General features: G+C 42.7%; 95 protein-coding genes, 6 pseudogenes and 1 riboswitch (2 of these 102 cut by a window edge). Of the genes and pseudogenes, 70 read left to right on the top strand and 31 right to left on the bottom strand.

Features of this window, described 5'->3' with window-relative positions; translation table 11 throughout:
• From DW182_RS00875 to DW182_RS00885, 3 genes are all read left to right on the top strand, one after another.
• On the top strand, positions 1-440 hold the 3' end of the coding sequence (locus DW182_RS00875) for a RagB/SusD family nutrient uptake outer membrane protein (protein ID WP_118294349.1). It extends 1,012 nt beyond the left edge of the window; only the last 440 of its 1,452 coding nucleotides appear in the window; the start codon falls outside the window, past its left edge; the stop codon is at positions 438-440.
• A 16-nt stretch (positions 441-456) separates the two neighbouring features.
• A complete protein-coding gene (locus DW182_RS00880; RefSeq protein ID WP_118294350.1) occupies positions 457-1,620 on the top strand; it encodes a metallophosphoesterase in 1,164 nt (387 codons plus the stop codon).
• A 97-nt stretch (positions 1,621-1,717) separates the two neighbouring features.
• Positions 1,718-2,215: a DMP19 family protein gene (locus DW182_RS00885; protein WP_007664151.1), complete on the top strand. Its 498-nt coding sequence runs from the start codon at positions 1,718-1,720 to the stop codon at positions 2,213-2,215.
• An 18-nt stretch (positions 2,216-2,233) separates the two neighbouring features.
• On the opposite strand, the gene DW182_RS00890 is transcribed toward DW182_RS00885, so the two are convergent.
• Positions 2,234-2,836, bottom strand: coding sequence for a hypothetical protein (locus tag DW182_RS00890; RefSeq protein WP_147400093.1), 603 nt, complete (start codon positions 2,834-2,836; stop codon positions 2,234-2,236).
• 849 nt (positions 2,837-3,685) lie between these two features.
• Between DW182_RS00890 and DW182_RS00895 the strand changes: the two genes are divergently transcribed.
• The 4 genes from DW182_RS00895 (at position 3,686) to metH (ending at position 8,333) form a co-directional block, all read left to right on the top strand.
• Positions 3,686-4,447: a hypothetical protein gene (locus DW182_RS00895; protein WP_182427893.1), complete on the top strand. Its 762-nt coding sequence runs from the start codon at positions 3,686-3,688 to the stop codon at positions 4,445-4,447.
• Between the two features lie 33 nt (positions 4,448-4,480).
• Positions 4,481-5,026: a Yip1 family protein gene (locus tag DW182_RS00900; protein ID WP_118294528.1), complete on the top strand. Its 546-nt coding sequence runs from the start codon at positions 4,481-4,483 to the stop codon at positions 5,024-5,026.
• Positions 5,027-5,037: 11 nt separating this feature from the next.
• The gene (gene smpB / locus DW182_RS00905; protein ID WP_007664142.1) at positions 5,038-5,490 is read left to right on the top strand and encodes an SsrA-binding protein; all 453 of its coding nucleotides are present in this window, start codon (positions 5,038-5,040) and stop codon (positions 5,488-5,490) included.
• 92 nt (positions 5,491-5,582) lie between these two features.
• On the top strand, positions 5,583-8,333 hold the full coding sequence (metH, locus tag DW182_RS00910; RefSeq protein ID WP_118294353.1) for a methionine synthase: 2,751 nt from the start codon (positions 5,583-5,585) through the stop codon (positions 8,331-8,333).
• Positions 8,334-8,410: 77 nt separating this feature from the next.
• On the opposite strand, the gene DW182_RS00915 is transcribed toward metH, so the two are convergent.
• On the bottom strand, positions 8,411-9,718 hold the full coding sequence (locus DW182_RS00915) for a transporter substrate-binding domain-containing protein (RefSeq protein ID WP_007664138.1): 1,308 nt from the start codon (positions 9,716-9,718) through the stop codon (positions 8,411-8,413).
• Positions 9,719-9,834: 116 nt separating this feature from the next.
• Positions 9,835-10,440, bottom strand: coding sequence for a uridine kinase (gene udk, locus DW182_RS00920; RefSeq protein ID WP_007664137.1), 606 nt, complete (start codon positions 10,438-10,440; stop codon positions 9,835-9,837).
• A gap of 100 nt (positions 10,441-10,540) precedes the next feature.
• Here udk and DW182_RS00925 point away from each other — a divergent pair, with 100 nt between their 5' ends.
• The 4 genes from DW182_RS00925 (at position 10,541) to DW182_RS00940 (ending at position 14,471) form a co-directional block, all read left to right on the top strand.
• Entirely contained in the window at positions 10,541-10,849 is a 309-nt protein-coding gene (locus DW182_RS00925) for a Dabb family protein (RefSeq protein ID WP_118294354.1), read from the top strand.
• Positions 10,850-10,893: 44 nt separating this feature from the next.
• The gene (locus DW182_RS00930; RefSeq protein ID WP_118294355.1) at positions 10,894-12,951 is read left to right on the top strand and encodes a cytochrome c biogenesis protein CcdA; all 2,058 of its coding nucleotides are present in this window, start codon (positions 10,894-10,896) and stop codon (positions 12,949-12,951) included.
• A gap of 58 nt (positions 12,952-13,009) precedes the next feature.
• Complete coding sequence (locus tag DW182_RS00935) at positions 13,010-13,669, top strand: chloramphenicol acetyltransferase (RefSeq protein WP_118294356.1); 660 nt, start codon at positions 13,010-13,012, stop codon at positions 13,667-13,669.
• A 142-nt stretch (positions 13,670-13,811) separates the two neighbouring features.
• On the top strand, positions 13,812-14,471 hold the full coding sequence (locus tag DW182_RS00940; protein ID WP_118294357.1) for a DUF2490 domain-containing protein: 660 nt from the start codon (positions 13,812-13,814) through the stop codon (positions 14,469-14,471).
• 786 nt (positions 14,472-15,257) lie between these two features.
• Here DW182_RS00940 and DW182_RS00945 read toward each other — a convergent pair.
• From DW182_RS00945 to DW182_RS00955, 3 pseudogenes are all read right to left on the bottom strand, one after another.
• Positions 15,258-16,434, bottom strand: a pseudogene (locus DW182_RS00945) (DUF418 domain-containing protein).
• Positions 16,435-16,453: 19 nt separating this feature from the next.
• Positions 16,454-16,612: pseudogene (locus DW182_RS00950) on the bottom strand (acyltransferase); the annotation flags it as partial.
• 33 nt (positions 16,613-16,645) lie between these two features.
• Positions 16,646-16,741 (bottom strand): annotated as a pseudogene (locus DW182_RS00955) (helix-turn-helix domain-containing protein); the annotation flags it as partial.
• Positions 16,742-17,031: 290 nt separating this feature from the next.
• Between DW182_RS00955 and DW182_RS00960 the strand changes: the two are divergent.
• A complete protein-coding gene (locus DW182_RS00960) occupies positions 17,032-17,667 on the top strand; it encodes an RNA polymerase sigma factor (RefSeq protein WP_118294358.1) in 636 nt (211 codons plus the stop codon).
• The gene (locus DW182_RS00965; protein WP_118294359.1) at positions 17,649-18,656 is read left to right on the top strand and encodes a FecR family protein; all 1,008 of its coding nucleotides are present in this window, start codon (positions 17,649-17,651) and stop codon (positions 18,654-18,656) included. The genes DW182_RS00960 and DW182_RS00965 overlap by 19 nt, the downstream gene beginning before the upstream one ends.
• 62 nt (positions 18,657-18,718) lie before the next feature.
• Here DW182_RS00965 and DW182_RS00970 read toward each other — a convergent pair whose 3' ends face one another.
• The gene (locus tag DW182_RS00970; RefSeq protein WP_118294529.1) at positions 18,719-18,994 is read right to left on the bottom strand and encodes a helix-turn-helix domain-containing protein; all 276 of its coding nucleotides are present in this window, start codon (positions 18,992-18,994) and stop codon (positions 18,719-18,721) included.
• A 263-nt stretch (positions 18,995-19,257) separates the two neighbouring features.
• Here DW182_RS00970 and DW182_RS00975 point away from each other — a divergent pair.
• From DW182_RS00975 to DW182_RS22380, 9 genes and pseudogenes are all read left to right on the top strand, one after another.
• Positions 19,258-19,545 (top strand): annotated as a pseudogene (locus tag DW182_RS00975) (DUF1016 N-terminal domain-containing protein); the annotation flags it as partial.
• A gap of 563 nt (positions 19,546-20,108) precedes the next feature.
• Positions 20,109-23,417 (top strand): TonB-dependent receptor, encoded by a 3,309-nt coding sequence (locus DW182_RS00980; RefSeq protein WP_118294360.1) that lies wholly within the window; start codon positions 20,109-20,111, stop codon positions 23,415-23,417.
• Positions 23,418-23,454: 37 nt separating this feature from the next.
• Positions 23,455-23,646 carry a hypothetical protein gene (locus DW182_RS22745; protein WP_370449787.1) on the top strand — a complete coding sequence of 64 codons (192 nt, stop codon included), beginning with the start codon at positions 23,455-23,457 and terminating at the stop codon, positions 23,644-23,646.
• Positions 23,643-25,274: a RagB/SusD family nutrient uptake outer membrane protein gene (locus DW182_RS00985; protein WP_370449788.1), complete on the top strand. Its 1,632-nt coding sequence runs from the start codon at positions 23,643-23,645 to the stop codon at positions 25,272-25,274. The genes DW182_RS22745 and DW182_RS00985 overlap by 4 nt, the downstream gene beginning before the upstream one ends.
• 170 nt (positions 25,275-25,444) lie before the next feature.
• Positions 25,445-27,934, top strand: a complete 2,490-nt coding sequence (locus DW182_RS00990; RefSeq protein WP_118294361.1) for a sialate O-acetylesterase — start codon at positions 25,445-25,447, stop codon at positions 27,932-27,934.
• Between the two features lie 5 nt (positions 27,935-27,939).
• Complete coding sequence (locus DW182_RS22685) at positions 27,940-28,071, top strand: hypothetical protein (protein ID WP_255421261.1); 132 nt, start codon at positions 27,940-27,942, stop codon at positions 28,069-28,071.
• Between the two features lie 94 nt (positions 28,072-28,165).
• The gene (locus tag DW182_RS22375; RefSeq protein ID WP_230372527.1) at positions 28,166-28,309 is read left to right on the top strand and encodes a hypothetical protein; all 144 of its coding nucleotides are present in this window, start codon (positions 28,166-28,168) and stop codon (positions 28,307-28,309) included.
• 190 nt (positions 28,310-28,499) lie between these two features.
• Positions 28,500-32,738: a DUF3883 domain-containing protein gene (locus tag DW182_RS01000; protein ID WP_118294363.1), complete on the top strand. Its 4,239-nt coding sequence runs from the start codon at positions 28,500-28,502 to the stop codon at positions 32,736-32,738.
• Between the two features lie 30 nt (positions 32,739-32,768).
• Positions 32,769-32,924 (top strand): annotated as a pseudogene (locus DW182_RS22380) (cell filamentation protein Fic); the annotation flags it as partial.
• Positions 32,925-33,302: 378 nt separating this feature from the next.
• Here the strand turns inward: DW182_RS22380 and DW182_RS01010 are convergent.
• From DW182_RS01010 to DW182_RS01025, 4 genes and pseudogenes are all read right to left on the bottom strand, one after another.
• Complete coding sequence (locus tag DW182_RS01010; protein ID WP_007664081.1) at positions 33,303-33,689, bottom strand: type II toxin-antitoxin system HigA family antitoxin; 387 nt, start codon at positions 33,687-33,689, stop codon at positions 33,303-33,305.
• An 11-nt stretch (positions 33,690-33,700) separates the two neighbouring features.
• Positions 33,701-33,910 (bottom strand): annotated as a pseudogene (locus DW182_RS22385) (type II toxin-antitoxin system HigB family toxin); the annotation flags it as partial.
• A 224-nt stretch (positions 33,911-34,134) separates the two neighbouring features.
• The gene (locus DW182_RS01020; RefSeq protein WP_118294364.1) at positions 34,135-36,246 is read right to left on the bottom strand and encodes a BT4734/BF3469 family protein; all 2,112 of its coding nucleotides are present in this window, start codon (positions 36,244-36,246) and stop codon (positions 34,135-34,137) included.
• 81 nt (positions 36,247-36,327) lie between these two features.
• On the bottom strand, positions 36,328-36,558 hold the full coding sequence (locus tag DW182_RS01025; protein ID WP_021968156.1) for a DUF4248 domain-containing protein: 231 nt from the start codon (positions 36,556-36,558) through the stop codon (positions 36,328-36,330).
• Between the two features lie 185 nt (positions 36,559-36,743).
• Here DW182_RS01025 and DW182_RS01030 point away from each other — a divergent pair, with 185 nt between their 5' ends.
• The 19 genes from DW182_RS01030 to DW182_RS01115 all read left to right on the top strand — a co-directional run bounded on the left by DW182_RS01030 (position 36,744) and on the right by DW182_RS01115 (position 60,071).
• The gene (locus DW182_RS01030; RefSeq protein WP_007664074.1) at positions 36,744-37,229 is read left to right on the top strand and encodes an HU family DNA-binding protein; all 486 of its coding nucleotides are present in this window, start codon (positions 36,744-36,746) and stop codon (positions 37,227-37,229) included.
• Between the two features lie 64 nt (positions 37,230-37,293).
• Positions 37,294-37,389 carry a smalltalk protein gene (locus DW182_RS22080; protein WP_021968155.1) on the top strand — a complete coding sequence of 32 codons (96 nt, stop codon included), beginning with the start codon at positions 37,294-37,296 and terminating at the stop codon, positions 37,387-37,389.
• A gap of 15 nt (positions 37,390-37,404) precedes the next feature.
• Positions 37,405-37,845 carry an N-acetylmuramoyl-L-alanine amidase gene (locus DW182_RS01035; RefSeq protein WP_118294530.1) on the top strand — a complete coding sequence of 147 codons (441 nt, stop codon included), beginning with the start codon at positions 37,405-37,407 and terminating at the stop codon, positions 37,843-37,845.
• A gap of 304 nt (positions 37,846-38,149) precedes the next feature.
• Positions 38,150-38,767 (top strand): RNA polymerase sigma-70 factor, encoded by a 618-nt coding sequence (locus DW182_RS01040; protein ID WP_199678532.1) that lies wholly within the window; start codon positions 38,150-38,152, stop codon positions 38,765-38,767.
• Between the two features lie 112 nt (positions 38,768-38,879).
• Complete coding sequence (locus tag DW182_RS01045; protein WP_118294366.1) at positions 38,880-39,869, top strand: FecR family protein; 990 nt, start codon at positions 38,880-38,882, stop codon at positions 39,867-39,869.
• 39 nt (positions 39,870-39,908) lie between these two features.
• Positions 39,909-43,382 carry a TonB-dependent receptor gene (locus DW182_RS01050; RefSeq protein WP_118294367.1) on the top strand — a complete coding sequence of 1,158 codons (3,474 nt, stop codon included), beginning with the start codon at positions 39,909-39,911 and terminating at the stop codon, positions 43,380-43,382.
• An 11-nt stretch (positions 43,383-43,393) separates the two neighbouring features.
• Positions 43,394-44,785 (top strand): RagB/SusD family nutrient uptake outer membrane protein, encoded by a 1,392-nt coding sequence (locus DW182_RS01055; RefSeq protein WP_118294368.1) that lies wholly within the window; start codon positions 43,394-43,396, stop codon positions 44,783-44,785.
• A gap of 69 nt (positions 44,786-44,854) precedes the next feature.
• A complete protein-coding gene (locus tag DW182_RS01060; RefSeq protein ID WP_118294369.1) occupies positions 44,855-46,057 on the top strand; it encodes a ComEC/Rec2 family competence protein in 1,203 nt (400 codons plus the stop codon).
• A 12-nt stretch (positions 46,058-46,069) separates the two neighbouring features.
• Complete coding sequence (locus DW182_RS01065; RefSeq protein ID WP_118294370.1) at positions 46,070-46,975, top strand: glycerophosphodiester phosphodiesterase family protein; 906 nt, start codon at positions 46,070-46,072, stop codon at positions 46,973-46,975.
• A 12-nt stretch (positions 46,976-46,987) separates the two neighbouring features.
• The gene (locus DW182_RS01070) at positions 46,988-48,340 is read left to right on the top strand and encodes an MFS transporter (protein ID WP_118294371.1); all 1,353 of its coding nucleotides are present in this window, start codon (positions 46,988-46,990) and stop codon (positions 48,338-48,340) included.
• A gap of 135 nt (positions 48,341-48,475) precedes the next feature.
• A complete protein-coding gene (locus DW182_RS01075) occupies positions 48,476-50,044 on the top strand; it encodes a hypothetical protein (protein ID WP_118294372.1) in 1,569 nt (522 codons plus the stop codon).
• A gap of 62 nt (positions 50,045-50,106) precedes the next feature.
• The gene (locus DW182_RS01080) at positions 50,107-50,598 is read left to right on the top strand and encodes a PaaI family thioesterase (RefSeq protein WP_118294373.1); all 492 of its coding nucleotides are present in this window, start codon (positions 50,107-50,109) and stop codon (positions 50,596-50,598) included.
• Positions 50,599-50,907: 309 nt separating this feature from the next.
• A complete protein-coding gene (hisG, locus tag DW182_RS01085; RefSeq protein ID WP_007664068.1) occupies positions 50,908-51,762 on the top strand; it encodes an ATP phosphoribosyltransferase in 855 nt (284 codons plus the stop codon).
• Positions 51,763-51,994: 232 nt separating this feature from the next.
• A complete protein-coding gene (gene hisD / locus DW182_RS01090; RefSeq protein ID WP_118294374.1) occupies positions 51,995-53,275 on the top strand; it encodes a histidinol dehydrogenase in 1,281 nt (426 codons plus the stop codon).
• 93 nt (positions 53,276-53,368) lie between these two features.
• Positions 53,369-54,406, top strand: coding sequence for a histidinol-phosphate transaminase (gene hisC / locus DW182_RS01095; RefSeq protein ID WP_115501652.1), 1,038 nt, complete (start codon positions 53,369-53,371; stop codon positions 54,404-54,406).
• A complete protein-coding gene (gene hisB, locus DW182_RS01100; RefSeq protein WP_118294375.1) occupies positions 54,399-55,550 on the top strand; it encodes a bifunctional histidinol-phosphatase/imidazoleglycerol-phosphate dehydratase HisB in 1,152 nt (383 codons plus the stop codon). Before hisC ends, hisB begins: the two co-directional genes overlap by 8 nt.
• Positions 55,551-55,741: 191 nt before the next feature.
• Positions 55,742-57,235, top strand: coding sequence for a TolC family protein (locus DW182_RS01105; RefSeq protein ID WP_044534330.1), 1,494 nt, complete (start codon positions 55,742-55,744; stop codon positions 57,233-57,235).
• A 127-nt stretch (positions 57,236-57,362) separates the two neighbouring features.
• Positions 57,363-58,727, top strand: coding sequence for a sigma-54 dependent transcriptional regulator (locus tag DW182_RS01110; protein ID WP_118294376.1), 1,365 nt, complete (start codon positions 57,363-57,365; stop codon positions 58,725-58,727).
• 30 nt (positions 58,728-58,757) lie between these two features.
• On the top strand, positions 58,758-60,071 hold the full coding sequence (locus DW182_RS01115) for a PAS domain-containing sensor histidine kinase (RefSeq protein WP_118294377.1): 1,314 nt from the start codon (positions 58,758-58,760) through the stop codon (positions 60,069-60,071).
• Between the two features lie 86 nt (positions 60,072-60,157).
• Here DW182_RS01115 and aspD read toward each other — a convergent pair whose 3' ends face one another.
• Entirely contained in the window at positions 60,158-61,768 is a 1,611-nt protein-coding gene (aspD, locus tag DW182_RS01120; protein WP_118294378.1) for an aspartate 4-decarboxylase, read from the bottom strand.
• A 265-nt stretch (positions 61,769-62,033) separates the two neighbouring features.
• On the bottom strand, positions 62,034-63,728 hold the full coding sequence (gene aspT / locus DW182_RS01125; RefSeq protein ID WP_118294379.1) for an aspartate-alanine antiporter: 1,695 nt from the start codon (positions 63,726-63,728) through the stop codon (positions 62,034-62,036).
• Between the two features lie 278 nt (positions 63,729-64,006).
• On the opposite strand from aspT, the gene DW182_RS01130 reads away from it, so the two are divergent.
• The 7 genes from DW182_RS01130 (at position 64,007) to DW182_RS01160 (ending at position 71,797) form a co-directional block, all read left to right on the top strand.
• Positions 64,007-66,553 carry a DUF5686 and carboxypeptidase-like regulatory domain-containing protein gene (locus DW182_RS01130; protein WP_118294380.1) on the top strand — a complete coding sequence of 849 codons (2,547 nt, stop codon included), beginning with the start codon at positions 64,007-64,009 and terminating at the stop codon, positions 66,551-66,553.
• Between the two features lie 107 nt (positions 66,554-66,660).
• The gene (locus DW182_RS01135; protein WP_044155258.1) at positions 66,661-67,950 is read left to right on the top strand and encodes an inositol-3-phosphate synthase; all 1,290 of its coding nucleotides are present in this window, start codon (positions 66,661-66,663) and stop codon (positions 67,948-67,950) included.
• Positions 67,951-68,057: 107 nt separating this feature from the next.
• Positions 68,058-68,531 carry a phosphatidylglycerophosphatase A gene (locus DW182_RS01140; protein ID WP_044155257.1) on the top strand — a complete coding sequence of 158 codons (474 nt, stop codon included), beginning with the start codon at positions 68,058-68,060 and terminating at the stop codon, positions 68,529-68,531.
• Positions 68,516-69,031 carry a GtrA family protein gene (locus tag DW182_RS01145; protein ID WP_007214503.1) on the top strand — a complete coding sequence of 172 codons (516 nt, stop codon included), beginning with the start codon at positions 68,516-68,518 and terminating at the stop codon, positions 69,029-69,031. Before DW182_RS01140 ends, DW182_RS01145 begins: the two co-directional genes overlap by 16 nt.
• Positions 69,032-69,033: 2 nt before the next feature.
• A complete protein-coding gene (locus tag DW182_RS01150) occupies positions 69,034-69,687 on the top strand; it encodes a CDP-alcohol phosphatidyltransferase family protein (RefSeq protein WP_044155256.1) in 654 nt (217 codons plus the stop codon).
• Entirely contained in the window at positions 69,684-70,616 is a 933-nt protein-coding gene (locus tag DW182_RS01155) for a phosphatase PAP2 family protein (RefSeq protein ID WP_118294381.1), read from the top strand. Before DW182_RS01150 ends, DW182_RS01155 begins: the two co-directional genes overlap by 4 nt.
• Positions 70,616-71,797 (top strand): iron-containing alcohol dehydrogenase, encoded by a 1,182-nt coding sequence (locus tag DW182_RS01160; protein WP_007664046.1) that lies wholly within the window; start codon positions 70,616-70,618, stop codon positions 71,795-71,797. Before DW182_RS01155 ends, DW182_RS01160 begins: the two co-directional genes overlap by 1 nt.
• Positions 71,798-71,938: 141 nt before the next feature.
• Here DW182_RS01160 and DW182_RS01165 read toward each other — a convergent pair whose 3' ends face one another.
• Together DW182_RS01165 and DW182_RS01170 are read right to left on the bottom strand one after the other, a co-directional pair.
• Positions 71,939-73,513 carry an Rne/Rng family ribonuclease gene (locus DW182_RS01165; protein ID WP_007214496.1) on the bottom strand — a complete coding sequence of 525 codons (1,575 nt, stop codon included), beginning with the start codon at positions 73,511-73,513 and terminating at the stop codon, positions 71,939-71,941.
• 273 nt (positions 73,514-73,786) lie between these two features.
• Entirely contained in the window at positions 73,787-74,062 is a 276-nt protein-coding gene (locus DW182_RS01170) for an HU family DNA-binding protein (RefSeq protein WP_007214495.1), read from the bottom strand.
• 272 nt (positions 74,063-74,334) lie between these two features.
• On the opposite strand from DW182_RS01170, the gene mutY reads away from it, so the two are divergent.
• The 6 genes from mutY (at position 74,335) to DW182_RS01200 (ending at position 80,335) form a co-directional block, all read left to right on the top strand.
• The gene (mutY, locus tag DW182_RS01175) at positions 74,335-75,375 is read left to right on the top strand and encodes an A/G-specific adenine glycosylase (RefSeq protein ID WP_118294382.1); all 1,041 of its coding nucleotides are present in this window, start codon (positions 74,335-74,337) and stop codon (positions 75,373-75,375) included.
• Between the two features lie 78 nt (positions 75,376-75,453).
• On the top strand, positions 75,454-75,912 hold the full coding sequence (locus DW182_RS01180) for a single-stranded DNA-binding protein (RefSeq protein ID WP_007664042.1): 459 nt from the start codon (positions 75,454-75,456) through the stop codon (positions 75,910-75,912).
• 23 nt (positions 75,913-75,935) lie between these two features.
• Positions 75,936-77,282 carry a gliding motility-associated protein GldE gene (locus DW182_RS01185; protein WP_044155045.1) on the top strand — a complete coding sequence of 449 codons (1,347 nt, stop codon included), beginning with the start codon at positions 75,936-75,938 and terminating at the stop codon, positions 77,280-77,282.
• Positions 77,283-77,295: 13 nt separating this feature from the next.
• Positions 77,296-77,928: a 4'-phosphopantetheinyl transferase superfamily protein gene (locus DW182_RS01190; RefSeq protein WP_118294383.1), complete on the top strand. Its 633-nt coding sequence runs from the start codon at positions 77,296-77,298 to the stop codon at positions 77,926-77,928.
• A gap of 18 nt (positions 77,929-77,946) precedes the next feature.
• Complete coding sequence (locus tag DW182_RS01195; protein ID WP_007664033.1) at positions 77,947-78,840, top strand: M23 family metallopeptidase; 894 nt, start codon at positions 77,947-77,949, stop codon at positions 78,838-78,840.
• A 121-nt stretch (positions 78,841-78,961) separates the two neighbouring features.
• Positions 78,962-80,335 carry a tryptophanase gene (locus tag DW182_RS01200; RefSeq protein WP_007664030.1) on the top strand — a complete coding sequence of 458 codons (1,374 nt, stop codon included), beginning with the start codon at positions 78,962-78,964 and terminating at the stop codon, positions 80,333-80,335.
• A gap of 69 nt (positions 80,336-80,404) precedes the next feature.
• Here DW182_RS01200 and DW182_RS01205 read toward each other — a convergent pair whose 3' ends face one another.
• From DW182_RS01205 to DW182_RS01225, 4 genes are all read right to left on the bottom strand, one after another.
• Positions 80,405-80,635, bottom strand: coding sequence for a (4Fe-4S)-binding protein (locus tag DW182_RS01205; protein ID WP_007214486.1), 231 nt, complete (start codon positions 80,633-80,635; stop codon positions 80,405-80,407).
• A gap of 9 nt (positions 80,636-80,644) precedes the next feature.
• A complete protein-coding gene (locus DW182_RS01210; protein ID WP_118294384.1) occupies positions 80,645-80,947 on the bottom strand; it encodes a GNAT family N-acetyltransferase in 303 nt (100 codons plus the stop codon).
• A 228-nt stretch (positions 80,948-81,175) separates the two neighbouring features.
• Positions 81,176-81,380, bottom strand: a riboswitch (cobalamin riboswitch).
• Between the two features lie 29 nt (positions 81,381-81,409).
• Positions 81,410-83,194, bottom strand: a complete 1,785-nt coding sequence (locus DW182_RS01220; RefSeq protein WP_115501667.1) for a cell wall metabolism sensor histidine kinase WalK — start codon at positions 83,192-83,194, stop codon at positions 81,410-81,412.
• A complete protein-coding gene (locus DW182_RS01225) occupies positions 83,169-83,858 on the bottom strand; it encodes a response regulator transcription factor (RefSeq protein ID WP_007664025.1) in 690 nt (229 codons plus the stop codon). The genes DW182_RS01220 and DW182_RS01225 overlap by 26 nt, the downstream gene beginning before the upstream one ends.
• Before the next feature lie 269 nt (positions 83,859-84,127).
• Between DW182_RS01225 and DW182_RS01230 the strand changes: the two genes are divergently transcribed.
• The 4 genes from DW182_RS01230 to DW182_RS01245 all read left to right on the top strand — a co-directional run bounded on the left by DW182_RS01230 (position 84,128) and on the right by DW182_RS01245 (position 89,299).
• Positions 84,128-85,330: a hypothetical protein gene (locus DW182_RS01230; protein WP_117707383.1), complete on the top strand. Its 1,203-nt coding sequence runs from the start codon at positions 84,128-84,130 to the stop codon at positions 85,328-85,330.
• 324 nt (positions 85,331-85,654) lie between these two features.
• A complete protein-coding gene (locus DW182_RS01235) occupies positions 85,655-86,461 on the top strand; it encodes a DUF3805 domain-containing protein (RefSeq protein WP_117694405.1) in 807 nt (268 codons plus the stop codon).
• Between the two features lie 45 nt (positions 86,462-86,506).
• Positions 86,507-88,384, top strand: coding sequence for an ABC-F family ATP-binding cassette domain-containing protein (locus DW182_RS01240; RefSeq protein ID WP_044534237.1), 1,878 nt, complete (start codon positions 86,507-86,509; stop codon positions 88,382-88,384).
• A gap of 54 nt (positions 88,385-88,438) precedes the next feature.
• On the top strand, positions 88,439-89,299 hold the full coding sequence (locus tag DW182_RS01245) for a histidinol-phosphatase (RefSeq protein ID WP_118294385.1): 861 nt from the start codon (positions 88,439-88,441) through the stop codon (positions 89,297-89,299).
• A 15-nt stretch (positions 89,300-89,314) separates the two neighbouring features.
• On the opposite strand, the gene DW182_RS01250 is transcribed toward DW182_RS01245, so the two are convergent.
• From DW182_RS01250 to DW182_RS01270, 5 genes are all read right to left on the bottom strand, one after another.
• On the bottom strand, positions 89,315-89,791 hold the full coding sequence (locus tag DW182_RS01250) for a co-chaperone YbbN (protein ID WP_007664019.1): 477 nt from the start codon (positions 89,789-89,791) through the stop codon (positions 89,315-89,317).
• A gap of 13 nt (positions 89,792-89,804) precedes the next feature.
• Entirely contained in the window at positions 89,805-90,101 is a 297-nt protein-coding gene (gene trxA / locus DW182_RS01255) for a thioredoxin (protein ID WP_007664018.1), read from the bottom strand.
• Between the two features lie 272 nt (positions 90,102-90,373).
• Positions 90,374-92,536 (bottom strand): S46 family peptidase, encoded by a 2,163-nt coding sequence (locus DW182_RS01260; RefSeq protein WP_118294386.1) that lies wholly within the window; start codon positions 92,534-92,536, stop codon positions 90,374-90,376.
• Between the two features lie 25 nt (positions 92,537-92,561).
• On the bottom strand, positions 92,562-94,721 hold the full coding sequence (locus tag DW182_RS01265; RefSeq protein ID WP_199678528.1) for a S46 family peptidase: 2,160 nt from the start codon (positions 94,719-94,721) through the stop codon (positions 92,562-92,564).
• A gap of 13 nt (positions 94,722-94,734) precedes the next feature.
• Positions 94,735-95,961 (bottom strand): anaerobic sulfatase-maturation protein, encoded by a 1,227-nt coding sequence (locus tag DW182_RS01270; RefSeq protein ID WP_007664013.1) that lies wholly within the window; start codon positions 95,959-95,961, stop codon positions 94,735-94,737.
• A gap of 212 nt (positions 95,962-96,173) precedes the next feature.
• Between DW182_RS01270 and DW182_RS01275 the strand changes: the two genes are divergently transcribed.
• A complete protein-coding gene (locus DW182_RS01275; protein ID WP_118294387.1) occupies positions 96,174-96,908 on the top strand; it encodes a DUF4369 domain-containing protein in 735 nt (244 codons plus the stop codon).
• On the opposite strand, the gene DW182_RS01280 is transcribed toward DW182_RS01275, so the two are convergent.
• Positions 96,902-97,654 carry a 1-acyl-sn-glycerol-3-phosphate acyltransferase gene (locus tag DW182_RS01280; RefSeq protein ID WP_044533485.1) on the bottom strand — a complete coding sequence of 251 codons (753 nt, stop codon included), beginning with the start codon at positions 97,652-97,654 and terminating at the stop codon, positions 96,902-96,904. The genes DW182_RS01275 and DW182_RS01280 overlap by 7 nt on opposite strands.
• 1,536 nt (positions 97,655-99,190) lie before the next feature.
• On the opposite strand from DW182_RS01280, the gene DW182_RS01290 reads away from it, so the two are divergent.
• The 10 genes from DW182_RS01290 to DW182_RS01335 all read left to right on the top strand — a co-directional run bounded on the left by DW182_RS01290 (position 99,191) and on the right by DW182_RS01335 (position 109,499).
• Positions 99,191-100,276 (top strand): hypothetical protein, encoded by a 1,086-nt coding sequence (locus tag DW182_RS01290; RefSeq protein WP_118294388.1) that lies wholly within the window; start codon positions 99,191-99,193, stop codon positions 100,274-100,276.
• A 205-nt stretch (positions 100,277-100,481) separates the two neighbouring features.
• Complete coding sequence (locus DW182_RS01295) at positions 100,482-100,712, top strand: NVEALA domain-containing protein (protein ID WP_115501680.1); 231 nt, start codon at positions 100,482-100,484, stop codon at positions 100,710-100,712.
• Complete coding sequence (locus DW182_RS01300; RefSeq protein WP_118294389.1) at positions 100,693-101,772, top strand: BF3164 family lipoprotein; 1,080 nt, start codon at positions 100,693-100,695, stop codon at positions 101,770-101,772. Before DW182_RS01295 ends, DW182_RS01300 begins: the two co-directional genes overlap by 20 nt.
• Positions 101,773-102,036: 264 nt before the next feature.
• Positions 102,037-102,258 carry an NVEALA domain-containing protein gene (locus DW182_RS01305; protein ID WP_021967989.1) on the top strand — a complete coding sequence of 74 codons (222 nt, stop codon included), beginning with the start codon at positions 102,037-102,039 and terminating at the stop codon, positions 102,256-102,258.
• A 105-nt stretch (positions 102,259-102,363) separates the two neighbouring features.
• Positions 102,364-103,509, top strand: coding sequence for a DUF4221 family protein (locus DW182_RS01310; RefSeq protein WP_118216732.1), 1,146 nt, complete (start codon positions 102,364-102,366; stop codon positions 103,507-103,509).
• A gap of 41 nt (positions 103,510-103,550) precedes the next feature.
• Positions 103,551-104,444, top strand: a complete 894-nt coding sequence (locus DW182_RS01315; RefSeq protein WP_233564052.1) for a DUF1573 domain-containing protein — start codon at positions 103,551-103,553, stop codon at positions 104,442-104,444.
• Positions 104,445-104,480: 36 nt separating this feature from the next.
• Entirely contained in the window at positions 104,481-105,389 is a 909-nt protein-coding gene (lepB, locus tag DW182_RS01320; RefSeq protein ID WP_118294391.1) for a signal peptidase I, read from the top strand.
• Entirely contained in the window at positions 105,386-107,068 is a 1,683-nt protein-coding gene (locus DW182_RS01325; RefSeq protein ID WP_118294392.1) for an O-antigen ligase family protein, read from the top strand. The genes lepB and DW182_RS01325 overlap by 4 nt, the downstream gene beginning before the upstream one ends.
• An 8-nt stretch (positions 107,069-107,076) precedes the next feature.
• Positions 107,077-107,514 (top strand): hypothetical protein, encoded by a 438-nt coding sequence (locus DW182_RS01330; RefSeq protein WP_021967994.1) that lies wholly within the window; start codon positions 107,077-107,079, stop codon positions 107,512-107,514.
• Between the two features lie 104 nt (positions 107,515-107,618).
• Positions 107,619-109,499, top strand: a complete 1,881-nt coding sequence (locus DW182_RS01335; protein ID WP_118294532.1) for a hypothetical protein — start codon at positions 107,619-107,621, stop codon at positions 109,497-109,499.
• 15 nt (positions 109,500-109,514) lie between these two features.
• Here the strand turns inward: DW182_RS01335 and DW182_RS01340 are convergent, their stop codons facing one another.
• The 6 genes from DW182_RS01340 to DW182_RS01365 are packed head-to-tail and all read right to left on the bottom strand — an operon-like array spanning position 109,515 to position 114,819.
• The gene (locus DW182_RS01340) at positions 109,515-110,678 is read right to left on the bottom strand and encodes a metallophosphoesterase (RefSeq protein ID WP_118294393.1); all 1,164 of its coding nucleotides are present in this window, start codon (positions 110,676-110,678) and stop codon (positions 109,515-109,517) included.
• Positions 110,666-111,292, bottom strand: coding sequence for a hypothetical protein (locus tag DW182_RS01345; RefSeq protein WP_118294394.1), 627 nt, complete (start codon positions 111,290-111,292; stop codon positions 110,666-110,668). The genes DW182_RS01340 and DW182_RS01345 overlap by 13 nt, the downstream gene beginning before the upstream one ends.
• A gap of 1 nt (position 111,293) precedes the next feature.
• Positions 111,294-111,779: an RNA polymerase sigma factor gene (locus DW182_RS01350; protein ID WP_044532429.1), complete on the bottom strand. Its 486-nt coding sequence runs from the start codon at positions 111,777-111,779 to the stop codon at positions 111,294-111,296.
• Positions 111,780-111,839: 60 nt separating this feature from the next.
• Positions 111,840-112,676, bottom strand: a complete 837-nt coding sequence (locus DW182_RS01355) for a vitamin B12 dependent-methionine synthase activation domain-containing protein (RefSeq protein WP_118294395.1) — start codon at positions 112,674-112,676, stop codon at positions 111,840-111,842.
• A gap of 15 nt (positions 112,677-112,691) precedes the next feature.
• Entirely contained in the window at positions 112,692-114,038 is a 1,347-nt protein-coding gene (locus DW182_RS01360; protein ID WP_007663980.1) for a dihydroorotase, read from the bottom strand.
• Positions 114,039-114,066: 28 nt separating this feature from the next.
• Positions 114,067-114,819, bottom strand: coding sequence for a polyprenol monophosphomannose synthase (locus DW182_RS01365; RefSeq protein ID WP_044155254.1), 753 nt, complete (start codon positions 114,817-114,819; stop codon positions 114,067-114,069).
• Positions 114,820-114,916: 97 nt separating this feature from the next.
• On the opposite strand from DW182_RS01365, the gene mfd reads away from it, so the two are divergent.
• Positions 114,917-115,343: the beginning of a transcription-repair coupling factor gene (gene mfd / locus DW182_RS01370; protein WP_044155253.1), read on the top strand. 2,966 nt of this gene lie beyond the right edge of the window; only the first 427 of its 3,393 coding nucleotides appear in the window; its start codon is at positions 114,917-114,919; its stop codon lies off the right edge, out of view.

Consider the following 115,343-nt stretch of genomic DNA (forward strand, 5'->3'; position numbering starts at 1 on the left):
TTAAGTATCAACCGCAGCAGAGTGAAAGTATCACGGATGCCAATATTCCGCTTATTCGTCTGTCCGAAGTTTATCTGATTGCGGCTGAGGCAGCTGTCAAGTTGGGCGATAATGCCACAGCGATTGAGTATCTCGATCCGATTGTGAAGCGCGCTAATCCGGAAAACACAGTAGTGGGACAGACCATTACTCTGGAAAGAGTGCTGGATGAACGCCGTAAAGAACTGGTTGCCGAAGGACACCGCATGTATGACGCTATCAGAAATGGATTGACAGTAGAGCGTAAGGATGTAAAAGACAGCAATCTGAGTAAAACCAAACATGATACGAAGTATATGACCTATGACTGGAATTTCTATATGATTGTACTTCCTGTTCCCAAGAAGGAAATGGATGCCAATCCTAATATGGAACAGAATCCTGGATATGGTGGAAGATAATTTTAATAAATGATATATGATGAGTAAAACAAGTTTCACGAAGTACTTTCTTATCGCATTTACTCTAATGTTCATCAGTTCCGGCCTTAGTGCCGGAACTTTTGGTTCAGACGGTAATAAGAAGAAAGATAAAGAGAAAAAAGAAGAGTTATCGGCTGACGGACCGTATGTGCTTTATCAGCCTGATGGTAAAACGCGTGTCATCAGTGTCGATAAGAAAGGGAAAATTACCGATACGACTTATGTTGCACTACCTGAAGATTTTATCTTGCATGTGGTAGATCATAAGGGGCGGTTTCCGTTTGATGTGAGATTGCATCCGGTGAAACGTCCCGATTGGAAATATCGGCAACCGGAAAAAGTGTTTGTTATGTCCGACCCGCATGGTAAGTTGGATTGTGTTATTAGTTTGTTGCAGGGTAATGGGATTATTGATAAAAACTACAATTGGAGCTTTGGTAATAATCATCTGATGGTTATCGGTGATATTTTCGATCGTGGAAAAGATGTACCGCAAATATTCTGGCTGTTTTATAAGTTAGAAGATGAGGCTGCAAAAGCAGGTGGAACTGTTTCTTTCCTGTTAGGGAACCATGAGCCGCTGGTGCTGGCTAATGACTTACGCTATACGAAAGATAAATATAAAGTGCTGGCACAGAAATTGAATATGAATTACCCTGAACTTTTTGGACCCGATACTGAATTGGGTAAATGGTTAGGTACCCGTAATACGATGCAGATTATAGGTCGTGATCTTTATGTTCATGCCGGGTTAGGCAAGAATTTTTATGATCGTAATCTAAGTATCCCTACCGTGAACGAAGAAATGAGTAAAGCCCTTTTCATGAATAAGAAAGAACGCAGGGTTCTTTCTCCATTGATCGCATTTCTGTATGGTAACGACGGTCCCATCTGGTATCGTGGACTTGTGCGTACAGATGCCAAGTATCATCCAATGGCGCAGGACAGCCTACAAATGGTGATGGAACGCTATAAAGTCAAACACATTATCGTAGGGCATACCATCTTCAAGGATATTTCTACTTTCTATGATGGCAAGGTTATCGGTGTCAATGTAGACAATAAAGAAAATCAGAAGAAGAAACGGGGCCGTGCATTGCTGATTGATAAGAATACTTACTTCGTTGTGGGTGATAAAGGCATTCTGCGGAAATTGTAGGAACACTTTTCATTGTTTTTAGTCTTCTTGTTATACCTTTATCTTTTAATTCCATATCTTTGTCGTAATAATTAGAAAAAGACATAATAAGAAGACTATGATAGAAATTACTGATGCCGCCTTGCGCAAAGCAGCAGGCGAGGGAATGGATACTTTTATTCAGGTATTTACCGACAGATATAAAGAAGTGATAGGTGGTGAGCTGACCGCTGAGTCCATGCCGTTGCTGACAGGTGAGCAGCACACTTTGCTTGCTTACCAGATATTCCGTGATGAAGTAATGGATGGCGGTTTCTGCCAGTTGATACAGAATGGGTATGGGGGGTATATTTTTGCCAATCCGTTTGCTAAAGTGATGCGTCTGTGGGGAGCAGAAGATTTCGGTAAACTGGTATATAGAGCCAAAAAGATTTATGATGCCCATCGTGAAGATTTGGAACGGGAGCGTACAGATGATGAATTCATGGCTATGTACGAGCAATATGAAGCTTTCGATGAACTGGAAGAAGAATTCTTGGAAAAAGAGGAAGGCATAACAGCTTTGATAGCCGGTTATGTAGATGAGCATTTGGAATTGTTTGCTAAAATCGTCTGATAAGGGCGATTTTTATCCCTAAAAATGAATGCAAAAACCCAATGCGGGTTGTGTCTGAAGCATTCCGTTGGGTAAAGCAATTTGGATGTTCGAACTACTGAGTGAGAATTCTATTGCTTGTTTAGCTCGCTTTTTATTGATATTGGCAAGAACGAATAGTGGAATGCTGGCTACTGTTATACCCACACTGGTGTAAAATACCGCTTTCCATGATTGGGTGTTTTTGTAGAGAGAATCATCAAAAGCTCCGCCCATCAAGCCTGTTGTCATTCCGGCAAGCCCTATGCCCAATGCTGTACATGCGCCAATTCTGAACAGTCTGTGTTTTCTCCATAATTGTGGGTCAAGTTCTGTGCCGAGTGCAGTTGCAATAGCTTTTTGTCTGTTTTTAACGGCAAATACAAAAAGAGGAATACTGCTTACGGTCAGTCCGGCTCCTGCACAGATAACGATGCCGAAGCCTTCTCCGTCTCCACCGGACTCATAGCCGGAAACTACGGCACCGACGAATCCTACAACCATTGTAGGAACACCTATTCCGAGTGTTGTCCAGCCACAGGCTTTTAATCTCTTATGCTTTTTCCAATATCTGGTTTGTTTATACTTATCTTGTGAAACCATTTTATTTTTTGCAACATAAGTTGTTGTAGTACTTGATGAGATATAGTTCTTCATAGATAAAGAATCCATATTTACTGCTCTGGAAGATATTGTGAGAAACAACAATATGAGACAGAAAACGTACCGTGCCGGATACGAAGAATCGTTTCCACCTTTTTTTATTTCCGGTGTAGCAGTCCTTTTATGGGAGATGATGTGAAATTTAGAATGGACCATAATCTTAAGTATGAGTTTGATATGAATAAACCTCTTGACAGAGGTCACCATGAGTCAACGGAAACAAAGTTACTGAAATTTATTATTTGGAAGATAAGTTTTGCAGAAAAGATATTCTTCTGCTAAAGAGTCTATACATTAAAACCTGAAGATAAATTTCCTTTCCTTTAGTCCTTTTTGTGAGCATCCTTAGTTCTTAATGTGTATATCCTTAGGAGTAAATGTGGTTGGGCTTTATGTAAAACTTCGTCCCGCAACTGCAGGCTGTCTGGTTTCTATCTGCAGGCTGTCTGTCCCGCAGTTGGAAACCGGACAGTCTGCAATTGGAAACCAAAGATTAAAATATGGCATAGTAACAAAAAGAATAAGGCAAAGTAATATTTAGCCTTAATCTCGTTGCTATTAGTCTGTGGCTGAGAGGATGTTCGCCACAAGCAATTGTTTTAGTTATTGCACTTTTCTCTCTTCGGTACTCTGCTTTTTGTAAATTGATGTTAAATAAGGAGTGGAATGTGCAGTATTTAGATTAATATTTCATTTACTCTTAAAAACAATGAAAAAATGGAGAGAGTGCGGTGTTACTCGATTCTTTTATCTAAATTTGCAAACTCTAATATTTATAGAACAATGAAAATGGCTAAGTTTAAAATCTGGATGGTTGCCCTGACCTTAATAATGGGTGTTTCGTTTACTTCTTGCATGGATAGTGACCCGACAGTGACGGATATAACATTAGGACAAGTGACAGAAATATTTCCAAGTACTGTTATTACTGCTCCTTATGGCATTAAATTTACTGCAGTAAATTCTTTAGTAGATAAGAATTTAACTTATGGTGATTATGTACAATTCCAATACTCATATAATTCAGATGAACAACAGGTAGATCAAAATACGAAGAATATTAATGTGACGATTCCTTATATCGAAGTTATAAAGACTGGAAATGTAATAGTAGGCAATAGTAAAGGAGAAGAAGAGGAAAATGCTACTATCCTTCAGATAGGATATGGTTCTCAAAATGCATCTCAGGCTCAGTTTATGTATTATGATAAGAACACTTTGGTTGTTCCTATATATTTCTTGGCAAAGAAAGAAAAAGATAGTCATTCTTGTTCTTTATACTGTAATGTCGAAGAAATCAAAGATACAGATACAGAGTTGAAATTCTATTTACGTCATTATTCTCAAGAGGAAGAAGTGGCAGAGCAAACAGGATATAATAGAATTTATAGGATAACAGAAGCTTTGTCTGCTTTTAAAGGTATAACGAAAAAACTTCCTACAAAAGTTACTATCTATGCAAATGAGACGACTGATTTCAAAACAGATGATTTAGATAAGGCTAAATCTGAGTTGACTCCTTATTCTGTAGAATACCCATATAAAGATTAATAATTGGATTATAAAGCATTATTCCATATAGCAATGTTACTGATTTCCTCTCCGGCCAAGGCCTGGGAGGAAATTCGTTTGGAGGAGGATAGGCGAAAAGTATTTACTGCTTTTGTCTATCCTATGATTGGTTTATGCGGATTGTCCGTCTTTATCGGCTCTTTGTTGGCGAAGGGTTGGGGCGGTCCCGAAAGTTTTCAATATGCCATGACGCAATGTTGCGCGGTGGCAGTATCCCTCTTTGGAGGGTATTTTCTGGCGGCGTATCTCATAAATGGGATGCGCGTTAAAATGTTTATGATGGACAGTGACATACCCTTGACGCAACAGTTTGCGGGCTATGCGCTGGTTGTTCTTTTCTTGCTCCAGATTATTATCGGCATATTGCCGGACTTTAATATCATCGGATTGCTGTTGCAGTTCTATATTGTGTATGTGGTGTGGGAGGGGGCTTCCACGTTGATGGAAGTAGAAGAAAAAGACCGGTTACGGTTTACAATCATTTCTTCCATCCTACTCATTGCCTGTCCTATGCTCATTCAGTTTATATTCAACAAGCTGACGATGGTGCTTAATTAACGTTTGAAATCATGAAACAAGCTCCTGTTAATATAAAAAATAAGCGCGCTACATTCGATTACGAATTGGTAGACACTTATACCGCGGGTATTGTGCTCACGGGTACGGAAATTAAATCGATCCGCATGGGTAAAGCAAGCCTTGTGGATACCTTCTGCTACTTTGCCAATGGCGAGCTGTGGGTGAAGAATATGCATATTTCTGAATATTTCTACGGTTCGTACAATAACCATTCAGCACGCAGGGAGCGTAAACTCTTACTTACCAAAAAAGAACTTGATAAACTGGCGCGTGGAGCGAAAGATCCCGGTTTTACAATGGTTCCTGTTCGTATGTTTATTAATGAAAAAGGACTTGCCAAAGTGGTGGTAGCCCTTGCCAAAGGTAAAAAGCAATACGACAAGCGCGAAGCGTTGAAAGAGAAAGATGACAAACGCGATATGGCGCGGATGTTTAAGAGATGATTGTTTAACGTGGTAATGTGATAACGTGATAATGTGATAGAGTAATATCACTTTACCACTTTATCACATTACCATTCTATCACTAAATACAAATGGTTTCTATTGAAAAGTTGGTGCGTGAGCGCATCCTTATTTTAGACGGTGCTATGGGCACCATGATACAACGGTACAACTTAACAGAGGAAGATTTCAGGGGAGAACGTTTTGCCGGTATCCCCGGGCAGATGAAAGGAAACAATGACCTGCTTTGTCTGACGCGCCCTGATGTGATACAGGATATACACCGTAAATATCTCATGGCAGGTGCCGATATCATTGAAACCAATACGTTTAGCTCTACCAGTGTCAGTATGGCCGATTATCATGTGCAGGAGTATGTACGTGAGATGAATCTGGCTGCCGTTAGACTGGCACGTGAAGTAGCTGATGAATTTTCCACACCTGATAAACCACGTTTTGTAGCCGGTTCCATCGGACCTACCAATAAGACTTGTTCCATGAGTCCCGATGTGAATAATCCGGCTATGCGTGCGCTGACTTACGATGAACTTGCCGATGCCTATCGGGAACAGATGGAAGCCTTGCTGGAAGGTGGAGTAGATGCTCTGCTGATAGAAACCATCTTCGATACATTGAACGCCAAAGCAGCTATCTTTGCCGCCGAAAAGGCGATGGAGGCTACAGGTATTCAAGTTCCTGTTATGCTGTCCGTTACTGTATCTGATACAGGTGGACGCACTCTGTCGGGACAGACTTTGGAGGCTTTTCTTGCCTCCGTTCAGCATGCCAATATCTTTTCGGTAGGTTTGAACTGTTCCTTTGGTGCTCGTCAGTTGAAACCTTTCCTGGAACAGCTTGCTGCCCGTGCTCCTTATTATATCAGTGCATACCCCAACGCGGGATTGCCCAACAGCCTGGGGCAATACGACCAGACGCCTGCCGATATGGCGCATGAAGTGAAAGAATATATCCAAGAAGGGCTGATAAACATCATTGGCGGTTGCTGTGGTACGACCGATGCGTACATTGCCGAATATCCTGCCCTGATAGCCGGTGCTGCTCCCCATGTTCCTGCTCCGAAACCCGAAAGTCTTTGGCTTTCCGGCTTGGAATTGCTGGAGGTGACTCCTGAGAAGAACTTTATCAATGTGGGAGAACGCTGCAATGTGGCCGGTTCCCGCAAGTTCCTGCGTCTGGTTAATGAAAAGAAATACGATGAAGCCCTCAGCATTGCCCGTCAGCAAGTAGAAGACGGGGCGCAGATTATCGACGTAAATATGGACGACGGTCTGCTGGATGCACAGGCTGAAATGATTACTTTCCTCAATCTGATTGCTTCCGAGCCGGAGATTGCCCGTGTTCCTGTGATGATTGACTCTTCCAAATGGGATGTAATTGTTGCCGGATTGAAGTGTTTGCAAGGAAAGTCCATTGTGAATTCAATCTCTCTGAAAGAGGGAGAGGAAAAGTTTCTGGAACATGCCCGTACAATCAGGCAATATGGTGCAGCTACTGTAGTAATGGCTTTTGATGAAAAAGGACAGGCGGATACGTACGAACGTAAGATTGAAGTGTGTGCACGTGCTTATCAGCTTTTGGTTGAGAAAGTGGGATTCAATCCTCATGATATAATTTTTGACCCCAACGTCCTTGCTGTGGCTACGGGTATGGACGAACATAATAATTATGCTGTAGACTTCATCCGGGCTACCGGTTGGATACGTAAGAACTTGCCGGGTGCGCATGTCAGTGGTGGCGTCAGCAATTTGTCATTCTCTTTCCGTGGCAACAATTATATCCGTGAAGCCATGCATGCGGTGTTCCTTTATCATGCCATCCGTGAAGGAATGGACATGGGGATCGTAAATCCGGCTACGGCTGTGCTTTATACTGATATTCCTGCCGATATACTGGAACGCATAGAGGATGTGGTTTTAAACCGTCGTCCCGATGCTGCCGAGCGTCTGATAGAAACTGCTGAACAACTGAAAGCTGCTGCCGAACAACAGAAAGGTAATGCCACTGATAAACAAGTTGCCCCTCTTTCATGGCGTAATGGAACAAGTGTGGAAGAACGCTTGAAACATGCTTTGACGAAAGGAATTGGTGACTATCTGGAGGAAGACTTGGCAGAAGCCCTGAAGCTCTATCCGAAAGCAGTGGATATCATCGAAGGTCCCTTAATGGCAGGTATGAACTATGTAGGTGAGCTCTTTGGTGCCGGAAAAATGTTTTTGCCCCAGGTGGTGAAAACTGCTCGTACCATGAAGAAAGCCGTTGCCATTCTTCAGCCTGTAATTGAAGCGGAAAAACAGGAAGGCTCCGCTTCTGCCGGAAAAGTCCTGCTTGCCACGGTGAAAGGTGATGTGCATGATATAGGTAAGAATATTGTTTCCGTGGTCATGGCCTGCAATGGTTATGAGATCATAGACCTTGGTGTGATGGTACCTGCTGAAACGATTGTTCAGCGTGCCTTGGAAGAAAAGGTGGATATGATTGGACTTAGTGGTCTGATAACTCCATCATTGGAAGAAATGGTACACGTGGCTATGGAATTGGAAAAGGCAGGTGCCGATATTCCTTTATTAATAGGTGGCGCCACTACTTCCCGACTGCATACAGCATTGAAAATAGCTCCCGTCTATCATGCTCCTGTGGTTCATCTGAAAGATGCCTCGCAGAATGCAACAGTAGCTGCCCGCTTGATGAATCCGAAAGCCAAAGAAGAATTAAAAGAAAAATTAAGTTCAGAATATCAGCAGTTGCGTGAAAAGAACGCTGCGCAAGCACCAAAGACAGTTTCGTTGGAGGAGGCGCAGAAGAATAAGCTGAATTTGTTTTAATGAAAAGGAAGATTAAGGTAGTAGAGTGATAAGGTGATAGATCTGCCATCCTATCGCTTTATCACCTTACCACCCTATCACTCTTTTATTTTCTTCTTATATGTCTCATACCTCCCCATAATATCCCTCACAAAGTTATATGTCTCTATTCCACGGAAGTATCCGTTTTTGCAGACAGGGTCGGTGAAGTATTCTTCATTACTTTTTAATAAAATGAAGTTCTCTACATTATCTTTCCAGACATATTTGTTCTTTCCATATTTTTCAGCCAGTGCCATTGCATCCAGCACATGCCCGATACCCGAATTGTAGGAAGCAAGTACAAAGTTGAGCCGTTCCTCTCTCGGTACTGAAGAGAAACTCTTACTGGTAGCATTGATATATTTTACGGCAGCTTTCACACTCTCTTCCGGGTTCTGTTCTTTTCCTTCAGGGATTCCCATGGCGCGCGCTGTGGCAGGCATCAGTTGCATTAGTCCTTTGGCTCCGGCCCATGAAACGGCTGTTGTATCAAAGTTGGACTCTGTATAGGCCAGAGAGGCAAGCAACCGCCAATCCCAGTCTATTTCCGAAGCATACTTTTTGAACAATTCGTCGAAGTGTGAAATCTTTCCCTCACGAAGAGAAAGGATAGAAGTGTGTGGAGTCGCTTTGCTGATCTCAAAATATCTTTTCATACTGGCAGTGTAGGCGGGAGAAGTCATATTCTCTTCATGCCATTTATTAGCGGCGGCTGCCAGTTCCGGACTATCCTTGCGCACTGCCCAGGAAGCCCTTTGGTCGAAACTGATGGATAATTTAATATTCAGATTGGGGTAATACGTTGTGTTAAGCTTGGCTACGTCATTATCGGCTACCGTATAAGGAATCTTTCCCTGGGATACTTGTGTGATGAGATCTTCTACTGAAATGCTGTCATTAGTCACTTTGTGGATATGGATGCCGCCACCGAGTTCTTTATCCAGATTTACCAAACGGTCGTAATATTTTCCGGGCTTTACATATACATCCTTGCCTATCAGTTCCGTTACATCCGTCAGCGGTTTTGTTTTCCCGCCTGCGCGTTGCACAATAACTTGGTGTGTGATTACTTCTTCACCGCAATAGATCAGACTGTCTTTTAATTCCTTCGTGATGGGGACATTATAGGCAATGATGTCTCCTTCGCCTGCCAGTAACTTGTTTATAAGTCCCTGTACATTCCTTGCCACCACTACGCGCAGTTTTACCCCGAGACTTTTGGCAAACTGTTCACTCAACTCGTACTGGAACCCCATTTCCTGGCCACGATAGTTGAAGTAAGAAGTAGAACTGTATAGCGTCAGTACAACGAGTTCACCGCTATCTTTTATCTGTTGCAAATCGCCCACAGCTTCATCGGGCATGGAACCATGCCGTTTATTTCCGCACCCCGACAGGCAGCACAGACATAGCAAGAATATTAAGATACTTCTATTCATTCAAATATATAAATAACTGAGACGCCTCAGTTGTTCATTTTTCAGAGATGCTTCTTAATATACATCGTCAGAATATCGATTGCCACCTGATTGTTTCCCCCTTCGGGTATGATCAGGTCTGCATATCGTTTGCACGGTTCGATGAATTGCAGGTGCATAGGCTTTAAGATACGGGTATAACGTTCCATAACAGCTTCTGCCGTACGTCCGCGCTCCACTACATCCCGTTGTATGACACGAATCAGACGTTCGTCCGGATCAGCATCCACAAAGATCTTAAGGTCCATCATGCTACGCAGTTTCTTGTCGCACAGGGCAAGAATCCCTTCAATAATCACTACTTCCCGCGGTTCGATATGAATCGTTTCGGGCTCTCGTGTACAGGTAAGATACGAGTAGGTAGGTTGTTCAATGCTTTTCCCTTCACGCAGCATGGCTACGTGTTTGGATAAAAGCCCCCAATCGAAGGCATCCGGGTGGTCAAAGTTGATGTTCTGTCGTTCTTCTACAGGTACATGGCTACTGTCCTTATAGTAAGAGTCTTGCGGTAACAGTACCACTTCACCTGCCGGCAGGCTTTCAATGATTTTACGTACGACGGTGGTTTTTCCCGAGCCAGTTCCGCCTGCAATTCCTATTATTAACATCCGTTTAAGTGTATATTTAAAACAAAACGAGTATTTTTGCGGTTAATATTAATCGCTTCGGTTGACAAATATATAGATAAATCATTAAAATTGCAAAGTTATGGTCAAACACATTGTATTATTTAAATTAAAAGACGAAGCTCCGGCTGACAAAAAGCTGACAGCAATGAAAGAATTCAAGGCCGCTATCGAGGCTTTACCAGCTAAAATATCTGTTATACGTAAGATAGAAGTTGGACTCAATATGAATCCCGGTGAAACTTGGAGCATTGCCCTCTACAGCGAATTTGATACGTTGGACGACGTGAAATTCTATGCTACTCATCCTGAGCATGTGGCAGCAGGCAAGCTGATTGCTGATGTAAAGGAGAATCGCGCTTGTGTTGACTACGAAACAATTGACAGTTGACAATTCGTAATTTGTAATTCGTAACTCGTAATTAAAATCATTGTATGAAGAAAATATTATCCATTTGTCTGTTGCTGATTGCTGTCGTGGCACAAGCGCAGATACAGGAGCCCGTCAAGTTTAAGTCGGAACTGAAGACGCTTGCAGCAGGAGAGGCGGAAATTGTATTTACCGCTACTATCGATAAGGGGTGGCATGTATATTCTACTGACCTGGGCGACGGTGGCCCTATCTCGGCTACCTTCAATGTAGAGAAGATATCCGGTGCTACAGTTGTAGGAAAGTTGCAGCCGAAAGGAAAAGAAATAGCTTCTTATGATAAGTTGTTCGAGATGAACGTACGCTATTTTGAGTCTACGGCACAATTTGTTCAGAAACTAAAGCTCACAGGAGGAGATTATAAGATAGAAGGTTTTCTGGAATACGGTGCTTGTAATGATGAGAACTGTTTGCCTCCTACGCAGGTAGAGTTTAATTTCTCAGGTAAGGCAGAAGCCGCTAAAGGTACAGCAGCTGCAACTCCGGCTGAAAAGGTAACAGCTCCGGCAGAGGAAACGAAACCGGAAACTCAGCCTGTTTCCCAAACTGAAACACCTGCTGATGCAGCTTCCACCGGTATAATAGGTGGTGCAGATGATCCGACGGATATAAATGTGGCGGGCAACATTGATTTGTGGAAACCTGTCATCAATGATCTGCAATCATACGGTGAAACCACTTCACAGGAAGATATGTCATGGTTCTATATCTTTATCACCGGATTCCTCGGTGGACTGCTGGCATTGTTTACTCCTTGTGTGTGGCCTATTATCCCTATGACGGTAAGTTTCTTCCTGAAACGTTCCAAAGATAAAAAGAAAGGTATTCGTGATGCCTGGACGTATGGCGCTTCCATTGTGGTGATTTACGTAACTTTAGGTTTGGCCATTACGTTGATCTTCGGTGCCAGTGCATTGAATGCACTTTCCACGAATGCCGTGTTCAATATCCTTTTCTGTCTGATGCTGGTTGTGTTTGCAGCTTCTTTCTTCGGAGCTTTCGAACTGACGCTGCCCTCTAAATGGAGCAACGCAGTAGATAGTAAGGCAGAAGCAACAAGCGGTTTGCTCAGTATCTTCCTGATGGCATTTACGCTTTCACTGGTGTCTTTCTCTTGTACAGGTCCTATTATCGGTTTCTTGCTGGTACAGGTATCTACAACGGGTAGCGTGGTAGCTCCGGCTATCGGTATGCTCGGGTTTGCTATTGCTTTGGCATTGCCGTTCACACTGTTCGCCTTGTTCCCGTCCTGGCTGAAGTCTATGCCGAAATCAGGCGGTTGGATGAATGTCATTAAGGTTACTCTCGGTTTCCTGGAACTGGCTTTCGCTCTGAAGTTCCTCTCTGTAGCCGACCTGGCTTATGGCTGGCGCATCCTCGACCGCGAAACGTTCCTGGCATTGTGGATTGTTCTGTTTGCTTTACTGGGCTTCTACCTGTTGGGCAAGATCAAGTTCCCACACGATGATGACGATACGAAAGTGGGAGTGGGCCGCTTCTTTATGGCACTTTTCTCGCTGGCATTTGCCGTGTATATGGTTCCCGGTTTGTGGGGTGCTCCGTTGAAGGCAGTCAGTGCTTTTGCACCGCCTATGCAGACTCAGGACTTCAACCTCTATAATAATGAAGTGCATGCCAAGTTCGATGATTACGATCTGGGTATGGAATATGCCCGTCAGCATGGCAAACCTGTAATGCTCGACTTCACCGGTTATGGCTGTGTAAACTGCCGTAAGATGGAGCTTGCCGTATGGACAGACTCTAAGGTAAGTGACATTATCAACAACGACTACGTACTTATTACACTTTATGTAGATAATAAAACCCCGTTGACCTCACCTGTTAAAGTGACAGAAAACGGACGAGAACGTACATTGCGTACAGTAGGCGATAAGTGGAGTTATCTCCAACGCGTTAAATTCGGTGCCAATGCACAGCCCTTCTATGTGCTGATAGATAATGAAGGTCGCCCTTTGAATAAATCTTATTCGTATGACGAGGACATTCCTAAGTATATCGAGTTCTTGCAAACAGGATTGGAAAACTATAAGAAAGGAAAATAAACGAACGAATGCCCGGCTGATATATGCGACCGGGCATTTTTCATTAATCAATAACTTTATGAGACATATTGTAGACATCGAGACCTGGGAGCGCCGGGACAATTACAATTTCTTCCGGGGCTTTGTAAATTCTTGGTATTCCATTACCACAGAGATTGATTGTACCGAAGCCAGTGTCGCAGCGAGAGCTTCGGGCCATTCCTTTTTTCTCTATTATCTGTATGCCGTAGTGCGTTCGGCGAATGAAGTTCCGGAACTTCGTTATCGTACCGACAAGAACGGACAAGTTATTTTTCATGATGAAGTGGATATCATTTCTCCGATAGCTGTTCCCGGAAAGACTTTTTATACGGTTCGGATTCCTTACCACGAAGATTTCAAACGCTTTTATGCCGAAGCGTATGAGTTGATAACCAATATCCCCGAAGATGGCAATCCTTATGGTGCCGAAGAGGAGTTGGCAAAACAGGGAGATTATGATGTAGTGCATTTAAGCGCTGTCCCCAAGATGTATTTCACTGCTACTACTTATACGCTGGCCGAAGCCGGTAATGGTTGCAGTTACCCTTTGATGACTTCCGGTAAAGCGGTAACCCGTGAGGGACGTCTGGTATTTCCTTTATCCATTTATGTAAATCATGCCTTTGTAGATGGTTCGCATCTGGCATCATTCTTTCAAAAGATAGAAGAACACCTGAAACGGATTTCACAGGAATAATTGTCATTGTCTGTGTGTTATCTGGAACTTTGTAAGTTTAGAATTTGATAATATTACATTCGTATTACAGATTTATTACAGAATCTTTCTTTAGCTTTGTATTTTCTAAGAAAATAAGTTGAAGTAAACCTTTGAGAATGATATGCTAAAGAAATATTCTGTATTGCGGGGATTTGTCGTTTTGTGTGTAGGACTGCTTGTCTTCAGTCTGCCTTCTTTGCAGGCACAGGACAGTGATTTCGTGACCTGGAACAAGATGAAAGCCCGGCACGATATATCCTCCAGAGTGGAACTTTACGGAGATGTCGAGATGCGTACTCGTGACGCATTGGATGAGATAGACCGTTGGGGCTTCGGCGTAGGTACTTCCGTTCTTCTTCTTCCGTTTCTAAAAGCTGAGGGCGGTTACGAATACCACTACCGCAACCGTGGTGAAGACGGCTGGAAATCCCGGCATCGTTATCATGCAGGTGTCTCTTTCACTCTCAAAAAACGACAATGGACGTTCACCCTACGCGAACGTTTTCAGCATACTTTCGACGGACGCGGAGCGGATGAATTCCGTCTCCGCACCCGCCTGAAAGCTACTTATAAGGTAACTACATGGTCACCGTATGTCTCTTTAGAGCAATATCATGGTCTGGGTAAAGATGAATGGTTTCATGCCTCCCGCTTCCGTGCCCGCGGTGGAGTGGAAGCTAAACTGTCGTCCTCCTGGTCGGCAGATGTTTTCTATTGCTACCAGCACGAGAGTGATCTGGACAGGCATATTCTGGGGTGGGAGTTGATTTATCGATTCTGATTCGTATTCTTTCTTTTTACTTATTTATTTGTAGGTATGCGATGTGTTCATTATATTTATATGTTCATTGTTTGTGAACAGGGTTTATTAGTGAACAAAAGATGCTACTGAAATGGAAAAAGAACTGATTCATGAAGTTGAAAATAAACTTGTTGAAATCGTAGGTCGAAGCAATGTTTATGTAAAAGCAAGTCCGATTCCGGAATTTGACTGGATAATCTCTTAATAAAAGAGCTGTTAGAAAAACTTAGCCGATATTTCGAAAAAGAGAAGCTTCCTTTTTATGTGATAGGGGCAACAGCTCGTGACATCATTATGCAGAAGCTGTTGCAACAGAGATCTGCCAGGCATACGCAAGATTTGGATATTGCTATAGCTATATCCAATTGGCAAAAGTTTGAGGAAATCTCAAACGGTATTACGCAGATAGATGGTTTTGAGAAGTCTTTGAGTCAAAAGTAACGCTTTTATTATAAGAAAGTATATGAGATAGATATTATCCCATTTGGCGAAGTTGCAAAAGAAGATAAGTGCATTTATTGGCCGCTTGAAGAAGAAAACCGCCTTATTGAGCATCTGATGAAGCAGAATATAGCTGTTTCTTATGAGAAAGTTTATAGGGTAATATCTCAGATATCGTCAATTTTGTGTGAGGCAATTTAAAAACGATCTTTTCCCATATTACTACTCTTGTCATAAGTAGAAATCTTTCATATTAAAGCCTTCTGGCGGCTACGAACTTCGTTTTTGCACTCACCAGAAGGCTATTTATAGGCTAACTACAGCTTATTTATTTGTCCCCATCCAAGTCCATTTATGCCAGATATGCTCCAATGGACCTTGTTTCTGTTTGCTCAACCACCATTTACAGAATTTTACTTGCAACAGGAACATGCAAAGTCCGATTAGCAGACTGAGCGTATATCCACAATAAGGAGCCAGATACAGACCGATAGGGAAGTAAATCAGTGCTCCCATTATGGATTGGGATATATAGTTCGTAAGACTCATTTTTCCATAGGATCTCAGGCTGCTGACAGCTTTACTGAACTTTTTCACGTTGGTAAAGCAATACGAATGAAGCTACCAGTACGAAAGTAAAAGCTAACTTTTGCCACATATCGAACGCAGTTCCGGCTGTTTGCTGTATGATTGTACTGTTCTGCATAATCAACTCTTTCAGAGTATAGAGAGGAGCAAAAGAGATTGCGGAGATAATCAGTATCTTTATCCAGAAATGGAGATTCTTTTCCGTCGTAACGAAAAGTTGCTTTCTACCGATGTAGAAGCCTAAGAGGAATAATCCGGCTGTTTGGAAGAAACGTCCTGCATTTACTGCCCACAGTAAGCTGGCTTTCTGTCCTAAAGTAACGTTTCCCCAGATGAAATCCCAAAAGTTGCCGGCTTGGGTGTACTCTGCCACTTCCGCATACATTTCGCCTACTTTCAGGTCCGGTAACTGATGTGCAGAATTGATCAGATTGGCTATGTAATGATACCATTCAACTGGCTGTAACAAGAAGATAATGGAAGTGATGAGAATAGCTTTATCACTCCAATTCCGGGTAAAGAACAGGACAAGCCCAACAATGACAAATAGCAATAATACATCTCCTGCAGGAAAGAAAGCAGCGTTTAATGTTGCAAATGCAGCCAACAGAACTAAACGCCATAGGAACCGATAGCCGAAGTCCTTGCCTTGTTTCTTCTGATTATTGCTCTGAATGTAAAATGTAAATCCGAACAGGAGAGCAAAGATTGCGTAAGATTTTCCTGCAAATAGGGTAAAAACACCACTTAATACTCCCTGGTCCAATATATTTAGCCAGGTTGGGGAATCTGTGGGATAAACGGGAAAAATGAAATGTTCAAGACTGTGAACCAAAAGGATAGCCATTACGGCAAAGCCTCGTAGGGCATCTACTATCTCGATACGAGGATTCTTGTTGCTTAGTTGTTCCATGAATTATTTATTTAGTAATGTTTCCTAAGGCGACGGCGATAAATAAGGTCAGCCAGTGCAGGGGATAAATACGTGCGATGCGTGCTACCCTAAAAGCCCGTTTGGTTATCTTGTTTTCACTGGATTTTTTCTGATAATTGTAAGCTATGATAAAACCGCTTTTATCATAAAAAAGAGATTTACATGTACTAATTATGTAAGTCTCATGATATAAAATTCTGTAAAATGTAACTACATTTGGGACAGTAATTCCTTTCTCTATTCGTGAGATATAGGATTTATTTGTTCCGATACGTTTGGCAAGTTCTCCTGATGGGGGCTTTCCCATCTCCTCATCCATAAAAATTCAACTTTATCTTCTATAGGATAGTTTAAGTTCATATTATTATATCTCCTTTCAATAATACAAAGATATATGGAATAAATGATTAAATGAAAGGGTTACGGAAAAAAGCGGCGAAAGATTTGAAAAAAGTTGCTCGATTTTTTTCAGAAATAATGGCGTAAATTCATCGGCTGTGCAGTGATTTTTTGGCTAAATAGAAATAATCCCAAAATAAACATTTATATTTGGCGTATCTTTAAAGTAACCGACTAATGCCATTATCTACACCTCAGATATCCGAACTTAATGATGAAGCACTCTTCGCCTTAATAGAAAAAGGGGATGAGCGGGCTTTTACCCAAGCCTATGACAGATATCATAAATTATTGTATGTATTGGCATATCGTTATTTAATGAATGCTAACATGGCGGAAGATGTTGTGCAGCACGTCTTTAGTCGTTTATGGGAATTCCGTACCGAATTACGTGTGGGAATCAGTCTAAAGAATTATCTGTTTACAATGACCAAAAATCATGTGTTGAACTTGATTCGCAATGAAAATAGTGCAATTACCAAGAACTATGAAATGGCACAATCCGCTCCTGTGTATGAAGACAACTTGATAGAAAATCTGGAAAAGAAGGAACTAATGTCAAATTTTTATAAGGCGGTAGACATGCTTCCGGTGCAAAAGCGGGAAATCTGCCTGATGAAAGTCAGAGAAGAACTGACGAATCAAGAGATCGCCGAACGGATGAAATTATCTGTCAATACAGTAAAGACGCATTACTCCGAAGCCTTGAAACTGTTACGCGTTCATTTGCGTAAGATGCTAATAATTGTTACAGCCCTCACCTTGTTGAGGCATTTAAGTGTCTATTTAATCACATGGATACAAAGAATATGAATAAGCCTACAGAACAACAAATACAGGAAGTATTGGCAGGAATAGCAACTTCTGAAGATGCTCAAATCGTGGCAAAATGGTTTGCTACAGATGAGGGAACCGCCTATTTGTCTAAGAGCATGGATCTTGATGCGGAACAGATCAAGCAGGGTTATGAAGAACTCTACGTCAATCACGCAATTCCTTCGGAAGAGATGTTCGCACGTATTTTCCGCAATATTCGTCGGAAGCGTATCCGCCGGATAGCTTTCCGCGTGGCTGCCGTTGTCATACCTTTTGTCGTGTTGATGGGGCTGTTTGTCCAGGTGAATACCCGGGTGGATTTATTCGGTGATTCCGGTTACGAAGAAATATATGTGCCTAAAGGAGAACGCATTCAGATGATGTTTCAGGATGGTACGCGGGCATATATCAATTCCGATTCCCGTCTGAGGTATCCTAAGAAATTTGCATTGTTCAGCCGTGAAGTTTATCTGGAAGGAGAAGCGTATTTTGTTGTTTCAAAAAATTCCCGCCGTCCTTTCATTGTCAATCTTGATGGACCGGCTATCCATGTATTGGGAACTTCTTTTGATGTCCAGGCTTATCCGGAGAATAAGGATATAACTGTTTGCCTGGATGAAGGCCATGTCAATCTGGCCCTTCCTTCCGATAAGAAATATCCGTTGCAGCCCGGCGAAAAACTTGTATATAATAAGGAGAGTGAACATTGCACAATCATTCGGAATACAGATGCCCACCTTTCTTCGTTATGGAAAAAGAATGTGATAGCTTTTAAAGACACCCCGTTGTCGGAAGTGATCAAAGTGCTGAACCGTTGGTATGATGTAGACTTCAAGATAGAGGATAAAGCTGCTTGGAATGTGTATTTTACGCTGACATCTGAGAACACGCTTCTTGAAAAGGTTTTGCGTGATTTGGAAAAAATCTCTCCGTTGCATTTTGAATATAAGGAAGCTGAAAAAACAGTGATAATCACGATGGAATAACTTGAAAGAGACTTACACATGTAAGCCTCTTTATGTAAAGTGCTAAGATGAGTCTCTTCTTTTTAGATTGCCGGAGTTAACTCAACAGGCAATCCTAACGCGTTTACTATTCTGTAAAATGTGGCTACACTTGGAACAGTAATTCCTTTCTCTATTCGTGAGATGTAAGATTTATTAGTTCCGATACGTTTGGCAAGTTCTTCTTGTGTTAACCGTGCATTTTTGCGAGCATCAAGTAATATTTGACTTGTATAGAAAGCGTATGCTTCTTCATCAAACTTAGCACGCTTTTCTGTGCCAGGTTTACCAAATTTCTTTTCAAGAACAGCACTGTAAATATATGCTCTTCAGAAACAATAGATACTATTGAAGTCTTAGATTTAGCTCCCGACCACACAGAGATAAGCGATATAAACTTTATTTGGGTCTGATTCATACTTTCGCCGAAAAACACATTCAACTTGTCAAATAAATCACTATGTTTGTAATGAGGCTTAGGATTGGGAATTACAACAATCTCTTTGAGAGATTTTTAAGGAAATAGAAAATTAAGAAGTTTTATTGCAAGAAAAAACAGCAAAGGAATATGGAAAATGACAATATACAAAACAATTTAAATTACTATGAACTCACCAATGCCGTTAAAGCGATTATAGGTGCTATTTTGCAAAGCCAGCAACGGGCATTAGGTGCGATAAACCAAGAGCAATTGGCGCTATACTATGGTATTGGTCGATTTGTTTCTGTAAATACTCGCAACAAGAATTTGGGAAAAGGATTTATTGAGGCCATCAGTGAACAACTACGTAAGGAGTTACCTGGATTAAGAGGTTTTTCAGCTGCAAGTCTGCGAAAGATGCGTACATTCTATGAGGAGTGGCGGCTGCTTTCGGATAGTTCGTTCGTTAAAACGAACAAATTACATACGGGAGCAAAATAAGAGAAAAGAGGTTACCAACGATTTTGGCCATTACCTTACTATATACGTATATTGAGTGTATTATTAATATCTTGATCATCCTATTTCAAAATATGGAAAATAATTCAAGACTATTCTATCGCGCAAGTTTTTATTTCATTTTATTCTCAAAGATAGCGATTTTTGCCGGTATCGGCAAGAAATAGCTTATTTGTCTTCTATGAACGAAGTCTCTTTATCAAATGGAACAGTTTACATTATCCTCAGATTTCTTGCACGAAACTACTGCTTATTATAATAAAAGTAGTAGATTTGTACAAATCATCATAGATGATTGGACAATTATACGCAGATACATAGAATACAAGATGACGAGCTACATTTAGAACCGCCAATGACGATTCTTTGCTTTTAAGGGGCTTTTTCCTGATTTATCGAAAAAAAATCTTTTTTCCCTCACCCGTTCCGAAATCTTGTGTGTCTACTTAGTATAAAGCGAATTTTTATACTAATGTTAATCTAAAAATTAAGTTATGAAACAAAAGATTTTACTTGTCCTTCTTTTAGGCTTTATGACTTGTTTAACGGTCTCTGCTCAGAAAGTGACTTTGCAATTTCGGCAAGTTAAGTTAACAAAAGTCTTTGATGCCATTACGCAGCAAACCGGACTGACTGTGGCATACAGTCGTCCTACCGTTAATCCGGACAAGATTGTTACCATTGAAGCGAAAGATGAAGAGCTATCGAATGTGTTTAGTAAATTATTTACAGGTCTGGATGTGGCTTTTGAAATTGGTGAGAAGAAAATCTATCTGAAAGAGAAGAAGACTTCGGACTCTTTACAGCAAACAGGGAAAACAAAAAGGATTTCAGGTACTGTTATTGATGAAAAAGGCGAACCTGTTATTGGTGCCAGTATTTTAGTGGATGAGACGTCTAATGGTACGATAACTAATATAGATGGTGAATATTCTTTGACAGGTGTTCCTGAGAATTCTACTCTTACTATTTCGTATGTAGGTTATAAGACTATTAAATTGAAAGCATCCGATAAAAATCTTTCCAATATAGTACTTCAGGAAGATAGTGAACTGATAGATGAAGTAGTGGTGGTTGGGTATGGTGTGCAAAGAAAAAGGGATGTAACAGGTGCCATGACCTCTGTAGATGCGGCGAAAATAGCTTCTGTACCTGTTACCTCTGCCTCCGAAGCTTTACAAGGACGTGCTTCCGGTGTATTGGTTTCTCAGGATAATTGGACACCGGGTACTTCTCCGTCAGTTTTAATTCGTGGTAAACGTTCAATCAATGCAAGTAATGAACCATTGTATGTGGTTGACGGTGTTCCCATAACAGGTGGGCTTCGTGAAATTAGCCCTTCGGATATTGCATCAATAGAGGTCTTGAAAGATGCGTCTGCTACAGCTATTTATGGTTCCAGAGGTGCTAATGGGGTTGTCTTAATTACGACAAAACAAGGAAAAGACGGAAAGACACAGGTTGACTATTCCGGATATTTTGGTGTTCAAACGATACAGAATAAACTGGATTTAATGGATGGTGCCCAATATGCTGAGTATGTGCGTGAAGCTTATCGTAATACAAATAGTTCGAATAAATATCCTACGGATCATCTGGACAAAGCAGCTGATATCGCAAATCCAATGTTTAAGCAAGATGCTTATGTACTTGAATCGTTGATGATGGCTTACGATGAAAATGGAAATTACGATCCGTCAAGAGTACGTTCTGACAATTGGTTTGATCATGTAACGCGCAATGGTATTATAACTGACCATCAGATTAGTGTAAATGGAGGAAACGCTAAAACAAACTTTTTGGCATCTGCCACTTATAATAAGAATGAAGGTATTATGAAGGACCAAAGCTATGAACGTTATTCCATACGTTTAAACTTAAATCATGAAATTAATAAATGGTTTAAGTTTGGTCTTCAAACACAATATTCACATTCTGTAAAAGAGCGTGGCAGTGGTATGGAAAGTGATGCTTATATGTACCGTATCAGTCCTTTGGGGGCGTTGCGCAATGAAGATGGCACTCCTACGCAATTGGTTGCTTCTGATGCTCAGATGTGGAATCCTTTAATGAACCTCGAAAAAGGAGCCGTATCTGCACCTGAAAAAGTTAGCCGATATTTGGGAAGTTATTATATTGAAGTAACTTTTCCGATACAAGGATTAAAATTTAAGAGTAACTTAGGTCTTGACGCTCGTACCAAACAGGATTATCAGTTCTATTCTTCAAACACTAGTACCCGTCAATTAGGTACTTCCTATGCTTATAATGGTATGAGTAAATATACGATGATGACACTTGAAAATATGCTATTCTATAACCGTGATTTTGGTAAGGATCATACTGTAGGCGTAACTCTGTTGCAATCTATTCAAGAGGATAAAACGGAATCGAATAATATTGGTGTGCAAGATATTACTTCTGATAAGTTACTATATAATGATTTAGCCTCTTCTTCCATTATAGATAATATCGGCAGTAATTTGACAAAATGGACAATGGCATCTTTTATGGGGCGTTTAAATTATAGTTATAAAGAAAGGTATCTTTTTACAGGTTCCTTACGCTATGACGGCTCTTCCCGTTTGGCAGAAGGCCATAAGTGGGTTGCTTTTCCATCTGTGGCTTTAGCATGGCGGGTTAGTGAAGAAGTTTTTATGAAGAGGCAGAATGTACTATCTAACTTGAAATTAAGAGCTGGTTGGGGAAAAACGGGAAATTCGGCTATAGATCCTTATATGACAAGAGGAGGGCTTAGTTTGTCTAAATATGTATGGGATAATGGTGCTTCTGAAGTTTTAGGGTATGCACCTAGTATTATGGCTAATAGTGAATTGACTTGGGAAACAACGAAACAATGGAATGTCGGCGTTGACTTCGTTTTTTTTAATAATAGATTGAGTGGGACTGTTGATTTGTATCTTCAACATACTTCTGATCTATTATTAGAACGTCAGATTCCGGTCGTTTCAGGCTTTGGAAGCGTTCTTTCCAATGTAGGAGAAACTAAGAACAAGGGTGTTGAAATATCTTTATCTACTTTAAATGTGAATACAAGAGCATTCCAATGGACTACAGATGTAATGTTCTACGCTAATAAAGAATCCATTGAATCTTTATATAATGGGAAAGTTGACGATGTGGGTAATAAGTGGTTCATTGGACATCCTATTAATGTACATTATGATTATGAAAAAATAGGAATATGGCAGAATACTTCGGAAGACCTGGCGGAAATGGCTGAATTCAATAAAAATGGTGCAAGCTTTAAACCGGGAGATATAAAAATATGGGATAATGGTGATAAAAAAATAACGGAAGTTGACCGAAAAATATTGGGAACTACCAGTCCGAAGTTCATTGCAAGTATGGTCAATAACATAGCCTATAAAGGTTTTGATTTTTCTATTTTTTTGTATGCCAGTGTAGGGGCCATGCTTGATAATAATATTGAATACTTAAATAAGCCGGGACGTGCCAACAGTATTATTATTGATTATTGGACTCCTGATAATCCGACTAATGCCTATCCGTGTCCAAGTGTTGATAATAATTCGCCAGCCTATGTGAAATCTCTTCAGTATGAAAAAGCAGATTTTCTTAGGGTGCGGAATATAACTTTAGGATATACTCTGCCGGAAAAATTATTAAAACGAGTACATGCCCGTAAAATACGTGTATACCTTTCAGCTAATAATCCTTTTATTATTACGGGATTTTCTGGAATTGATCCTGAAGGTGCAAGAGGATATACTGCGCCAAGTGCCTCGACATGGATGGGAGGTATAAACCTTTCTTTCTAAAATTAAATGGAATTATAATCTTTAAAATAGTTGAAATATGAAAGTAAGATATATTAGTATCATGTTGATATTTGCCTTCATGGCATCAGGTTGTAGTGATTGGCTGCATGAAGATGATTCTTCGAAACTGACATATGATTTTTATTCTACCGAGAAAGGAATTGATGCAGCATTAGTTGCTACTTATTCATATATGCGATGGGGGGGAGTAAAACCAGATATAATATGATGACGGAGATGGGGGTGGATTTGTTTACCGAAGCTCGTGACGGTAAAACCCGTGAATCTTTTAATCGTTACGAATCCGGGTTTATGAATCCGTCCTTGAAGGTTCTTTATGAATTTTGGGAGAATCATTATAAAGCAATTAGTACGGCTAATATTGCTATAAGTCAAGTGGGAAAAAGCTCAGAATTATCTGAGTCTAAAAGAAATCAAAGTTTGGGAGAATTACATTTCTTGCGTGCTTATTTTTATTTTGATTTGGTGCAACATTTTGGTAAAATACCTTTGGAAACAGAAGGTAATTTTGAAGTAAGGACTGATTATAAACGGGCACCTATAGCAGATGTTTACAACCGGATTATTAGTGATTTGAGAATTGCAGAACCATTACTTCTTACGAAACCTGTAAATGGAGGAAGAGCCTCAAAAGATGCTGCTGCACACCTGCTTGCTAAAGTATATTTAACTCGTGCCAGTGCAGAAACTGATATTCGTGGCATGAAACCAACTGACTTAGATAGTTGTCTTTATTACGCAGAAAGTGTATTACCGGAGAATGGAGGTGTACACAAATTAATGAGTAACTATGCAGACTTATGGGACATGAGGAATCAGGGTAATTCTGAAGTAATTTATGCAGTGCAATTTACGAATAATCCACTGTATAATGATGACGGAAATTGGCTTCATCTTTATTGGAATGCGGCTATGTATGAGTTGCAACCGGGTATGATACGTGATATTGCAAATGGACGTCCTTATGGAATGATTCGTCCGACAGATAAAACTTTACTCACTCTTTTCGACCGTAAAAATGATTCTCGTTTTTATAAGAGTTTCAAAATGGTTTTTTATGCGAACAATGAAAAGACGCTGTCTAAATGGGAAACTTTATCCTATAACGGGGAGGTTTATTTCACCCCTGATCCCGCTAAAGGGCAAGTTACCGGAAAGAAAAAAATTGAGTTAGGAGATACGGCTATTTATTTTTCTGTACATAAGTGCGGACTTCAACCCGGTACACTGGAAATGAAGAAGTATCTCGCTAACTTTAAATATGTATATATGCCCTATGAAATGCATGACATAGAAGGACACCCTGTATTGCTTAAACATCTTGATCCTACACGACCGGATAAAAATACACAAGCTGGTGCACGTGAATGGGTACGTATGCGTTTAGGCAAAACCTATTTGATAGCGGCTGAGGCAGCAGGAAGAAAAGGAGACTATGAATTGGCGGCTAAATATATTAATGTAATCAGAAAGCGGGCTGCATGGGCTGCTGGTGAAGTGAAAGCCCCTCAATACTGGAGAGAGGAAGGTGGAGAGATGGGAAATATGGAAAGCACCTATGATTTGATAAAGGTGACCCCGGATGATCTAAAAACAGATTTCATTACTTTTATTTTAGATGAGAGAGGACGTGAGTTATTAGGTGAACTTTACCGTTGGGAAGATTTGGTACGTTGTGGCGTTCTATACGATTGGGTTATGAAATTTAATAAAGAGGCCAAAGCTGCGGGCACAATGAAGCCTTTTCATAAACTGCGTCCTATCCCTCAGAATCATATTGACCGTTTAAAACCGGCAGGAAAGATTGAAGAGGAACAAAATGAAGGTTACTATTAATTTAATAATGCGAATCAGAAGTTGAATTTAGTTCATTACTGAGCGGATATGAACAAAATGTGATAAGGTGGTAGCGGGATAACACTCTGTAATATATAGCGCAGCCACTTTATCACCCTATCACCTTACCACATTATCACTCTTTTATTCCTTTCTTTTCCAAAATAAGTATGAAGAAAATAGATATATTTTTATTTCTGTTGGTTACTACCTTGGTCGTTTCCCAGGCAAGTGCCCATAAACGTTTGTTTATTCTGCTCGGACAGTCTAATATGTCAGGCAGAGCACCGGTGGAAGATGCGGATATGGCAGCTTGCCCAATAGTAAAACTGCTGAATGCCGATGGGCATTTTGAAGTGGTCCGAAACCCATTGAATTGTTTTTCGAATATCCGCAAGGATATCGCTATGCAGAAGTTGGGCCCTGGATATACTTTTGCTGAAACATTGTCTGAGCAATTACAGGATACTATATTTCTTGTGGTCAATGCGCGTGGAGGAACCGCTTTAGAGCGTTTTATGAAAAACGATACTGCCGGATATTATGAGAAAACATTGTTACGTATCAAACAAGCTTTGCGCGAGCGCTCTGACCTGAAACCGGCAGCTATCATTTGGCATCAAGGGGAGTCTAACCGGGATGATTATCAGAACTATCTGAATCATCTGAATACATTGGTTGCTGATTTGCGTAGTGATTTGGGGATTCCGGATTTGCCATTTATTGCAGGAGAAATAGGACGCTGGAATCCGGACTATTCGCATATCGTAGAAAAAATTGCTTTGATTCCCGATAGCATACCTTATGCTGGACTTGTTTCTTCCGAAGGGCTGACTAATATTGATGAATTCCACTTTGATACACGGTCGCAAAGAGAATTAGGAAAACGGTATGCGAAGAAATATTTGGAACTGTCAGGGGAGAAGGTTTCAAGATTGGTACAGATACGTTCTAAATTATTTGAATCGAATAGTAAGGAAGTACTTGTTGTCGCTCACCGTGGCGATTGGCGCAATGCTTGCGAAAATTCATTGGAAGCCATAGAGAATGCCATCCGGATGGGAGTGGATATTGTGGAGGTGGATCTTGCCCGTACCAAAGACGGACATCTGATTTTGTTGCATGATAAAACGCTCGACCGTACTACTACCGGAAAAGGGAAACCAGAAGATCATACTTTAGCCGAAATTAAAGCGTTGCGTTTGCGGAATGGGTGTCATATCAAGACCATTTATAAGGTTCCCACTTTGGAAGAAGCATTATTGACAGCCAAAGGGAAGGTGATGCTGAACCTGGATAAAGCTTTTGATTATTTCGACCAGGTGTATGAACTGTTAGAAAAGACGGGAACCACCAACTTGGTGATCATGAAAAGTAATGCTCCGGCGGAAGATGTGAAACGTGATTACGGGAAATATCTGGATAAGGTGGTTTTCATGCCGAAAGTTAATTTGGATGAAGAAGATGCCATTCAGAAGTTAAATGACTATCTTCGGGTGTTGAAACCGGTGGCTATTGAATTTAAGTTCGCCCATGATACCAACCTGTTGCCTTACGAAGTGAAGAAGATAATGGCCGGGAAATCCCATATCTGGTATAACACCTTGTGGGATACCCATGCGGGCGGGCATGATGACGACTGTTCACTGGCAAACCGGGATAAAGGTTATGGTTATTTGATTGACAATTTAGGTGCAACAATCTTGCAAACAGACCGCCCGGCGTACCTGATTGACTATTTGAAACATAAATCGAAAGTAATGGATTGTAAACGCGATTGGACCTATCTACAGTCGGAGAATGAATTTCAGGCTCCTTCCGTTCCTCACTTTATGGTTGAGGAGTGTTTCCTGAAAGGCAAGCAAAGTCCGCAGACTAATGAGGATGGCATTATTGTTACGCCTTACTTTGCAGCGGTGATTGACGGGGCTACGGCTAAATCTACCTTCACCTACGAGGGTAAGAAAACCGGTCGGCTGGCTATGGAGCTTGCTTTGGAGGCTATACGTGATTTTCCGAAGGATATTGATGCTGTTGAGGCTATTAGCCGGATAACAAAGAAAATACATGATTTCTATGTAGAGCATAATTTACTTGATGAGCTAAAGTCGGAGCCGGGTAAACGTTTCACGGCCAATGGCGTGATTTATAGCTATGCCCGGAATGAAGTATGGCAGGTGGGCGATTGCCAGTGTATCATTGGCAATCTGTATTCCTCTAATGAGAAAGAGATTGATGCTATTATGGCGAATGCCCGTGCGGCTGTCAATGAAGTAGCTTTGCTGGACGGGGCTACGGTGAAAGATCTGGAATCTCACGATCCGGGACGGGAATTTATCTATCCTTTTCTGCAGAAACAGGCTGTTTTGCAGAATTGTCCGATAGAAGGCCAGCGGTATGCCTTCCCTGTCTTTGACGGCTTTCCCGTGCAGATGAAACAGGTGAATATTTTCCCTGTGGGTGATGCGGAAGAGGTGGTATTGTCTTCTGACGGTTATCCTCATCTATATTCTACCTTGCATGAATCGGAATGTTATCTTGCAGATATTTTAGAAAAAGATCCTTTGTGTATACGGTTGTATAAGAGCACGAAAGGGATAAAGAAAGGAAACTGCTCCTTTGATGACCGTGCTTACCTGAGGATAAAAATTAAAAAATAATATTTATGGAATTAGAAGAATTGCGTGATGAATTGAAAATTACCAGTGAACGCGAGTACGCACTCGTTGAAGAGTTGCTGGTTAGTGTAGAGAAAAAAAAGTCTGCTCCGGCAGCTTCGGCAGGTAGAAAAGCATGATACACCTGCAAGGTTAGAGTATTACGGCCATCCGAAGGAGATTGCCAGAGTCATTGTAAAGTTGATAGAGCAAGGGAAGTTGCGCTACAATGGAGTGGAAAATTATACACAGATTATCCATTCGCTGGCTTCGGTGATAGATGTGGTGAATGTAAAGACGGGAAAGATTGTGAGCAGAGAAACGTTGCTGTCCTATGCAAAGTGGATACGGACAGGAGAGTTGCCGGAGGATGAATGATGGAAGGCGGAGTAATCCGCCTTTTCCCCTCAATATTTTGTGAGTCAGATTTTCAGTCATAATTGATGTATTCTCTATCTTTTTTATCTCTTTATTGTTAAATTAGTTTTGCTTTTATTATCTTTGTCTCGTTAGTTAATCTTGTGGAATAGTCGTGAGGGGAAAATAAATCTTGAGACAAACTGGTTTTATGGGTATAAAGGAAAAAACATTATCATTGTTTGAAGATTCCTGTAGGAATTCTGAACGGGGACTGAAAACCATCTGTGAAGCAGAAAAATATCTTCAACAAGCGTATGAAGGTCGTTACTTCTTCGAATTAATACAAAATGTGAGAGACGCCAACAAGGAGGCATCACAAGAGGGGGATATTTATATTGAACTTAAAGACAATGTACTGTCAATAGCAAACACAGGTGCTCCTTTCAGTGAGGAGGGGATTGCATCGATCACTTCCATTGGGCAGAGTCCGAAACAAAGCCTAGACTTTATTGGATTCAAAGGTATTGGTTTTAAATCGACGCTGGAAGTTTCAGATACACCTCGTATCGTTACCACTGGAGGGGCTATATATTTTGATAGGAAGCTTACGATGGAAGTGCTGAGTCAGTATAATAGTAACCTTGTTGAAAATCAATTGCCATTATTCTTTTTCCCTCATTACCGTTCAAGAGCATTGACAAGCGAAGAGCGAGAGAAAGGTATTGTCACAAAGATTGAACTTCCTCTTAAAGAAAGTTTTGCAGAAGAAAAAATTTGTGCTGATTTCGGAGAAATTAAAGCCAAGCAACTTGTGTTGTTGGGTAACATACAGAAAGTAGATTTTACAACTCCAACTCAAAGGACGATATATAATATCCAGAAGGATATCCGGAAAAATCTTATAGTTGTTGATAATGGTAAGGAAATACTGAACCGATTCAGGTATTACGTCCCAAATGAAAAAAACTTTCTTCCTGACGATATTCTGAATAGTCTTGAAGGAAAAGAAAAGGAAATATACAGTAATAGCACATCTATTGATATTCATATTGTGCTTGAACTTGATGAGAAGAATTTATTTGTACCTGATGCAAATGCAAAATTGTACTTGTTTTACCCTCTCAATATTCGTTCCGGCTTTCGCTTTATGATACATAGTTATTTTTTAGTTAATCCGGAACGAACACGGCTTCGCAAGTCACCTTTGAACCGATACCTGCTTCGTAAAATAGGTGAGTATATTGGGAGTGATATGCTGAAATTATTAAAGAGGGGAAAATACAATACAAACGAAATTCTTTGTTTTAAAAGGAATGAAGACGCCGGACTGGAAGAACTTTATGATGGACTGGTTGAGACATTGAAGGGGCAAAAATTCATTTATGATCAACACTCACGGAAATATTATAAAACATCAGAAGTGATTGTTGCAGATGGATTCGATAAAGGACTTTTTCCTGATGATCGGTTTGATGGTAAACCAATTATCTATATTGGGTCGGCCCCTGTCGTTGAATGGTTGATAGCAGAGTTTGATATATATTACTTAAGTTATGAAGATATTGCCAGTGGCATCGAACAAGAGGCTAAAAAACAGGCAAAATCTAAAAATCTTGACTTTTTTCAGAACCTTTACCGATATATTGATAGGCATAAAAATTTAAATGTCTCAGGCAAGAGGATATTGTTGACCAATAACTGGAAATTGATATCCGACGATGAGGATGTTTTTTATGGAGGTCGGAGGAATCCGGTTTCACTACCTGCCAGCATCCAGAAGTATGTGCACTTTATGCATAATGGTATAAAACTCGAAATTAGAGAGACACGTATTGCGGTGAAAGAGTTTAATACTAATGAGTTGATCCGAAGGTTGCTAAAATTATTCGATGAAAAGACTGTTCCTAATGTAGATATACTGAATGCTATCTATCATCTGAACCCACAAGATGCACGATCCGAGCTGGATATAAAAGAAAAGATACAGCTTCCTGTCAAAGGCCAAAAAGATTGGATATCACCTTTTAAGCATCCGGTCTATTTTGATAAAGAAGAATTGCGGGAATTATATCCTGAGGGCTATTTTGTTGATGAAACCGTATTTAAGCAAGAGGAACTGGGAGAGGAAGAAATAGAAGCGGAAACTTGTGTTGAAGATTTCCTTAAGTTGTGTGGAGTATGGGAGATACCGGCATTTTATATCAGCAGTGATGTGCAGACCGCATCCCGTGGAAATGGTAATATCCGGGTGAAGCACATCCAGCGTAACACGCACCTTAGTGATACGCCTTTTTATATTGAGAATGACCGTATGCTGGACAAACCCGTAAAGTATACAAAATGGTTTACTGATACAATTGTAGAAAATTGGGAACTTTATAAATCCCTTATGAGCGCTACGTGGTTGCCTAAAATGAAATATTCCAATGGTTTTAGCTATAAGCACGACGCCCAATCCTCTGTAATAATGAAATTTTCATCATTTTGCGAAGAATTGTCCAAGATGCGGTGGATTATTTTGGACGATGATGAAAAAGTGTATTCACTGGCGTATATTGTAGGAATGCGTTTAGCTGATATCTCAAAAGTTCATAATAAAGTTATATCTAAATATCTCAGGCTGTTTCCAATCGATTTTGAAAATAATCGTGATTTTATAGAGTCGGTAGGGTTGTGTCATTTGGATGGAAATACTGTGGATAATTTTAATCGGCTTCTCAAACATATTTATAATAGATACCATAAATATATACCTGAAGGGAAGGATTTTACAGATTTCTATAATCGTATATTAAGCAAGGTTTTTGATTTCTATGACAGGAATGAAATTTCGGATAATGATGTGAGGACAATTTGCAATACACCTATGTTGGCCATTAATGAAACCACTGGAAGGTCAAAATGGGAGTATCCGGAAAATATCTATTATATTGACGATAAACTTAACTATGACTTGTTACCTGAATCTGTCCGAGCAGAAATACAACCGCATTTCACCAATCGGGATAGGAATACATTTGGGAAAATTGCGGCAAAAATAGGGAGGCGTTTTTCTAACTCAATAACTAAAAACTTAGTTGAATCTCCTGCCTTAAAGGAATTTTTCTTAATAGAGTTTTTTACTGATTTGCCGCAAGCAATTGCATTGCTGGAATATAATTTTGATATTTCTATGTCTTCATACCTTGAAGCGCTGAAGCTTGTAGAGGTCTGGAAAAAAGAAAAAGTAGAGACCGAAATATCTGTTGGCGAACTGTCTGGTTTGATTATTGAATCTGATTATTATATTGAGAAAACCAGAAGAAATTTTATTCTCCATATTAAGAACGACAGTTTAAGGCAACCGAAACTTATTGCTGCCTGTTTGACAGAATTGTTTATGAGTATGCTGGATCGTGATTTAAAAAGATTCAATATTGATTTGTGGAAATTTATAAAATCAAAAAATAAAGCAGATTACCTTGCAGACTATGACATATCAGTTACTCGGATAGAGGAAATCCGGCAAATACTGTATGCTTCGGATTTTACCCAGCTACAGAAGTTCTGGCAAGCTGTTTTTATCACAAAAAAAATACCTAATTTTGATCGGATTATTGTGAATGATACGGTCGATATAAAAGAAATAGCTTCATTGGCGGGATTGGAACTTGAGACTGTAAGAAAGATAAATGAAGAAGTTAATTTTGATAATATCAATCGGTACGAAAATGTTCCGCTGTTATCTTCTTTATTTCACAAACTTGGCATGTCAAGAGAGCAGATTAATCTGCATCTGTATCCGGAAGTGGAAATGAAGCAATGGCTAATAGAGCAGGGAGAAAATATATCTACTAAAGAATTACAGCTTCCTCCTGAACAGGTAGCAATGAAATATGCCAATCAATGCAAACCAGCCATTGAGAATATCAAACCTAGTCGTGTACCGGAAAAAATGCAATCAACAGGCAGGCAATATGGAACAGGCAATGGCTCTTTAAAATATGATGGGCAAAAGAATAATAGGCAGAAGCTAATTATAGGGATGGTAGCTGAAATGATCGTTTATGAGAAATTGCAAGAAGATCAGAACATTGAAAATGTTAAATGGGTATCAAGATATGCTGCCCATGTCGAACCTGCTTATTCTGGTTACAATCCGCATGGTACTGATGGACTGGGGTATGACATTGAATATACTGACAGGACTGGAAATAAAAATTTCGTTGAGGTTAAGGGAAAAGCAGATGACCAGAATTGTTTTGAAATAACGATACCGGAGATAGAAAAAGCCAAGCAGGAGAAGAATTTTTATCATATTATTTTTGTGACTAACACTCTAAATGAGGAACTAAGAAGAATCAAATATCTTGGAAATCTTTTTATGTTTGAAGAAGGGGAGGACCTCTTGAATAATAAACGCTTTTCAGCAGTAACTAAAAGTTATGAGATAAGGTTTAAAGAATAGGAAATCTCTATGCTCGTATACTGTAGCTGTATGTATTCTTTTATAACCCATCCAACAGTTATTGAAGGATCTACTGTCACTGAAATAGAAAATCAACTTCTGTTTGATGAAGGCATTAGTGCGAAAGGTCGTTCTATGATTGAACAACTGATGAACTTAGATCAGAAAGCAGCATACGAACAATCTTGCCGCAGTTTTAGCATAACAGTTAAAGAATTATAGAGAAAATCTCATAAGGAAGTTATAGTAAAAAGTGGCGAAAGATTTGGAAAACATGGCGGTATTTTTCAAATTTTTCGCCGCTTTTTTGAGACTTTCCGCCAACTTTTTGAAGTCTGTTTCTCAGGCTTTTATTTCATCATACTTTTTGTTTATGAATTATGGTAACGATGTCTTTTTTATTGGGACGGTTAGGTAGAGATAGGTTACTTTCTAAAACTTTCGTGAGGAAGATAAAAATAGAAAGTGATTACTTACTATAGTTAAACATATTCGGGAAGTTATAGAAATAACCCACTTCGACCTAACCATTCGATGCGTTTGAAAGTGTAGAATGATTTCACTTTATGAAATATTATCTAAGATGAAATCAGCCGGTATGCCTAAGTTATCACGTAACCTTTTCACGATATTAAGATTCAATGAACGACGACCATTCAGGATATCGCTGACTCTGGATTCTGATATTCCCAGACATTTAGCTGTTTCTTTCTGCTTTAAGTTATTCGCTTCCATTTTTGCCCGAATAGCATCAATAATCAAAGTTGAAACTCTTCCGGGTAGTGGATGATAGGCAGCCTCCCATTCGCTGATGGCTTGAGAGAGGGCTATGTATTTTGTTTTGTCTTCCTCACTCAATAATTCCATATCACCTAAAGATGTACCTTTAGTGATAATGCTTTCCATTTCTGCTTGATAAGCGCGGAATTCTTTTTCTGTCTTAATCTTCATATATATGCCTCCTATATAGTTTTTATTTTATTTGCATCAATTGCATCATAATCTGAATGGGTTCCAACAAAACGAATATCGATATTTCCTGCAAAAAATACAACCAAAACAATAAGGCGATATTTATTGCCTTTGACATTGAATACATAACGATTGTTCCCTACATAGTCCGCAGACAAATAATCGTTTTTCAATTCGTTATGATTCTTCCAAGAAGCTTTTGTTACCTCTTCAACCTACTTCTCTAAAGCAGTTTGTGCATCATTGTGCTTTTTGCAGAATTTCTCAAACTTTTCAGATCCTGTAATATTCATGTTTTCTTTATTTAAGTACAAATATAGTCAATAATTCCCGAAAAGAGAAGTTGTTCTTTCTTTTTCTTCTCTTTTTGGGAATTGTTTAACGGTTCATCTATGGATGTACATATCCGGTTAATGGTATATCTTTATTGATACAACTGATTATTTCTTACACTTTCCGCCTCCAGAAGTATCACCTCGTAGCGCCTCATGTTCTTGCTTGTCACATACTGGAAACCGTATTTGGTGAGGATCTTTCCTATCAGAATCTTTCCGGCATGGTTGTATTGATAGCCGGTTCTGTTCCGGATTTCCTCCGCCATTTCACTTACCGTCATGTACTTGAAACTCTCGAAACGTTCCGGTTTGCGGAAGTGCGTCAGTACCATTTCCTCTTCGGGAGTCTGGAAGAGGAAAGGCTTGTTGTTGAGCTCTATCTCATCGTTCTCGTAGGCTTCGAACCAGTAGCGGTAACCACTGTCCAGCAGATGCTTGATCTGGGCATAAAGCTGTGGATAGTCGATATCGGGGCGGTCGATCTTTTCAATTTCGTAGCAGAGGAAACGGCGGTTGCCGGTGGGGTCGTACAACACTTGCGGATAGTTGCAGGTGCCGGCAAAGGAAGCCCAGTGCGGCAGGTTCTGGGTATGGCGGGCATAAGGCAGGCGGATGCTGATGAACTTCCGGGTGATGAGGTCCTTCAGCAGACTTAGTTCATGCCCCGTCATGCCTTCGAATTCGTCGAAGTTGATAAGCATATATTCCGACATGCGGGAGAGGTCGTCCTTGTTTCCGGCGGAGATGATGCCGGTGCTGAGATAATCGGTTCGCAACTCACGTGGCAGAATGTTGTTGATGAAAGTGGTTTTCCCCAAGTTCTGCTTGCTGCATAGCAGGAGGCAAAGGTGGTTCACTACTTCTTCTCGTGTGGCGGCGGCAACCATACCTACCAGGAAATGCCTGAAACCTTTCAGCCAGAACTCCGTCTGTGCAGGGATGGTGTGAACGCTGCCGGCGAGGAGGCCGATGTGGTCGATGCCGTCCCATTGGGGCAGACGATTCAGATATTCGCGGATGGGATGGTAGGAGAAACTGAAATCGGAATAAATCAGATTCTCCATGTTCTTGACGCTGCAGGGATAACCGGCTTCGTTCAGCTCCATCCAGATGCTGTTACTTACCATGTCATCCAGCATGACGAAATCGTCTTCACCCTTTTTGCGACATTCCATGCGGTGCTTCATCTGGTTGTAGCGTGTTTCGTAATGGCTGTTGATGTACTGTCCGGTACGGAGGAAATTCCATTGCGGAGTAGTCAGTTTGCAGGTGTTGTATTCATCGGCATGCTGGTAGGCGCTGTCGGTCAGGGAGTCGATTTCTTCGGGCGGCAGGTCGGTGAAGTTGAGGTGCAGGAAGGGAATGACTTCTTCTTTGGGGATGCCGTAAGCGTTGTAGGTGCAAGCCAGCCTGAACAGGTAATTGTTGCGGTTGCCCTCCTCATACTTGTTTTTATGGTCGTGGTAGTAAAGAAGCAGGCTGAGCAGGGAACGGCTTTCGCTTTGGGTGTAGCAGATGTGATCCGAAGGTTTCAGGCGGGAGGTTGTGCTTTCCGCTGTTCCGGCAGCCTTTTTCCGTCCGGGAGTTTTCTTTTTCTTTTCCCTAAGCGGACGGTTAAGGTCGACAATAAGAAGCTGCGGGGCGGGATTCAGGTAAACGTTTTCATCATGGGGCAGATAACAGATGCGTGTCATGTCTTTGCCCGATTCGTCGATATCCGTTTGGCAAAGTTCTTCGTAGAGTGCAGCAACCTGGTCGTAAGCGTGGGCATGGTAGTTGCGCACTTCTTCGGGAGACTGCGGCAGGGTGCCGTCGGGCAGGCTGGTTTGTACGGTCAGTTTGTAGCCGTTGCCTTTCGGACTGGTGAAACTGATATGGGTGAACGGACTTCCCGTGACGGCTGCTGAAATGCGTGCCAGTTCTTCGGGAGTTTTCTTGTCGAGATCGATGACGATTTCTCCGTTGTATCCCGTGAGTTTGTCATACCGGCGTCCACCGGTGAAGCGGGCGGAGAAGGTGACGGAAGGAAGTTCTCCTTTTATGAAATCAGCGGTTGCGATGTCATTGGCAGTAAGATGCTGTCGGATGTCAAGGGTCATGTGTGCCAGTTTTTCATCGTAGCGGATGATGTTGACCACTTCTTCGTCGGTCACTTCGCCGACAGGCGGTTGTTTCTTGTTTTGATAATACGAATATTTCATTGTTTATAAAAAATTTGATGCAAATTAACGAATGTGTCCGATAACGGGGAATAACTTTTTGCTTTTCACGTAAAGTTAAGTTTAAGGTTCGCCCAGATGGTCGACTATAACTTTTACCTGTCGGGGAGTGAGAATACGGTTCCGGTCCTGATAACCCAACAGAATCAGTTCGGCATGCAGTTCGGCGTTGTGGAGTATCCAGCGGCGAAGTACTTGGGTGGCATTTTTAAGGGTCAGTTGTGGATTGTAGAGATGAGCGAGTTCCGATTTAGTGTAACTGCGCACTGTGAAAGTGCCTTTTTCTTCTTTCATTTTTTGGTATTTATTGATTGTTTATATGATGTAAATTTACTGAAAATAAACGATCTGTAAAAGTTTTGGGATGTGTTTATTTCAATAATATTCGTAAAGCTTCATTGGCGATTGAGGGGTACCTTCGATCCGGTATATTTGCAGTGTAAATCGATGGTTTACAATCACTTTAAAATTTAATCGATATGGCAACATCCATGAATTATTCGGTGGTGGCTCGTAAAAATCCTTCTAAGAAGGATGAGCCGAGTAAGTATTATGCCTTGGCGCAAGCTTCGGGCGAGTTGGACTTCGACGAAATGTGCGAGGCGATAACGGGACGTACCACGTGTACGGAAACTGATGTACGTGCTGCATTGGCGGGCATCATTTACGAAGCGAAACGTGCGCTGAAAGCGGGACGCATCGTGAGGTTGGGAGATTTGGGTTCCTTGCAGATGGGACTCAGCAGTAAGGGGGTGGAAAAAGCGGAAGACTTTACTGCGTCTATGATCAAAAAGTCACGAGTGAACTTTCGCCCGGGCAAGGGATTGACGGATATTGCCAAGACGATGGCGTATACCCGTGTGCTGACCCGGAGTTTGCAGGGTTCGGCTTCGGGCGGCAATGGTTCGGAGGGGGGAGGCTCCGGCAGTGGGGACGGAGGAATTGAAGATGATCCGTTGGGATAGATTCTAACGCCAGAGGTGTTAGAAATTAAAGAATAAAAAAATCAATCACTAAAAACTGATCGTTATGAAGAAGATTACTTGGGATACGGTATTGAAAATTGTAATTGCGATGGCTTCTGCTTTGTTGGGTGCGCTGAGCGCACATGCTATGACGATATAAATGGGCATACCGGTTATGAGAAAGATCGATCTGATTATTATTCACTGTTCCGCCACAAGGGCGGACAGTGATTTCAGTGCGCAGGACGTGGATACGGCGCACCGTTACAGGGGCTTTTCATCGTGGGGGTATCACTATTATATCCGAAAGTCGGGACAGGTGGAGCTGATGAGACCGGAAGATGTGCCCGGAGCGCATGCCCGCGGATACAATGCAAACAGTCTGGGAGTGTGTTATGAGGGCGGTTTGGATGTGAACGGACGTCCCGCCGACACGCGGACTTTGCGGCAGAAAGAGGCGATGCACAGACTGGTGGCGGACCTTTTGCAGAGTTATCCGGAGGCTCGGGTGGTGGGGCACCGGGATCTGAGTCCTGATAGAAACTACAACGGTATTGTAGATCCTTGGGAAAGGACGAAAGAGTGTCCTTGTTTTGACGTAAATGCGGAATTTTAGGTTTAGGCAACGTTTGAATGAAGGCGGGTGAGTAAAAAACTCCCCCGTCTTTTTTTTGTGCGTGCCGAAGTATTGGAATTTATCCGGATAAATAACCGAATCACTGCTAAAGATATTGCAGAGGCGCTTTCGGTTTCCTTACGACAAGGTGAACGTATTATGGTAGTATTCTTCAAAATCAGTAAACGAATAAAAACAATCTCTTTTTCATTTTGTATTGGAACAAAATTTTAATAGGTTTGCAAAACCTAATTATTCAGTTCTAACAATCTTTGTTCCTTAAAATATAAACATGGAAAAGAATTTGGCTGATTTTTCAGATGATAGCTATTTATTGGAGGAGATAAAACGGGGAAACGAAGAAGCCTTCGTCTATCTGTTTAAAAATTATTTTCCGCGTTTGCGTGGATATGCTGTTCGCTTTATTGAAGATGAAGAAATCGTTCGGGATATTATTCAGGAATGTTTTCTGAAGTTCTGGGAGAAGAGAGACTTACTTTCGTCAGTCTCCATAACCTCTTTGCTGTTTGCGATGGTGCGCAACGGATGCCTGAATTATCTGAAACACGTATCCATTGTAGAGAAACACCGGATTGAATACCTGGCATCCATTGAGGGGGAAGAACGGCTTTACTATACCGACTTCACCTTTGATGCAGATAATAAACTTCTCTATGATGAATTGCAGGAGCAAATCAAGCTCGTCATAGGTCAGCTTCCTGAACGTTGCCGCGAAGTCTTCCTGCTGAGTCGGTTCACACATCTCAAGAACAGAGAAATAGCCGATAAACTACAAATATCCACTACAGCCGTGGAGAAACATATTTCTAAAGCCCTTGCCCTTTTTGAACGTCACTTCAAGGATAAGTATCCGGTAGACATTTATATAATGGTCTTAGCTTGGGTGATTATGAACGAATAAACAGAATAACTAGGAAGAGAAAAAGTAGAAAACTGATAATTTTCTGCTTTTTTCTTTTTCCGGGGTTGGGTAGAATTAAAATTAGTTGTTACATCCTATAGAAAGAGAATTTATGAAAACAGAAACAATCATTCACGAATTGGCGATCCGCTACTTTGAAGGACAAATTTCAAAGGCGGAAGAGAAACTCTTGTTCAACTACATTGAGCAAGCGGAGGAAAACCGCTTGCGGTTTCGCCAGTGGGAAAAAGAATGGAAGGTTACTAATGAAGGGGACGAACAGACCATGCAAGAATGGCAACGTTTGCAACGCCGCCTTCGCACGCAAGAGGCTATTATGCCGATGTTGTCTCGTCGCAATTTCAGCTTCTGGCGCGGGGCGGCTGCCGTAGCTGCCATTGTGGTGCTTACTGCCGGGGCTACGTTGGGCATTTGGAACATTGCTTCCTTATCTACTACCGAAGATTATTTCGTATTCGAAGCTCCCTACGGAGAAAAGAGTAAGATGACTTTGGCAGATGGTACAGTGGTATGGCTGAATGCTGGTTCCATATTGAAGTATTCGGATAAGTTCAACGAGCGGAATCGTAAAGTGATACTTAGCGGTGAGGCTTATTTTGAAGTTACGAAGAAGGAAAAGGCCGAATTCACGGTACAGACCTGCGGATATGATGTAGTAGTAAAAGGAACTAAATTCGATGTTTCCGCCTATCCTGAAGACTCAGTTGTCACTACGGCACTGATAGAAGGAGTTGTAGAAATCCATCGTGGGGAACAGCGTATGGAGATGATACCCGGTGAATTTGTAAAGTTGGATATGGCTACCGGAAAAATCACACGTACCCGTAACGATGTGAAGCAATGGAAAGCCTGGTCGGAAAATCGGATTGAATTTGAGGATATTACGTTGAAAGAACTGGTAGCGAAGCTATCCCGCCAGTATGACGTCAATATCAGTTTGGAATCGGAACAGGTAGGTGCCAAACGCTTCCGCATTTCATTAAGAAACCGTGAGACGATAGGAGAGGTGATGGCTGCTTTGCAGGAGATCATCCCGATAACCGTCGAACGTAGAGGAAAGGATATATATATCAGAGAATAAAATCAATTTTGTAACAACTAATTAAATCAAGAAAAAGCTATGAACAACCGAAAAACAATTCTATGCTTATTCCTTTTGTTCTTGCTCAGCTTTGGTGCATTGTCAGTAAATGCCCAGACAGTCAGTAAAGTTTTTAAGGAACAAACATTGAAAACTGTATTGAAGGAAATAGAGAGTCAAACAGGGCTGTCCATTATCTATCAGAAAGATGAAATAAACGAGAATAAAAAGGTTAATGCGACTTTTGAAAATACTCCCGTCGTAGAGGCATTGTCATCTATCCTTGACAAATCATTGGAGGTGAATCTAAAGAATAAGATGATTGTGATTTCTCTCAAAAAGCTAATGCCGGGTGATGACCAAACAAAAGTAAGATCAATCACCGGAAAGATCATTGATGAAAATGGTGAACCGGTGATTGGGGCGAGTGTGGCAATACAAGGAACGACATTGGGGGCAATTACAAACATTGACGGTGAATATACTTTAGCCAATGTTCCGGAAAATGCAGAAGTAACCATTTCATTCATTGGCTACCAGACATTGACATTTAAAGCTAATGACAAAGCCTTGCAAAATGTCACTTTGAAGGAAGATAGCGAAATGTTGGATGAAGTCGTAGTGGTGGGATACGGTGTACAACGTAAACGCGATGTAACCACCTCTATCTCCTCAATGAAAGCGAGCGAATTGGCAGTTCCGGTTTCCAGTGTGGATCAGGCTCTTGTTGGTAAGATGACCGGTGTGCAGGTTTCACAACCGAATGGTATTCCGGGGGGAGGATTATCTATTAAGGTAAGAGGTAGTGGTAGTATTACTGCCGGTACGGAACCGTTGTATGTGGTAGATGGTTTCCCCATGTCCGGTGAAGCAGGAAATGGTACAGGACAGAATGTGTCTCCTTTGAGCTCCATTAATATGAATGACATTGAGTCCATTGAAGTTTTGAAAGATGCTTCGGCGGCAGCCATTTATGGATCAAGAGGTGCAAATGGTGTAGTTATTATTACTACTAAGCAAGGTAAGGAAGGCAAGGATATGAAGCCTACCGTGCAATATGATGGATATGTAGGTTTCCAGCAACGTACTAAAAAGATAGATATGCTGGATGCGTATGAATATGCTTGGCTCTCCTATGACGGACACAACAATGCTTATCTTGATTTGCTGGAAAGTAAAGGTATTGAAGGTAGCATCAATGATTCTAATGAAGTTCGTAACCAGAAGTTGGGAAAGAAACCGGATGTTATCAATCAGGCTTATTTGCTGCCTCCCGAAATAATGCCATATATCAATGGTGAAACCGGACTGACGAATACGGATTGGCAAGACGAGGTTATGAGAACAGGAATCGTCACAAGTCATAATCTTTCTCTGTCCGGAGGAAACAAAGCTGCCAGATATTTTATTTCCGGTAATTACATGAAGGAGCAGGGTATTGTTATCGGTTCGGATTTTGAACAGATGGGAGCCAGAGGAAAAGTCGATGCTAATTATAAGAAATTCACTTTCGGTACTAATCTGTCTTTTAATTATTCAGTGTATAACATTGTTCCGACAGAAGACAGATATAAAGAAGAAACAATTGTAGCTTCGGCATTGGCCATGTCACCTACTATGCCGGTGTACAATGCCGACGGTTCTTATAATTTCGATCAATGGAACTGGCAGTATAAGCATCCGCAGATTGTAAATCCTGTAGCTTTGGCAAACGAAAAGGAAGACCAGATGAAGCGTTACCGTTTTATGGGGAATGTCTATGGGGAATATGAACTCTATAAGAATCTGAAATTCAAGACAAGTTTCGGTGTGGATTTCAACAGCTACAGCCGTTCTTATTACAGACCTTCCACTTTGCCTACTTCTTTAGACAGACTTCCGCCTTCAGTGCCGGAAGGGTCGAAGCGTGATAAGAATATGTTGAACTGGGTATGGGAAAATACATTGTCATATACTACAGTCATTAAGGATGTGCATAATTTGTCTGCCATAGCCGGATGGACTGCACAGAAAGAATCTGTGAACACTTCATTGCTGGCCGGTAATGGTTATCCTAATGACTTGGTACATACTATGAATGCAGCATCTGCTATTACAAGCTGGAGTGCAACTGCTTACGAATGGTCGTTGTTATCGGCATTGGCACGTGTGCAATATTCATATAAGGGCAAATATTTATTATCAGCTGCTGCTCGTATGGATGGATCTTCCCGTTTTGGAAAGAATAACCGCTGGGGTATGTTTCCGTCAGCTTCTGCCGGATGGTATATCAGTGAAGAAGATTTTATGAAAGATATAAAATGGCTTACTTCCTTGAAATTGCGTGCGAGCTACGGTATCAGTGGTAATTTCAATATTGGAAATTACGAGTATTACGCCACGTTATCGGAAGACAATTATGTGTTTGGAAAAGCTGATGGCACTTTGGCCAGCGGTTTACGTCCTGCAACAGCTGGAAATCCTGATTTAGGTTGGGAGAAGACTGCTATGTTCAATCTGGGTCTGGAAATAGGACTGTTCAATATGTTGACTTTAGAACTGGATTTATATAACAGTAATACAACTGATATGCTACTGAATGTACCGGTTGCCGAGTTTTCCGGTTTCAGTACAGTGCCTATGAATATCGGAAAAGTTAATAATAAGGGTGTTGAATTCGCTATTTCTACTACAAATTCTTGGGGAGATTTTACATGGAACAATCGCTTTAATATCTCTGCCAACCGGAATGAAGTGAAAGACCTCGGTGGTGTTGATGAAATGATAACTACTTCCGAGAGTGTGACTTTCATTACTAAAGTCGGAGAGCCTATCGGTAACTATTATACTTTGGTTACGGATGGTGTATTCGCTAATCAGGCAGAGATTGATAACTCGAAGAATCCGGATAAGAGCCAACGTAAATATGCCTATGTCAGTGGTGCGAAATCGGGAGACTTCCGTTTCAAAGATATGGATGGTAATATGGAGATTGACGAGAACGACCGTACTATTACAGGAAATTACATGCCGAAGTTTACGTATGGTTTCTCTACAGAGTTGAAATATAAGTGGTTTGATCTCTCTATTGCCCTACAAGGTGTACAAGGTAATAAGATTGCCAATATATTCCGTCGCTATATTGATAATATGGAAGGAGGAAATAACTGTCAGGTCGATGCTTTGAACCGCTGGCAATCAGAAAGTAATCCGGGTAGCGGCTATGTAGTTCGTGCAAACAGAAGTGCAACGGGTATGAATGGTACTACTTCTACCTGGCATATTGAAGATGGTTCTTATATGAGAATTAAGAATATCACTTTTGGATATACGCTGCCTAAATCATTGCTTACCAATGTAGGAATCAGCCGGGCAAGAGTTTATTTCTCTACTCAGAATCCTTTCACTTTTACAAAATATAGCGGATACAATCCGGAAGTGAATATGAAAGGCGGTTCATTGACTCCTGGTATCGATTATGGTACATATCCTCTGTCTAAATCATTTGTATTCGGATTAAACGTAACCTTTTAAATAATCAAGATATGAAAATAAAATATTATATCGTAGCTTTTGCATCTCTGTTGCTTACCGGCTGTAGTGATTTTCTGGACTTGACACCTATATCTGAGGCTTCTTCAGTCAATTACTATAAAAATACTTCTGATATAAATTCTGCATTGTCCGCTTGTTATGGTTCCTTGCAGGGAACCTATCAATATGGCGAATATTTTATTTCCCTCATGGAGCTAAGGTCTGATAATGTGGAAGATATTAATCCCGGTGGAGCAGCCGGTATGTTCTATTTCATTGATAACTTTACTGCTACCTCCGGAAATAATGTCGTTCGCTATGCATGGAAAGAATTGTATAACCAGATATACAGATGTAACAATGTACTTGCAAGTATAGATGTGGTAACAGATGCTGTGCTGAAAAAGCAGTATGAAGGGGAAGCTCTGTTTTTACGGGCTTTAGCATATTTCAATATTGTTCGTCTTTGGGGAGCTGCACCTCTGATCCTGAAACCGGTGACGGCTATTGAAGCCAAGGGGTATGGACGTAGTTCTGTGGCGGATGTTTATAGAGCTATAGAAGAGGACTTGGAGGCTGCATCCGGTATGCTTACTTCTGCTTATGATGATGACAATCTGGGAAGAGCTACTTCCGTAGCTGCAAAGGCATTATTGGCAAAAGCTTATCTGACACAACAAAAGTGGTCGGCAGCAGCGACTTTGCTGGATAACATAGTCAAAGATTATTCATCTAAATATGGTTTGCAGAACACTGTTGCTGATGTTTTTGATGTAAATCAGGAGATGAATAAAGAAATTCTGTTTGCTGTACGATATTCAAAGTCAGTTCTTGGAGAAGGACATGGATACAACGATTACTTTAAGGATAAGTCGGTTATTGATAGCAAACTCTTAGCATCTTATGGAAATACGGACGATCGTAAAGCCATGATCGAATATAAAAAGGTGGATGCTAACAATAATGTAATAGCTAAGTATTATGATACGTTTGACGCTACTACGGCAAAGGTTGGATTTGACTTACCATTATTGAGATGGGCGGATGTATTGCTGATGTGTGCTGAGGCTCATAATGAAGTAGCTTATGAAAACTCTGAATCAAGTAAGGCACTGAGTTACTTGAATTTGATTCGTAAGCGTGCAAATGCAGTGGAATATAAAGTGACGGATTTGAAAGACCAGAGTGCTTTCCGCAAGGCTGTATTGGAAGAACGCCGTTTGGAATTCCCGTTCGAACTGCATCGTTGGTTTGATTTGATCCGTACAGATACGGCGATAGAAGCTATGTCAAAGGTTGGTTTCACAATAACAAAGAATGACTATTTATATCCGATTCCGAAAACAGAGGTTGATTTGATTGACAATCCGGAAACGTTCCCTCAAAATCCGGGATATAACTAATCTGAGTATTTATTGAGTGAGGATGCCTGAGAGGCAATACTTTCAGGTATCCTTCTAAAACTATGAAACATGAAATATATTTGGGGATTGTTGTTTGCCTTGGTGGCTGACTGTGCTTTCTCACAGGAGTTGCCTCGATGGAAAGAGGGATATATGGATATCCATCATGTAAATACAGGACGAGGGGATTGTACATTTTGTATTTTGCCGGATGGAACTACTCTGTTGATTGATGCCGGAGAGAATAATAGAGTTGGAGCGAGAGTCGTGGCTGCAAAACCTGATGATACCAAGAAAGCTGGTGAGTGGATCGCAGATTATATCCGCTATTTTATACCTAAAGACAAAGAGAACATTGATTATTATCTTTTGACGCATTATCATTCAGACCATATAGGTACTTGGTTGCATAAGAAAGAGGATAAAGGCAGGTATTATCTGACTGGGATTTCCGAGGTATATCGGAATTTTCCTGCTAAAGTAATCGTGGACAGAGGGGATGACTTTATGCCTCCTTCCGATAAAGATTCTTGCTATATGAACTATCGTAATTTTGTAAAATCAATCTCTGACTGTACTATACGTGAAACCTTTAATGTGGGATCGTGCAAGCAATTTGTGTTACGCAATGAACCGGAAAAATATTATTCATTTGGTGTGCGTAATGTATATGCTAATGGTAAGATTTGGGATGGAGATGGAGGAGTTACCTCATTATTTTCTGGTAAGGGCAACTATTTAAAAAGTGAAATGCCCAGAGAAAATATGTATAGCTGTGTGATAAAGTTGAGTTATGGTGCATTTGATTATTACACAGGAGGGGATATTCCTGGTTTTCCTCGTCCGGGACGTCCTAAGTGGCATGATATTGAGACTCCGGTTTCGGATGTGGTAGGTAAGGTAGAAGTAGCGGTTTTAAATCATCATGGCAATGAGGACGGGACTAATGAAAATTTCCTCCGGAATTTATCACCTCAGAATGTCATAATGTCTACTTGGGATGCTCTGCATCCTAATCATACGGTGTTGTATCGTCTGTTCTCTAAAGAAATTTATCCGGAAGAGAGAAAGATATTTTCCACGAATATGCATCCGGCTACTAAAATTGTTATCGGTGATCTGGTTGACAGAATGGTATCCCATCAGGGACATATAATGGTACGTGTATATCCGGGAGGTAACAAATATCGTATCTATGTTTTTGATGATGCGGTTCCTATATCCGAAAGCCATGTCATCTATGAATCGGATCTATTTGAATGTATAAAATAAACAATAAAATTTATGAGAAGGAATCTATTTTTATTGAGTTGCCTCTTATTGCTGTGTACAGTTGCTTTATGGGGGCAAAATCCTGCTGAACGGATTCATACAGCATTTAATGAACCTGCTGAAAAATCAATTCTGGTGGTTTCGCACCGTGCAGATTGGCGTAATGCTCCGGAAAACTCATTGCAAGCCATTCAAAATTGCATTGATATGGGAGTGGATATGGTTGAAATTGATTTGAAGCGTACTAAAGATGGGCATCTTATCTTGATGCATGATAAAACTATTGACCGTACTACTACGGGGAAAGGTAAACCGGAAGATTATACGTTGGAAGAGTTGCGTCAGTTTCGTATGAGAAATGGGGCCGGGCATAAAACTCGTCACTTGATACCTACTTTTGAAGAAGTGATGAAGTTGTGTAAAGATAAAATCATGGTGAATGTGGATAAAGGGTATGATTATTTTAAAGAGGCATACGCTATTCTTGAAAAAACAGGTACTGTGCATCAGTGTATAATGAAAGCCGGGTTGCCTTATGGTCAGGTGAAAGCTGAGAATGGTGAAGTATTGGATAAGATGATTTTCATGCCTGTGATCGATTTACACAAGGAAGGTGCAGAAGCGGTTGTTGACGGTTATTTAGAACACATGAAACCCCAGGCTTTTGAATTGGTATTTGATAATGACGGTCCGGAGGTGCAGAGACTGATAAAGAAAGTACGTGATAGTGGTGCTAAGATTTTTATAAATAGTTTGTGGCCGGAACTTTGTGGTGGTCATGATGATGATCTTGCTGTAGAGTTGAAACAACCGGGGGAGAGTTGGGGATGGATCATTGGACAAGGAGCTAAACTGATTCAGACAGATCGTCCTGCACTATTACTGGAATATCTGAAAGCAAAGAAGCTTCACGATTAACCTCACAAGAATATGCTGAAATATATTATTAATTTTTACAGGGTCTCAATGCCGAGACCTTGTAACGGAGAGTCTTTGTCCGAACAGAAGAAACGGTTGAAGCGTTTGCAATGGTCTACTTTTCTGGCTGCAACCTTTGGGTATGGTTTGTATTATGTCTGTCGGTTGAGCCTGAATGTAATGAAGAAGCCTATTGTGGATGAGGGAATTTTTTCGGAAACTGAATTAGGAATTATTGGTTCTGTACTTTTCTTTACTTATGCAATCGGAAAATTTGCAAATGGATTTCTCGCTGATCGTAGTAATATAAACCGTTTCATGACTACCGGTTTATTGGTTACTGCATTGGTTAATCTGTGTTTGGGATTTACCAATTCATTTATCTTGTTTGCCATTCTTTGGGGGATTAGTGGTTGGTTCCAGTCTATGGGAGCTGCTTCGTGTGTAGTGGGGCTTTCCCGTTGGTTTAGTGATAAAGAGCGTGGATCTTTCTATGGATTTTGGTCTGCCAGTCATAACATAGGAGAGGCTTTGACTTTCATCATCGTTGCTTCTGTGGTTAGTGTGCTGGGATGGAGGTATGGTTTTCTGGGCGCAGGTCTCGTGGGGCTTATCGGAGCATTGATTATATGGCGTTTCCTTCATGATACTCCACAGAGTGAAGGACTTCCGGCGCTGAATCGGCCGAAAGAGAAAAAAGAAATGAATGCTGCGGAAGCTGCTGATTATAATAAAGCGCAAAAGCAGGTTTTGCTGATGCCTGCTATCTGGATATTGGCTTTATCCAGTGCTTTTATGTACATCAGTCGTTATGCAGTGAATAGTTGGGGAGTGTTTTATCTGGAGGCGGAGAAGGGATATACTACTTTGGATGCCAGCTTTATTATTTCTATCAATTCGGTTTGCGGCATTGTTGGTACAGTCTTTTCCGGATTCATATCAGATAAGCTGTTCGGAGGGCGTCGTAATGTGCCTGCACTGATTTTCGGATTGATGAATGTAGCTGCTTTGTGTCTGTTTTTACTCGTTCCTGGTACACATACTTGGGTAGATGTGACGGCTATGATTTTATTTGGGACAAGTATTGGTGTGTTATTGTGTTTCCTGGGTGGACTGATGGCGGTTGACATTGCTCCGCGTAATGCTTCAGGTGCGGCACTGGGAGTAGTGGGGATTGCCAGTTACATAGGTGCCGGATTGCAAGATGTGATGAGCGGTGTGTTGATAGAAGGAAACAAAACGGTAGTGAATGGGGCGGATGTTTATGATTTTACGTATATCAATTGGTTTTGGATTGGTGCGGCGGTATTATCAGTATTGTTGGCACTGTTAGTTTGGAATGCTCGGAATGAAGAAATTGAATAGGATTGTAGAAATTAGTCCATTATTCTTGTTTTGAACTAAAAGCGGAGGCGGGTGAGTAAAAAACTCCCCGTCTTTTTTTGTGCGTGCCGAAGTATTGTTACATTTGTGGCAACATATTGAAAAACACTTTTGAATATGAGATACCGATTTATTTCTGAGAGATGTAAAATATTGGGTTTGCTTCTTCTGCTGGCAGCCGGTTCGGCTGTACTTCGCGCTCAGGATCAGCCGGGGATTAAAAACATACGTACGGTGGTGTATGAGCCGCTACTGAAGGATACTACGTGGGTGACCGGTAAGGTGGTGGATTATATCACATTCGTGAAGTATGACAGCAAAGGCCGTACGATGGTAGAGAACAGGCTGAAGCCGGATGGCAGTCCGCATGGCAAGCTGGTGTATGTGTATAACTCTGCCGGACAGGTGTCGCGCGAGATTTATGCGACTGCGGACAGGGGAGTCAGCGATTGCTGGAATTATACGTATGATGAAAAGGGGCGTTTGAATAGCATTGTCTCTATGAACGGGCAGGAAGATACGCTTCAGATTGTTTCTGCACTGTACGATGAAGCGGGAAAGGTGTTGAAAAAGTACTCCAAAGACTATGTGAAAAATAGGTCATGGGGCAGACAAGTGCTGTACAATGCGGAGGGAATGCCGGAGAAAGTAATCCTGATAGATGGTCCGGATGGGAATATGGAACGTGTGGGAGAATACCGGGTTGAAAGTTGGGATACACTGACTCTGAAAAGAATGGGCGCACTACGGTTCGGGAAGATGCGGGTGGTAAAAGAGGATAATCAGAAGAATCCGATTCGGAAGATAGATGAAGCGGGTAACTGGACAGAGCGTTTTGAAGGTTGCAATGAGTATGGAGAACCGAATTTCATTATCCGTAGAGATATAGAGTATGCAGACGGTGGAAATGACTGGGAGAAAATACCCGTGCGCGGTAAAGTGAAGAAGGTACAGCAAAGGTCGTACGTTGCTATCGCCAAAGGTCCGCAGGCGGTGGATAAGGGAGAGAAGAAAGGACAGTTCTTCGTTTACGAGTTTGGTGAAAACGGACGGAAAATGAAAGAAGAACGGTTCACAGAAGCGGGAGTATGCCGGGAAAAGATTCAGTATGAATATGATGAAAATGGGAATTTGTCGAAAGAAAGCCATTATACACCGGCGGGGGTACTGACGGTAAACAAGAATTATGGATATGACAAAGAGGGGCGTCTCAGACATTGTTCGATACTGGATGATAAGGGTGAAATTATGCAACGGGATATATTTCGCTACGACATAGAAGGTAATATGGTACAGGAAGTCGGTTACTTGACGAATGGAACAAAATGTAGTGAATTCCGTTATATATATGATTCCTATGGGCAACAAATAGAGCGGAAAGTGTTGTTGCAACCCGAAGGAGCTGATCCGGTTGGCTCTGTCCGGAGAGGCTATAATTTTCAGGGGCGTGTAGTGTTCGAGGAATATTTTTCACCGGATGGTACACCTCAAAGCCAGCATACGTACCGATACAATACCAAAGGGGAACTGATTTCCGGAACAGAGTGTCCGGAAGGGCAAACCGAAGAAGTGAAATATGTCTATAAATTCCATAATGACGATCAGGGGAACTGGAAAATCAGAATCAAGTATATAGACGATGTGCCTGTGGTGTACGAAGAGCGTGAATATACATATTATAATTAATCCGCGTTCGTCCGCTTTATTCGCGTCGTCCGCGTACCCATTAAAAATAAAAACGAAATTGTATGAAGAAGATTATTAACCCGTGGAAAGATTTGGAAGGATACAATTGTTTCGGTTGTGCTCCCAATAATGAGTCTGGTGTGAAAATGGAGTTTTATGAGGATGGCTACGAGGTGGTGAGCATCTGGAAGCCGCGTCCTGAGTATCAGGGTTGGCTGAATACGTTGCATGGTGGCATTCAGTCGGTGCTGCTGGATGAAATTTGCGGATGGGTGGTAGTGCGTAAGTTGCAGACAAGCGGGGTGACTTCGAAGATGGAAACTCGTTTTCGTAAACCGGTGTCGACTACAGACTCACATGTAGTGTTGCGGGCTTCCATACGCGAGCAGAAGCGAAATATCGTGATTATCGACGCGAAACTTTATAATGAGGCGGGAGAGGTGTGCTCGGAGGCGGTATGCACTTACTTCACTTTCCCGAAGGAGAAGGCGGAGCAGGAAATGCACTTTCATCACTGCGATGTGGAGAAGGAGGAAATTTTGCCGCTGATTTGATTGATGAAACTAAGAAAATGATAGGAAAACGAAACTTTTTGTGATAAATCTTTGGAAGTTTCAAACGGATAGTTTACTTTTGTCGCATCAAAACAAAAGAATTGTATGAAAAATATTGTTGCACATCATCACCATCATCATTACCTGACGAATAATCGGTAGGCGTATGGTTGTATGTGCATAATGAATAAACATATAAATGACGAGGCTTGCCGGATAGTGGCAAGCCTCGTTTTTTGTTTTGGAGAAATTAGTCAAGTCTAGTTTAGTTTTTGTAAATCGTAGAATCGTAAAATTATAAATAAAGTTATGTTATTAAGAATTGCAGTACAAGCTAAAGGTCGTCTTTATGATGAGACGATGTCATTTCTGGGAGAGTCGGATATCAAATTGAATGCGGTGAAACGTTCATTGCTGGTGCAATCGTCTAATTTTCCTGTAGAGGTACTATTTTTGCGTGATGATGATATTCCGCAGTCAGTGGCAACAGGCGTGGCGGATATAGGTATCGTAGGCGAGAATGAATATGTGGAGAAGAATGAAAATGCGGAGATTGTAAAGCGTCTCGGATTCAGTAAGTGCCGTTTGTCACTGGCTATTCCGAAGGATGTTGAATATCCGGGTGTGCAGTGGTTTGAAGGGCGAAAGATTGCGACGTCGTATCCGGGCATCCTCAGCACATTCTTGAAAACGCAGAATGTGAATGCGGAGATACACGTGATTACAGGTTCGGTAGAGGTGGCACCGGGCATCGGGCTGGCGGATGCGATTTTTGATATTGTTAGTTCGGGTTCTACGCTGGTGAGCAACCGGTTGAAAGAAGTGGAAGTGGTGATGAAATCGGAGGCGCTGTTGATTGGTAACCGGAATCTGTGTGACGAGAAAAAGGAGATCCTGAAAGAGTTGCTTTTCCGTATGAATGCTGTGAAGACAGCGGAAGATAAGAAGTATGTGCTGATGAATGCACCGAAGGAACGTTTGGAAGAGATTATCCAGGTGCTTCCGGGTATGAAGAGCCCGACGGTGATGCCGTTGGCACAGGAGGGCTGGTGTTCGGTACATACGGTGCTGGATGAAAAGTGCTTCTGGGAGATTATCGGAAAGTTGAAGTCGCTGGGGGCAGAGGGGATTTTGGTGCTGCCGATTGAGAAAATGATATTGTGATGTACTTTTCTTTTGTCTTGAGACAAAAGAAAAGATATCAAAAGAAAAACTCAAGGCTGCACTTCCGGAGCTACTCCGGTAGTATTTTCAGCTAAAGGGCAGGAACTCGCTACGCTCAAACAGCCTGCCCTTCTTGACGCTGAAAATATTACCTGCGTTTGACGCTCCTACAGTGAGGCCGGGAACCATTCGGGGTGATGGTGTAGAATGAATATAAAAAATGGAATAGGGTATGAAATTAATTAATAATCCGGATAGATCACAATGGGCGGAGATACTGAAACGTCCGGTGATGAATACTGAGAATCTGTTCGATACAGTGCGGGGGATTATAGACCGCGTGAAGTCGGACGGTGACCGTGCGGTGCTGGAGATGGAGGCGAAGTTTGATAAGGCGGAGCTGACATCACTGGCGGTGACGGAGGCGGAACTGAAAGAAGCGGAGACACTGGTGGATGAAAAGCTGAAGGCGGCTATCCGTCTGGCTAAACAGAATATAGAGACTTTTCACGCTGCACAGCGCTTTGAGGGCAAGAAGGTGGAAACCATGCCGGGCGTGACGTGCTGGCAAAAGGCGGTGGCTATTGAAAAGGTGGGATTGTATATTCCCGGAGGAACGGCTCCTCTGTTCTCTACGGTGCTGATGCTGGCTGTGCCTGCGAAAATTGCGGGTTGCAAGGAGATTGTGCTTTGTACGCCGCCGGATAAGGAAGGAAGGGTGCATCCTGCTATTCTTTTTGCCGCACAGGTGGCGGGGGTGAGCCGGATATTCAAGGCAGGTGGCGTACAGGCTATTGCTTCGATGGCTTATGGAACGGAAAGCGTGCCGAAGGTTTACAAGATATTCGGTCCGGGAAACCAGTATGTGACGGCAGCGAAACAGTTGGTCAGTCTGCGTGATGTAGCGATTGATATGCCTGCGGGTCCGTCGGAAGTGGAAGTGCTGTCGGATGAAACGGCGAATCCGGTATTTGTAGCTGCGGATCTGCTAAGCCAGGCTGAACACGGTGTGGACAGTCAGGCAATGCTGATTACCACTTCGGAGGCTTTGCAACAGGCTGTGAAAGAGGAAGTAGAACGTCAGTTGGAACTTCTGCCCCGTAAGGAAATTGCGGAGAAATCTCTTGCCAACAGTAAGCTTATTGTGGTGAAGGATATGGAAGAGGCCATCGAACTGACGAACGAATATGCGCCCGAACACCTGATTGTGGAAACTGCGGATTATATGCAGGTGGCAGAACGTGTGGTGAATGCGGGTTCCGTCTTCTTGGGATCACTCTCACCGGAAAGTGCGGGAGACTATGCTTCGGGAACGAATCATACCTTGCCGACGAACGGATATGCGAAAGCTTATAGCGGTGTGAGCCTGGACAGCTTTATCCGCAAGATAACGTTTCAGGAAATCCGTCCGGAAGGTATGAGGAATATCGGTCCTGCTATTGAAGAGATGGCGGCGAACGAACATCTGGATGCGCACAAAAATGCGGTAACAGTGAGATTAAAAACAATATAGAATACAAATTACATGAATTACACGAATAAGGGTAAAGATGAAATTTGTGTAATTCGCGTAAATAGTGTTCAATACTTTATCATATTATAGATCATGAAAACATTGCAAGAACTGACCCGTCCGAATATCTGGAAGCTGAAACCTTATTCTTCGGCACGTGATGAATATAAAGGTGTAACGGCATCGGTGTTTCTCGATGCAAACGAGAACCCGTACAACCTGCCGCACAATCGCTATCCTGACCCGATGCAGTGGGAGCTGAAAACGGAACTTTCCAAAATAAAGAAGGTGTCTCCCGATCATATTTTCCTGGGCAATGGTAGCGACGAGGCTATTGATCTTGTCTTCCGTGCTTTCTGTGAGCCGGGAGTGGACAATGTGGTGGCTATCGATCCTACTTACGGCATGTATCAGGTATGTGCTGATGTGAATAATGTGGAGTATCGCAAAGTCCTGCTCGACGAGCATTTCCAGTTCTCGGCAGATAAGTTGCTGGCAGCTGCGGATGAACGGACGAAGCTGATTTTCCTGTGTTCGCCTAATAATCCGACCGGAAACGATTTGTTGCGCAGTGAGATAGAGAAGTTGCTGCGTGAGTTTGAAGGGCTGGTGATACTGGATGAGGCGTACAGCGACTTTTCTGAATCTCCGTCGTTCTTGCTGGATTTAGATAAATATCCGAATCTTGTTGTGTTCCAGACTTTCTCTAAAGCATGGGGCTGTGCGGCTATCCGCCTGGGAATGGCGTTCGCTTCTACGGAAATCATCGGTATCCTGAGCAAGATAAAGTACCCTTACAATGTGAACCAACTGACTCAGAAACAGGCAATAGAGATGTTGCATAAGTACTATGAGATAGAGCGTTGGGTGAAGAGGCTGAAAGAGGAACGCGAGGATTTGGAGAAACGTTTTTCCGAACTGCCGTTGACGGTGGAAGTCTTTCCGTCTGATGCCAATTTCTTCCTGGCACGGGTGACGGATGCGGTGAAAATCTATAATTATCTGGTAGGAGAGGGGATCATCGTCCGCAACCGTAATTCAATATCACTTTGTGGCAACTGCCTGCGTGTGACGGTAGGCACGAGAATGGAGAATGATAAACTGATAGAAGCGTTGAAAAGCTATGAGTAAAAAAGTATTATTTATAGACCGTGACGGGACTTTGGTGATTGAACCGCCCGTAGATTACCAGTTGGATTCGCTGGAAAAGTTGGAGTTTTATCCCAAAGTGATGCGTAACCTGGGCTTCATCCGTAGCAAATTGGATTTCGAATTTGCGATGGTGACCAATCAGGATGGGTTGGGCACGGCATCTTTCCCGGAAGAAACTTTCTGGCCTGCGCATAACCTGATGATGAAGACGCTGGAAGGTGAAGGGATTACGTTTGATGAAATCTTCATCGACCGTAGCATGCCGGAAGATATGGCACCTACCCGGAAGCCGCGCACAGGGATGTTGACGAAGTATCTGAATAATCCGGAGTATGATCTTGCTGGAAGCTTTGTTATCGGTGACCGTCCGACGGATGTGGAACTGGCTAAGAACTTGGGCTGCCGGGCTATTTATTTGCAGGACGATACTACATCACTGAAAGCGAAATCCGAAGGTGGACCTGCTGCCTGTGAAGGTCTGGAAGAGGTATGTGCCCTTGTCACGAAAGATTGGGATAAAATTGCCGAATTTCTTTTTGCCGGAGAACGGAAAGCGGAAGTACGCCGCACAACAAAGGAAACGGATATTTTCGTGTCTCTGAATCTGGATGGTAACGGTGCCTGCGACATCCATACCGGACTGGGTTTCTTCGACCACATGCTGGAGCAAATAGGAAAGCATGGCGGTCTGGACCTGACGATCCATGTGAAAGGCGATCTGGAAGTGGATGAGCATCATACCATAGAGGACACTGCGATTGCATTAGGCGATTGCATCTATCAGGCATTGGGAAACAAGCGTGGCATTGAGCGCTATGGTTATGCCCTGACGATGGATGACTGCCTTTGCCAGGTTTGCCTGGACTTCGGCGGACGTCCCTGGCTGGTATGGGATGCAGAGTTCATTCGTGAAAAGATTGGTGCAATGCCGACAGAAATGTTCCTGCATTTCTTCAAATCCCTGAGCGATGCTGCCAAGATGAATCTGAATGTAAAAGCGGAAGGCCAGAACGAGCACCATAAGATAGAAGGCATTTTCAAAGCGCTGGCCCGCGCTATAAAGATGGCGGTGAAGAGGGATATCTATCACTTTGAATTGCCGAGTTCGAAGGGAGTGCTTTAATCTAAATATTAAGTATTAAGTATAGCTATGCAGAGTCACAGCGTAGCTTATACTTAATACTTCATATTTCTCTCACCGTTCAGAAATGGACATCCCCACTGTCCGAAAATGAACACCCACCCCTGTCCAGAAGCATCCTGCTGCTTTGGCACACTCTTTGCTTTTCTGTTTATAACAATTTTTAGATAAACATGAAAAGGAATATTTTACTCGCAGCTTGGATGCTATTTCCGTTCGCCGCTTTTGCACAGAACGATACATTGACAAACGAACGTGAACGTCTCATCACTTTAAATGAAGCGATAGCTTTGGCACGTACCCAGTCAGTGGATGCCGCCGTAGCACTGAATGAATTGAAAACTTCATACTGGGAATATCGTACTTTCCGTGCCGACCTGTTACCGGAAGTGAATCTGAACGGTACTTTACCTAATTACAATAAATCTTACAGTAGATATCAAAACTCGGATGGCTCCTACTCATTCGTGCGTAACAATACCTTGGGACTTTCCGGAACGCTCTCCATAGACCAGAACTTATGGTTTACGGGTGGTAGACTGTCACTTGCCTCTTCTCTTGAATACATTAAGCAATTGGGTTCCGGAGGAGATAAACAATTTATGTCCGTCCCCGTCAGCCTGGAATTGACGCAACCTATCTTTGGAGTGAATAACTTGAAGTGGAACCGCCGTATCGAACCGGTGAGATATGCAGAAGCAAAAGCTGCTTTTATCACGGCTACGGAACAGGTGACGATGAAGACAATCACTTATTTCTTCAATCTGCTGCTGGCTAAAGAAAATCTGAAAACTGCTCACCAGAATAAAGTGAATGCCGACCGCCTCTATGAAGTGGCGATGGCAAAGCGCAAGATGGGGCAGATTTCAGAAAATGACCTGTTACAGTTGAAGTTAAATGCTTTGCAGGGCAAGGCGGACGTGACGGAAGCAGAGAGTAACCTGAATGCGAAGATGTTCCAGTTGCGTTCCTTCCTCGGTTTGTCGGAGGACGAGAATCTGAATCCGATATTGCCGAGCTCGGCACCGGATATGAAGATGGAATATAATCTTGTATTGAACAAGGCTTTGGATCGGAATTCGTTTGCACAGAATATCCGTCGCCGCCAGTTGGAAGCAGATTATGAAGTGGCTACGGCCCGTGGAAATCTGCGCAGCATAGACTTGTTTGCCAGCGTGGGGTATACGGGGCAGAATCGTGATTTTACTTCCGCTTACAAAGATCTGCTTGATAACCAGATTGTGCAGGTAGGTGTGAAAGTTCCTATCTTGGACTGGGGAAAACGCCGAGGAAAAGTACGTGTGGCAAAGAGTAACCGTGAAGTGGTGCTTTCCAGAATCCGACAAGAACAGATGGACTTCAATCAGGATATCTTCCTACTCGTAGCGAACTTCAATAACCAGGCACAACAGTTGGGTATTGCACAGGAAGCTGACGGCATTGCCGAGAAACGTTATAAAACCAGTGTGGAAACCTTTATGATAGGACAAATCAGTACGCTGGACCTGAATGACGCACAGAAATCAAAAGATGAAGCAAGACAGAAACATATTTCCGAACTCTATTATTATTGGTACTATTTCTATCAGATCCGCAGTCTGACACTTTGGGATTTTGAACGGAATTGTGAACTGGAGGCGGACTTTGAAGAAATTGTAAGAGACTGAGCTTGAGTTATGAATAATAACTTATAACTCATAACCGTTTTTTGCTTGTTATTGAAAAAAATAGTGTTATTCTGTGCTTTCTGTGTGAAATCGTTTATTTTTGCAAACCATAAAACAACGAAATCTTATGATACTGATAATCGACGATGATAGTGCCGTACGTTCTTCCCTCAGTTTTATGCTGAAACGTGCAGGATATGAAGCGCAGACTGTTCCCGGGCCGCGCGAAGCAATGGATGTGGTACGTGCCGAGGCACCCTCCCTCATTTTGATGGACATGAACTTCACCCTTTCCACAACGGGAGAAGAAGGATTGACTTTGCTGAAGCAAGTGAAAATATTCCGTCCCGATGTACCTGTTATCCTGATGACGGCTTGGGGAAGTATACAGCTTGCCGTGCAAGGTATGCAGGCCGGTGCGTTCGACTTTATCACGAAGCCATGGAACAATGCCGCTTTGCTGCAACGCATCGAGACAGCTCTTGAACTGACTGCTGTTGCTTCGAAAGATGTACAGGAAGAGCAGAGTGAGACACTGAACCGCAGCCATATCATCGGAAAATCTCAGGGATTGATGGAAGTGCTGAATACGGTGGCACGCATTGCGCGTACCAATGCCTCGGTACTGATTACCGGTGAGAGTGGAACGGGTAAGGAGTTGATTGCCGAAGCCATCCACATCAACAGCCAGCGGGTGAAACAGCCGTTTGTAAAGGTCAACCTGGGCGGTATCTCGCAGAGCCTTTTTGAAAGCGAAATGTTCGGTCATAAGAAAGGTGCTTTTACGGATGCGACAACAGATCGTGTAGGACGTTTTGAACTTGCCAACAAAGGTACTATCTTTCTGGATGAAATCGGTGACCTCGATCCTTCCTGCCAGGTGAAACTGCTCCGTGTATTGCAGGATCAGACGTTTGAAGTGCTGGGTGACAGTCGTCCCCGCAAGACGGATATACGTGTGGTTTCGGCTACTAATGCCGACCTCCGCAAGATGGTATCGGAACGCACCTTCCGCGAAGATTTGTTTTATCGTATCAACCTGATAACCGTTAAGTTGCCATCCCTTCGCGAACGCCGTGAAGATATTCCTTTGCTGGCACGCCACTTTGCCGACCGCCAGGCAGAGATCAACGGACTGCCTCGTACTGAATTTTCGGCAGATGCCCTGAACTTCCTTTCCCGTTTGCCTTATCCGGGAAATATCCGTGAATTGAAGAATCTGGTAGAGCGCACGATCCTCGTCAGCGGAAAGCCGACACTGGATGCTTCGGATTTCGATGCACAATATCTGCGTCATGATGAACCGGTGAAGGCCTCGGACTCGTCGTCTCTGGCAGGTATGACGCTGGATGAAATAGAGCGTCAGACTATTTTGCAGGCACTCGATCGCCATAAGGGAAATCTCAGTCAGGTAGCTATGACGCTCGGCATCAGTCGTGCCGCGCTTTATCGCCGACTGGAAAAGTTTAATATAACGGTTAATGAAAAGTGATTTAATCATTAACTCCTAATCGCTACTATCGTGAGAATAAAGTTCTATTTCTCCATACTTGTCCTCTTCCTCCTGGGGTTAGGTGGTGCTCTTCTCTACTTGGCGAAGGGGATGCAGCTATTGCATCTTTACATTGTAGAGGGGATCATTGCGTGTATCCTGGTGTTTCTGGTTGTCTTTTACCGTAAGATCGTGAAGCCGATGAATATTATCGGCAGCGGTATGGAATTACTGCGCGAACAGGACTTCAGCAGCAGGCTCAGCAAAGTTGGGCAATACGAGGCGGACCGCATTGTAAATGTATTCAACCGTATGATGGAGCAATTGAAGAACGAACGTTTGCGTCTGCGTGAACAAAACCATTTCCTGGACTTGCTTATCCAGGCTTCACCGATGGGAGTTGTCATAACCACACTGAACGGTGAAATATCCCAGCTTAATCCGATGGGATTGAAGATGATGGGAGTACGTCTGGAAGAGATTATGGGAAAGAAAATAGAGAATATAGACTCTCCTTTGGCTGAAGAACTGGCGAATATCTCAAAAGATCAGACGGCAGTAGTGCGTCTGAATGACTCGAATATCTATAAATGTACCCATTCCTCCTTTATCGACAGAGGTTTTCATCATCCTTTCTATCTGATAGAGAAGATGACGGACGAGGTGATGCGTGCTGAAAAGAAAGCGTATGAGAAGGTGATCCGTATGATTGCGCACGAAGTGAACAATACGACGGCGGGTATTACATCTACCCTTGATACTGTGGAACAAGCCCTTTCCACCGAAGAGGATATGGAGGATATCTGCGATGTGATGCGCATTTGTACAGAACGTTGTTTCTCCATGAGCCGCTTTATCACCCGTTTTGCCGATGTCGTGAAAATTCCTGAGCCCACCTTGGCTACAGGCAAACTGAATGAATTGGCCTCCATGTGTAAACGCTTTATGGAGGGTATGTGCAACGACCGGAATATTCTTCTCTGGCTGGAATGTGATCCGAAGCTGGAACCGGTACGCTTTGATGCGGCATTGCTGGAACAGGTATTGGTGAATATTATCAAGAATGCTGCGGAAAGTATCGAACATGCGCCCGAAGGAACGATCCAGCAGGGTAGGGTTGTAGTCCGTACAATCGCTCCTACCACGATTGAAGTGGTAGATAATGGCCCCGGTATAACAAAAGAGACTGAAGCAAAGCTCTTCAGTCCCTTCTTTTCCACCAAACCGAACGGGCAGGGAATCGGTCTGGTGTTTATTCGCGAGGTGCTTACCCGTCATGGGTGTACGTTCTCTTTACGCACGTACAGTGATGGGTTGACACGCTTCCGCATAATCTTCCCATAGGGAAGAAGTGACTGGGCTACGAGTTACGAGCTACAAGTACCTTGCGGCATTATAGCGCAGCCCACTTGTAGCTCGTAGCTTGTAGCTTATAGCTTGTAACTTTTCGCGTATTCGTCAAGAATCCGCTTGATGCCCTGGCCGATGACCACATAGTCCTTTTCGTTCAGGTTGGCAAGTGAGGCGCGTATGCTCCATTCCGGACCATCGAAACCACCGCCGTTCAGTAGTACGAGAGATGTTTCTTTCGCCAGGCGGAATACAACGTTCAACGGGCTGTAGGTGCGTTTTAGATATTCTACAAAGCCATCTCCATAGAACTTCTTTGCCCATACCAGCATGTCGATCTCCGTATAATACCCTACGCGGAGCGGGTCTTTAATCAATGTGAATCCCGTATTATCCCACAAGGCGTGCAGACGCTTCTCAATGATTTCCATCATCTTCAGTTTATATTTGTTTTCCTTATCCAGCAAGGCGAAGGAAGCGAATAAACTCATTTGCATCTGTTGGGGCAATGACAGGCCGGCGGTATGGTTCAGTGCAACCTGTCGGCTGTCGGCTACCATGCGGTCGATGAACTTCATTTTTTCGGGTTGCAGGGTCAGACTTGAGTAACGGCGGTTCAGCGCGTTGCGTTTATCTTCCGGCAGGCGGGCGATTTGCTTGTCGTAGATGTTGTCTTCGTGCAGGGCGATGACGGCATCACGCCAACCGGTAGCTCCGAAATATTTGGAGAAGGAATAGACACAAAGCGTATTGTGCGGCAGTTCGGCCATGAATGAGCGGAAGTGCGGGCTGAATGTGCCGTATACATCATCCGTGATAACCATCAGGTTGGGGTTATCATTCTTCACAATATCGACAATTCGTGCCATCGTTTCCGGACTGAGGGCGTAACTGGGCGGATTGCTGGGATTAGTGACGAAGAGCGCTTTGATGGCGGGATCTTTCAGGCGGTCGATGTCCTTGTCATTGTATTGCCAAAGGTGGAACCCGTCGTCCGTCATGCGGTCGGCATGCAGCTCTATCATGTTGAACTGGTAGCGGCTCAGTTGCGGAATTTCGATATAAGGAGTGAAGGCGGGCACCATAAGGGCGATGCCGTCACCTTTGTCCAGCAGGAAGTTTTCCTGAAGGGAGTCGAAGAGGTAACACATGGCGGCGGTTCCGCCTTCGGTGGCAAAGAGGTCGAATGTGCCGCGTGGAGGGCGGTTATCGCACATTTCTTGCGACAGATAATCTTGCACCAGTATTTCGGTGAAATGCAGGATGCGGTCGGGCACAGGGTACTGGTCACCGATGACGGCTTCTGCCCATTCATGCACCAGGGAGTCGGGATCGGCGGCATGTTGCATTAACAGGTAGTTATAGGTTTGCTCCAGGAGCTTGACACCGTGGGCGGTGTTGTTCTTTTTGAGGAAGGCTTCAAAGCGCGAGGCGATGCCGGACTTTTCGGGAATGCCGGCGATGCCTTCGGGAAGGTTCATGACGCGGCGACATTCTTCCAGTCCGAACTGTCCCAGGAGGAAGAAGGCTTCGCGAGGGGTGGTAGCAATCCAGTTAGGGTTACCGCGTCCGGCATTCAGCATCGTGCGGGCAGTTTTCTTCAGGCTTTCATCGGCCATATCAATCAATTGATTCTTCAGCTCGAATGGGCTGATGGTCTCCATTTTCTTTTCAAAATTCTTGGTATCCATATCGTTAAGTTTTAATTGTTATCATATTATTTCTTTGGTGTGACAAACTAATCTCCGGGATTTAAGAAACTAATCTCAGAGATATATAAAATTATTCGTACTATAACTGTTATTGTTTCTTACAACAGTTATCTTATAATAGATATATTTCTTTCTTACTATATTTGTTGTAAGAATAAAAATATGCATCTCCGGAATTAGTTTCTTAAATCCCGGAGATTAGTTTCTTGACCCTGTATATTAGTTGTATGCATGTACTTCCCGGTTAAATCAGCAGTACGATGACGACACCCCATATTATTAATAAGGTGTTGCCTACAGCATACGTTACGGTATAGCCCAGCGCAGGCGTTTCGCTTTCTATTGCATCTTGTATCGCTCCCAGTGCGGCGGTCGTTGTACGTGCTCCGGCACAGCATCCCAGTGTTATTGCAGGGTGGAATTTGAAGACGTATTTACCCAGTAGCAGACCGATAATCAACGGCAGGGTAGTGGCTATGGCACCTACAATGAACAAACTGAGTCCGACATCCCGGAAACCTTGTACGAAACTCGGTCCGGCGGCTATTCCCACTACAGCGATGAACATATTCAGCCCTACATTATTCAGTACCCACAGGGAAGGTTCGGGGATACGTCCGAACGTAGGATGCTTGCTGCGCAGCCAACCGAAGAATAATCCGGCTATCAATGCACCTCCACTCGTACTCAGACTGATGGGAACACCACCGATGTGGATGGATAATGCACCGAACAAACCACCTATCAGAATACCTAATCCAACGAATATCATATCCGTTTGGTGGGTAGGCCGGTCCACATATCCTATTTGTACAGCGGCACTTTCCACTTCCTGCTTGGTGCCTACTACTTCGATGACGTCGCCAGCATCCAATTTGGTCTGTGCCAGTACGGGTATTTCAATTCCCGCACGCTTGATGCTGCGGATGCTGACGCCATGCATGAATTTATGCCGGCGGATATTCGCCACAGTCTTTCCGGCGAACGTTTTCTTTGTGACCGTGACAGGTAACGTTTCTGCCGGGAAATCGAGTAACTGCGCGTCCTGTACTTCTTCGCCTATCCAGTCCTCTTCGCCGATAACGAATTCACGGCGTCCGCTGAGAACGACTTCGTCTCCTATATTCAATACGGTATTCGGGGCTACATCCCGAACGACTCCTTGCTTGCGCAGACGCTCTACGAACAGGCGTTTACCATCTTTCTGGAAGTACATTTCCAGGTCTATCACCCGGCGGCCTTGTTTGAACCATTCGTTTTCTATCTTGTAGGCGCGGAAGGTTACGGGACGTGCGGCGTGCATGAATCCCGGTTCGTCTGCTTCGGAACTACCCATTTTGGCTTCCAGTTCTTTGCAGGCGGCTTTCACTTTCTCTAGTCCGCCCAATAGTTTGGGGCCGAGGGAGGAGAGCACCCAGGCTGAACCTGCCGTACCGAAAACGTAAGTCACAGCGTATGATACGGGGATGATATTGATATAGCTTTGGCGTTGCGCTTCGTCCAGCCCCATGTTTGCCATGGTGTCTTCGGCTACTCCGATGACGGCGGAGATGGTTTGCGAACCTGCCAGTAATCCGGCGGCTTCACCGGGATTGTAGCCCATCACGAGGGCGAGAAGCCAGGTCACTACCAATACGGATACACACATCAGTACGGCAAAGCCTACCTGGGGGAGTCCGTCTTTTTTCAGTCCGCGGAAGAACTGCGGCCCTACTTTATACCCGACGGCGAACAGAAAGAGAAGAAAGAACACGGATTTGATGGGGCCTGGCACGTCAATCTTCAACTGTCCTACCAATACGCCTACAAGCAGTACGCTTGTGACCGTCCCCAAGCTGAACTTCCCGATGCGTAGCTTGCCAAGCCAGAACCCCAGGAACAGGGTGAGGAATATGGCAAGTTCGGGGCGCTCCCTGAGCTGGTTTATTATCCATTCCATAATTAAGTTGTTTAGGTTATTAATTGGTTTTCGATGCTTTTGGCGTCGTTTAAGACATATACAACAGCCTGCAATGGGAAGTGTTTCGTGCAAAAGTGGTTTTTTAGAACATTTATTCAGTAAAACTGAACTTTCTGAAAAAGTTTTCTTGCGTACCTTTGCGGGCACAAAAGAAGGATAAATGATAATTTAGCGGCGTGATTTCTGATAGTCCGTATATCAATAGGCTATATAGCCCGCTAAACTATCATTTATCTTTCAACATTATATGAATAGGTATGAGGTTTACTTTTTTAAGGATTTTATTGTTCATCGGCCTTTGCTGGATGAGCTTTCCCCTGCAAGCACAATATGTGGTACAAGGTGTTGTTACAGACTCGTTAACCCGTGAGCCTCTGCCTTATACATCTGTGTATCTGAAAGGTACTACCGAAGGAGGTATGACCAACGACAAAGGACAGTTTTCTTTCAAGACCTACCGCCCCCAAGCCGTGCTGGTTATTTCTGCCATTGGATATAATGAATACACCCGTCTTATTCATCCGGCACAAGGTATCCGTCTTACCATCGCCCTTTCTCCGGCAACGTATGTCCTGAACGAAGTGCTGGTAAAGCCCAAACGGGAGCGATATAAGAAAAAAGATAATCCCGCCGTGGAATTTGTGCGACAAATGATAGAGCATCGGGATGACTATTCGCCCAAGGAGTTGGACTTCTGGCAACGGGATCGTTATGAGAAGATGACCTTTGCCATCAACAACTTTGACAGCGTAAAGCAACAGAAGTGGCTTTATCGTAAGTTCAAGTTCCTGACGGACTATGTGGATACTTCCGCCGTTACGGGAAAGCCCGTACTTGCCGTCTCCAATCGTGAGCTGCTGGCTACGGACTATTACCGCAAATCTCCCAAAAGTCAGAAACAGCGCGTACATGCCCGCAAACAGGCCGGTGTGGATGAGATGCTTTCGCAGCAAGGCATGGAGCAAGCCATCAGTGTGACGATGACGGATGTTGATATTTATGAGAACAACATCACGCTGTTCACCAATAAGTTCGTAAGTCCGCTCTCTTCCCTGGGCCCTTCATTCTATAAATATTATCTGATGGACACGCTTACGATAGCGGGCCAGCCTTGTGTGGACCTGACATTCGTACCCTTCAATTCCGAATCCTTCGGTTTTACGGGACACTTGTACGTTACTTTGGATAGTACCTATTTCGTGCGTCGTGCCACCATGAACTTTCCACAGAAAATCAATCTGAATTTTGTGGATTATATGTCTCTTGAACAGAACTTTACCCGTGGAGCAGACGGTACGCGCCAGTTGGCTGACGAACATATCACTACCGAATTCAAGCTGGTGGACAACAGTGACGGTATCTATGCCAAACGGGATGTATATTACAGGAATTATGTGTATGAACCTTCTGCGGATGCCCTTTCAGCCTTCAAGAAGCCGGAAAAAGTGATTGAGCCGGCCGAAGCGACGCATCGCACGGAAGCTTACTGGGACGATAACCGTCAGGTGGAAGTCAGCAAGAAGGAAACTTCCGTTGATAAAATGATGGCGCAGCTTCGCACGTATCCTGTCTATTACTGGACGGAGAAGACCTTGAAAGTGTTGTTTACCGGATACATACCCGCACCTAAAGAGAAGGAACCCCTGTTCTATATAGGTATGATGAATACCACCATAAGCGGCAACACCCTGGAAGGTGTGCGTCTGCGTGCGGGAGGTATGACTACGGCGTGGCTCAATCCGCACCTATTCTATAAAGGATACATGGCTTACGGTTTCAAAGACCATCGGATGAAGGGAATGGCGGAAGTGGAATATTCTTTCCATAAGAAGAAGGAGTATGCCAACGAATTTCCTATTCATTCTTTGAAAGCACGATATACCTCGGATGTGAATCAATACGGGCAGCATTACCTTTATACCAGTCAGGACAACGTATTCCTGAGCTTGAAGCGCCAGAAGGACGACCGGATAGGCTATCAGCGCAAGGCGGAACTGACTTACACCAATGAGTTCCATTCCGGTTTCTCCTTTCAGCTCACTTCCCGCTTCCGGCAGGATGAGTCTTCGTATCTTATCCCTTTCCTGAAGCAGGATGAGATGGCAACGCCCGTGAAGAAAATATCGAATGCCGAGTTTGAAGTAAAATTGCGTTATGCGCCGAATGAAAAATTCTTTCAGACGCAATGGAACCGCTTCCCAGTATCGCTGGATGCGCCGGTCTTCTCGCTTTCACATACGATGGCTGCAAAAGGAGTGTTGGGTGGTGATTATACCTATCAATATACAGAGGCAGGTTTCCAGAAACGTTTCTGGTTTTCGGCCTTCGGCTATACCGACGTTATCCTGAAAGCCGGAAAAGTTTGGAATAAAGTACCTTTTCCGTTACTGATTATTCCGAACGCCAACCTCTCCTATACCATTCAGCCGGAGTCTTACTCCTTGATGAATGCCATGGAGTTTATGAACGATGAATATGCTTCGTGGGACGTTACTTATTATCTAAATGGCTTTCTGTTCAACCGCGTGCCTTTGCTGAAAAAGTTGAAATGGCGTGAAGTCCTTTCATTCCGGGGATTGTACGGGAATTTGAGCGACAAGAATAACCCGACGGTCAGCAATAATCTTTTTCGTTTTCCCGCCACAACCTCTTATATGGGGGATACTCCTTATATGGAAGTGGGTGTCGGTGTGGAGAATATTTTGAAGGTGCTCCGCTTCGATTATGTCTGGCGATTAACTTACAGAAATCTGCCCGGAATTGATAAATCCGGCCTTAGAATCAGTTTGCATATGACCTTTTAACTTAAATCTTACTAACAGAACATTAAATCGGATAAAAAGACGAGTCTCAATTGAACAAAATAGCCTAAATTTGAGCAATTTTTTAAACTTTAAAAGATACAATGGCAATGAAAGAAAACATTAAGCCGGCAACTGGTCGTTTGGGTGTACTGGTAGTCGGAGTGGGTGGCGCGGTCTCAACCACCATGATAACGGGTACATTGGCTGCTCGTAAGGGACTGGCAAAACCTATTGGGTCTATTACACAGATGGCCACAATACGCATGGAGAACAACGACGAAAAGCTGATTAAGGACGTAGTGCCTTTGGCAGACTTGAACGACATTGTTTTCGGCGGATGGGATATCTTCCCTGATAATGCATACGAAGCCGCGATGTATGCGGAAGTCCTGAAAGAAAAAGACTTAAATCTGGTAAAAGAGGAATTGCAAGCTATCAAACCGATGCCTGCTGCCTTCGACCACAACTTTGCAAAACGTCTGAATGGTACGTATATCAAGCAGGCTGCCACCCGTTGGGAAATGGTAGAGCAATTGCGTGAGGATATCCGTAACTTCAAGGCTGCCAACAACTGCGAGCGTATTGCCGTGCTGTGGGCTGCAAGTACTGAAATCTACGTTCCGTTGTGTAAAGAACATGAGTCGCTTGCTGCTTTGGAAGAAGCAATGAAGGCTAATAACACGGAAGTGGTTTCTCCGAGTATGTGCTACGCTTATGCTGCAATTGCAGAAGGTGCTCCGTTCATCATGGGTGCTCCTAACCTGTGCGTAGATACTCCGGCCATGTGGGAATTCTCTAAGAAGATGAATGTGCCCATCTCAGGTAAGGACTTCAAGAGCGGACAGACATTGATGAAAACAGTGCTTGCTCCGATGTTCAAGACTCGTATGCTGGGTGTAAGCGGTTGGTTCTCTACCAACATCCTGGGTAACCGTGATGGCGAAGTGCTCGATCAACCCGAAAACTTCAAAACAAAAGAAGTTAGCAAGTTGTCTGTTATCGATAACATCTTCGAACCTGAAAAATTCCCCGATCTCTATGGCGATGTTTACCACAAGGTTCGTATCAACTACTATCCTCCCCGTAAAGATAATAAGGAAGCATGGGATAACATCGACATCTTCGGATGGATGGGGTACCCGATGGAAATCAAAGTAAACTTCCTGTGCCGTGACTCTATCCTTGCAGCTCCTATTGCACTCGACCTCGTTATTTTCAGTGACCTGGCATTGCGTGCAGGTATGTCTGGAATCCAGACTTGGCTGTCATTCTTCTGCAAGAGCCCGATGCACGACTTTGAGCATGAACCGATTCATGATCTGTTCACTCAATGGAGAATGGTGAAAGAAACAATCCGTACGATGGTGGGTGAAAAATCACCGAGCTATCTGGACTAATCATAAAATAAGATGATAGGATGGTAAAATGATAGGATGGTGAGATTGTATTGAGCTATCTTATCATTTACCGTCTTATCATCTTATCATTTTTTATATCTTTTTCTATGAGGAAACCTTCCTTCTTCCCTGTCCTGATAGGCACGGGCTTCGGCTCAGGCTTTTCTCCCTTGGCTCCGGGCACGGCGGGCGCTTTACTCGCTACGCTAATCTGGTTCGGACTTTCTTTACTCATATCAGATACTTGTCTGTTGTGGACGACTGTCGCACTGATATCCCTGTTCACCGTAGCCGGTATTTGGGCTACCGACCGTCTGGAACCCTACTGGGGTGAAGATCCGTCGCGCGTGGTGGTGGATGAGATGGTAGGTGTGTGGATCACGCTCCTGGCAGCTCCGGCAGGTCATATCTGGTATGGACTGGCAGCATTTGTTTTGTTCCGCTTCTTTGATATTCTGAAGCCGCTGGGTATCCGGCGGATGGAAAAACTGCCGGGTGGAGTGGGAGTGATGATGGACGACGTATTGGCAGGAGTGTATGGTTTCATTGTTTTAATTGTGGCGAGATGGTTGATGGAGTAGAAGAACAGAGTCGGTTTGCAGGTTGGCGCAGGGAAGTGTGGCTTTTTATGAAGGCGCAGCTTTCTGCACAGATAGCTACTGTAATCGATTTTCTGATAACTATTCTTTTGGTGAAATTATTTGGTATATATTATTTGTATGCCACATTTATAGGTTCCGTGGTTGGCGGTATTGTCAATTGTGTAATCAACTATGAATGGGTATTTAAGGCGGAAGACTGCAAGAAGATACATGTGGGGCTGAAGTATTTCATAGTCTGGGGGGGGAGCATCCTGATCAATACATGGGGTACTTTTGCTTTGACGGAATGGCTGGCAGGAATGAAATGGGTGAACGGGTTGCTGGGATACTACGTCTATGATGTGTTTATCCTGTCTAAAATTACGGTTGCCCTGCTGGTTGCATTTTTCTGGAACTACTATTTGCAACGGGTCTTCGTCTACCGGAACCACAACTTAAAAAGATTTCTGAAACAACGTTTGGAGAAAAAAATAGAATGAACATGAATTACAGAGATTGGCTGCAACAGGTGATATACAAGATTATCAATCCCGTTGTGCGCGGCATGATTAAAATTGGCATTACGCCTAACTTTATTACTACTACCGGGTTGATACTTAACATTGTGGCTGCCGGTATATTTATTTATGCAGGGTTAGTGACAGATTCGGAAGAGGATCTTTCTTTGGTGGGATGGACAGGCGGACTGATACTCTTCGCCGGGTTGTTTGACATGATGGATGGCCGTGTGGCGCGTCTTGGCAATATGTCTTCCACTTTCGGGGCATTGTACGATTCGGTGCTCGACCGTTACAGTGAACTGTTTACCTTGTTCGGTATATCCTATTATCTCATATTACAAGGTTATTTCTGGGGTTCCATTATCACTTTTCTTGCTTTGATCGGTTCGCTGATGGTAAGTTACGTACGCGCACGTGCCGAAGGGCTGGGACTGGAATGTAAAGTAGGTATTATGCAGCGTCCTGAGCGAGTAGTGCTGACCAGTCTGGGAGCTTTGTTCTGTGGCATCTTCTCCGATTGCACACTCTTCGATCCGATGTTAATCTTGATAGTTCCTCTGGCAATCATTGCCGTATTGGCTAATCTGACAGCTTTTGTCCGTCTGGCACATTGCTATAAACTTTTGAATAAATGATAAAAAGATATTTTCCTCCGGTGAGAGAAACGATGTTGGTAGTGGTTATAACGGTGGTTTTCCTGTTGCTGACGGCTACTTGTATCGGGCTCCGTCCGGAGCATTTCCTGATGGCGGGTTTGTTTTTCGTTTTGTTTTTTGCTGGGAAGACAACCCGTAAACTGGCAGTAGCGTTACTGCCTTTTATTATTTTTGGCGTTTCCTACGATTGGATGCGGGTGTATCCCAATTATCAGGTGAATCCTATTGATGTGCAGGGGTTGTATGAAGCGGAGAAATCCCTTTTCGGTATATCTGTGAATGGGACGACACTTATTCCTTGCGAATACTTTGCCATACATCACTGGTCGATTGCTGACTTCTTTGCAGGCGTGTTCTATCTTTGTTGGGTGCCTGTGCCTATTGTTTTCGGTTTGTGGCTTTATCTGAAGGGAGACCGCCGGATGTATCTGCGCTTTGCAATGGTCTTTTTGCTTGTGAATCTGATTGGTTTTGCGGGATATTACATTCATCCTGCGGCACCACCTTGGTATGCCATGAATTATGGTTTTGAGGCTATGCTTGATACTCCCGGAAATGTAGCAGGGCTGGGACGCTTCGATGAATTGATGGGATGCACTATTTTCAATTCAATCTATGGGCGTAATGCCAATGTATTTGCTGCCGTACCTTCATTGCATGCAGCGTATATGGTTGTGGCATTGGCTTATGCTATTATGAACCGCTGTAAAGGCTGGCTGATAGCATTGTTCGCGTTTATCATGGTGGGTATCTGGTGTACGGCCGTTTATTCGGGGCATCATTATCTGATTGATGTCTTATTGGGAATATTCTGTGCTCTCCTGGGTATCTTTGCCTTTGAAAAAGGATTGATGAAATGGGGAGCGTTCAAGCACTTTTTCGAACGTTATAGTAAATATATCCGTTAATGAATAATTTCGTCTTTTACAGTCCTACCGAATTTGTATTCGGTAAAGCTACGGAAATGCAAGTCGGTGCACTGGCACGGAAGCATGGTGCGCGGAAAGTGATGATCGTGTACGGCGGCGGCTCTGTTGTACGGAGTGGCTTGTTGGATAGGGTGAAACAGTCTTTGCGGGAAGCAGGAATTGAATATTGCCTGATGGGGGGCGTGCAGCCCAATCCGGTAGATACGAAAGTGTATGAAGGCATTGAATTCTGCCGCCGTGAACAGGCTGATATGCTGTTGCCTGTGGGTGGTGGTTCTGTCATTGATACAGCCAAAGCCATAGCGGCAGGTGTGCTTTATGAAGGTGACTTCTGGGATTTCTATATCGGAAAGGCTAAAGTGACTAAAGCGCTGAAAGTAGCTGTTGTGCTGACTATTCCTGCTGCCGGAAGTGAAGGCTCCGGTAATACGGTTATAACGAAACTGGATGGTTTGCAGAAACTCAGCCTGCGTGTACCGGAAGTTTTGCGTCCGGTATTCTCTATTATGAATCCGGAACTTACTTATACTTTGCCGCCCTTTCAGACTGCCTGCGGTGTGGCCGATATGATGGCTCATATCATGGAGCGTTATTTTACGAACACTCAGGAGGTGGAAATTGGAGATCGCCTTTGTGAAGGCACTTTGATGGCTATCATCAATGAGGCTCCCAAGGCAATGAGAAATCCTGAAGATTACGGTGCGCGTGCCAACTTGATGTGGGCGGGCATGATTGCGCATAATGGTACTTGTGGTGTAGGTTGTGAAGAAGATTGGGCTTCGCACTTCCTGGAGCATGAAATCAGTGCTATTTATGGTGTTACCCACGGTGCGGGGTTATCTGTTATCTTCCCTGCTTGGATGACGTGGATGGTAGAACATAATGTGGGAAAGATAGCTCAATATGCCGTTCGTGTATGGGGTGTTCCTGAATCAGAAGATAAGAAAGCGGTTGCTTTGGAGGGTATTGGTAAGCTGAAAGCTTTCTTTAGCTCTCTTGCTCTGCCTGTGACATTTAAAGAACTGGGTATTGAAGACCCTGATATTGACCGTCTGGCAGATAGTCTGCACCGCAATAAAGGAGAGTTGGTAGGGAATTATGTGAAGCTGACGAAGCAGGATAGCAAAGAGATTTATCGCCTTGCATGTGCAGGGGAGTGAGTGATGGTTCGCTTCTATATAAAGGGTGAGTTTCTTTAAAGTATCGGCCAATGATTTTGAAAAGTTGGCGATAAAAATAAAAAAGACGGTGATAAAAATAAAAAATACGGCGAAGTTTCTGATTTACTTCGCCGTATTTTCTTATTTAATTTCGAATTCTTCCTTCATGTCAATCTCTTCCCCTTGCGGGTCGTAGAATACATATTCCAGGAACGCGAGTTTCTGGCTTGGAATAATCTTGATACCAAATCCGTATTTCATCTGCCATTTCCGTTTCAGGGAAACGAGTCCCTGATTGATGTAAGCAGCAATATACGGGTGGATGTGTAACGAGAATTTCTTAATCTTCAGTTTGTTGACTAAGTAATCAATTTTACTCTCTAAAGTGTCCGTAAAGAGGATAGAGGACTTGATGGTGCCTTTTCCGAAACAGGTGGGACAGATTTCTGTGGTATTGACATCCATTGCCGGGCGCACACGCTGGCGGGTAATCTGCATCAGTCCGAATTTGCTGAGCGGTAGGATGTTATGTCTTGCCCTGTCTTTCTGCATGTTGGCACACATACGTTCGTAAAGCTTTTGTCTGTTTTCGGCTTCGTTCATATCAATGAAGTCCACCACAATGATACCACCCATATCTCTCAGTCGTAGCTGGCGAGCCAGTTCGTCGGCAGCTCCCAGATTCACTTCGAGTGCGTTGGCCTCCTGCCCGTTGGCATTCTTGGTGCGGTTACCGCTGTTCACGTCTACTACGTGAAGCGCCTCAGTATGCTCAATAATCAGGTAGGCACCACTCTTGTATGAAACCGTCTTGCCAAACGAAGACTTGATCTGCTTGGTGATACCAAAATTGTCATAAATGGGGAGTTGTCCTTTATACAGTTTTACGATTCCTGCCCGGTCAGGGGCGATAAGAGTTACGTAGTCCTTGATTTCGTGGAACACGGCTTCGTCGTTGACGTGGATGTTCTCAAAAGAAGGATTGAACAAGTCGCGCAATAAGCCTACGGCACGGCTGGTTTCTTCGTAAATCAATGTCGGGAATTTGGTAGCTTTCTGTATTTTGGTGACAGCATCTTCCCAGTGTTTTAATAAAACTTTAAGCTCTCCGTCGAGCTCGGCTACGCGTTTTCCTTCGGCAACAGTGCGGACGATCACTCCGAAATTCTTCGGCTTGATACTCATCAGCAATTGTTTGAGGCGGGCGCGTTCTTCGCTCGATTTAATTTTTTGTGATACGGAAACCTTGTCGTTGAAAGGTATCAGCACCAGATATCTTCCGGCAAATGAGATTTCGGAAGTCAGGCGCGGACCTTTGGTAGAGATAGGCTCCTTGACAATTTGCACCACTACTTCTTGTCCCACCTTGAGTGTATTGGCAACGGTACCATCTTTTTCAAGATCGGGAAGTATGGTTGCTTTGGTGATTTGCGGTAGTTTCTTTTTATCGCTTAAAGTCTGCTTTACGTATTTCTCTAACGAGTTAAATTGAGGACCTAAGTCCAGATAATGAAGAAAAGCATCTTTCTCGTAACCCACGTCCACGAAGCAGGCATTCAGGCCGGGCATCAATTTCTTGATTCGTCCTAAATACATGTTGCCCACTGAGAAAGAAAGATTTCTTCCTTCGCTTTGAAGTTCCACCAGGCTCTTGTCTTCAAGAAGGGCGATGGAGACCTCTTTGGGCTGTACGTCTACAACGAGTTCGCTTGTCACAATTTTTTCTTGCTTTTAGGTTCTAAAGTCAACGAGGTTATAAGTAACCTTGTTGACTACAAATTACTACTTAAACAAAGAACAAACCCGCGAGACAAATAGCTTCACAAGTTTGTTCTTTATTTCTGTCCTCCAGACTAAAAATTACTTTTTGCTTTTATGTCTGTTCTTTCTTAGTCTTTTTTTACGCTTGTGCGTAGACATTTTATGTCTTTTTTTCTTCTTTCCGCTAGGCATAGCTTCAATAATTTAATAGGTTAATACTCTTGTTTATTATTTCTTCACGGAGATGGTGAATGTTTTTGCAGGCTTAAATGCCGGAATGTTGTGTTCCGGAATGATAATCGTAGTATTCTTGGAGATGTTACGAGCAGTTTTCTGTGCTCTTTTCTTCACTACGAAGCTACCAAACCCGCGGAGGTAAACATTTTCATCTTTCGATAAAGATGCCTTTACTGTGTCCATGAACGCTTCAACCGTAGTAAGCACTGTTACTTTGTCAATCCCGGTGTTCTTTGTAATTTCGTTTACAATATCAGCTTTAGTCATTTTTCTTTAAAAAAAATATTATTACTATAGTTTCCTAATTTTTTGGACTGCAAATATATAGCTTTTTACGCTCTCTAAAAAATATATTCTGGACAATTTTCTAAAAAAGTCTTTTGATTAAGGTTTGTTAGGGGGAAAAAGAGCTAATTTTGTGTCGTTGAAAGGGCTACACCCTTTTGTACAAAGGGTGTAGCCCTGAATAGCAAGGGGTGTAGCCATCCGGGGCGAAAGGTGTAGCCCTTTTTGTGTTTTTATAACTATCTGTAATAGAGATGAATATATTCAGTGAGAAATTGATAGTCTGGTATGCCGAAAACAAGCGCGAATTGCCTTGGCGGGATACCACCGACCCTTATATTATATGGATTTCGGAGATTATCCTGCAACAGACCCGGGTCGTGCAAGGTTATGATTATTTTTTGCGTTTTATCCATCGTTTTCCTAATGTGACAGCCTTGGCCAAAGCACCGGAAGATGAGGTGATGAAATGCTGGCAAGGACTGGGGTATTACTCCCGTGCGCGCAATCTGCATGCGGCGGCAAAAAGCATGAATGGTGTTTTTCCGACTACTTATGAAGGGGTGCGTGCGCTGAAGGGGGTAGGGGACTATACTGCTGCGGCTATCTGTTCATTTGCCTACGGTATGCCTTATGCTGTGGTGGATGGGAATGTCTATCGTGTGCTTTCGCGCTATTTCGGCATCGATACGCCGGTGGACAGTACGGAAGGTAAGAAGCTGTTTGCTGCTTTGGCAGACGAGATGATGGATAAATCGCAGCCTGCCGTTTACAATCAGGCGATAATGGATTTCGGTGCCATACAGTGTACACCGCAATCGCCGAATTGCCTGTTTTGCCCTTTGGCGGATAGTTGTTCCGCCCTGAAGGAGGATACGATAACGAAGTTGCCCGTAAAACAGCATAAGACGAAAACCACCAATCGTTATTTTAACTATATATATGTACGTGTGGGCGCGTGTACCTATTTACATAAGCGGACAGGGGATGATATCTGGAAAAATCTTTTCGAATTTCCGCTGGTAGAAACAGAAGCGCCTGTGACGGAAGAAGAGTTTCGTGAATTGCCGCAGGTACGTGCACTTTTTGCAGACGGGGAAGCTTCGGGACTGCGCTTAATCAGTGGAAATGTGAAGCATGTGCTCTCCCACAGGGTGATTTATGCCAATTTCTATGAAGTTATCTTACCGGAAAATTCCACTTCTTTTTCTGCCTTCCAGCGGGTGAAAACAGAGGATTTGGAGCAATATGCAGTCTCTCGCCTGGTGCATGCCTTTCTGGAGAAATATCTATAAAAGTTGCGCTAACTCTTGCATTGTGTGATTATTCTGTTTAATTTTGGCAGCAAATTCAAATAAAAAGAAAAAAGGCTTATGTCAGTAAATAAAGTAATATTGATTGGAAATGTAGGTAGAGACCCTGAAGTAAGATACCTTGATTCCGGTATCGCTGTGGCTTCTTTGCCTTTGGCTACTACAGACCGTGCATACACATTGGCTAACGGTACGCAGGTACCCGAACGGACGGAATGGCACAATCTGGTACTTTGGCGCGGACTGGCAGAAACAGCCGAAAAATATGTGCATAAAGGGGATAAACTTTATGTGGAAGGCAAAATCCGTACCCGTTCATACGATGATCAGACTGGTGCAAAGCGCTATGTTACGGAAATCTTTGTGGACTCTATGGAGATGCTGAGCCCCAGAGGAACTGTTGCACCGGGTGCTGCCGCTCCGCAACCGGGGATGTCACAAGGTGCTCCCGCACAACCCATGGCACAATCGCAGGCAACCCCTGCACAAGATAATACAACGGACGATTTACCGTTCTAATTGTTTAACTAAAACCAAGATCTTTGGACCCAGACGCTTATTTATGCCAATTGGCAGATGTTTTTAATGGTATATCCGTACATAGCCCTACTATTTCGGCAATTATCGCCATTGTGTTGGCAGGTTTGCTGTTGCTCGTATCAGGCTTTGCCTCAGCTTCAGAAATAGCCTTTTTCTCTCTTTCTCCATCCGACCTGAGTGCCATTGATGAGAAGAAACACCCATCGGATGAGAAAATTAGTAAACTTTTGGAGGATACGGAAAGGTTGCTGGCAACCATTCTGATAACAAATAATTTTGTGAATGTGACTATCATCATGCTCTGCAACTTCTTCTTCATGAGTGTGTTTGAGTTTCATTCTCCTATTGCGGAATTTCTGATACTGACCGTCATCCTGACTTTCCTTCTGCTTCTTTTCGGCGAAATCATGCCGAAGATTTATTCAGCACAGAAGACGTTGGCTTTCTGTCGTTTTTCCGCTCCGGGTATATGGATGTTTCGTTCCCTCTTTTATCCGGTAGCTTCTATGCTGGTACGTTCCACTTCGTTCCTGAATAAGCATTTTGCCCGTAAAAACCATAATATTTCGGTAGACGAACTTTCCCATGCCCTTGAATTGACGGATAAGGAGGAACTGAAAGAAGAGAATAATATTCTGGAAGGTATCATTCGTTTTGGCGGTGAAACGGCGAAGGAGGTGATGACTTCCCGTCTGGACGTAGTCGATCTGGATATTCGTACGCCTTTCAAGGATGTATTGCAATGTATTATAGAAAATGCTTATTCCCGCATCCCTATTTATTCCGAGAACCGGGATAATATCAAAGGTATCTTATATATCAAGGACTTGTTGCCCCATTTGAATAAGGTAGACTTCCGTTGGCAATCGCTGATACGTCCGGCCTATTTTGTTCCGGAAACTAAGATGATTGACGATTTGTTGCGTGATTTTCAGGCCAATAAGATTCATATAGCTATTGTGGTTGATGAATTTGGCGGTACGTCGGGAATTGTGACGATGGAGGATATCATCGAGGAGATAGTCGGGGAGATTCACGACGAATATGATGACGAAGAACGTACGTATGCAGTGTTGAACGATCATACGTGGGTGTTTGAAGCCAAAACGCAGTTGACGGACTTTTATAAGATTACGAAGGTGGATGAGGAAGTCTTTGATGAGGTGGCGGGTGATTCCGATACGCTTGCAGGATTATTGCTGGAGCTGAAAGGCGAGTTTCCGGCCCTGCATGAAAAGGTTACTTACGACCACTATGAGTTTGAAGTCTTGGAGATGGATAACCGCCGTATTCTTAAAGTGAAGTTCACCATCAATACTCCTCCGTCGGATTCCGATAAGAAAGATTGATTTATAAAATAATATGCCTCTTTTCATACAACATACGTATCCTTCCTATAAGTGGGGAGTCTGGAAGATGGACGAAACGCTGGATGAACTGTTGAATATGCTTCCGCAACAGGAAACATACCTGGAAGGGTTGCAGCGTTTCTCTGCTGAACATCGCCGTTTGGAGTGGCTGTCGGTTCGTGTGTTGCTGTTCACTCTATTGGGAGAGGAAAAGGAAATTGCTTACTATCCCAGCGGGAAGCCGTATCTGGCAGATAAATCTGCATCTATCAGTATTTCTCATACGCGTGGATATGTATCGGTGATTATCGGTGAAGCTGGTAAGGAAGTGGGCATTGATATAGAGCAATACGGTGAACGGGTGCATAAGGTGGCGCATAAATATATGCGTGCTGATGAATCCCTTTCTTCGTATCAGGGAACGGATACCTGGGCGTTGTTGCTCCATTGGTCGGCCAAAGAAGTGATGTTCAAGTGCATGAATACGGCGGAGGTTGATTTCCATGAACATCTCCGTATTTTCCCTTTTACGGTTGCTGAAAAAGGAGCTTTCTCAGCTGAAGAGTACAGAACGCCGGAGCAGCGTAAATTTGAGATCCGATATCTCCTGCATCCGGACTTTGTGCTGACCTGGCAAGTCGATTAATTTTAAAAACATGATACTATGAAACTACAACGCTATTTCTGTCTTCTTCTTTTTGGCTTGCCTCTGTTGGTTTATGCACAGTCGAATAAGACTGTTACGGTAAGTTATGAACGGTCTGCCAAGGGGGAAGTGACTTTCTATTCCGAAACTCAGTCGCATACGCCTTATACGGTATCTATGACTTTTTCCCGGTTGAGTAATACGACTTCCACCGAGGGGGAGATTTATGATGCCGTCATTCATTATGGCAAAACACGGCTGTTGACTTTGCGTCCGTCTACGGAAAATGTTCCGATTGGATTCTCCTATCGCTATACCTATAGAAAAGGAAATAACCGTTTGAAGGCAGATACTAATTTTGTATACCTTTTCCCTTTAGCGCCTGGTAAGGTGGTTCGGGTTAACCGGATGGTGTCTTTAGAGAAATTCTTTGGGAAGGAAGGAGAGAAACGAATTACGGGACTTGGTTTTTCTACTACTGCCGGTGATACCATTTTTGCTTCCCGTGGCGGACTTGTGACCGAGGTTGTTGATAATGCCGCTTCCACTTCTGAAAATACATCGTTTCATGCAACGGAAAATTATCTGGAAGTTTTCCATAAGGACGGAACTTTTGCCCGTTATAAATTATTCCAGAATGGAGGGATCTTTGTTTCTCCGGGTGAAGAGGTGATTCCGGGACAGCCGCTTGGCATCATTGGCGGAGAGAACTACAAGCAGGGTTCCCATTTGCGTTTCAGTATTTATTGTCCCGATCAGCCGGATTACTCGTATGTACCTGATTTTTGTCTTTCTCAGGAGGAAGTAGGCAAGCCTGAACCTCGTGTGATGTATAAGTCCTGGCACCCTGTCGCGATTGTTGTGCGGGAGATGAGTAAGAAGGAGAAGAAGAAATTTCTGTCAAAGGAATGAACTGTTGACAAAAAGATAGTAAAACTTTTGTTTAATCCTGTATAAATGCTTATATTCGACCCGTGGAAGATTTTCTACGGGTCTTTTTGTTAACTAAATGTCAAAATAATAAGCAAGCACTATGGAATTACCTTTTGCAGAGTCTTGGAAAATTAAAATGGTGGAACCCATTCGGAAGAGTACCCGCCAGGAACGTGAGCAGTGGCTGAAAGAAGCCCATTACAATGTGTTCCAGCTGAAATCCGAGCAAGTATATATCGATTTGATAACCGACTCCGGTACGGGAGCAATGAGCGATCGCCAATGGGCAGCGATGATGTTGGGCGACGAAAGTTATGCAGGTGCTTCCTCCTTCTTCAACCTGAAAGAAGTGATCACCCGTCTGACTGGTTTTGAATATGTCATTCCCACTCATCAGGGACGTGCAGCCGAGAATGTGCTTTTCTCTTACCTGGTACATGAGGGAGATATTGTTCCGGGTAACTCTCACTTTGATACCACCAAGGGGCATATCGAGGGCCGGAAGGCCATTGCTTTGGATTGCACCATCGATGAAGCGAAAAATACTCAGTTGGAAATACCTTTTAAAGGCAATGTCGATCCTGTGAAATTGGAAAAAGCATTGCAGGAGCATGCTGACCGTATACCGTTTATCATCGTTACCATTACGAACAACACGGCCGGCGGACAGCCCGTATCCATGCAGAACCTTCGTGAAGTCCGTGCTCTTGCGGATAAGTATCATAAACCTGTATTATTTGACTCCGCACGTTTTGCGGAAAATGCTTACTTCATCAAAATGCGTGAAGATGGCTATAGCGGTAAAACAATCAAGGAAATTACGAAAGAGATGTTCGAACTGGCAGATGGTATGACTATGAGTGCCAAGAAGGATGGTATCGTCAATATGGGAGGCTTCATTGCTACACGAAAAAAAGATTGGTACGAAGGTGCCAAAGGCTTTTGCGTGCAATATGAAGGGTATCTTACTTACGGTGGTATGAATGGTCGTGACATGAATGCACTTGCCACAGGACTGGATGAGAATACGGAATTTGATAATCTGGAAACCCGCATCCGTCAGGTAGAATATCTGGCAAAGAAGTTGGATGAATACGGTATTCCTTATCAGCGTCCAGCAGGTGGACATGCCATTTTTGTGGATGCAACGAAGGTACTGACGCATGTGCCGAAGAATGAATTCCCGGCACAGACTCTAACGGTTGAATTGTATCTTGAAGCCGGTATCAGAGGATGTGAAATCGGTTATATCCTGGCAGACCGTGATCCGGTTACTCGTGAGAACCGTTTTACCGGGCTGGATTTATTGCGTCTTGCTATTCCCCGTCGCGTATATACGGATAATCACATGAATGTGATAGCAGTAGCGTTGAAGAATGTTTTCGACCGTCGTGAAAGTATTACTAATGGAGTCCGTATTACTTGGGAGGCTCCCCTGATGCGTCATTTCACTGTTCAATTGGAACGTACATAACTACTTTCTTTTTCATAATACAAATGAGGTTACCCGGATTCATATATTGAAGGGGTAACCTCATTTCTTTTATTTATCTTCTTTCTCGTTATTCATTCTGTAACTTAATGCTCCTGACGGGCATTTCTTGATTTGAGCGATCAATTCTTCCGTCGTTGCATTTTCAGCCGTTATCCACGGTTTTTCTTTCGGATGATATACATTCGGAAGGGTCTTGGTACAAATGCCTGCATGTTGGCACAGGCCGGGTTGCCAGATGATGGTCACTTCCCCGTTCGTATATTCTTTCTTTATATTCATAACTATTTATTATTGAATGTGAATACCTTTCATTACAAATCTTTTCCATTCGGGATGTTTGTGAATGTATCCCGCTACAAACGGGCAGAGAGGTACTAATCTAAGTCCTTGTTTTTCTATATCTTTTAATGCTTTTTCTACTAACTGGCTGCCGATGCCTTTACCACCCAGTTGAGTGGGTACTTCGGTGTGTGTCAGGTAAATCTCCCCATTCGTTGATTTTATATACTCAATCTTTGGAGTATATTGATCGACATGGAACTCATATTGGTGACGTTCTTCATTGTCGATCAGTTTATAATCTGCTTCCATAACTCTTCGTATTGATTGTTTACTGTATGTATAACACGCGGATGATGAAATTTGTTTTGGGAAAGTTACAGAATAAAATGTCCGGGCGAAATCCCTTCGACCGGACACCATTCAAATAAACTTGGCAGAGTTTATTGTTCCTTACTTTCTTTGAAGCCGAGTGGATGAATGAAATGAGGGGACGATTTGCCCGTTTCATTTAGACTCAACGCTTTTTCCTCGAAAGCAGTGATAAAAACAGTGCATGGCAGGTCTTCTGACTTGTTTCTGTTGCCAGGCGCCTTCCCGGAAGCGGACTTCCAGTGGCTATTGGTAGTTTGCCTGCAACCTATCATGAAACTTACAGCAGCGGGACTGTTCAGGACTTGCACCTGATTCCCTTTTAATTACCGTCTCTGAACAAAGACAGTAAACCAATGCATCGCAAAGATAAGGAAAAAAGTGATTAGTGCAAACCGTTTCTTACTTTTCCTTTGCCAGGGTGAATACGAATTCTAATCCGCCCCCCTGGTTGTTCTTGGCCGAAATGGTACCTCCATGGATGATTACCGAGTTCTTTACGATAGCCAATCCCAATCCTGTACCGCCCAGTTTGCGTGAGCGTCCTTTATCTACCCGGTAGAAGCGTTCGAATAAGCGGTTCAGATGTTCGGGAGAGACGCCCACGCCGGTATCGGCAAAACTAAAGTAGTAGAAGTTCTCGTCCTCGCGGAAACAGCTGATGTTGATGCGTATATCCGTGCCTGCATAAGCAATGGCATTGTCCATCAGGTTGCGGAAAATGGAGTATAGCAGGGAGTAATTTCCCCGTAGTTGTATCTTCGGTTTTAGGGAGTTGACTACGGTGATATGCTTTTCTTCCAGTTCCAGGGATACCTCGTTTACGATATTGCCTACCAACAGGCTGATGTCTACTTTCTCCATGTCGATCATGTTGGCGGCTTCGTCCATACGCGTTAATACGGAGATGTCGCGTAGCAGTCGGCTTAACCGGTTGCTTTGGGCATAACATCGCTCTATGAATGTCTGCATCTTCTCCCGGGAGATGTTTTCATTGTTGACGATGGTTTCCAAATAGCCCTGTATACTGCTGACCGGGGTTTTCAGTTCATGTGCGATGTTCTGCGTCAACTGGCGTTTCAGGCGGATCTGCTCTTCTTCCTGAGTGATGTCATTGATGGATATCTCGAAGCTTAAATCCTGGAATATAATACATTCCACAATAAACATACGTCCATTCTTATTGATGCTGATAGACATACGCTTTTCTTCCTTGCCCGGACGCTTGGGAGCTTTGTTGATGAAATCCGTGATTTTCTGGAACTCACTGATGGAGAATATTTCCTCTGTTGTTTGCAGGTTGGAGTCTGAAATCAGATTGCTGTATTGTGTGAACAGGTTGTTGACCAGGATTTCTTTCTTGTCCTTATTGAATACGCCCAATCCTTCATGTGAGGTTTGTAAGTGGGTGATCAACTTCTCCCGCTCAATGTATAGCGCCTCTTTGGTTTCACGCAGTCGCTTGTATATCTGGATGATATGCTGTGAAATCTCTCCCAGTTCGTTGTGCGGGAAGGCGGATTGCATATCTGTTTCCACAGGCTCATTCTTGTCAGCACGTTTGGCAAACTCACGTAGCTGATTGATGGCTGTCCCCAGTTTAGAGGTGAACTTGTAGAAGATGAATATTAATAGCAATGATACGATGACGGTAAACCAGATATAGTGCTGGTCTGCTGCAAGGTGTCTTACAAGGTTCAGGTCGTAGGGGAGGGCGGAACGTATGATGTAGCCCTCATAGAGTGTGGCGGAATAGAAGTAGGGCACTCCCGTTGTTTCGGAAGTACGGCGTACATCATACCCTTTTCCTTCTGCCAGTGCTTTTTGCACTTCCGGGCGGTTGATATGATTGCCTAATTTCTGATTTTCGTAGCTGTCATATAATACGTCACCCTGTACATTAACTACCGTAATACGTAAATCCTGTTTGATGTATTTTTGCAGGTATCGTTCCAGTGTGGTGTTCCATAAGCTGTCCGGAATGCGGGCAAGCTCCTGGTGCAACCGTTCATTATAGTCCTGTAGCTGTATATCCAGCAGATCTACCTTGTATTCTTTCTCACGTTGGTATTGATACGCCAGGAAGCATCCGGCAAATACCAGAAACAGTGAAATGACCGAAAGAAATAACCTTCGGCTGAACGACAGGAAATGTGTGGTATTATTCAGCTTCGAAGCAGTATCCATATCCTAAGCGAGTTACGATGCATTTTCCATAAATACCTATTTTCTTACGCAAACGGGTGATGTTCACATCGATGGTGCGGTCCAGTACATAGACCTCGTCGCTCCATATCCGTGCCAGTATATCTTCGCGGGAGAATACGCGTCCTTTGCTCTGGAGGAGTAAAAGTAATATCTCAAATTCTTTTTTGGTGAGAGGGGCTTCCTCCCCATCGATACTAACTTTCTTTTTCACAATATCAATGACTAATGTTTTGTAGCTGATTTGCTCCGGTGCCCGTTCTTGTTCTCCTTGTTGGGTGCGGCGCAATACAGCTTTGACGCGTGCGATGACTTCACGCAGAGAGAAAGGTTTGGAGATGTAATCATCAGCTCCCAGATTGAAGCCGGTTACCGTATCATTTTCCGTATCCTTGGCAGTGATGAATATAATAGGTACCTGAGCGGTTTTCTTATCTTTCTTTAGCAGGCTGGCCATTTTGAAACCGGATATTTCTCCCATCATCACGTCCAGTAGCAACAAGCTGTAGCTACCGATATCCATTTTCAATGCCTCTTCGGCAGAGTGGGCCGTGTCCACTTCATACCCTTCATTTTCAAGGTTGAATTTCAGGATCTCGCAAAGGTCCTCTTCATCGTCTACAACTAAAATACGATAATCGTTCATTGCTTTTTCTAATTAATATGAGGTATTCAAAACAAATTCTCCTACCACAAAGTTATACTTTATTTCTTTTCAGCGACAAAGGTGCGGTGTTTTTGTTACGGGAAAGTGAAACACGTGTTACAATTCGGTTACATTTTAGTGTGTGCTGAAGGTTATTCGGTAAGGCTTTGACACAGTTTTGGTAAGGTGAAGAACTGTAAACTATTACTTTTGCATTCCAGTTTTTCAGTTTTTATACTTACCTTTGTCTTAATATAAATAACATTGGTATGAAAGAGTTGACTAGTATAGATTTTCGGCGATATAAATGGCGTTTGCCTGCTCTGATAGCTTTATTGGTGGTGGTTGTGGCAGGTTCCTTTTGGCTGAATACCGCTCCGTTCCGTTCCGGTTTTGAGATAACGGATGAGTTGGGAGGCAACATCTTTCCTTCCAGTATTCTTTCTGTAGCGACGACGGATGCTCAAGTCATTGTTCCGGCTGATTCTTTATATGTGGGGAACTCTAAATCCTGCATTTCTATTCGGATTCGTTCAGGAAAGGCATACAGCAGGGTGCGTATTGAAGTTGCTGAGACTCCGTTCTTTTCCCGTTCCGTATCTGAGTTTGTGTTGGCTAAACCACGGACGGAATATACGATCTATCCCGATATTATCTGGAATTACGAAGCACTGAAGAATAATAATCAGGCGGAACCGGTCAGTGTGGCTGTTAAGGTAGAAATGAATGATAAGGATTTGGGGCAGCGGGTTCGTACTTTTTCTGTTCGCAGCATCAATGAATGTCTGTTGGGGTATGTCACGAACGGGACTAAGTTTCATGATACAGGAATTTTCTTTGCGGCATACGTAAATGAGGAGAATCCGATGATTGACAAATTGTTGCGTGAAGCATTAAATACACGTATTGTCAATCGTTTCTTGGGCTATCAAGGTGGCAATGCTGAAGTGGTGGACAAGCAAGTCTATGCTTTATGGAACGTGCTTCAAAAGCGCAACTTCCGTTACAGTTCTGTTTCCAATACCAGTCTGTCCAGTAATGTGGTCTTTTCCCAGCGGGTTCGCACGTTCGATGATGCACTGGAGTCTTCGCAGATTAACTGTGTGGATGGTAGCGTGCTGTTTGCTTCCCTGCTTCGTGCCATTAATATAGAGCCGATATTGGTTCGTACTCCGGGACACATGTTTGTGGGGTATTATACGGATGCCGGTCGCAAAAATAAGAACTTCCTTGAAACCACTATGATTGGAGATGTGGATCTGGATGATTTCTTTCCGGATGAGAAGCTGGATTCAACGATGGTAGGTAAATCACAGAATCAAATGTCACGGCTAACATTCGATAAGTCTAAACAATACGCTAATAATAAGTATAAGCAAAATGAAGAAGGAATACATTCCGGGAAATTGAATTACATGTTTCTGGAGATTTCTAAGGATGTGAGAAGGAAGATACAGCCGATAGGGAAGTAGAATAGTAAAAAGCATGTGGCCTGTTCGTCTATAAAATTCCTTTGTTTATAGAATGTTATTTTAAATATCTTAAAATATTGGGAACTGATGTATTTCATTGATTATCTTTGCGCTCGAAAACAAGAATATGATTTTCATTGAAGTTTGATAGAGATTTAATAAGATATTGAAGACTATAATGGTCTTCATTCATAGATGATGATTGGGACAGTCGGTTCGTGAGAATCGGCTGTTTTTTGTTTCTGTTTGTTTGCATATCAACGGCGGTAGTGTTACTTTTGCCGGACGAGGTCAGGTGGCCTCGTTTTTAACCTCTGAATAACAATGGCACAAAGCAAGAAGTTTATCTCTCCGGGGGCATGGTTTTCCATGATGTATCCCGTAGATTGGAATGAATTTGAAGATGGAGAAGGCTCTTTTCTCTTCTATAATCCTAATGAATGGACCGGAAATTTCCGTATCTCTGCATACAAAGGCAGTGCGACGTATGCCAGGGAAGTAATCCGGCAGGAACTGAAAGACAATCCTTCGGCTGTTTCCGTAAGGATAGGAAATATGGAATGTGCTTACAGTAAAGAGATGTTTGAGGAAGACGGAGCTTATTATACTTCCCATCTTTGGATTACCGGTATGGACGATGTTGCTTTCGAATGTTCTTTTACTGTCAGTAAGGGTTCGTCTGCAGCAGAAGCCGAGGCGGTTATTGCTTCATTGGAAAAACGCAAAGAGGGAGTGAAATATCCGGCAGAGATTATTCCTGTTCGCCTGTCCGAAATTTACCAGATTAATGAAGCTTTTGAGTGGGTGACAACCACTGTGAAGGAGCAACTGAAAAAAGACTTCCAGGGAATGGAAGAAGATTTGGACAGTATGCAGCAGGTCATCGATAGTGGAACTATCGGGCCGAAGAAGAAAGAAGCGTGGCTCTCTTTCGGTATTGTCATCTGTGTGATTCTTGCCAATGAAGTAGATGGCCTGGAGTGGATGACCCTGATAGATGGTAATCGTGAAGCTCCTGTGCTACAGAATCTTATTACCGGAGAATGGATTGACCCCATGAAATTAGTGTGGAGCAAAGTGAAGGCAGGGGAGCCTTGCAACTTGGCAGAAACCTATAAAGCCTTGCTCTGATTATCCGCCCACCAACTATAAATTATAAATCATAAATCTTAAATTGTGATTAGTTATCTTCAGATAGAGAATTTGACCAAATCGTTTGGTGATTTGGTATTGCTTGAGAATGTTGCTCTCGGTGTAGCAGAAGGACAACGTATCGGATTGATTGCCAAGAATGGTAGCGGTAAAACTACCTTACTGAATATCATTGCCGGGAAAGAGGGATATGACAGTGGGAATATATCTTTCCGCCGTGACCTCCGGGTAGGGTATTTGGAACAAGACCCGCAATATCCGGAAAACCTGACTGTATTGGAAGCCTGTTTTCATCATGGCAACAGTACCGTAGAATTGATTAAGGAATACGAACGTTGCATGGAGACGGAAGGGCATCCGGGACTCGATGAAATCCTGATACGCATGGACCATGAAAAAGCATGGGATTATGAGCAGAAGGCCAAGCAAATTCTGTCTCAATTGAAGATACGTAATTTCGATCAGCAAGTAAAGCACCTTTCCGGTGGTCAGCTGAAGCGTGTGGCACTTGCCAATACCCTTATCACTGAACCGGATTTTCTGATCCTGGATGAGCCTACCAACCACCTCGATCTTGATATGACTGAATGGCTGGAAGATTATTTGCGCCGCACCAACCTCAGCCTGCTTATGGTGACGCACGACCGCTATTTTCTGGATCGTGTCTGCACCGAAATCATTGAAATAGACAATCGTCAGATTTATCAATACAAAGGAAACTATAGTTATTATCTGGAGAAACGGCAGGAACGCATTGATGCAACGAATGTCGAGATCACCCGCGCCAACAACCTGTATCGTACAGAACTGGAATGGATGCGCCGTATGCCGCAAGCTCGCGGGCATAAAGCCCGCTATCGTGAAGAGGCTTTCTACGAATTGGAGAAAGTAGCCAAGCAGCGTTTCAATAACGACAATGTGAAGCTGGATGTGAAAGCGTCCTATATCGGCAGTAAGATATTCGAAGCGGACCATGTGTACAAATCATTCGGTGACCTGAAGATATTGGAAGACTTCTCTTACATCTTTGCCCGTTATGAAAAGATGGGTATTGTGGGAAATAATGGTACCGGTAAATCTACTTTTATCAAAATCCTGATGGGAGAAGTAAAGGCAGACAGTGGGACAATCGATATTGGTGAGACGGTGCGTTTCGGTTATTACTCGCAGGATGGCTTGCAGTTTGATGAACAGATGAAAGTCATTGATGTGGTGCAGGATATTGCCGAAGTCATAGAACTGGGGAATGGCAAGAAACTGACTGCTTCCCAATTCTTGCAGCATTTCCTTTTCACCCCCGAAACTCAACATAGCTATGTTTATAAATTGAGTGGTGGAGAACGCCGCCGCCTGTACTTGTGTACGGTACTGATGCGCAATCCTAACTTCCTTGTATTGGATGAGCCTACCAACGACTTGGATATTATCACTCTGAATGTGCTGGAAGAGTATTTGCAGAATTTCAAGGGCTGTGTGATTGTGGTTAGCCATGACCGTTACTTTATGGATAAAGTCGTAGACCACTTGTTGGTGTTCAATGGGCAGGCGGACATTCGTGATTTCCCCGGAAACTATACGCAGTATCGTAGCTGGAAAGAAGAAAAGGCTCGCCAAGAGAAAGAAAAAGAGAAAGAGGCTGCCAAACCGCAGGAAGACAAAACTTCTAAAGTACGTCTGAATGAAAAGCGACGGATGTCCTTTAAGGAGAAGAGAGAGTTCGAACAACTGGAACAGGAAATTGCTGCCTTGGAAGAAGAAAAGGCCAGTATTGAAACTGCTTTATGCAGTGGTACCCTGTCTGTAGACGAGCTGACAGAGAAATCCAAACGTCTGCCTGAGGTAACCGATCTGATTGATGAGAAGACCATGCGTTGGCTGGAACTTAGTGAGATAGAAGAATGATAGGGTGATAAGGTGATAGGGTGGAAAATGATAAAATAGTGGGATGATAAGATTATGAACAATAGAACTGGAAATTTAACTAACTATCATAGTCATAGTTTGTATTGTGACGGACGTGCTAATATGGAAGACTTCATCCGCTTTGCCCTGAGTGAAGGATTTACGTCTTACGGCTTTTCATCTCATGCCCCGTTGCCGTTTCCTACTGCTTGGACCATGGAGTGGGATTGCATGGATGATTACCTGGCAGAATTTCGTCGGCTGAAAGCTAAATATGCCGGACAGATAGAATTGTATATAGGTTTGGAGATCGACTATCTGAATGAAGAAAGTAATCCTTCTGTTGCTCGTTTCCGGGAATTGCCATTGGATTATCGCATTGGCTCGGTACACCTGCTTTACAATGATAAAGGAGAGGTTGTGGATGTAGATGTTACAGCGGACAAATTCCGTAAACTGGTGGACGAAGAGTTCGGAGGTGATTTGGTACGAGTGGTACATCTCTATTACGAACGCCTGATGCGTATGGTAGAATTAGGTGGATTTGACGTTGTGGGGCATGCCGATAAAATGCATTATAATGCTGCTGCTTACCGTCCCGGTCTGCTGGATGAGCCTTGGTACGATGATTTGATACAAGAATATTTGGATGCCATTGCCCGTAGGGGGTATATTGTAGAGGTCAATACGAAATCATATCTTGAATTGGGTACTTTCTATCCCAACGAACGCTACTTCCCTGTATTGCTGGAGAAGGGGATCCGCGTGCAGGTGAACAGTGATTCCCATTACCCGGAGCGTATAAACAACGGACGCCTGCAAGCCTTGGCGGTCCTGCAAGCGTCCGGTTATCACACTGTCACGGAGATGTACAATAATGAGTGGAAAGATATGCCCCTCATCATTCATACATGACTCCTGTGACTTTTACTATTTCTTTTTCAATAAAAAATCTTCAATGGCTTTTTGATAGGTAGCTTTATCTGCTGCACCGCGGAAAAGCTGCGGTTCTCCTTCCATCGGAATGAAGACAAAGAGAGGAATACTGCTTGCATTGAATAATGCGGCAAGTTCGCGTTCCTTATCCACATTTACCTTGTAAATCACGATCTTGCCGGCGTATTCTTTTGCCAGTTCCTTCATGATCGGTGCTGTCATACGGCAGGGACCACACCAGTCGGCATACAAGTCAATGATGGCAGGTTTATCACCTTTATATTTCCAATCCTGAGATTTCCCATAGTCGAATACATCCTTAATGAACATATCCTTGTTCATTACGATGACCTCCCCACTCTTAGCTTCCTTTTTTTCCGGTTCTTTTTGCTGTGCCTGAGCTTTGTCTGTGCAGGCATACGTCAGTACACTTGCAAATAGCAGAATGGCAACTGTTAAGATTTTCTTCATGTTTTTTTATTTCTTATGAATTTTGTTCGATGACAGTTTTCAGTTCGCTGCCTTTGATTACTCCGGAATGGCGCCAAACAGCTTCCCCTTTCTTGAATATAATAAAAGTAGGTACTGCCTGTATGCGATACTTGGCAGCCAGTTCTTCGTGCTGGTCAACATCGATTTTTACGATGCGGGCAGCTTCACCAATTTGACCTTTCAACTCTTCCAATACAGGATGCATAGCCTTGCATGGACCACACCAGGTAGCAAAGAAATCTACTAAAACGGGTTTTTCTGACTGTATAAGTTCTTCAAATTTTTCCATAATCTTTTCCTTTCTGTTATTACTACAAGTTTTTTTATTACTACAAAATTAGTGTTATTGTCTGTAGTTAGAAACAGTTTCGGATATGTATTGTTCACGCCCTTTTATCCTTTATGGCCGTTTTGAGCATATTTTGGCTATTTTTTAGAATACTTGTTATAATGAAACATTTTCCTATGGAAATGATTTCTTAAAAGAAACACCCCTACAGGTACTATGCAGATACTTGTAGGGGTGAATTATCGGAAGTCCGTAGGGACTTTTAGTTGCTTTTATTCCGCAATCGTCAATTCCTTAATGATGTGTGAAGCTCCGGCATACTTCTCTATGATGAATAAAGTATAGCGGATATCTACACAGGCGGCACGTTGTGATGAGGGGCGGAAAGCGATGTCTCCTGTAAGCCCTTCATAATTACGGTCGAAACCTGTACCGATCAGTTCACCTTTGGCATTGAATACCGGACTGCCGGAGTTACCACCGGTATTATCCGTGTTCACGATGAAACAGATAGGCATTTCACCGTTCGGCATGGCATAGCGACCGAAGTCTTTTGCCTGATACAACTGTTTTAGTTTTGCAGGAATCACGAATTCCCAGTTATTGGGATCTTCCTTTTCCATGGCACCTTTGAGTGTGGTGTAATAGCCATATTCCATTCCGTCCGCAGGTTCATACGGTAACACTTGTCCGTAAGTGAGACGCAGGGTAGAGTTGGCGTCCGGATAGATCGGAGTGCCTGCACTGCGTTTCATATCCATCATTCCCTTTACCCACACTTTATGTGCGGCGTTATAGTTCTTGTTGGCCTCTGCCATGGCGATGGCGGTCTGCAACAAGCCATCGGTGATGGAATGCTTGAACAACACCATCCAGTCGAAGCCCAGTTTATAAGAGCCCGGCTTGCGGATAAACTTCTCAAAGTTCTCTTTATTTCCAAAAATAGAGTAGTCGAAGCAAGCGTCCACAAAAGCATCACTATTCCCCTTGAAACGCTTATCGATCACTTCAAAGATACTGATACGTTGTTCTGCGGGGATATATTGCATGTAAGTCTGCAGCATTTTTTTGGCAACAATACGTTCCACTTCGGGGAAAGGTACGGAGGCAAAATACTTGTCTGCGGCAATCTTCAAGCTATCTGCGGCTGTTTTAATCTGCGTTTTATCCTTGCTCTTCAAGGCAGCCAGCATGGCAGAAGTATTGGGAATGCGCATGAAGTCCAATCCCGTTACCAATGCTTCCTGAATGGCTTGCTGGTGATAAAGGGCAGGGCGGCGATGTGCGACGATGTCCCGTATCTGGTCGAATGCCTTCTGATAAGAGTCGTCACCCTGTTCGCGTCCGCGGGCGAGGAGTTGCTCCTGTTGTGCCCGTTTAGTATCCAGCACTTTCAGGCGGACAAGTCCTTCGTTCATACCGATGGCATTCTTCCAATAGTTGGCAGATGAAGCATACTTGCTGGCGTAGTGAATACGTACGGCGGGGTCTTTCTGCATCTGTTCCATTAATGCTTCTTGGCGCACACCGCGTACGTGATGGCGCATGAAATTCGTAGTTTCCATACGTTCTTCCACCTCGTCGGAGATCATATAACGCCAGTTGCGTCCGGGGAATCCCATAATGAACGTGAAGTCACCTTCCTTGTAGCCGGCAAGGCTGATCGTAAGGTGTTTCTTCACCTTCAAGGGTACATTATCTTTGGAGTATTCCGCAGGTTTTCCATCCTTGTCGGCGTAAATGCGGAACAAGGAGAAGTCACCTGTATGGCGCGGCCACATCCAGTTGTCGGTATCTGCACCAAACTTACCAATGGAAGAAGGAGGTGCACCTACCATGCGGATATCACTATACGTAGTCTTGATGAACAGATAGTAACGGTTTCCGCCATAGAAAGCTTTCAGCTCCAGTTTGCGTCCCGGAGTCAGGGCAATGCCTTGTTCGGAAGAAAAACGTTCGGCCACTTCTTTCAGGTACTTGGGAGAGAGATAATTGGTACCATTCGGGTCCGGATCTATCTTCAACTGTTCGTTGACGTAATCAGTCACATCCAGTATCTCATCAATATAAGTGATGGTAAGTCCCTTACAGGGAAGTTCTTCTTCACGGCTCATGGCCCAGAAACCATCCGTCAGATAGTCGTGTTCCACCGTACTGTGTTGTTGGATAGCACCATAGCCACAGTGGTGGTTGGTCAATACCAATCCTTCGGCAGAGATGATTTCACCTGTACACCCCCCACCGAAGTGGATCACTGCGTCTTTCAGCGCAATGCCGTCGGGGTTATAAATCTGGTTAGCTGGGATTAGTAATCCCAGTTCTGTCATAGCCACTTCGTTCTGCTTCTGCAGGTCGGTCAGCATCCACATACCTTCGTCGGCAATACTCGGAAGGGTGAGAGCTAAAGCCAGTGTTGTTATTAGAGCTTTCTTCATATTGTAATAGGGGGAGATAGATCAGTTATTCAACAATTGTCATTTCATTGATCAGATGCTCGCATCCTCCCAGTTTTTCGAGGATGAACAGTACATAACGGATATCCAGATTGATGCAACGTTGCAAGTTGTTATCGAAATTGATGTCACCACTCAGAGACTCCCAGTTACCGTCGAAAGCACATCCGATCAATTCACCGTTTGCATTCAGTACCGGGCTACCGGAGTTACCACCGGTAATATCGTTCGTGCTCAGGAAGCAAACCGGCATGTCACCGTTCGGCAACGCATAGCGTCCGAAATCCTTCTTCTGAATCAGTTCCTTCAATTTGGCAGGAACTACGAATTCACGGTCTTCGGGATTTTCTTTTTCCAGAATACCGTCTGTAGTGGTATAGTATTTATAGTGTACGGCATCACGCGGATTGTAAGATTTTACATTTCCGTAGGTCAGACGGATTGTAAAGTTGGCATCCGGATAAGATGGAACAGGCTCTTTCATTTCGCCCAGACCACGGATATATGCTTTGTGCAGCAAGGTCAGTTCTTTGGAAGTGCTGTTCAAATCTTTTGCCAATGCCATCATCTTTTCAATCTTGGCATGTGAATATTGGGTTGCAATATCTTTCTCGATAGCTTTTACCGTAGGTTTCTTTAAGAACTTGTCGAAGTTAGCCTGATTGGCCAGGATGGAGTTGTCATACATAGCATCGATGTATGCATTGTAATCACCTTTGAATTCCTTTTCGATAGTCTGATAGAAAGCCGGACGCTGTTCTGCCGGAATGATTTCAGCATATACCGGGAAGATAGCTTTAGCCACTTTACGGTCTACTTCATGGTCGTAGTCTTTGTTGTGGATATCAGCAAAAACTTCTTTCAACTGTTCTATGGATTTATTGATCAGAGAGTCATTCTTTTCTTCCAGACCTTTTTTCAGGTTGTCCATAACCATGTACGGGCTACCGAATTCAATGGCGCCGCTGAATGCTTCCATCAGATAATAATACTGAGTGGTTAATGGCATCGTTTGGTTTACAATGGCATCGATCTTTTCTACTACACCTTCGTATTCCGGCTTGCCTTTGGCAAATTCTGCGAATCTTTTCTCCTGTTCTGCTTTCGTACCCAGCACATCATTATCAATGATCGCTTTGTTCATGCCGATAGAATTTTTCCAGTAGTTGCTGCTGCCGGCATATTTGTTGGCATATTGTATGCGAGTCTTATCACTGGCAGCCATCACTTCTTTCAGTACGGCAAGACGTGCGCCACGGATGGTGATACGGGGTTGGTTCTGTGCTTCCATACGTTCTTTTACTTCCGATACGGTGAGGTAGCGGCTTGTGCTTCCGGGGAACCCCATAATCATGGCATAATCGCCTTCCTCCAGCCCCTTGATTGAGATGGGCAGGTATTTCGGAGTTTTCAGGGGCACGTTTGATGCTGAATATTCTGCGGGATCACCCTTAGCGTCAGCATAAATACGGAACATGGAGAAGTCTCCCGTATGGCGTGGCCACATCCAGTTGTCCGTCTCTCCACCGAATTTACCGATAGAGGAGGGGGGAGCAGCTACCATGCGTACGTCTGTGTATACTTTCTTGTAGAACAGGTAATATTTGTTACCGGCATAGAATGGCAATGCTTGTACTTCGATGCCCTTCTTGTCCTTCAGATCGCTTTTTTCGAATAATTCCTTAGCCAGTTTGTTGAGGAACGGGCGAGTCATTGCATTCACTTCCGTCACTTCGCCGGCAGCGATTTTCTGGTTTACGATGTCCGTGATATCTTCAATACGGTCCACGAACTGGAACTTCAATCCCGGAGTAGGCAATTCCTCGCTACGGTTTTTAGCCCAGAAACCATCTGTCAGATAGTCATGTTCCACACTACTGTGTTGTTGGATAGAAGCATAGCCACAGTGGTGGTTAGTCAGGATCAGACCTTCCGGTGAGATAATCTCACCCGTACAGCCTCCTCCGAAGATACCTACCGCATCTTTCAGTGAGACTCCGCCCGGATTGTACAAGTCGTCTGCTTCCAGTTTCAGCCCTTGCTTTTTCATTAACTCAATGGAGTTCTGCTGTTTCATCAACTGCAACAACCACATTCCTTCGTCGGCACGCATTGCAGAACCGAACGCCAGCGCAGAGAGCGCCACTAAATAGGTCTTAATTTTCATTCTTACTTGATTATTATGATTTTGTTTTTATGAAATCCATCACATTGGCAGGCGGGCGCTGATTCATCAGCTCGTTCTTCATGAAGTCCATATACGGAGCCACATGACTGAAGAAACGGTGATACCCTTTACATAGATAGTTCAATCCCGGTTCTCCGCTTGCCGTCCGTGCAAAACGGTTCTTGGGACATTCGCCGTTGCAGGCAAACAGCCACTCACATTCACGGCACTGAGTGGGCAACGATTGCTGTTTCATCTGCCCGAAAGCCTGTTGCTTTTCACTGTACATCATTTCCACCAGTGTCTTCTGGTAAATGTTTCCTAACTTATATTCGGGGAATACAAAATGGTCGCAGGAATATACATCTCCGTTGAATTCCATTACTCCGGCATGCCCGCAGGTCTTTGCCATGGTGCATACCCCCGGCTGTTCGCCTATCCAGTTGGCTAGGGTAGAGTCGAACAACTGAATGTAATATGTGCCTACATCCTTTTTCACCCATTCGTCGAAGAGAGTACAGAGGAAATTGCCCCATTGTTCCGGGCTGACGGAGAAGTCCGCCAGTTCGGCCACCTCTTCCCGGTCGGCGAGTGAGGCGAGGTGTCGTCCGTCCTGATGTCCGAATACTCGCTCTACGATGGGGGCAAACTGTATGTAGTGGCAGCCTATTTCCTTGAAGAAGTTGTAAAATTCCAGCGGATAATCGGCATTGTAGTCATTCACTACCGCCATTCCGTTCCATTCTACACCATGCTTCTTCAATAAATTGATGCCTTGCATCACCTTTACGAAAGAGGGCTTTCCCTGCTTGTTTTTTCGATATTCGTCATGAAACTCCTGCGGCCCGTCGATAGAAACTCCCACCAGCCAGTTGTTTTCACGGAAGAATTCGCACCATTCATCCGTCAGCATGGTTCCGTTGGTTTGTATGCTGTTGTCTATGGTGCGTCCGCGTGCATATTTCTTTTGCAGCTCCATCGCCTTTTTGTAGAAAGACAACGGGCGCATCAGGGTTTCCCCGCCATGCCAGGTGAACATTACCTGCGGCATGGTTTGCGAATTAATATACTCTTCAATAAACTTTTCCAGCAACTCTTCGCTCATTACATGCTTGGGGTTGTTCTGGTATAGTTTACTCTTTTCCAGGTAGTAACAGTAGTCGCATGCAAGGTTGCAAACGGCCCCTACCGGTTTCAGCATGACGTAGAGTGGCTTGGCAAAAGGAGCATAAGTTGACATAGGAGACTATCTTGTTTCAGTAATAGGGTTTACATTTTGTTACTTATCACTGCAAAAATAAGTAAACTAAATGAAATATCCTTTCTTTTCTCCCTCCTTATAAGGATTATTAATGGAAAAAAGAGAGCAAAATTTAAATATTGATAAAAAGTTTCTTTACAGCGCGAATAGGTTGTACCTTTGTATCGTATTTCTTAAAAATCGTTTCCTGCATGATTAGAATGAATGTGAACCGTATTTTGCCCTTAATGCTTTTGCTCGTGCTTTTTGCTTCGTGCAGTCGCAAGTATAAAGTGGAGGGTGTGTCATCGGTGACCAGTCTCGACGGTAAGATGTTATACCTGAAAACGCTCCGCGACGGGCAATGGATAACAGTTGACTCTGCCGAAGTGGTACACGGTTTGTTCTCAACGAGTGGCCCGTCAGACTCTGTGATGATGGTGACGCTCTACATGAATGATGAGGCTATCATGCCTCTTGTACTTGAGAACGGTAAAGTTGAAGTCTCCATATCCAACTCTCAACTCACCGCTAAAGGTACACCGCTAAACAATGCTTTGTATGAATTCATCGAAAAGCGCAATGCGCTTGAGCTGAAGATTGAAGAACTGGAAAAGAAAGAGGCACGTATGGTTCTGGATGGCGCCGCATTGGATGACATCCATGAGCAACTGACTCAGGAGGGAGAGGCCTTGATAAAAGAAATGAATGACTATATAAAGGAGTTTATTTCTGCCAATTATGAGAATGTCCTTGGTCCTAGTGTATTCATGATGATGTGCAGCACGCTGCCTTATCCCATCATGACCCCACAGATAGAGGATATCATCCGTACGGCTCCCCAGTCTTTCAAGAGTACTCCTTTGGTGAGGGAATTCCTCGATAAAGCCAAAGAGAATATGAAATTAATAGAGGAACATCAACGCATGGAGGAGAGCAATCACTGATCCTCGTTTTTCACCATTCCCTTGTATTCTTCCGGTAAAGCACTTTCTACGGCGGCGTAGGCTTCGGCCATCGTCGCCTTGATGTTTTCTATACCTTGCCCTTTGGGTGGGATAGGGTCGTGAATGGTCAGTATCATGCGATGGCGATGTATCCACTTACCGGTGCGGGGTAGGATTTGGAATGAGCCGTCGATAGTGACAGGTACTACTTCCAATTGCAATTCGTCTGCCAACTGGAAAGCGCCTTTCTTGAAGTATCCCATGTGTCCTGTAAAAGTACGTGCTCCTTCCGGGAATACCACCAATGATACGCCATCTTTCAGTGACGCCTTTGCCTGACGAATGGTTTCCAGTACTTTCTTAGGGCCTGAACGGTCGACAAAGATGTGTCCTGCGCTTTCACAGGCTTTTCCTACGAAAGGTAATTTCCGCAGGCTCTTCTTCATCATCCACTTGAAGTTGCGTCCCAGGAATCCGTAGATCAGGAAGATGTCGAATGCACCCTGATGGTTGGGCACGAATACGTACGATGTATGTTTATGTATCTTTTCCCGACCGCGCACCTTAACAGGGATCAGCAGGAAAACGCAAATGAGTTGTGACCATATTTTTCCGGGATAATATCCCCAGATGTGTGCACCGCCTATCAGTGAGCCGACAATCGTGACCAAAGCCGTAAGAATAGTCAATACCAGCAGAATTGGCAATGCAAAACATATTTGGTAAATGTAATAGAGTATCTTCATAGGTGTTGGATTTTTATTGCTGCAAAGATATATATTTTGATTTAGATATACTACCCGGCAATGGCACTTTTAATGGTACATACAATGTCATAATGCAAAGCAAGTAATGTTGTGACACGAAACATTCTTTGTTTGGTACCACAACATTGCTTGTTGCCATCTCTTCTTTTACAGTAATAGTAACTTTAGACTTAAGAATTTGTGACTTTCTGTATAATAGCCTGTTTTTTTATTGTCAGTTATTCGTTTTTATATTCAAAAAAGGAAACAGTGAAGAGGTGCTGTTAAGGTTTTGAGAAGTCTTGTTAAGGGTCAATTGGGGTCAGGGTCACCTATAACCCCGGTTACAGATGGATTTGATTCTTTGTGGATTTGTATAGTGTTGTTATACAGTGAAATATACAGTTGCTTGCGTGCCGGATATTGCTTTGGGATCTATTTTTATATATTGGCGGTCTGCACAATTTTGAAGACTTTTATATAGGTAAAAATTCGATATATATGATTTTATTGTGCGTAAATCTTTTTATGTTGAGTGCAATATGGAATCTATTATCTATGCGAATCAGGAGTTGATTTTAATCCCTGCAGAAAGGAAGGAAATTCAGTTGACGAGGGGACAAGTTGACAAGGGGACAAGGGGCTGCGCAATGCTTCTGTGCCGCATGGCCCTTGTTCCCTTGTCAACTTGTCCCCTCGTCAACTAATTCAAAACCGTATAGTAATGAACTACCCCTGCTGATATATTTAGATAGTTGATTGATTATCAGTAGATAGCATTTACCGATGATTTACTGTAAGATGTAAAAGCGTTTACCGCCGTATGTAACGACCTTTACTCCTTATTGTAACGACCTTTACCTCGGCATGTAACGGCTTTTACCTCGGCATGTAAATGGAGTTACCGTGTGGAGTGAACGAAGTTACCATTTGGGGTAAACAGAAGCTTACCACAGAGTAATGTCTCGCGGAGTTCTTGGTCTTTTGATTTCAACTTGACTCAAGTTTCGGAAGTAGGCTGAAAGCCTTTTATCTTACAGCCCGGGGTAACACCCCGGGATACAGTTTACCCCCTATCTCTGCGCCCTGAAAGGGCAAAATACTGTTTTCAACTGATGCCCTTTCAGGGCGCAACGTTCTATGCATGCAGAGACTTTTCTTGACATGTAATGAAATTACTTCCTTCGTTTGACTAAAATGCGGGGCTATAAGTGACCCTGACCCTGAATTGGCCTCTTCGTTTCTTATTTGTGATTTTTCAATATGCTGATAATTAGTTAGTAATAGCTGTTTTAAACTTCTGTTTATTAAATTAAATGATGTATGTCTTTCAGGGAATATTAGAGTGTATTCTTTATATTTGCTGGCTGAAAAAACTTTATAATTATAGTCTGAAAGGGGATTTTTTGAGCGCACATAAATGATGCCTGGCTATATTCAGAAGATGTTTTTAAATCTGTAGTGACTTTACGGTATAATTGCTTGATGATGGGCTTCTTTTTATGTACTTTTGTGGCATACACATTTATAAATGCCATGAAATACTATAAACAAACATTATACATATTGTGCGGATTGCTGCTGACTACTGTAGGCTTGCTTGTGTACTCGCTGTACCTAAGTGGGGTGGAAAATCAGGGGAAAGATAAAAAGACTGCTGAGGTGCTGTTGAAACATGTGGCCGGAATATGGCTGAAATGTGAGTCTGAAAAGTGGGAAATACCATTTTATTCTGTTGGTGTTGGTACGAAAAAGAAGAAAAGGACTAAACGTCATCTCGTATTGTCCGAAGGTGAATTTACGGTAGAAGTTGATTCTTTGAAAGATAAAAGAAGTATTTTCATTCCTGAGACATCTGAAAATAGTTGCATTCGTATTTTATTTTTGATTGGAGAACCATCTGTTGAAAAGTTAAACAAATTATGGCAAGAGTGTCTGGACAATAGATTATCTGGTTATAATTGTGGGCTAAAATTAGTTTATAAATTACCGAATGGCAGAGAGGGATGCTCACGTGCTTTTACCGGAAATCTCACTTTTGATTCTCCCATACATAAGTTAGGGAATTATTATTTGGATGATATGTACTATATTGAGGTGTTTGCTTATCTTTCTGCGCCGTCTGTATGGCGGTGTCTCGGTTGGGGAGATATGAAGGTTGTGCTATTTATGGTAGTAGTTGTGGCTTGTATAATCAGTATCATTCTTATTTGGATGAAAAATGGTAAAAAGTTGAATGATAATGAGTATTTGCCCTTGGGCGATGAAGCTCAGTCGTCAAGTATTGTTTGTTGCATAGCTGATGGTGAATATCAGGTAGGAGAGATACTTTGGAATGAAAAAGAAAAGAAGATAACATTTCGGGATATCTCACTGCATTGTTCTAATCAGCCCGGTAACCTACTTTCTGCTTTTATTCGTGCAGAAGGATTTTTCTTGTCGAACACCCAAATTTCTGAAATTTGTAACTGGAATCCTGACGATATAGGTGTAAGTGTAAAAAGAAGATCAGCCATGGCCCAATTAAGGCGTTTGTTGAAGAGCGATGAGTCTCACGTAAATGTAAAATCGGGAAAGAATGAAATGAAGGAAAACGGATATTATCTGTGTATAGAGAAGTAACTTTTTTGTTGTAGAATAGTTGATGAATAGGAGAACTTAGAACCTTGATAAAATGAAATGGAGTGAATTAAGCCTATTTTAATAGATTTATTAATTAACCCCCAAAAAAACACGCTTTCTTACACTATTTTCTCACTCTGTGAGGTAGGTTGTGTGTCTATAATAATCCATACATTTGCCAACATAAAACAAAAATATATGGATTATGAAAAACAATTTTAGAAGGAAAATACTAATTGTAGTAGCAATTGTTCTTGTAGTAGGAATTTATAGTAGCAAGAAACAGCCATCTATTGAAACATCATCTTTATTATTGGAAAATGTAGAAGCTTTGGCGTACGGAGAAAGCGATTATGTTCGGTGTTTAGGCATTGGATCCTTAGATTGTCCTGTTTATAATGTAAAAGTGTATTCTTATGAAACGGCATCTCGTTAATATTATTAATATCCTTTATCTCTTTTTTCTTCTTTCCTGTACTTCCCAATCAACTGTCTCTATAAATAATGGATATGTTGATTTCCCTGAAGTCCGGGCACTAAAAGCAAAGACGATACAATTGGATACAGCCTTGTTCTGTTACCCTTTTCGGGTGCATGCTTGGGACAATAAAGCTGTGGTGCTGGATTTGCATGGAACGGATCATTATTTTCATGCATTCAGTTATCCGGAGTTTCATTATTTGTCTTCTTTTGGAAAAAGAGGAGATTCACCCGAAGAGATGCTTTCGGCTGAAAACTTCCGATGGGGTGAAAAATGCTTGTGGACATTGGATGCAAATAAGTCGGAATTAACAGAGTTAGGGTTTGCTTTATCCGGCGACACATTACTTCGCCAAGAAGTGGTGAAGCTGGATAAAGATATCCTCCGGGCTTTAGATTTTATAATATATGAGGACTTCACTTTTATCATTCCTGACTATACAGGCGATAACCGTTTCTGTCAAGTTAGTTCAGAAGGAAAGTTGTTACGGAAGTTCGGGGCAATCCCTTCTGCCAACGAAGAAGCTTTGGCGAACTCCCGTCCTGCATTGGCACAGGCTTGGCGTAGTTTTATTGACTACAACCCTCGTAAGGGTGTGTTGGTTGCTGCTACCCAGTTGGGTGAGGTTCTGGAAATCTATAACTTGAAAGACAGCACGCATGTTGTCTGCATCGGTCCGCATGGCGAACCGGAGTTTCAGGTCGCAGAGGGCTATGGTATACCGACAGGGATTATGGGTTTTGGTGATGTACAAGTGACGGATAATGCTATTTATGCTGTTTTCCAAGGGAAAAGCTTCAAGGATATTATGGAGAGCGCCAAGCAGGGAAACAAATTACCGGATGGCGGACAATCTATTTATGTGTTTAGTCTGAGAGGGGAACCGCTTCGGAAATATGTGCTGGACCATTATGTTCATGGCATTTTTGTTGATGAACAGAGAGGGGCTATCATAGCTATGGATGTGAATATGGATGAGCCGATAGTGGAATACAGTTTTCATCCTGTAGAATAATTCCGAAATGAAATGACAGTCGGACGGAAATGGCCATTCTGTTTTGAAGGTGATTTTATTTCATAAATGCCTGAAAGAAAGGATTGCCAATGCAAAAGTAAGAATTCACTTAGTGAAAAAAGTATAAACCGGTTTAGCTGTGACGACAGCATGATATGAAATGATCTCAGCGAGATATTCTGTGTCTTGCTTCTCTGCTGCACAACATTGTTTTGTGCTTGATATTAAATATTAAACGTATTTTGAATTTAAAACAATTTTACGATGAAAAAGTTTTTGAAATATGCTTTTGTTGCAATTTTTGCGACAACTGCAGGGTATGGTGTCTATGCTTCGCAAAGAGCTGAGGCTATGTCTGACTTAATGTCGGCTAATGTGGAAGCCTTAGCTCGTTATGAAGGTGATGGGTACTGTCACACAAATATTGATTATAGTGCTATTTGTAACTATTATGATATTTGGGATATTTGCCCTTGTGGTTTCTAATAAAAAAATAGGTTATTAACATTAGGAATGTTTTAGAGTGAGTGTTTTGGATAATATTTGAAATACTTGCTTTAAAACATTCCGTAAAAATAGTATGAAAATAACATGAAAAACATTTTATTACTTTTATTATTCTGTGTCCTTATCTCGTGTAAGAATGAGAAGTCTTCAAATACTTATTCTTATAATTTGAAAGCGTCAGAAATTATAAAAAGTTTTGTTTTAGATTCTGATGTGAAATACAATGCTTTTTATTTGTATACGTTCAGTGATGACAAAGGAAAAGAATATTTGACTTTTCTCAATTACCGAACTAATCAGATACTCTTTTATGATTTAGAAACAACAGATTTTCTTTTTAAATTGAATTTAAACTCTGAGGGTCCCCATGGTGTTGTTCAACCTACGGGACTTTATGTAAAGGACCTTAATCATATATATGTCTCTTCTTATGCTTATTCTGGGTTGATGAGAGTGGATACAACTTGTCATATTATTCAAAAAATTCCCTATGGAATTACAAGTAAAGGGTATAATGTACTTCCATCATATACACCCTCTTCGCATCCGTATATAGCACCTGTTATTATTGATAAAAAGATATATATCACTCAGAATGCAATAGATCGTTTTCATCCTATAGTTGATACTCCTCTCAGTGTAGTAATTGACACAGTTCAAAAGAGTTGTGAAGATCTTCCTTTGACCTATGGAATTTTGACAGAAAAGGAGTTGGCTATTAAAGACCCCCGATTTAGTCGTGTATTTAATGGAAAGGAATTTATCTATTCTTTTTATGTAAGTGAAGATATTGTGGTTACATCTGTTGATCATTCTGAAGTAAAGAAGATTAGTGTGAAAAGTAAATATTTGGACTCTCCGATAGTGAAACAAGAAGTTTCAGAACGAGGACCTCAACTCAATCTTGAATTAGCGCGTTATGGCGATTTGATATATGATCCATATCGGGAAGTCTATTATCGTTTTGTTTATCCCAAGACAACTTTGGAAGATAATATTCGCTGGTGGGGAAAATCTGTTTATGGAAGGAAAAAATTTTCAGTTATTATATTGAATAAGGATTTCCAAATTATAGGAGAAACATTGTTTCCAGAGTCTATATATAATTCTTATGTCTTTTTTGTTCATAAAGATGGGCTATATATAAGCCGTGATTATCAAATGATATATGGACAATCGGAAGATTATATGACATTTGAATTATTTAATTTGGTGAAAGAAGATTTTTAGTTTATATATTTCGATATATAGGAAAACAAATGTGCAGGTTTATGTATGAATTGAAAACTGTAATAAGAAAACTTTTTATAGCTTGTTTTTTATGTCTTTTTTTGATATCTTGTAAAGATGCAAAAACTGATGCTATTATTTCCTTGTTACAAAAATGGGATGGCAAAGAAATATTATTCCCCAAATCTCCGATATTTACTATAAAAGGGAAAGATACTATACTTTATCCCATATTAGATGAATATAAGATATTAACTTATGTTGATTCAATAGGATGTACTAGTTGTAAATTAAAGCTTTCTCAGTGGAAAGAATTTATGGCGCTTGTTGATTCGGTGAAAAGTGAGTCTATTCAGTTCTTATATTTCTTTTATCCTAAACGGAGTGCTGATGTATGTCAATTGCTAAGAGCTGAAGATTTTGATTATCCTATATGTATTGATGAGCAAGATTCATTGAATAAACTGAATGATTTTCCTTCTGAAATTGCCTTTCAGACTTTTCTGTTAGATAAAAATAATAGAGTCCTTGCTATTGGTAATCCAATTCATAATTCTAAAATAAAAGAAATCTATTTGAAGATAATTCAGGGTGGTGAAGTAAAACTTGATGGCGAGAAAAACGTCATTCAAACGAAAGTAAATGTTGATAAGTCTGTTATATCTTTAGGTCACTTTGACTGGCAAAAAAAGCAGAAAGCATCGTTTGTATTGAAGAATATAGGTAAGAGTCTTCTGGTGATACAAGATGTAAATGCCTCGTGTGGTTGCACTGAAGTCACCTATTCAAAAGAACCGGTGCGACCGGGGGATTCTATATTATTGGATGTCAGCTATAAGGCAGAAACTCCCGGAAGTTTTAATAAGACTATCACTGTATATTGTAATGCCAACTCTTCCCCGCTAGTTTTGAGAATAACAGGGGATGCGGAATAACTTTATTAGAAAATCAGCAAGCAGGTTAAAAGTAGAATGACTAAGAATGAACCCCATAAGATAAAGAATATAGATTGGTATCTTGATAAGATTCTAAACCTGTTTTTGATGGCCTGCGGAGCAGTACTGGTCTGGATATTGCTTCAAGTGACCTGTATTGCTACATTCAAGATCCCTTCTGACTCGATGGAGCCTGCCCTACTTGACGGAGATAATATTCTGGTGAATAAATGCGTGATGGGAGGGCGTCTGTTCAATGTGTGGGATGCTTTGGGAGACAAGGAAGTAGACATATACCGTTTACCCGAATTGGGCAAGGTAAAAAGAAATGATGTATTGGTTTTTAATTTCCCCTACTTGGAGCAACGTTGGGACAGTATCGCATTCAGGGTAATGAAATATTATGTGAAGCGTTGTGTTGCTTTGCCCGGTGATACATTTGAAATAAGTAGGGGGCATTATAAAGTACATGGCTATATTTCAGAATTGGGCAATGTGGAGTCACAGGATAATTTGATGCGGATTGTTGAGCGTGGCCGGGAAGTGGACTATGGAATTGTGATGAGGGGTTATCCTTATAGTGATATTGTGGATTGGGATATAATGAATTTTGGTCCTTTATATCTCCCGGCAAAAGGCGATGTGATAGGGATGACTTCCAAACATGTTGCTTTGTATCGGAATGCAATAGAATGGGAACAGAAAAAGAAACTTTTGTTACGTGGAGATACGGTTTTGTTGAACGATAGTGTAATACACACATACCGTTTCAAGGAGAATTATTATTTTGTGGCAGGTGATAAGGTGATGAACTCTCAGGATTCCCGCTATTGGGGCTTGTTGCCCGAACCTTTTATTGTAGGGAAAGCTGTCAGGATATGGAAGTCTGTAGATAGGAATACGGATAAAATAAGGTGGAACAGGATATTTAAAAAGATAGAATGATAAAGTTGCAGATACATACAGTAAAGGATACCGTGACTGCTTGCCTGCTTTTTGTGGCAGTCTGTGCTCCATTAGGGGTAGTGCGGATTATTACACCTGAACTGCCAGCCGAGGAAGCTATAGGGCAGTGGGTATGGTTCGGAAAAGCTCTCTTACTTTCAAGTATTTGTATTCTCATTGCAAGTTTATTGCAACTGATGGGGAAAGATACCCGGAAGCATGTATTGCGTTTCTCCTATTTCTCTGTTTGCGTGTCGTGGGGATTCATGTTGTGTGGTGCTCTTGAGGCTATTGGAGGATTACGTCAGCTGTATGGTTTTGCCGCTTCCGGTCATTCGCGTTATGCGCTTACAGGCTCTTTCTTCAATCCGGGACCGTATGCGGGGTATCTGGCAATGGTATTGCCTGTTTGTCTGCATTTGTATTTATGTATTTCTAAAGATAAAACAGTTATTCATTATTTGGAAAAGGGGATGATTGCCCTAACCGGTATTCTTATCCTCTGCGTATTGCCCGCTACCATGAGCCGTTCTGCATGGATTGCTGCCGCTGTGGGATGTGGCTGGGTAACATATATGCATCGTGATAAACGCAGGTGGTATGTTTTGTGGGAAAGATATAAGAGGCGCTATGTATTATGGGGAACAGGAATTTTCTTTGTTCTGATACTGGGAGGTGTCGGGGCTTTTGTTCTGAAACCGGATTCTGCGTTAGGGCGTCTGTTTATGTGGAAAGTAACCTGTAAGGCGATAGCCAATCATCCTTGGGGGTGTGAAAAAGGTTTTGCCTTTGCTTATGGTGAGGCGCAGGAATCTTATTTTGAGCAAGGGAATTATGCTGTATGGGAAGAGCGTGTAGCGGGTAGCCCGGAGTATGCATTTAATGAATATCTGTCGCTTGCCTTGACAGAGGGGATTGCAGTTTGTGCAGTGGTTGTGGTGGTGATTGGAATGTGTCTGAGAATGGGCATGAAACGTGGCCGCTATGGCATTTGTGGTGCAATCCTGTCTTTGCTTGTTTTTTCTTTCTCCTCTTATCCCATGCATTTTCCGGCATTTGTGGTAGCCGGTGTATGCTTGCTTCTTGCTTGTGGAATAGGTGATGTCATTGGTAAACCTTTCATTCTTTGTGTATGCCTCACTTTATGGGCAGGTGGATATATGGAAAAGTGGCAACAGGAAAAGGATGCTTGTGGGAAATGGATGTATGCACGTATGCTGTATCACTCAGGCGGCTATAAGGCAGCCAATGAGGCTTACGAGAAACTTTATCCGGTATTGAGAGGTAGAGGGGCATTTCTGTTTGAGTATGGACACAGTCTGCATAAGTCCTTCCTGTATGGTGATTCCAATAAATATCTGGAAGAGGCTTGCCGATACAGTTCCGACCCGATGGTATTGAATGTCATGGGCAAAAATTATCAGGAACAACATTGTTATGAACAGGCTGAGAAGTTCTTCTATAGGGCTATCCACCGTTTGCCCGGCAGGATTTACCCCTACTATCTGTTAGCCAACCTTTATGCGGAACCGGATTTTTATAAACCCGACAAGTTGAAGGAAGCGGCAGACAGTGTACTGACTAAAGAACCTAAAGTACACTCAACTGCCATAGATGAAATGCGTAGTGAGGTCAGGGAGATATTAAAACGAAAAGACAAATGTGAAATAAAAAAATGAAATAAGCTATGGATACATATAACGATAATTGGTGTTCTTGCTTGTTGTTCAGGAATAAACAACTGACTAAAGAATTGAAGCGGTTTGAAGACTTTTCTACTCTGTCCGGTTCTTCTTCGCGTATGTTGGCTTTGAGTCAACTACTCAAGCTACATCTGACTCCTGCCTATGGAATTATAAGGAATGAATACGAATGGCAGAATTTATTTGCAGTGATTGATTTGCTTTATGGTGATGATTGGCTACCGGCTGATCTGGAGATTACCCATTTGAGCTTGCAAGAATTGAAGTTGTGCTATCTGGTGCGTGCCCGGTTAACCAATAAGGCTATTTCTCTTCTTTTCAATATTACTCCAAAGTCTGTACTGAAAGCAAAGCAGCGTATCAAGATGAAGCTGTCTTTATCGGGTACAGATAGTTTTGATGAATATATACAGCGGCATTGAGACTTTTATATCGATTGAAATCTCTATATTATTATCTAAATAATGACAGAATTATGCATAGGAACTTTTTTCTGATAGTTGTATTTTTATCTCTTTTTTCATGTATGGGTACTGTAGACCGTTTGGAATGGGCTTTGACCTTGGCCGGTGAAAATAGAACAGAGTTGGAAAAGGTACTTCAATACTATAAAGATGATAGTCTTAAGTATAAGGCAGCATGCTTTCTGATTGAGAATATGCCTTACCATTATGGTTATGAGGATGCGCGGCTGGATAGTGTGAAGGCTGTACTGGCTACTGCTCCGTTGGGAGATGGGTATATTCCGGATAGTGAGAGGAAAAGAAAGTGGAAGTCTTTTAATTATAAATCATTGCCCATATTACAGGATGTGCAGCGAATGACAGCTGCTCTTTTGATAGAGAATATAGACGTAGCCTTCGAAACTTGGAATAGGGTGTCTTGGGCTAAATACTATTCGTTTGATGATTTTTGTGAATGGATATTACCATATCGTGTGGGTGATGAACCTTTGGAAAGTTGGCGGAAGGCTTATTATGATCATTACCATCCTATACTGGACTCTCTTTATCAGGGTGAGAATATCCTCGAAGCTGCCGATGCTTTGAATAAATTCTTGAAGTATGAAACCCCTTTTTCTCCTAATTCAGATTTTGATTTACCGCATTTGGGGGCTAAATATCTGTTGAAATACAGGTTGGGCACTTGTAAGGAGACGACGGATCATACAGTATATATATTCCGGTCGTTGGGTTTTCCTGTGGGGATAGACGAATATCTGTATTCTCCTTCCAATCAGAATTCACATGTCTGGAATATACTTAAAAACACGGATGGAAAACCCCTTTCCTTTTGGTACATGGATTCCCGTGATCTGGCAGTCGGAATGACTGATGGACGTAAAAAGGGGAAGGTTTATCGTATGCAGTATGGAATTCAAGAGGAGAAATATCAGGGAGTATATAAGGATAATAGTACTCCTTCAGTGGTTCGGAATCCTTTGTTGAAAGACGTGACAGAAGAATATTTCGGGAGCAATGAGTATCCAGTTAGGATAGATGGGAAGGTTAAAAGTAAATTTGTGGCTTTAGGAATTTTTACACCTTTCGGTTATGTTCCGGTGGACGTAGCTTTGCGGGATGGTGATCAGGCTATTGTGAGGAATATTGAGCCGGGAGTCGTCTACCAGCCTTTGTGCAATGAGAAAGGGCTTTTCCAGCCATGTGGTTATCCGTTTATGATAAAGGATGATACGGTACGGACTTTTGTCCCGGATATGGACAAGAATGTTTCTCTGTCTATTAAACGAAAGTATCCATTGCAGAATCATATTCTTGAGTATATGTCGTGGATGACCGGTTCTAAAATAGAAGGAAGCAATGATATAAATTTCCGCAATAAGGAAATTTTGTATTGTATTGCGGATACACCTCGGGTGAATGTAAACTTTTATCCATCCCATCCTTCACGCCCTTACCGTTATGTACGTTTTGTTCCCCGTGATGGTTGGCGTGCGGAGGTTGCAGAGTTGGCTTTTTATGAGAATATTCATGATGATGTGGCAATTTCTTCAAAGGCTATATTAGGTTGTCCTCCTGTTGATGGCAATCCTGCACATGCTATGGATAAAGCGAATGATGGTGACTGGCTTACATTTTTCTTTTCTGAGGAAGCAAATGGCACAGTAACGTTTGATTTACAAAATCCTACTTGGATCAGGAAAATATTGTTTGTTCCCCGTAATGACGATAATTTTATTACGCCCGGTAATAGCTATGAACTTTTTTATCAAGATGGTGTGATGGGCTGGAGATCACTTGGCAAACAGATAGCTACTACCTATGAATTGATTCATACGAATATACCGGAGGGAGCTTTATTGTGGTTGCGTAATCTTACTCGGGGCAAAGAAGAACAAATCTTCTATATTGAAGAAGGTAAGCAACGTTTTGTTGGGTATGAATGAAAATCTTATTACGTATTAGTTACGCAACGTCAGCACCGTAATTTCGGGCCATGCTCCAAAGCGAAATGGCAATCCGACATAGCCGATGCCTATATTGACATATAATCCCCGGTCTCCTTCTGTGTACATTCCTCTCCATTCGGGATAAATCAGTGAAGCGAGTGAATGACCGAACATAATGGCTTGCATTGCATGAGTATGTCCGGCAAGCATCAGCTCAATGTCTGTGTCTGGCAATACTTCCCGCCGCCAATGGGTAGGATTGTGGCTCAACAAAACACGAAACATGCCGTCTGTTCCTTCAGAAGCCTTCTTTAAGTCGGCAAATTGGGAAAAGGGTGGTTCTCCATCATTTTCCACACCAATAAGGGCTATACTATCTCCCTGATGGTATAATGTAGTATGTTCATTATTCAGTAGTTCCCATCCCATTGCCTTTTCCATACGCACCAGGTTGTCAATGTTATTCACCTGTTCTTTCAGGTCTTTCCAACGGTAGTAACTTCCGTAATCATGGTTACCCAAAATAGAATATACTCCATCTTTGGCATGCAGTTGTGACAGAATATTTTGAAAACCTTCCATCTCACAGCTGCGTTGATTCACCAAGTCACCGGTGAACACAATTAAATCAGGTTTTTGCTCATTGACCAATTTTACCAATTCATGGATAGGCTTTTCATTCTCTATCCAGCTGCCGATATGTATATCAGATAACTGTACGATGCGGTATCCGTCGAATGCTTTAGGCAGGTTCGGGTGATGGAATTCTATTTCTTTTACTTCAAACTTACTGATGCCTACCAGTGTGCCATAAAGAATATTGAAGAAACTGACTACTCCCAGCACCAATCCTACGGCTGTAAATGGCGAACGGGGCCAGCGCAGTAGATAATGGAAAGGTAATCCCACCAGTGAGCATATCATAAATATCGTTTTGGGGATGGCAAACAGGAAAATGGCAATTGCCAGTCTTCCAATGGCCTGGGCATGGTGTGCCATTGCATTTTCACCTATGCCTTGCATCAACAGAAAGTAACCTGAAATTAATAATAGGGTAGGTATCCAGTGGATAATACGTAACCGGATGTTTTTGGTTTTCCGGATAATGTACATAAAATAGATGTACGCATCAGGGATCAGTAGAAAAAGGATAAGGAGTAAGGTTATTCTGTGCATATATCTTCTAATTCTTCTATATTCTTCTTGATATCGTTAAGATGTTTATAAGCTACTTTCTTGTATAACAGGTAAATGATGGCAACATCGCAGAGCACAAAGAATGCGATCAGGGTAGCCTGGACGCCAAAGGATGCCTTATAATATCCCATTACCCAATAATTGAGAATGTTGAATATAATTACCCATGCGATGATGGCGATAATCTCATACCTTGTCCATCGACGGAAACTTGCCATGCGCTTACTAACAATAGCTACGGGCATTTCTTCAATCTTTGTGTTCCTTATCCAGCGATAGTTTTTATGGTCCCACCAGATCCCTATCAGAATACTGATTCCAACAAAAATTACAAGTGTATTTATTTTAGGCTGCCATTCTTCGGTGATTTGAAAAATGGATGGCAATAACCAAATAACCAGAAGGAGAGCAAGCCCTACCACTCCGATGCCTATGGAGAAGCGCTGCCAACCTGTAAGACGCCCTATACTTTTACGTGCGTTTGCCTTATATTCGGCAATCATGCCTGCAATCTGCTTTTCGTCGGCAATCGGCTCTTTCTTCAATTGCTCGTCCAGTGCATTCCAAGATTTCTTCAGTTCATCCAGTTCCATATCATTCCTCCTTGTTCATTTTTCTAAGTTTGTCCTTAATCCGGCTAATTTTGGTAGCAATGTTTGTTATTGTCAGTCCGGTAATTTCAGCAATTTCCTCGTAGCTTTTTTCTTCCAGATAAAGCAGAATTATGGATTTTTCCAGTTGTCCCAATCGGTTGATCATCCGATAGAGTTGCTTTAACATGTTTTGTGTTTCGTCCAATTCTTCCATCCGGTCGGAATCTTGACTCAAGGTCACGATTTCGGGGATGTTCTTTTCTTTACGGATAAAGCTGATACAAGTATTTAAAGCGATGCGGTAAATCCATGTGGAGACTTTACACTCCCGTCGGAACTTGGGATAGGCCCTCCACAGATTGAGTACAACGTCCTGATATAAATCGTTCAGGGTAGCATTCGGCGTAGTATACAAATAGCACACTTTGTATATGACGCGTTCATACTCCCGTATTACGGACAGGAACTCTTGTTCTACATTCTCCATCGTCTTCTTCTTGCTTCTTGAATTGCTTTTGTACTGTTAGTCGCAAAGGAAGTCGGATAATCACAGGTTTGCAGCCAAAAATTTTCTGATTTCCTTTACGGACATCTTCCTGCGTCGTGCATAATCTTCCAGTTGGTCATTACCTATCTTGCCAACAGCGAAATAGCGTGCAGCCGGATGTGCCAATATCAGTCCACAGACTGTGGCATGCGGACGCATAGCTCCATTCTCAGTCAGAGTAATACCTATTTGCTCCATATGAAGCAAGTCGTTCAATAGGAAATTAACAGACTGGTCGGGCAGGGAGGGGTAGCCTACGGCAGGTCGTATGCCCTGGAACTTTTCTCTCAACAAATCCGGAATAGAAAGGTTCTCATCTTTAACATACCCCCAGGCAACCTTGCGTACGTATTCATGCATCTTCTCTGTTGCTGCTTCGGCAAGCCGGTCGGCAAGTGTCTGCACCAACATGCGTTTGTAGGTATCGTTTTCATATAGAAGTTCCACTTCTCCGTCACACGATGCAGCAAAAATACCTACCGTATCAGGAATACCTGAAGATAGCGGACGTACAAAGTCGCTAAGACAAAGAAAGGGACTGCCATCCGGATGTGGGATCTGCTGGCGGAGTAAAGGAAAAAGCTTTCCATCCAGTATCAGATTATCTCCATCGGCATTGGCTTCACATAGACGGAAAATAATGTGGACATGATAATTTTTATCCAGTTGGTTGAGCATCTGGTTTGCTTCCTTAAACAGCTGCATGGCTTCAGCCGCTTTGGCACGTTCTTTTTCCTTGGGTTGGAAACCCCATGCATGAAAGAAATATATCCAGTTGATATATGGAGCAACCTCGTGAATGGTATACGTCAATACCTTATCCACTGAATTATTCATCGCTAAATTTTAGTATTAATAATCGAATCTCAGTTCTTCACCGCGGTAAGTATCATCTACTTGACCGTCACTATATATCAGATGTCCATTCGCAAATGTCTTTTCTACTTTCCAACGGAAAGAATTACCTTCGAGCGGACTCCATCCGCATTTGCTGAGTATATTCTCAGTATTGACTTCCCAACGTTCGCCATGACTGACAAGTACGAGGTCGGCCTGATAGCCTTCGCGAATATAACCGCGATTGCAGATACCATATATCTGGGCAGGGGCATGACACATTTTCTCAACAATGGTTTCGATAGAAAAAATGCCTTTTTCCGCCAGTTCAAGCATACTGACCAAGGAGAATTGAATCATTGGCATACCCGACATTGCTTTCAAGGCACCACCTTCTTTCTCGCTGAGCAGGTGAGGTGCATGGTCGGTAGCAATGACATCGATAACTCCGGTGTTGACTGCATTCCGTAAGGCATCGCGGTCAGCTTGTTTCTTAATGGAAGGATTACATTTGATGCGGGTTCCCAGTTCTTTATAATCCTGTTGGCGGTATAGCAGATGTGCAATGCAGGCTTCGGCTGTAATATGTTTATCTTCCAATGGAGCATCACTGAACAGTTGCAATTCTTTTGCAGTAGAAACATGCAGCACATGCAAGCGTGCACCGGCTAGGCTTGCCATACGTATAGCAAGTTGTGATGAGGAATAACACGCTGCTACAGAACGTATGTTGGGATGTTTGCTGATTGGGATTTCCGGTGCGTTACGGAACATTTCCTTGTAATATTCAGTATTCTTTTTGATAATCTCCTGGCTCTCGCAATGAGTTGCAATCAGCATATCTGTTCCGTTGAAAATGTTCAGCAGACTGTTACTTTTGTCTACCAACATATTACCGGTGCTGGAACCCATAAAGAGTTTGATGCCGCATACACGATGTTTGTCCAGCTTACTGAACTCTGTGTAATTATTATTGGTGGCACCGAAGTAGCAGGAATGGTTGACAATACACTTCTCATTCAAAAGATCGAATTTCTGTTCAAGTGCATCAAGAGTGGTAGTCAATGGCTGTGTATTCGGCATGTCCATGATGGAAGTGACACCACCGGCGGCGGCGGCACGGCTTTCGGTAAAGATATCCGCTTTATGGGTCAGTCCCGGATCACGGAAATGTACATGGTCGTCAATGATACCCGGAAGCAGACAGCAGCCGGTAGCATCTATTGTTTCATCACAAGGGGCGGACAGTTCTTTGCCATAAGTCAACACCTCGGCAATCTTTCCGTTTTCAATTACTATGGAACCTTGCACAGAATGTCCCTCGTTAACTATTGTAGCGTTATGTATCAGAGTTCTTTTCATCTTCTGCTAAATCATTTATCGTTAATCACTAACCATTTTTCACAGCTTTCGGGTACTTGTGGAACCAACTATGTACTTTCAATTTGATAACCCCGAAGACAGCTTCTCCAAAGATACTACTGTTCATTTTTGAAGTGCCCAGTTCACGGTTGATAAAAATAACCGGGACTTCTACTATCTTGAAGCCGCATTTATAGGCAGTGAATTTCATTTCAATCTGGAAAGCATAACCTTTGAAACGGATACCATCGAGGTCGATTGTTTCCAGTACCCTACGACGGTAGCATTTGAACCCGGCTGTTGTATCTTGTACAGGGATACCCGTAATAAGACGCACATACTTGGAGGCAAAATAGGACATCAATACACGTCCCATGGGCCAATTTACCACATTGACTCCGCTGATATACCGCGAACCGATGGCAACATCGGCACCTTCTTCGGCACAAGCTTTATATAGACGGGGAAGGTCAGCCGGATTGTGGCTGAAATCAGCATCCATTTCGAAGATGTATTCATAATCATGTTCCAGAGACCATTTGAACCCGGCAATGTAGGCAGTACCTAACCCTAATTTTCCTTTCCGCTCTATCATGAATAAGCGTTCGGGAAACTCTTGCTGCAACGTTTTGACGATGCTGGCAGTGCCGTCAGGCGAGCCATCTTCAATGATAAGGATATGGAATACTTTTTCCAAGGCGAAAACGGCGCGGATAATATTCTCGATGTTTTCTCGTTCGTTGTATGTGGGAATGATAACGATGCTGTCCGATGTCTGCATATTCATAAAAGGGGGTTCTAATTGGGAACAAAGTTAAGTGTTTTCTGTCACATACGAATAAATCTAAGGATTATTTAGTAATTTCGCGCCCGTTATGATGACAATTACCGAGCTACAACAACGATATGCCACTCACTCCAATGTGGAAGCTATAAGTGGCCTGCTGAAGGATCCGTCTGTCCGCACCCTTTTTTGCGGGGGGCTGTGTGCCTCTGCCGCTTCATTGTTTTCATCCGTGCTGGTGCAACGTGGAGAGTTTCCTTTTGTTTTTATTCTGGGCGATCTGGAAGAGGCAGGATATTTTTACCATGATTTAACACAAATACTGGGAACTGAGAAAGTTTTGTTCTTTCCTTCTTCGTTTCGTAGGGCAATAAAATACGGGCAGAAAGATGCGGCCAATGAAATTCTGCGTACAGAAGTGTTGAGCCGCTTACAAAAAGGAGAGGAAGGACTTTGTGTTGTGACTTATCCCGATGCTTTGGCAGAAAAGGTGGTTTCCCGGAAGGAACTGGGAGATAAAA

Source organism: Bacteroides sp. AM16-24, from assembly GCF_003471885.1.
In the GTDB taxonomy this organism is placed as follows: domain Bacteria; phylum Bacteroidota; class Bacteroidia; order Bacteroidales; family Bacteroidaceae; genus Bacteroides.

What these genes read in the sequence shown, in the direction of transcription:
- DW182_RS00880 (WP_118294350.1), top strand. Translation starts at nt 457, where the DNA reads ATGATGAGTAAAACAAGTTTCACGAAGTACTTTCTTATCGCATTTACT.
- DW182_RS00885 (WP_007664151.1), top strand. Translation starts at nt 1,718, where the DNA reads ATGATAGAAATTACTGATGCCGCCTTGCGCAAAGCAGCAGGCGAGGGA.
- DW182_RS00890 (WP_147400093.1), bottom strand. Translation starts at nt 2,836, where the DNA reads ATGGTTTCACAAGATAAGTATAAACAAACCAGATATTGGAAAAAGCAT.
- DW182_RS00895 (WP_182427893.1), top strand. Translation starts at nt 3,686, where the DNA reads ATGGCTAAGTTTAAAATCTGGATGGTTGCCCTGACCTTAATAATGGGT.
- DW182_RS00900 (WP_118294528.1), top strand. Translation starts at nt 4,481, where the DNA reads ATGTTACTGATTTCCTCTCCGGCCAAGGCCTGGGAGGAAATTCGTTTG.
- smpB (WP_007664142.1), top strand. Translation starts at nt 5,038, where the DNA reads ATGAAACAAGCTCCTGTTAATATAAAAAATAAGCGCGCTACATTCGAT.
- metH (WP_118294353.1), top strand. Translation starts at nt 5,583, where the DNA reads ATGGTTTCTATTGAAAAGTTGGTGCGTGAGCGCATCCTTATTTTAGAC.
- DW182_RS00915 (WP_007664138.1), bottom strand. Translation starts at nt 9,718, where the DNA reads ATGCCCGATGAAGCTGTGGGCGATTTGCAACAGATAAAAGATAGCGGT.
- udk (WP_007664137.1), bottom strand. Translation starts at nt 10,440, where the DNA reads ATGTTAATAATAGGAATTGCAGGCGGAACTGGCTCGGGAAAAACCACC.
- DW182_RS00925 (WP_118294354.1), top strand. Translation starts at nt 10,541, where the DNA reads ATGGTCAAACACATTGTATTATTTAAATTAAAAGACGAAGCTCCGGCT.
- DW182_RS00930 (WP_118294355.1), top strand. Translation starts at nt 10,894, where the DNA reads ATGAAGAAAATATTATCCATTTGTCTGTTGCTGATTGCTGTCGTGGCA.
- DW182_RS00935 (WP_118294356.1), top strand. Translation starts at nt 13,010, where the DNA reads ATGAGACATATTGTAGACATCGAGACCTGGGAGCGCCGGGACAATTAC.
- DW182_RS00940 (WP_118294357.1), top strand. Translation starts at nt 13,812, where the DNA reads ATGCTAAAGAAATATTCTGTATTGCGGGGATTTGTCGTTTTGTGTGTA.
- DW182_RS00960 (WP_118294358.1), top strand. Translation starts at nt 17,032, where the DNA reads ATGCCATTATCTACACCTCAGATATCCGAACTTAATGATGAAGCACTC.
- DW182_RS00965 (WP_118294359.1), top strand. Translation starts at nt 17,649, where the DNA reads ATGGATACAAAGAATATGAATAAGCCTACAGAACAACAAATACAGGAA.
- DW182_RS00980 (WP_118294360.1), top strand. Translation starts at nt 20,109, where the DNA reads ATGAAACAAAAGATTTTACTTGTCCTTCTTTTAGGCTTTATGACTTGT.
- DW182_RS22745 (WP_370449787.1), top strand. Translation starts at nt 23,455, where the DNA reads ATGAAAGTAAGATATATTAGTATCATGTTGATATTTGCCTTCATGGCA.
- DW182_RS00985 (WP_370449788.1), top strand. Translation starts at nt 23,643, where the DNA reads ATGATGACGGAGATGGGGGTGGATTTGTTTACCGAAGCTCGTGACGGT.
- DW182_RS00990 (WP_118294361.1), top strand. Translation starts at nt 25,445, where the DNA reads ATGAAGAAAATAGATATATTTTTATTTCTGTTGGTTACTACCTTGGTC.
- DW182_RS22685 (WP_255421261.1), top strand. Translation starts at nt 27,940, where the DNA reads ATGGAATTAGAAGAATTGCGTGATGAATTGAAAATTACCAGTGAACGC.
- DW182_RS01000 (WP_118294363.1), top strand. Translation starts at nt 28,500, where the DNA reads ATGGGTATAAAGGAAAAAACATTATCATTGTTTGAAGATTCCTGTAGG.
- DW182_RS01010 (WP_007664081.1), bottom strand. Translation starts at nt 33,689, where the DNA reads ATGAAGATTAAGACAGAAAAAGAATTCCGCGCTTATCAAGCAGAAATG.
- DW182_RS01020 (WP_118294364.1), bottom strand. Translation starts at nt 36,246, where the DNA reads ATGAAATATTCGTATTATCAAAACAAGAAACAACCGCCTGTCGGCGAA.
- DW182_RS01025 (WP_021968156.1), bottom strand. Translation starts at nt 36,558, where the DNA reads ATGAAAGAAGAAAAAGGCACTTTCACAGTGCGCAGTTACACTAAATCG.
- DW182_RS01030 (WP_007664074.1), top strand. Translation starts at nt 36,744, where the DNA reads ATGGCAACATCCATGAATTATTCGGTGGTGGCTCGTAAAAATCCTTCT.
- DW182_RS22080 (WP_021968155.1), top strand. Translation starts at nt 37,294, where the DNA reads ATGAAGAAGATTACTTGGGATACGGTATTGAAAATTGTAATTGCGATG.
- DW182_RS01035 (WP_118294530.1), top strand. Translation starts at nt 37,405, where the DNA reads ATGAGAAAGATCGATCTGATTATTATTCACTGTTCCGCCACAAGGGCG.
- DW182_RS01045 (WP_118294366.1), top strand. Translation starts at nt 38,880, where the DNA reads ATGAAAACAGAAACAATCATTCACGAATTGGCGATCCGCTACTTTGAA.
- DW182_RS01050 (WP_118294367.1), top strand. Translation starts at nt 39,909, where the DNA reads ATGAACAACCGAAAAACAATTCTATGCTTATTCCTTTTGTTCTTGCTC.
- DW182_RS01055 (WP_118294368.1), top strand. Translation starts at nt 43,394, where the DNA reads ATGAAAATAAAATATTATATCGTAGCTTTTGCATCTCTGTTGCTTACC.
- DW182_RS01060 (WP_118294369.1), top strand. Translation starts at nt 44,855, where the DNA reads ATGAAATATATTTGGGGATTGTTGTTTGCCTTGGTGGCTGACTGTGCT.
- DW182_RS01065 (WP_118294370.1), top strand. Translation starts at nt 46,070, where the DNA reads ATGAGAAGGAATCTATTTTTATTGAGTTGCCTCTTATTGCTGTGTACA.
- DW182_RS01070 (WP_118294371.1), top strand. Translation starts at nt 46,988, where the DNA reads ATGCTGAAATATATTATTAATTTTTACAGGGTCTCAATGCCGAGACCT.
- DW182_RS01075 (WP_118294372.1), top strand. Translation starts at nt 48,476, where the DNA reads ATGAGATACCGATTTATTTCTGAGAGATGTAAAATATTGGGTTTGCTT.
- DW182_RS01080 (WP_118294373.1), top strand. Translation starts at nt 50,107, where the DNA reads ATGAAGAAGATTATTAACCCGTGGAAAGATTTGGAAGGATACAATTGT.
- hisG (WP_007664068.1), top strand. Translation starts at nt 50,908, where the DNA reads ATGTTATTAAGAATTGCAGTACAAGCTAAAGGTCGTCTTTATGATGAG.
- hisD (WP_118294374.1), top strand. Translation starts at nt 51,995, where the DNA reads ATGAAATTAATTAATAATCCGGATAGATCACAATGGGCGGAGATACTG.
- hisC (WP_115501652.1), top strand. Translation starts at nt 53,369, where the DNA reads ATGAAAACATTGCAAGAACTGACCCGTCCGAATATCTGGAAGCTGAAA.
- hisB (WP_118294375.1), top strand. Translation starts at nt 54,399, where the DNA reads ATGAGTAAAAAAGTATTATTTATAGACCGTGACGGGACTTTGGTGATT.
- DW182_RS01105 (WP_044534330.1), top strand. Translation starts at nt 55,742, where the DNA reads ATGAAAAGGAATATTTTACTCGCAGCTTGGATGCTATTTCCGTTCGCC.
- DW182_RS01110 (WP_118294376.1), top strand. Translation starts at nt 57,363, where the DNA reads ATGATACTGATAATCGACGATGATAGTGCCGTACGTTCTTCCCTCAGT.
- aspD (WP_118294378.1), bottom strand. Translation starts at nt 61,768, where the DNA reads ATGGATACCAAGAATTTTGAAAAGAAAATGGAGACCATCAGCCCATTC.
- aspT (WP_118294379.1), bottom strand. Translation starts at nt 63,728, where the DNA reads ATGGAATGGATAATAAACCAGCTCAGGGAGCGCCCCGAACTTGCCATA.
- DW182_RS01130 (WP_118294380.1), top strand. Translation starts at nt 64,007, where the DNA reads ATGAGGTTTACTTTTTTAAGGATTTTATTGTTCATCGGCCTTTGCTGG.
- DW182_RS01135 (WP_044155258.1), top strand. Translation starts at nt 66,661, where the DNA reads ATGAAAGAAAACATTAAGCCGGCAACTGGTCGTTTGGGTGTACTGGTA.
- DW182_RS01140 (WP_044155257.1), top strand. Translation starts at nt 68,058, where the DNA reads ATGAGGAAACCTTCCTTCTTCCCTGTCCTGATAGGCACGGGCTTCGGC.
- DW182_RS01145 (WP_007214503.1), top strand. Translation starts at nt 68,516, where the DNA reads ATGGTTGATGGAGTAGAAGAACAGAGTCGGTTTGCAGGTTGGCGCAGG.
- DW182_RS01150 (WP_044155256.1), top strand. Translation starts at nt 69,034, where the DNA reads ATGAATTACAGAGATTGGCTGCAACAGGTGATATACAAGATTATCAAT.
- DW182_RS01155 (WP_118294381.1), top strand. Translation starts at nt 69,684, where the DNA reads ATGATAAAAAGATATTTTCCTCCGGTGAGAGAAACGATGTTGGTAGTG.
- DW182_RS01160 (WP_007664046.1), top strand. Translation starts at nt 70,616, where the DNA reads ATGAATAATTTCGTCTTTTACAGTCCTACCGAATTTGTATTCGGTAAA.
- DW182_RS01170 (WP_007214495.1), bottom strand. Translation starts at nt 74,062, where the DNA reads ATGACTAAAGCTGATATTGTAAACGAAATTACAAAGAACACCGGGATT.
- mutY (WP_118294382.1), top strand. Translation starts at nt 74,335, where the DNA reads ATGAATATATTCAGTGAGAAATTGATAGTCTGGTATGCCGAAAACAAG.
- DW182_RS01180 (WP_007664042.1), top strand. Translation starts at nt 75,454, where the DNA reads ATGTCAGTAAATAAAGTAATATTGATTGGAAATGTAGGTAGAGACCCT.
- DW182_RS01190 (WP_118294383.1), top strand. Translation starts at nt 77,296, where the DNA reads ATGCCTCTTTTCATACAACATACGTATCCTTCCTATAAGTGGGGAGTC.
- DW182_RS01195 (WP_007664033.1), top strand. Translation starts at nt 77,947, where the DNA reads ATGAAACTACAACGCTATTTCTGTCTTCTTCTTTTTGGCTTGCCTCTG.
- DW182_RS01200 (WP_007664030.1), top strand. Translation starts at nt 78,962, where the DNA reads ATGGAATTACCTTTTGCAGAGTCTTGGAAAATTAAAATGGTGGAACCC.
- DW182_RS01205 (WP_007214486.1), bottom strand. Translation starts at nt 80,635, where the DNA reads ATGAATATAAAGAAAGAATATACGAACGGGGAAGTGACCATCATCTGG.
- DW182_RS01210 (WP_118294384.1), bottom strand. Translation starts at nt 80,947, where the DNA reads ATGGAAGCAGATTATAAACTGATCGACAATGAAGAACGTCACCAATAT.
- DW182_RS01220 (WP_115501667.1), bottom strand. Translation starts at nt 83,194, where the DNA reads ATGGATACTGCTTCGAAGCTGAATAATACCACACATTTCCTGTCGTTC.
- DW182_RS01225 (WP_007664025.1), bottom strand. Translation starts at nt 83,858, where the DNA reads ATGAACGATTATCGTATTTTAGTTGTAGACGATGAAGAGGACCTTTGC.
- DW182_RS01230 (WP_117707383.1), top strand. Translation starts at nt 84,128, where the DNA reads ATGAAAGAGTTGACTAGTATAGATTTTCGGCGATATAAATGGCGTTTG.
- DW182_RS01235 (WP_117694405.1), top strand. Translation starts at nt 85,655, where the DNA reads ATGGCACAAAGCAAGAAGTTTATCTCTCCGGGGGCATGGTTTTCCATG.
- DW182_RS01245 (WP_118294385.1), top strand. Translation starts at nt 88,439, where the DNA reads ATGAACAATAGAACTGGAAATTTAACTAACTATCATAGTCATAGTTTG.
- DW182_RS01250 (WP_007664019.1), bottom strand. Translation starts at nt 89,791, where the DNA reads ATGAAGAAAATCTTAACAGTTGCCATTCTGCTATTTGCAAGTGTACTG.
- trxA (WP_007664018.1), bottom strand. Translation starts at nt 90,101, where the DNA reads ATGGAAAAATTTGAAGAACTTATACAGTCAGAAAAACCCGTTTTAGTA.
- DW182_RS01260 (WP_118294386.1), bottom strand. Translation starts at nt 92,536, where the DNA reads ATGAAGAAAGCTCTAATAACAACACTGGCTTTAGCTCTCACCCTTCCG.
- DW182_RS01265 (WP_199678528.1), bottom strand. Translation starts at nt 94,721, where the DNA reads ATGAAAATTAAGACCTATTTAGTGGCGCTCTCTGCGCTGGCGTTCGGT.
- DW182_RS01270 (WP_007664013.1), bottom strand. Translation starts at nt 95,961, where the DNA reads ATGTCAACTTATGCTCCTTTTGCCAAGCCACTCTACGTCATGCTGAAA.
- DW182_RS01275 (WP_118294387.1), top strand. Translation starts at nt 96,174, where the DNA reads ATGATTAGAATGAATGTGAACCGTATTTTGCCCTTAATGCTTTTGCTC.
- DW182_RS01280 (WP_044533485.1), bottom strand. Translation starts at nt 97,654, where the DNA reads ATGAAGATACTCTATTACATTTACCAAATATGTTTTGCATTGCCAATT.
- DW182_RS01290 (WP_118294388.1), top strand. Translation starts at nt 99,191, where the DNA reads ATGAAATACTATAAACAAACATTATACATATTGTGCGGATTGCTGCTG.
- DW182_RS01295 (WP_115501680.1), top strand. Translation starts at nt 100,482, where the DNA reads ATGAAAAACAATTTTAGAAGGAAAATACTAATTGTAGTAGCAATTGTT.
- DW182_RS01300 (WP_118294389.1), top strand. Translation starts at nt 100,693, where the DNA reads ATGAAACGGCATCTCGTTAATATTATTAATATCCTTTATCTCTTTTTT.
- DW182_RS01305 (WP_021967989.1), top strand. Translation starts at nt 102,037, where the DNA reads ATGAAAAAGTTTTTGAAATATGCTTTTGTTGCAATTTTTGCGACAACT.
- DW182_RS01310 (WP_118216732.1), top strand. Translation starts at nt 102,364, where the DNA reads ATGAAAAACATTTTATTACTTTTATTATTCTGTGTCCTTATCTCGTGT.
- DW182_RS01315 (WP_233564052.1), top strand. Translation starts at nt 103,551, where the DNA reads ATGTATGAATTGAAAACTGTAATAAGAAAACTTTTTATAGCTTGTTTT.
- lepB (WP_118294391.1), top strand. Translation starts at nt 104,481, where the DNA reads ATGACTAAGAATGAACCCCATAAGATAAAGAATATAGATTGGTATCTT.
- DW182_RS01325 (WP_118294392.1), top strand. Translation starts at nt 105,386, where the DNA reads ATGATAAAGTTGCAGATACATACAGTAAAGGATACCGTGACTGCTTGC.
- DW182_RS01330 (WP_021967994.1), top strand. Translation starts at nt 107,077, where the DNA reads ATGGATACATATAACGATAATTGGTGTTCTTGCTTGTTGTTCAGGAAT.
- DW182_RS01335 (WP_118294532.1), top strand. Translation starts at nt 107,619, where the DNA reads ATGGGTACTGTAGACCGTTTGGAATGGGCTTTGACCTTGGCCGGTGAA.
- DW182_RS01340 (WP_118294393.1), bottom strand. Translation starts at nt 110,678, where the DNA reads ATGCACAGAATAACCTTACTCCTTATCCTTTTTCTACTGATCCCTGAT.
- DW182_RS01345 (WP_118294394.1), bottom strand. Translation starts at nt 111,292, where the DNA reads ATGGAACTGGATGAACTGAAGAAATCTTGGAATGCACTGGACGAGCAA.
- DW182_RS01350 (WP_044532429.1), bottom strand. Translation starts at nt 111,779, where the DNA reads ATGGAGAATGTAGAACAAGAGTTCCTGTCCGTAATACGGGAGTATGAA.
- DW182_RS01355 (WP_118294395.1), bottom strand. Translation starts at nt 112,676, where the DNA reads ATGAATAATTCAGTGGATAAGGTATTGACGTATACCATTCACGAGGTT.
- DW182_RS01360 (WP_007663980.1), bottom strand. Translation starts at nt 114,038, where the DNA reads ATGAAAAGAACTCTGATACATAACGCTACAATAGTTAACGAGGGACAT.
- DW182_RS01365 (WP_044155254.1), bottom strand. Translation starts at nt 114,819, where the DNA reads ATGCAGACATCGGACAGCATCGTTATCATTCCCACATACAACGAACGA.